The sequence below is a fragment of the Belnapia arida genome, assembly GCF_016773205.1.
Taxonomy (GTDB): Bacteria; Pseudomonadota; Alphaproteobacteria; order Acetobacterales; family Acetobacteraceae; genus Belnapia; species Belnapia arida.
Map to the genome: position 1 here is coordinate 109,581 of NZ_JAETWB010000008.1, position 84,580 is coordinate 194,160.

The window sequence follows — 84,580 nt, forward strand, 5'->3', positions numbered from 1 at the left end:
CGAATTCCGCCACGACCTGATGCAGCGGACGCCGAACACCATCGCCGCGCACCGGCTGATCCATTGGGCCGGGGAGCGCAGCCTCGCCCAGCAATCGGCCGTGAAGGAGGCGATCTTCCGCGCGTATTTCCAGGAGGGCCGGGATATCGGCCAGCTTGAGGTGCTCGCCGCGCTGGCCGGCGAGGCGGGGCTGGATGCCGAAGCGGCCGCGGCCTTTCTCGCCAGCGGCGAAGGGGTTGAGGAAATCCGCGCCGAGGATGCCGGCTTTCGCCAGATGGGACTCTCCGGCGTGCCGACCTTCGCGCTCGACGGGCATGTGCTGTTCAGCGGGGCGATGCCGGCCGAGCGGATCGCGGAGGCGATCCGACGGGGCCTTGCCATCCTTCGCCAGCAGGCGGCCTAGCTCAGTAGGTCGCCCGGCCACCCGACACGTCGAACACCGCACCGGTCGAGAAGCTGCAATCCTCGGTTGCCAGCCAGCAGGCAAGCGCCGCGATCTCCTCGACATCGACGAAGCGGTTCGCCGGGATCTTGCTGAGCATGTAGCCGATCTGCGCCTCGGTCATCTGCTTGAAGATGTCGGTCTTCGCCGCCGCCGGCGTTACGCAATTCACCCGGATGCCGGTGGTCGCCAGCTCCTTGCCGAGCGACTTGGTCAAGCCGATCACCCCTGCCTTCGCCGCCGAATAGGCCGCGGCATTCGGGTTGCCCTCTTTCCCCGCGACCGAGGCGATGTTGACGATGCGGCCGTAGTTGCGCGCCCGCATCCCCGGCACCACTGCCCGGCAGCAAAGGAAGACGCCCGTCAGGTCGATCTCGATCACCTGCCGCCAGGCATCGACCGGATAGCTCTCGACCGGCGCATTCGGCCCGGTGATCCCGGCATTGGCGACGAGGATGTCGACCGGCCCGAGCGCCGTCTCGGTCGCCTGGAGGGCCGCCTCGATCGCACCGAGGTCGGTCACGTCCACCCGCGCCGCGACGCCGCCGAGGCGTGCCGCCTGCCGTTCCGCCTCGCCCAGGTCGACATCCCAGAGCGCGACGCGGCCACCGCTTGCCGCCATGCGCTCGGCGATGGCGAGCCCGATGCCGCGCGCTCCGCCGGTGATGGCGGCGACGCGCCCCTGCAGATCAAGCTGGTTCATGCAACCCTCCCTCAAGATGCCCAGGCTAAACCGGGGCTCCCGGCATGGCGATGCTGGCCTCCGCGCCGATCCGGGCTAGGTTGCCCGCTTTCGCGCAGGGAGCAGCAGGGATGGCCTTCGTCGTGGCGGTGGCGCAGCAGAAGGGGGGCGCCGGAAAGTCGACCGTCGCGGCCAACCTGGCGGCGGCGCTGGCGGGCGAGGGCCACCGCGTCGCCCTGCTGGATACGGACCCGCAGCAATCCCTCGCCCGCTGGCACCAGGAGCGGCAGAAGCAGGGCGCCCGCGCCCGGTCGCTGAGCTTCGACAGCCCCTCCGGCTGGCGCGTCCCGGGTGCGCTGGACCGGCTGCGGCGCGACCAGGACTTCGTCATCGTCGACACCCCGCCCCATGCCGAGACCGAGACGAAGCAGGTGATCCGCGCCGCCGACCTCATCCTGATGCCGATGCAACCCTCGCCCGCCGATTTCTGGGCCAGCGAGGCGACGGTGAAGCTGGCGGTCGAGGCGCATCGCCGTGTCACCGCCGTGCTCAACCGCGTGCCCGCGCAGGGGCGGCTGCGGGAGAGCATCCGGGCGGCGCTCGCCGAGCGCGGCGTGCCGGTGCTGGGGAGCAGCCTCGGCAACAGGGTTGAATTCGTCACTGCCTTCCTCGACGGGCTCGCAGTGACCGAGTCCGCGCCGAAGAGCCCCGCCGCAGCTGAACTGCGGGCGCTCACGGCTGCCATCGCCGCCATGTCCAAGGAATGATCGATGCTGGGTAGCCTGTTCTACGCCCTCCACGTGCTCGGGGCAGTGCTCTGGGTCGGGGGGATGGTCTTCGCCATCCTCGTCCTCCGCCCGGCGCTCGCGGTGCTGGAGCCGCCGCAGCGCCTCGCCCTGCACGAGGCGGTGCTGAAGCGCTTCTTCCTCATCGTCTGGCATGCCATGCCGATCCTGCTGCTGACCGGCTACCTGCTGCTCTTCGGCTGGTATGGCGGCTTCCGCGGCGCGGGGTGGCACATCCATGTCATGCATCTCACCGCGCTGCTGATGGCCGGGGTCTTCCTCACCATCGTCACCGGGCCCTGGCGGGAATTCCGCACCGCCCGCGCCCGGGGCGATGCGGCCAGCGCGGCCGTGCAGGCCGACCGCATCCGCCTGCTCATCGTCATGAATCTCGTCCTCGGCCTGCTGACCACGGGCGTCGCCGCCTGGGGGCGGTTCGGCGGATGAGCGACCCGCAGCGAGACGACCGGCCTGCCATCGAGATCAGCGAGGACGACTATCCGGAGATGGAGGCCGTTGCCGCCATCCAGCGCGGCCTCCATGCCTACAACCAGGAGATGGGCGGGCCCTACGACCGGGAGCCGGTGACCGTCCTCGCCCGCGACCCGGCCGGCGAGGTCCGCGGCGGGCTGCTCGGCCTCACCTACTGGAACTGGCTCTTCATCGATTGGCTGTGGATGGCACCGGACCAGCGCGGCCAAGGGCTCGGCGGGCAGTTGCTGGAGCGGGCGGAGGCCATCGCTCGCGCCCGCGGCTGCACCCATGCCTATACGGATACCTTCAGCTTCCAGGCGCCGGGCTTCTGGACCCGGCACGGCTATGCCGAATTCGGCCGGCTCGAAGGCATGCCGCCCGGCCATGCCCGCATCTGGTTCCAGAAGACGCTGTGAACCTCGCCCTGGAGACCGCGGCGCGACCCGCCCTCGCCGACCGGAAGGCGGTCGGCCGTGGCCTCGCTGCGCATAACCGCGCTGCCTATGGCCGGCTGCGCGGGGAGGAGCACTGGGTCCTGGCGCGCGACGCGGCCGGCGCGGTTCAGGGCGGGGCCCGATGCGACATTGCCTGGGGCTGGCTTTATGTCGATTGGCTCTGGGTTGCCGAGCCCTTCCGCGGCCAGGGCTGGGGCAGCCGCCTGCTCGCCGCGGCCGAGGCGCTGGCGCGGGAGAACGGGTGCAGCGGCACCCATCTCAACACCTGGTCCTTCCAGGCGCCGGACTTCTACCGCAAGCAGGGCTATGTCGAGGTCGGGCAGGTGATCGACATGCCGCCAGGCGCCATCCGCTACTGGTTCGCCAAGCGCCTCATGCCCGCCTGAGGCGGGGTTGACCCGCTGACAGACGCAACCAAGACGTTAGAAGACAGGGCTTGGCGATCAGCATTCCGGCAAGCTTGCTCCGGTATGGTGACGCGCTTTGCGGTTGATGGAGGGGAGCCGGGGTGTTGGGCGTGCAGCAAGACCTAGCCGGGGCGCCGTCCACGGCGGAGATGGCGTTGCTGCGGTCCATCGCCTTGGGGCTGGCGGAGGCCGGGACGCCCCTTCCCGCTCCGCTCGCCGGCAGCCTCGGAACTTGGTTGCAGGCTGGCTGGCTGGCCGATGAGGAGCAGGATCGCGATTTCGCCCAAGGCTATCTCGCCGGGCTGGAAGCCGCCGCCCGGCAATGCGAGGCCGTGGCGGAGCGCTGCCTGGCCGAACGCCGCGGGCGCTGGAACCCGCTGCGCCGGCGCGGCCTCGGCCAGTTGGCGACACGGCTGCAGGTCATGGCCGGGAGCCTCCGCCTGATGGCGCGCGGCATCCGGCCCCAGGGCGTCTGAACGGGACGGATACGATGCTCGAACGGGTCCTGAGGCCGGCCAAGCGGCAGATCGAGGCGGAGCGCGACGACTACCGCGCCGAATACGAGCGGCTCTCGGCCTTGATCGGCCGGGCCGAATACGAGCGCGTGCTGCTCCAGCGGCATGCCGATGCGGCGGTCGCCGAGGCCGCCGCGCTCCGCGCCGAATGGGACGCCCATGCCGCCGCCCGCGCCGCCGCCGAGGCCACGGCCATGCAGGCGCTGGCCGATGCCACGGCGATGCGTGCGGGATGGGACGAGCATCTCGCCGCCCGCCAGGCGGCGGAGTCCCGCATCGCGGCCGCCGAGTCCCAGGCGCAGGCGGCGGAGGCCGAGGCGGCAGGGTTGCGCGCCGCCTGGAACGAGCACCTCGCGGCCCGCCAGGCTGCCGAGGCGGGCATCGCAGGCCTCCGCGCCGAATGGGACGAGCACCTCGCTGCCCGCCAGGCGGCGGAGGAGGCGCGCAAGACCGCCGAGTCCCGCTTCAACGAGTTGCGCGCCGCCGCCCTCCGCGTCCGCGACGAACGCGACGCGCTACTGAAGGCCCGGCAGGCGACCGAGGCGGAGGCCGCCAGCCTCCGCGCCGAGCGCGACGCCGCCAGCCAGGCGGAAGCCGCTGCCGAGGCAAGGGCCGGCAAGGCCGTGGCCGGGGCTCGCACCGCCGCCGAGACCCTCGCCCGGCTCGAGGCCGAGCAAGCCAGCCTCACCCTCGCCCGCAACGAGGCCGAGAACGCGCGCAACCACGCGCAGGAGGCGGTGATGATGCTGCAGATCCAGCTTCTGCGCCTGCGCGCCGAGACCGGCCGCCTTGCCCCGCCCGAGCCGGATGCGGAGGAGCAGGAGGAGTTCGAGTTCGACGAGGCCTGGTACTTGCAGCGGTATCCGGATGTGCAGGCCGCGGTGAAGGCGGAGCAGTTGTCCTCGGGCCGCGAGCACTACCGCCGCCATGGCCGCGCCGAGGGCCGCCAGCCGGTGCCGGTGCCGGTGCCGGCGCTCACCGCCTGAGGCCGAGGGCCACCTCTCGCCGCCAGATATAGAGGCCGCTGCCGACCAGCACGGCGATGCCGGCGACGTCCCAGCCATCCGGCAGCTCGCCCCAGAGCAGCACGCCCATCAGAGTCGTCCAGAGGATGGCGGAGTATTCGAAGGGGGCGAGCAGCGTCGCCTCGCCCCGCCTGTAGGCCTCCGTCATCATCACCTGGGCGATGGCGGAGAGCAGGCCGGTGCCGGCCAGCATCGCCCATTGCAGCGGGGTGGGCGGCACCCATACGGGCAGCGCGAGGGCGCCCGAGACCAGCGTCGCGCCGAGGGCGAACCAGAGCACGATCGTCGCATTGCTTTCGCCGGCATGGCCCATGCGGCGGATGGTGATCATCGAGAGCGCCCAGCAGACCGCGCCCGCCAGCACGGCGAGCGTCCCCGGCAGGTGCCCCTGCCCCGCCCCACCGCCCGATCCGCCCATGGGCAGCGCCATCAGCAGCACGCCGCCGAAGCCGACCAGCACCGCCAGCCCCCGCCGCGGCCCCACCCGCTCACCGAGCAGGGGGATGGAGAGCAACGTCAGGAAGAGCGGCATGGTGAAGCCGAGCGCGGTGACGGTCGCCAGCGGCAGCACCGTGTAGCCGTAAAAGGCGCCCGCCATGCCGGCCAGGCCGGTCAGCATCCGCACCCCGTGCAGCACCGGGTTCCGGGTGCGGAGCGCGGCGATGCCACCCGCCTGCCAGAGCAGCGGCAGCAGGGCCGGGATGGCGAAGAGGTTGCGGCAGAGCACCACCTGCGCCAGCGGCAGTTCGCCGCGCAGCCCCTTCACCAGCACGGCGGCCAGCGAGAAGACGGCGGCCGCGCCCAGCACGCCGAGCACGGCACGCCGGCGTCGCGCGGCGAGGTCCGAGGCGGGCTCGGCAGGGAGGGTTTCGGTCTGGGTGTCCATGGACGGCGTTTCCCGCCAAGGCTAGGGTCGCCGGCGCATGAAAGCCAGATCACCCAAGGCGCCGCCCATCCCGGCGCATCCCGGTCTCGATGTGCTGGCGGATGAGGTCGTCTGGGACGGCCGCTTCCCGCTCCAGCGCGTGCGCTTCAGCTACCAGCGATTCGATGGGGCGCGCTCGGCCGAGCTGACCTGGGAGCTGTGGCGTCGTGGCCGCGGCGTCGCCGTGCTGCCCTATGACCCGGCGGCGGATGCGGTGGCGTTGATCGAGCAGTTCCGCCTGCCCGCACTCGCCGCCGGCTTCCCTGGCATCATGACCGAATGCGCCGCCGGCCTTCTAGAGCAGGGCGAGGACCCGGAAGCGGCCGCCCGGCGCGAGCTGGAGGAAGAGACCGGTCTTCGCGCCGGGCCGATGGAGTTCATCAGCCGCACCATGCTGATGCAGGGCGGCTGCGACGAGACGATGTTTCTCTACGCCGCCCGCGTCACCCTGCCCAAGGCCGCAGCCGCCGGCACCCATGGCTTGGTTAACGAGGGCGAGGATATCCGGGTGCTGATCCTGCCGGCGGAGGAGGCCTTCGCCCTGCTGGACCAACACCGCATCGAGAATGCGACGGCCGGGCTCTGCCTCTGGTGGCTGCGCCACCACCGCCCCCGGCTGCGCCAGGAATGGGCCTGATGCCGACAGAACTGCTCTACCGCGATGACGCCTATCTGACCGAAGCGGCCGCGACGGTCCTCGCCGCCGGGCCCGAGGGCGTGGTGCTGGACCGCACCCCCTTCTACGCCCAGGCCGGCGGCCAGCCCGGCGATGCCGGCTGGCTGCGCTGGGAGGGCGGCGAGATGGCCGTGGTGAAGGCGGTGAAGGGGCCTGAGGATACCGTCCTCCACCTCCCCACCGAGGGCGCGGCGCTGCCGCCGGTGGGCGCCGCCGTCACGGCGGCGCTCGACTGGGGCCCGCGCCACCGGCACATGCGGATGCATACCGCCCTCCATCTGCTGTGCAGCCTGATCCCCGGCGCCGGCGTCACCGGCGGGCAGATCGGCGCCGACCGCTCCCGCCTTGATTTCGACCTCGCCGCGCCGCCCACCAAGGAGTCGCTGACCGAGGCGCTGAACGCGCTCGTCGCCGCCGACCATCCCGTCGGCGAGCGCTGGATCAGCGAGGCGGAGCTGGAGGCCAATCCCTCCCTCGTCCGCACCCTCTCGGTGCAGCCGCCGCGCGGCGCAGGGCGAATCCGCCTGGTGCGGATCGGGTCGGAGGAGGCGCCGGTCGACCTGCAGCCCTGCGGCGGCACGCATGTCCGCCGCACCGGCGAGATCGGCCGCGTCGAGGTGACGAAGCTCGAGAACAAGGGCAAGCAGAACCGCCGGGTCTATCTGGTTCTGCAGGGGGAATAGCGCGATGGAGAACCTGGTCTCGACTGAATGGCTGGCCGCCGAGCTTGGCAAGCCGGGGCTGATGGTCTTCGACACCACCAAATACCTGCCCAACGAGCCCTTCGACGGGAAGGCGAAGTTCGCCGAGACGCATGTGCCGGGCGCCGATTACTTCGACATCGACCTCATCGCCGATCCGGATGCGACGCTGCCGCACATGATCCCGAGCGCGGCGCGCTTCGAGAAGCTGATGGGGCTGCTCGGCGTCTCCAACAGCGCCCGCCTCGTCTTCTACGACCAGAAGGGCCTTGCCTCCGCGGCGCGCGGCTGGTGGCTGATGCGCCTCTTCGGCCATCACCAGGCGGCCGTGCTGGATGGCGGCCTGCCGAAATGGGTGAAGGAGGGCCGTCCGACCGAGGCAGGCCCGCCGCCGCCCCGGGACTCCGCGGAATTCGTCGCCGATTTCCAGGCCGAGCTGGTGCGGGGAATCGGCGACATCAAGCGCATCGTCCGCCAGGGTGGCGGCGGCGCGCTGATCCTCGATGCCCGCGCCAAGGCTCGGTTCGATGGCACGGCGCCGGAGCCGCGGCCGGGCCTGCCCTCCGGGCACATGCCGGGCGCGGCGAACCTGCCCTTCACCGACCTGCTGCGGCCCGACCAGACCCTGCTGGACCCGGCGGCGTTGCGCGAGCGCTTCACCGCCGCGGGCGTCACCATGGAGCGGCCGGTCGTCGCCTCCTGCGGCACGGGCGTCACCGCCTGCATCCTTTCGCTCGGCCTGGTGCAGGCAGGCTTCCCCGAGCCCGCCGTCTATGACGGCTCCTGGACCGAATGGGCCGGGCGGCCCGAAACCCCGAAGGTGCACGCCTGATGCCGGACGATTCCATCCCCTCGACGAAGACGCAGGGCTTCGCCACCCGCCTCAGCCATGCCGGCCGGGCGGGGACGCATGTGCATGGCTTCGTCAATCCGCCGGTGCATCGCGGCTCCACCGTGCTCTTCCCGAATTGCGAGGCGCGGCGCGAGGGCGCGAAGCACCGCTTCGAGCAGTACATGACCTACGGGACGCAGGGCGGCCCGACGCATTACGCCTTCGAGGACGTCATCGCCGAGATCGAGGGCGGCACGCACTGCCTCGTCGTCGGCACCGGCCTCGCCGCGGTGGCGGTGCCGCTGCTCGCCTATCTGAAGACCGGCGACCATTGCCTGATGCCGGACAGTGCCTACGGCCCGGCGCGCAATATTTGCGACGGGCTGTTGAAGGGCTGGGGCATCGAGACGACCTATTACGACCCGACCGTGAACGAGGCCGCCGCCGCCGCGCTCATCCGCCCCAATACCAAGGTCTTCTACACCGAGAGCCCCGGCAGCCACACCTTCGAGGTGCAGGACATCCCGGCCATCGCCCGCGTCGCCCATGCGCGCGGGGTGAAGGTGCTGATGGACAACACCTGGGGCATCCATCACTTCATGCCCTTCCAGCATGGCGTCGATGTCTCCATCCAGGCGCTGACCAAGTATGTCGGCGGCCATTCCGACGTGCTGCTCGGCAGCGTCACAGTGAATGACGAGGCGGATTGGCGCGCGGTGCGTGGCACCTCCTCGCTGCTCGGCCAGTACGCCTCGCCGGACGATGTCTGGCTGGCGCTGCGCGGCGTCCGCACGATGGCGGTGCGGCTCAAGCGCCAGGAGGCGAGCGGCCTTGAGGTCGCGCGTTGGCTGGAAGGCCGGCCGGAGGTGAAGCAGGTGATGCACCCTGCCCTGCCGGGCCATCCGCAGCACGCCATCTGGAAGCGGGACTTCACCGGCGCCTGCTCGCTCTTCGGCGTCGTCTTCCAGCCGCGCTATGCGATGGAGGACGTAATGCGCCTCATCGACAGCCTCGCCCTCTTCGGCATCGGCGCGAGCTGGGGCGGCTTCGAGAGCCTCGCCATCCCGACCACGGGCTTCATCACCCGCAGCGCCGGCACGGGCGCGTTCGGCGGGCCGATGGCGCGGCTGCATATCGGGCTCGAGGAGCCGGCCGACCTCATCGCCGACCTGGAGCAGGCGCTCGCCACCCTACCCCGCTGAGGCGAGCGCCGCCTTCAGCCACTCCCGCAGCCGGCGGATGGCGGGTTGCGCCGCCGCCTCCGGCCGGGTGACGAACCAGTAGCATTGCCCGTTGCCGCCGAAGCGGCGCGGATGGGCGAGACGGAGCGTGCCGGCGGCAATGCGGTCCTGCACCGCAACCTCCGGCGCGAAGCCGATGCCGAAGCCGCCCTCCGCCATGCGCAGCGCCGCCTCCATGGAATCGGAGACGATCTCCCGCCGCGGCCCCTCCGGCAGGCCGAGCCGCGCCAGCACCCGCGGCCAGAACTCCGCCATCGGCTTGATGCCGAGCAGCGGCCCATCGGCGATCTCCTCGGGCGTCAGCGCCGCCCGTCCCGCCATCCGTCCTGGCGACGCGAGCAGTACCGCGGTGGTCAAGGCCAGCCGCTCCGAGGCCAGATGCGCCGGCGGCCGCCGCCCCATGCGGATGGCGACGTCGCAGGCGCCGCTCTCCAGATCGGCCGCGCGACTGGAGAGCTCCACCCGCAGCTCGATCCCCTCGCGCCGCAGCGCGTCCATCGCCGGCAGCAGCCAGCGCGCGGCGAAGACCGGAGCGCCGGAGACGGCGAGCGGCCCGCGCGGCGCCCGGGCCGCGGCATAGGCTGCGGCGATGGCGCCGAACCCATGGGCAAGGGATGCGGCCAGGCTTGCCCCGGCCGGGGTCAGCGCCACGCCGCGATGCAGACGGCGGAAGAGCGGCACGCCGAGCGCGGCTTCCAACCCGCGCACGTGATGGCTGACGGCCGAGGGCGTCAGCCCGATTTCCGCCGCCCCGGCCTGGAAACTGGCATGCCGCGCCGCCGCCTCGAAGGCGCGCAGCGCGGCGAGCGGCAGCCCACCGAAACCCGCATGGCTCGCATGATTCCAGCTCATCCCAGGAGAGAGACTATTCGTTGGACGGGCCTCGCGCCAAGGCGTCTGCTGACATCCCAGAATTCCAGGGGATGAACCGGACATGGCTGACCTTCGCGGGCTGAGACCCGTCGCGCCCATCCTCATCGGCGCCTCGGTCCTCCTCAGCCTCGCCATGGGGCTGCGGCAGAGCCTTGGCCTCTTCATGCAACCGGCGGTGCAGGACATCGGCATCGCCGTCTCGCAATTCACCCTGGCCGTCGCGGTGCAGAACCTGGCCTGGGGCTTCCTGCAGCCCTTCGCCGGGGCGATCGCCGGGCGCTACGGCTTCCGTCCGGTGCTGATGGTGGGCGTGCTCGCCTATCTCGCCGGGCTGGCGCTGCTGGGGCTGGCGCATTCGGCCCTCATGGTGACGCTCGGGGCGGGGGTGCTGATCGGCCTGGCGCTGGCTTGCACCGCCTCGGGCATGGCGCTCTCCGTTGCCTCCCGTCCCGTCTCGCCGGCCTTGCGCAGCACGGTGCTCGGCATCGTCTCGGCGGCCGGCTCGCTCGGGGCGCTGATCGCGGCGCCCATCGGGCAGATCCTCTCGGCCGGCTATGGCTGGCGCATCGGCGTCGCCGGCTTCTTCCTGCTCGGCCTCGCCATGCTGCCCGCGGCCTGGGCAGCGGGGCGGGTCGACAAGGTGAAGCTGCCGCCGGCGCGGGACGATGCGACGACGGCCGGCGCCGCCTTCGGCCTCGCCATGCGGCACGGGCCCTTCCTCGTCATGTCGGGGGCCTATTTCATCTGCGGGCTGCAACTCGTCTTCCTCACCACCCACCTGCCCTCCTACCTGCAGATCTGCGGCATGGACCCGATGCTGGCGGCCCAGGCCCTGGCGGCGATCGGTGGCTTCAACGTGCTCGGCAGCCTGTTCTTCGGCTGGGCCGGCGGGCGCTGGTCGAAGCCGGCGCTGCTGGGCGGCATCTACCTGATGCGCTCGCTGGTGCTCGCCTGGTACTTCGCCGTGCCGCCGACGCCGGAGAGCACGCTGGTCTTCGCCTCCCTCATGGGCTTCCTCTGGCTCGGCGTGGCGCCGCTGGTGGGTGGGATGACGGCGGAGATGTTCGGGCTGCGCTGGCAGGCGATGGTGCAGGGCCTCGCCTTCACCAGCCATCAGGTCGGCAGCTTCCTCGGCGCCTTCGGCGGCGGGCTGATCTTCGACCAGCTTGGCTCCTACGACCTGGCCTGGAAGCTTGGGGTCGGGATGGGGCTGGTCGCCGGGACGATCCAGATGCTGGCCGCCCTGCCGCGGTGGCCGGGTGCGGCAAGACCGGCCGCCGCCTGATACGAGAAAGGGGCCCCGGCCTTCCGGCCGGGACCCCCTTCAACCCGTCACGCCTGGGCGCGAGGGTCTTATTCCTTCAGGCTGACCGCCTGCCGCCCGCGCTGGCCATCGCGCACGTCGAGCGCGACCTTCTCGCCCTGCTGCACATCGGCCTTGCCGGCGCGCTGCAATACGGAGGAATGCAGGAAGACATCCTGCCCGCCATCATCCGGGGTGACGAAGCCGAAGCCGCGCACCTGGTCGAACCACTTGACGGTGCCGTTCACCGCGTAGGTCGGCCCGCCCGCATCGCGGTCACCGAAATCGCGCCGCGGAGGACGGTCGCCGAAGCCCGCGCGCGGGGCGCCGAAGCCGCCGCCGCCCGCACCGAAGTCGCGCCGCGGGGGACGATCGCCGAAGCCGCCGCCGCCGAAGTCGCGCCGTGGGGGACGGTCGCCGAACCCACCGCCGCCGAAATCACGCCGCGGCGGGCGATCGCCGAAGCCGCCTTCCCGGAAGGGACGCCGCGCCGCGCCGGATGCTGCCGCCCCGCCGCCCTCGCCGAGCCGACGCTCGGTGATGCGGGTAACCAACCTGCGGCCTTGTCGATCCGTGCCGATCTCGCAGACCAGGGTATCGCCGGTTTCAGGGGGCTCGATCCCGGCCTCGGTCAGGGCCGAGGCGTGGAAGAACACGTCCTGTCCGTCGGGGCCAAGCACGAAGCCGAACCCTTTGCGGGCATTGTACCATTTCACCTGGGCTTCGACGGGCCCGGCGCCGCCCTGGATGTCGCTGTCGGAAGGCACTTGCTGATTGATCCGTATCTAGGTCGAACGGCCCACGAGGATGCAGTACCGCTACTTGGAAGGATGACATTGACGCTGCGACAAAGCGAGCACGAAATCATTCGAATCGGCGCGGGTCATAGGGTGCCAGATCGATCTCCGCTGGTTGCCCCGTCAGCATCTGCGCCACCAGCCGGCCAGTGCGCGGCGCCGAGACAAGGCCGACATGCCCATGGCCGAAAGCATGAACGACATCCGCCGTGGCGCGGGAAGGGCCGAGGCAGGGCAGCCCGTCCGGCATGCTTGGGCGGTGGCCCATCCAGAATTTCACCCGCTCCGCCGGCAGGTCGCGCGGCAAGCCGGGGAAGCTGCGCAGCAGGTGGTCGCGGAGGATCTCGGCGCGTTTCCAGTTGGGCAGGGCCTCGATGCCGGCGATCTCCACCTGGCCGGCACAGCGCAGGCCACGCGCCGTCATGGTGACGGACATCTTGCCATCGGATGGCATCAGCGGCGTGCGCGGCCCGGTCTCGGCGCCCTCGATCATCGCGTGGTAGCCGCGCTCGGTCTCGAGCGGCACGGCATCCCCCACCGCGGCGGCAAGCGGCCGCGAATGGGCGCCGGCGGCGATGACGGCGCGATCGGCCGCGACCTCCCCCGCCTCCGTCCGCACCGCGCGCAGGCGGCCGGCCTCGATGCGGAAGCCCGTCGCACGGGCCGTGATGCGCTGCGCCCCCTCCGCCTCGGCCAGCGCCACCAGCGCCGCGACATAGGCGCCTGGATCGCGGCAGTGCCCGCCCTCCTCCACCAGCGTGGCGAAGCCGTAGCGCCGGTCGAGCTCCGGCTCGCGCTGGCGCAGCTCCTCGGCGGAGAGCTCGATCCACTCGATGCCGACCTGCCGGCGGATGCGCCAGGCCATCGCCTCCGCCTCATATTCCGCGCGGGAAGGGTAGATGTACATCAGCCCCCGCCGCTCGATGAGGTGGCCGACGCCCGCCGCTTCGGCCAGCGCAGCGTGCAGCGCCGGCGCCCCCTGCAGCAGCGCCCGCAGCGCTTGGGCCGTCCTCAGCACCCGCGCCTCGGTCCAGCCGGAGGCGAGGTAGCGGAACAGCCAGGGCACCACCTTTGGGAAGTACCCCCAGCGGATGGCCAGCGGGCCGAGCGGGTCCGCGAGGAAGCCCGGCACCTTCCGCCACAGCCCCGGCACGGCGGGCGGGATGACGGACATCGGGCTCAGCCAGCAGCCATTGCCGTAGCTGGCCGACTGCTCGCCGCCCGGCGGCCCCGGCTCGACGATCGTCACCTCATGGCCGGCCCGCAGCAGCTCCAGCGCCGTGCAGGCGCCGAGGATGCCGCCACCGATGACGACGCTTCGGGTCATCGCTGCACCCGCCCAGGATCGCCCCCGGCCAGGAGCGAGACATGGGCGGAAACCACCCGCCAGCCCTGCTCCGGCAGCCGCACCATGATCTTCGTCTCCCGCCCGACCAGGCCACTATCGGTCCGCTCGTATTCCAGGTGGGTGCATGCGACGTCCGGCCCGAAGCTGGTGATGTGGACCCGGCGGGTCGCTCGTGGCGCATAGCGCGCGACGCTGGCCCGGAAGGCACGGATCGCCTCGATCCCGTAGAGGATCTCCGTGATGCCGAAGCGCACCGTGCGCGGATCGGCCCAGAAGCAGGCATCCAACATGGCGGCGTCATTGCCGGCGATGGCCGCCTCGTAGCGGTCGAAGAGGGCGCGGGCTTCGGCGATCACCGCCGGGTCGTCGATCTGCATGTGGCAAGGATGCCGCGCTGGTGCTTGCCGCGCAAAGATTACACGCAGTTCATGTGCAGTGGCTCACGGAATACTGAATACTGGTTAGATCACGCTTTCGTGGGACCAGTCATGTTGGACGCCCTGCCCGCCCGCCCCGCTTCTCCCGCCGCGCTCGGCCTCCACAGCCTCGCGGACCAAGGCTTCCTGTTCGCCACGGGCATCGAGAACAGCGCCCCGACCATCGATGGCGGCCGAATCCGGCGCGACCAGATGGCCGAATGCGGTCATTACGACCGCTGGCGCGAAGACCTCGCCCTGGTGAAGGAGATCGGCTGCGGCGTGCTGCGCTACGGCCCGCAGCTCCACACCACGCTCCGCGGCCCCGGCCTGCACGACTGGGCCTTCGCCGACGAGACCTTCGCCGAGGTCCGCCGCCTCGGCATCTTGCCCGTGGTCGATCTCTGCCATTTCGGCGTGCCCGACTGGATCGGCGACTTCCAGAACCCGGAATTCCCGGAGCTCTTCGCCGCCTATGCCGAGGCCTTCGCCCGCCGCTTCCCCTGGGTGCAGCTCTACACCCCGGTGAACGAGATGTTCATCACCGCCGTCTTCTCCGCCAAATACGGCTGGTGGAACGAGCAGCGGACCGATGACCGCAGCTACGTCACCGCCATCAAGAACGTCGTGCGCGCCAACGTCATGGCGATGCAGGCGATCGTGCGGGTGCGGCCGGATGCGATCTTCATCCAGTCCGAATCGACCGAGCAGTTCCATGCCGAATGTCCGGATTCGCTGCTCCATGCCGACCACCGCAACGCCGAGCGCTTCCTGACGCTCGACCTGAACTACGGCCACCGCGTCTGCTCCTCGATGTACGAGTACCTGATGGACAACGGGATGACGCGGGAGGAGTACCACTTCTTCCAGCGCTCGGCCCCGGCGCTGAAGCGCCACTGCATCATGGGCAATGACTGGTACGCGACCAACGAGCACATCATCGGCTCCAACGGCCACAGCCGCTGGGCCGGCGAGGTCTTCGGCTACGACACCGTGACGCGCGACTACCATACCCGCTACGGCCTGCCGATCATGCACACCGAGACCAACATGGACGAGGGCCCGCGCGGCGACGAGGCCGAGCGCTGGCTGTGGAAGCAGTGGTCGGGCCTGATGCGCCTCCGCCGCGATGGCGTGCCCATCCTCGGCTTCACCTGGTACTCGCTGACCGACCAGATCGACTGGACCCACGCGCTGCGCGAGCGCCGCGGCGACGTGAACCCGCGCGGCCTCTACGACCTCGACCGCAAGATCCGGCCGGTCGGGCGTGCCTATCAGCGACTGATCGAGGGCTGGCGGCCGGTGCTGGCGCAGCAGGGCCATTGCCTCAGGCTGCCGGTGACGGCCGCCTGATGCGGAACGGGGCTGCCGGCCCGGCTATTCGGGCCGCAGCCCCATCCGCTGGACCACCTCGGTCCATTTCCTCACCTCGGCGGCAAGGTAATCGCCGAAGGCTTCGGGCGGCCCGCTCTGCGGCTGGATGCCCTGGCGGGCCAGGGCACCGCCGACATCCGGCCGCGCCATCGCATCCCGCATCGCCGCGTTCAGCCGGGCGATGACCGGGACCGGGGTGCCGGCGGGGGCGAGCACGCCGCCCCAGCTCACGGTCTCGAAGCCCGGCACCGTCTCGGCGATGGCCTGCAACTCGGACGCTTCCGGCACCCGCTGGAGGGAGGTAACGGCGATGCCCCGCACCCGTCCGGACTGCACATGCGGCAGCAGCACCGGCACCGTGTCGAAATTCACCGGGATGACGCCGGCGATGAGGTCGGCCGTTGACGGCGCGCTGCCGCGATAGGGCAGATGGGTGAGCTCGATGCCGGTCAGGCTCTTCAGCAGCTCCATCGCCATGTGGCCGGCCGAGCCGATGCCGGCGGACCCGTAGCTGAGTGCACCCGCCCGCTCCCGCGCATGGGCGAGGAATTCCGGAAAGTTCCACACCGGCACGGCCGGGTTGACCGCCATGATCTGCGGAACGACGGACACCGCCATGACGGGCGCGAAATCGGCGATCGGATCGAAGGGGGTGCGGCTGCCGTAGAGGGCGGGGCCCATGCCGTTCGGCCCGGCATTGCCCATCAGCAGGGTATAGCCGTCCGGTGCGCTGCGGGCGACGAGCTCGGCGGCGATGAAACCGTTGGCGCCGGGCCGGTTCTCGACGATGAGAGTCTGGCCGAGCGAGGCTGTCAGATGCGGAGCCATCAGGCGGGCGATGATGTCGCTCGCCCCGCCCGGCGGATAGGGGATGACCATGCGGACCGGCCGCTGCGGCCATTCCCCTTGCGCGAGCGCCGGGCTGGCGAGCGCCAACCCGCCGAGGACGAGGCCGCGGCGGGTGGCGCTCACCGGCGTCAACCCGCCGCGGCGATGGCGCGCTTCGCCATGACCGTCACGAGATGGGCACGGTACTCGGCGCTGCCGTGGATGTCGCCGTTCAGCCCATCGGCCGGCTGCGTTACCCCGGCGACGGCGTCCGGCGACCAGTTGGCCGTCAACGCCTTCTCCATATCCGCCTGGCGGAAGACGCCAGGGCCGGCGCCGTTGATCGCCACCCGCACCGCGCCGCCGGTCTTGGCGACGAAGGCGCCGGCCATCACGTAGCGGCTGGCCGGGTTGCGCATCTTGGCATAGCCGGCCTTCTCCGGGATCGGGAACTCGATCGCCACCAGCAGCTCGCCCGGCTCCAGCGCCGTGGTGAACATGCCTTGGAAGAAGTCATCCGCCGCGATGCGCCGCTTGTCGGTGACGATGGTCGCGTTCAGCCCGAGGACCGCCGAAGGGTAGTCCGCCGCCGGGTCATTGTTGGCGACGCTGCCGCCGATCGTGCCGCGGTTGCGCACCTGGGTGTCGCCGATGGTGCCGGCCATCTGGGCCAGCGCCGGGATCGCCGCCTTCACCTCGGGGCTGGTCGCCACCTCGACATGCTTCGCCAGCGCGCCGATGACGAGCTTGTTGCCCTCCCGCTTGATCCCCCTCAGCTCGGCGATGCCGGAGAGGTCGACGACGGAAGTCGGCTTGTTCAGCCGGTGCTTCAGCGCCGGCAGCAGGGTCTGGCCGCCCGAGATCGGCCGCGCATCGGGGTCGGCCGAGAGCAGTTTCACCGCATCCGCCAGCGAGCCGGGCTTGTGGTACTCGAAGTCATACATCGCTCGATCCCCTGATTATTCCGCGGCCATGGCCGGCCGGCTTGCGTTGATGATGCCCCAGATCTTCGCGGCCGTCGCCGGCATCTCGATGTGCCGGACGCCGTATTCCTTCAGCGCATCGACCACGGCGTTGATCACCGCCGGCGGCGAGCCGATCGCCCCCACCTCGCCGCAGCCCTTCACCCCGAGCGGGTTGTGGGTACAGAGGGTGGTGTGCGTTGCGACGCTCACCATCGGCAGGTCGTTCGCCCGCGGCATCTGGTAGTCCATGAAGCTTGCCGAGACGAGCTGCCCCTCGCTGTCATAGACGCAGGATTCGAGCAGCGCCTGGCCGATGCCCTGCGCCACGCCGCCCTGTACCTGGCCCTCGACGATCATCGGGTTGATGACGCGCCCGACATCGTCAACGGCGGTGAAGTTGACCACGGTGGTGATGCCCGTCTCCGGCTCGATCTCCACCTCGCAGATATGGCAGCCGCCGGGATAGGTGAAGTTCTTCGGGTCGTAGAAGGCGGTCTCGTCGAGGCCTGGCTCCAGCTCCTCGATCGGGTAATTGTGCGGCACATAGGCGGTCAGCGCGATCTCGGCCCAGGACCTGGTCTTGTCCGTGCCGGCGACGCGGAAGGTACCGCGGTCGAACTCCACATCCTCGACCGAGGCCTCCATCAGATGCGCCGCGATGCGCCTGGCCTTGGCAACGATCTTGTCCATTGCCTTCACCATGGCCGAGCCGCCGACCGCGAGGCTGCGGCTGCCATAGGTGCCCATGCCGAAGGGAATCTTGGCGGTGTCGCCATGCACGACATCGACCTGCGCCAGCGGCACGCCGAGCCGGTCGGTGACGAGCTGGGCGAAGGTCGTCTCATGGCCCTGGCCGTGGCTGTGGGTGCCCGTCAGCACGGTGACGCTGCCCGTCGGATGCACCCGGATGGTGCCGACCTCGTACAGCCCCGCCCTGGCCCCGAGCGAGCCCACCACCGCCGAGGGCGCGATGCCGCAGGCCTCGACATAGGTGGAGATGCCGATGCCGCGCAGCCTTCCGCGCGCCTTGGCCTCCGCCCGCCTCGCCTCGAAGCCGGCCCAGCCGGCGGCCTCCAGCGCCTGGTCCAGCGTGGCCTGATAGTCGCCGCTGTCATATTGCAACGCGACCGGCGTCTGGTAGGGGAAGGCATCGGCGGGGATGAAATTGCGCCGGCGGATCTCGACCCGGTCCATCCCCGTCTCGGCTGCCGCCACATCGACAAGGCGTTCCAGCAGGAAGGTCGCCTCCGGCCGCCCGGCGCCGCGATAGGCATCGACGGGGACGGTGTTGGTGAAGACCGCCTTCACCTCCGCATAGACGGTCGGAGTGGCATACACGCCCGACAGCAGCGTCGCATAGAGATAGGTCGGAACACTCGTTGCGAAGGTCGAGAGGTAGGCGCCCATATTGGCGAGCGTCCGGACGTGCAGGGCGAGGAATTTGCCGTCGGCATCCATCGCCAGCCGCGCCTTGGTCACATGGTCCCGCCCATGCGCATCGGTGATGAAGCTCTCCGTGCGCTCGGCTGTCCACTTCACCGGCCGCTTCACGCGGCCCGCGGCCCAGGTGACGATCGCCTCCTCGGCATAATGGAAGATCTTGGACCCGAAGCCGCCGCCCACATCCGGCGCCACGACCCGCAGCTTGTGCTCCGGCAGGTGAAGGACGAAGGCGCCCATCAGCAGCCGGATCACGTGCGGGTTCTGGCTGGTGGTGTAGAGGGTGTAGTCCTCCGTCGTCGGGTCGTAGTCGCCGATGGCCGCGCGGGGCTCCATCGCATTCGGCACCAGCCGGTTGTTCACCAGATCGAACTCGACGACCTTCGCGGCCTTGATGAAGGCCGCCTCGTTCACTGCCTTGTCGCCGATATGCCAGTCGTAGCAGATATTGCCGGCGACATCGTCATGCACCAGCGATGCGCCCGGGGCGAGCGCCGCCTCCAGGGTGGCGACGGCCGGCAATACCTCGTACTCGACCTGGATGGCCTCGGCCGCGTCCTTCGCCTGGGCCCGGGTCTCCGCGATCACCGCCGCGACGGCATCGCCGACGAAGCGCACCTTGCCGACCGCCAGCACGGGGTGCATCGGCTCCGCCATCGGCGTGCCGTCCTTGTTGTGGATCTGCCAGCCGCAGGGGATGCCCCCGAGGTCGGGCATGTCGGCCCCGGTGAAGATGGCAACCACGCCCGGCATGGCCGCGGCCGCCGCGGTGTCGATGGAGGTGATGCGCCCATGGGCATGCGGGCTGCGTAGGATGGCCGCATAGGTCTGGCCGGGCCGGTTGATGTCATCCGTGTACTGGCCGCGGCCGGAGAGGAAGCGCAGGTCCTCCTTGCGCTTCACGCTGGCGCCGATGCCTTCGAACGGGGTCACGACATTCATTGCAACGCCTCCCTGGGTGCTGCTGCCCCGCCTTTGCGGCAGGATCTCTTATGGGGCGCGCGGGGGATGCCGCGCGCCCATGCGGCGGTGCCTTATTCGGCCGCCGGAGCCAGGGTCTGCGCCCGGCCATGCATCACGTCCTGCGCCGCGGCGATCGCCTTGACGATGTTGTGGTAGCCCGTGCAGCGGCAAAGATTGCCTTCCAGCCCCTCGCGGATCTCCTTCTCGGACATCCCGTCGGGGTGCTTCTGCACCAGGTCGATGGCCGACATCACCATCCCCGGCGTGCAGAAGCCGCATTGCAGGGCATGGTACTCGCGGAAGGCCTCCTGCATCGGGTGCAGCGTGCCGTCCGGCTTGGCCAGGCCCTCGATGGTCGTCACCTGGCTGCCATTGGCCTGAAGGGCCAGGATGGTGCAGGCCTTCACGCTCTCGCCATCCACATGGACGACGCAGGCGCCGCACTGGCTGGTGTCGCAGCCCACATGCGTGCCGGTGAGGCGCAGTTTCTCCCGCAGCAGCTCCACCAGGAGCGTGCGGCCCTCGACATCGACCGTGCTGGTCTTGCCGTTCACGGTCAGCGTTACTTGCGGCATGCCGCGCCTCCCCCGATCCATTGGAAATCCGACGCCCCGCGCAACGAGGGGCATCCGTGGGTGGAAAGGTCGCCTCGCACCCGGCTTCCGTCAAGGACCAGAGCGGGAGATCAGCCGCGTCCGGCTGTCTCGGGTGCCGGAATCAGGCGTTTCCGCCCCCGCGTGGCCAGCACCAACCCCCCGAGCAACAGCGTGCCGACCGGCCAGACGAGCCAAAGCGTGCCGATGGCCATCGCCCCGAACAGCCCGGCCCCCATCGCCACCTCGGGGTCTGGCCCTGACAGATAGGGTGTGACGGCCGCGCAGGTGCCGAGGCTGCCAACCAGCATCAGCAGCTGGAAGCCCCAGAAGCACCATTTCACCACCCGGCCGAAGCGGCTGCGCCGCTCCCGCACCTCCAGCAGGACCGGCTCTGCCATGGGTCAGACGGCGAGCAGCGCCTGCCCCTTGGCCACCGCCAGCGGGTTCCGGTCCGCCGAGAGGTCGTGCAGGTGGCAGGCCGCAAGGTGCCCCGCCTCCAGCGCGGTCGGCACCGGGCGCAGCGGCGGCTCCTCGACCCGGCAGCGGTCGAAGGCATAGGGGCAGCGGGTGTGGAAGCGGCAGCCCTTGGGCGGGTTGATCGGGCTCGGCACGTCGCCCTTGAGGATGACCCGCTCGCGCGCCTTGCCCGGCATCGGCACCGGCACGGCGGAGAGCAGCGCCTCGGTATAGGGGTGCTTCGGCGCGGCGAAGAGGCTGCGCTTCGGCGCCACCTCGGCGATCTTGCCGAGATACATCACCGCCACCCGATGCGTCATGTGCTCGACGATCGCCAGGTCATGGCTGATGAAGAGCAGGGCGAGGCCGAGCCGCTCCTGCAGCTCCTGCAGCAGGTTGACGATCTGCGCCTTCACCGAGACGTCGAGCGCCGACACGGCCTCGTCGCAGATGATGAGGTCCGGCTCGGCTGCGAGCGCCCGGGCGATGCCGATTCGCTGCCGCTGCCCGCCGCTGAACTCGTGCGGCCAGCGGTTCACCGCGTCGCGCGGCAGCCGCACCGTGTCCATCAGCTTGCCGACCTTCTCCTCCAGCTCGGCACCGCTCCGCGCCAGGCCGAAGTTATGGATCGGCTCGGCCAGGATGTCGCGCACCCGCATGCGCGGGTTGAGCGAGGAGAAGGGATCCTGGAAGACCACCTGCATGCGCCGCCGCAGCGGCCGCAGCACGCTCGACGACATGTCGTCGATCCGCTTGCCGTCCAGCACCACCTGCCCGGCGGTGATGGGGAAGAGCTTGAGGATCGCCTTGCCGACGGTTGACTTGCCGCAGCCGCTCTCGCCGACGAGGGAGAGGGTCTCGCCCTTGTTGATGTGGAAGGAGATGCCGTCCACCGCGTAGACATGGCCGGTGACGCCGCCGAAGAAGCCGCCCTTGATAGGGAAATGCTTCTTCAGGTCCTGGACATCGAGCAGCGGGGAGCTCATGCGGCGATCGCCCCTTCCTTGAGTGCGTAGTGGCAGGCGGCGACGTGGCGCGGCGCCTTCTCCTCGAGCGCCGGCGCCACCTTCACGCAGAGATCGGTCGCATGCGGGCAGCGCGAGGCGAAGACGCAGCCGGGGATCTTCTGCTTGAGGCTCGGCACCAGGCCGGGGATCTCGGCAAGCCGCGTCTCCGTACCCGTCAGCGAGGAGCCGAGCTTCGGCATCGAGCCGAGCAGCCCCTGGGTATAGGGGTGGCGCGGGGTGTTGAAGAGCTCGACGACCGGCGCTTCCTCAACCTTCTTGCCGGCATACATGACCACCACCCGCTCCGCGACCTCGGCAACCACGCCGAGGTCATGGGTGATGAGCACGATGGCGGCGCCGACGGTGTTCTTCAGCCCGCGCATCAGCTCGAGGATCTGCGCCTGGATGGTGACGTCGAGCGCCGTGGTCGGCTCGTCGGCGATCAGCAGCTTCGGGTTGCAGGCCAGCGCAATGGCGATCATCACACGCTGGCGCATGCCGCCCGAGAGCTGGTGCGGATATTCGCGCACGCGCCGCCCCGGCTCCGGGATGCCGACCAGCTTCAGCATCTCGACGGCCTTGGCCTCGGCGTCACGCGCCGAGAGGCCCTGGTGCAGGCGCAGCGTCTCGCCGATCTGCCGGCCGATATTCAGCACCGGGTTCAGCGAGGTCATCGGCTCCTGGAAGATCATGCTGATCTCGTTGCCGCGGATGGCACGCATCTCGGGCTCGGAGAGCTTCAGCAGGTCCTTGCCCTGGAAGCGGATGGAGCCGGCGATCTTGCCCGGCGGCTCCGGGATGAGGCGGAGGATCGACATCGAGGTGACGGACTTGCCGCACCCCGATTCGCCGACGATCGCCACCGTCTCCCCGGCGTTGACATGGAAGCTGACGCCATCCACCGCGCGGTTGATGCCATCCGGCGTGCGGAAATGCGTCTGCAGGTTCTCGACGACGAGAAGCGGCTCGGCCATGGCTCAGACCCTCTTTGCCATGCGCGGATCGAGCGCGTCGCGCAGGCCGTCGCCGAGCAGGTTGATCGCGAGCACCGTGATCGACAGGAACACCGCGGGGAAGAAGACGATATAGGGCTTCACCTGCCAGAGGGCCCGGCCCTCGGCCATGATGTTGCCCCAGGAGGGGATGATCGGCGGCGTGCCCGCGCCGATGAAGGAGAGGATCGCCTCCGTGATCATTGCCGCGCCGCAGACATAGGTCGCCTGCACGGTGATGGGCGCGAGCGTATTGGGCAGGATGTGCCGCAGGATGATGCGCGGCGTCCGGCTGCCCGCGGCGACGGCGGCATCCACATAGGGCTGCTCGCGGAGCGAGAGCACCACGCCGCGCACCAGGCGCGAGACGCGCGGGATCTCGGCGATGGTGATGGCGAGGATGACGTTCTGCACGCTGCCCCGGGTGAGGGCCATCAGCGCAATGGCGAGCAGGATGGAGGGGATCGACATCATCCCGTCCATGATCCGCATGATGATGCTGTCCGCCCAGCGCACATAGCCGGAGACGAGGCCGATCGTGAGGCCGATCACCGAGGCGAAGAAGGCGACCGAGAAGCCGACGATCAGCGAGATCCGCGCGCCGTAGAGCACGCGGGAATAGACGTCGCGCCCCAGCATGTCGGTGCCGAACCAGTACATGGCCGAGGGCTCGCGCGTGCGCCGCGCCGGCGCCAGGGCGGTCGGGTCGACCGTCCAGAGCAGCGGCGCGAAGACGGCGACGCCGACCATCAGCAGCAGCAGGAAGCCGCCGATGGCCATGGTCGGGTTGCGCCGGACGAAGCCGATGAGGCCCCGCCTTGGCTTCACCGGCGGCAGGACGTCGCCCATCGGCGGAGCCGCGGCGACCTCCTGCGGCGGGGCGGAGGAGAGGACGGCGGAGGACATCAGTAGCGGATCCTCGGATCGAAGAGGGTATAGGCCAGGTCGATCACCAGGTTGACCAACACGTAGACGAAGCTGAACAGCAGCACGACGCCCTGGATCACCGGGTAATCGCGGCGCAGGATGGCATCCACCGTCAGCCGGCCGAGGCCGGGGATGGCGAAGACGCTCTCCGTCACCACCGCGCCGCCGATCAGCAGGGCGATGCCGATGCCGATGACGGTGACGATCGGCACGGCGGCATTCTTCAGCGCATGCAGGAAGAGGATGTTGCGCTGACCGGCGCCCTTAGCGCGCGCCGTGCGGATGTAGTCCTGCTGCAGCACCTCGAGCATGGTCGCCCGGGTGATGCGGGCGATCAGCGCGATATAGACCCCGCCCAGCGCGATGGATGGCAGGATCAAGTTCTCCAGCCAGGGGAAGAAGCCTTCCTCGAACTTCGTGTAGCCCTGCACCGGCAGCCAGTCGAGCTCGAGCGCGAAGATATAGGCCAGCACATAGCCGACGACGAAGACCGGCACCGAGAAGCCGAGCACGGCGAAGCCCATCACCGCGCGGTCGATCCAGCTACCCTGCTTCCAGGCGGCGATGACGCCCATCGGCACGGCGATGCTGACGGCGAGGCAGAGGGTGAGGACCATCAGCGAGACCGTGGGCTCGATCCGCTGCTGAATCATCGTCGTCACCGGCAGGTTGGTGAAGATCGAGACGCCCATGTCGCCGTTGAGGATGTTCCACACCCATTCCCCGAACCGGACCAGGAAGGGCCGGTCGAGGCCAAGCGAGGCGCGGATGCGCTCCACATCCTGCGGCGTCGCCTGGTCGCCGGCGATGACGGCGGCCGGGTCGCCGGGCGCGATGTAGAGCAGGCTGAAGACAAAAAGCGCAACAATGGCCATCACCGGAATGGTGGCCAGGACGCGCCGGACTGCATAGGCGAACATGGCGCCTCCTTACGCTTGAGAGAGTTCCGCGCAACCGGTTTGCGGCTGCGCGAAGCTTCCGATCTTATCCATCACAGTCAAGACTTCGAGACGCCCCAGAAGAAGGGCAGCGGCCCCTTCGCGATGCCCGAGACATTGGCACGCCAGGCCTGGTAGCCGAGGAAGAAGCCGGTCGGCGCATAGACGACGTTGTCGAGCGCCGCCTTGTTCAGCCGCGCGATGACGGCCTTCTCCGCCGCGAGGTCGGGCGCGTCGAACCAGTTCGCCACCTCGGTCTCGACGGCGGGAATGTTGGGCCAGCCGAACCAGGCGCCGTCGCCGCTGGCGCGGATGGCGTTGTAGACGGCCGGGTTGATGCAGTCCGCGCCGGCATGCCAGCTGTGGAACATGCTCCAGCCGCCCTGCCCGACCGGGTTCTTCATGGCGCGGCGCTGGCCCGTGGTGCCCCAGTCGGTCGCGACGAAATCGACGTTGAAGCCGATGCGCTTCAGCAGGTCGGCGGTGACGTCGCCCTGCGCCTTGGTGATCGGCTGGTCCTGCGCGACGACGCAGGTGACGGGCGAGCCGTCGTATCCGCTCTCGGCCAGCAGCTTCTTGGCGGCCTCGAAGTTGCGCGGGCCCTTCAGGATCTCGCCGCCCTCCTCGGTGTAGAGCGGCGTGCCGGGGGTGAAGTAGCCGGGCAGCGGCTTCCACAGCTTGTCGTCGTCGCCGACCAGCGCCCGCATGTAGTCTTCCTGGCTCAGTGCCGTCAGCACCGCGCGCCGCGCCTTCACGTTGTTGAAGGGCTTGGTCGTGTGGTTCATCCGGAAGGTGCCGATGTTGCCGAGCGGGTCGGCGATGTCGACGCGGATGTTGCGGTTGCGGCGGAGCTGCGGCACCAGGTCGGTGATCGGGTTTTCCCACCAGTCGACCTCGCCGTTCTGCAGGGCGGCGGCGGCCGTCGCCGGGTCTGGCATCACCAGCCACTCGATCCGCTCGACCGCCATCCGCTTGCCGCCGGAGAGCCAGGAGTTCGGCTCCTCCCGTGGCACGTAGTCGGCGAATTTCTCGAAGACGGCCCGCGCCCCCGGATTCCACTCGTCGCGCTTGAAGCGCATCGGCCCGCTGCCGATGAACTCGCTGACCTGCTGGAACGGGTCGGTCTTTGCCAGCCGCTCCGGCATCATGAAGCACATCGGCGTGCTGTTCTTGCCGAGCGCCATCAGCAGCTTCGGGTAGGGCTTCTTCAGCACCCAGCGGAAGTTCCGGTCATCGACAGCGACCAGCTCGTTCTGAAGGGCCTTGACCATCAGCCCCATCGGGTCGCGGGCCGACCAGCGGGTGAGGCTCGCCACCACGTCCTTCGCCAGGACCGGCGTGCCGTCATGGAATTTGAGGCCAGGACGCAGGCGGAAATCCCAGGTCAGCCCGTCGGCCGAGACCTGCTCGGCCTCCACCATCTGCCGCTTCGGCGTCAGCGTGTCGTCGAAGCCGTAGAGCGTGTCCCAAACCATGGCCGCGGCGTTGCGGACCACATACTGGGTGCCCCAGATCGGGTCGAAATTGGCGAGGTTCGCCTGCGGCACGAAGCGCAGCGTCCGCGCCGCCGCCCCCTGCGACAGCGCCGGGCCGGCCAGCCCGGACGAGACGCCCACCAGGCCGGCAGCGCCCGTCCCCTTCAGGAAACTCCTGCGATCCATCCTTTGTCGTCCCTCAGCTCCCAGCCGTGCGGTCCGTTCCCGCCCGGTTATCCATCAGCCTGCCTCAGCCTTGGGCATTGCGCCAGCGTACTTACGCGGCGGCAAGGGCCTCGGCCGCGGTCCGGCCAGAACCGCAGCCTGTCTGCTTGCACGGCCCGTGCCACTAGCCCCGCCGGACGTTCCAGAAGATCGGCGGCCCGCCGGTGACGATGTTGGTCAGGCTCCGGCGGAAGGCCTGGGGCGGCCGCAGCAGGCCGAGCGGGATGAAGGGCGCCTCCTCCCAGGCCAGGGCCTGCAACTCCTGCGCGATCTTCCGCTCCGCCCCCTGATCCGGCGCATCGAACCAGGCCTCGCGCAGCGCTTCCCGCCGCGGGCTGGTGGACCAGCCGATCCAGCCCTGGGCGCCGTTGCCGCGAATGGGCTGGTGGCTGCCGGGGACGGAGACGTCCAGCCCCTCCCAGGTGGTGCAGAAGATGTTCCAGCCGCCCTGGGCCGGCGCCTCGCGCTTGGCCCGGCGTTGCACCAGCGTGCCCCAGTCCATGCTCTGCAGGTCGACCTTCATCCCTGCCCGCCGCAGCGTATCCGCCGCCACCTCGGACAGGGCGCTGATGGTCGGGAAGTCCGTCGGCGAGAGGATGACGACCGGCTCGCCCTTGTAGCCGGCCGCGGCCAGCGCCCGTTTCGCCGCTTCCAGGTCGCGCGGCCCGGAGACCGCCTCCATCCCGACATTGCTGGCGAGCGGCGTGCCCGGGGTGAAGGCCCCCGCCGGCACCTGCCACAGCGCCCTGTCCTCGCCGAGCGCCGCCTGCATGAAGGCCGTCTGCTCGATCGCCGGCAGCAGCGCCCGCCGGACCTCCGCCCTGTCGAAGGGCGGGTGCAGGTGGTTGAAACGGATCATCGCCAGCGCGCCGGCCGTGTTCACCACCTCGATGGCGATGTCGCGGTTGCCGCGCAGCACCGGCAGCAGGTCGGCCAACGGCGTCTCCCACCAGTCCACCTCGTTGTTCTGCAAGGCGGCGGCGGCGGTCGCCGGGTCCGGCATCACATGCCACTCGACGCGATCGAAATGCACCACCTTGCCGCCGGCGAGGAAATCCGCCGGCTCGTCCCGCGGCACATAGCCAGGGAAGCGCTCATAGGCCGCCATGCTGCCCGGCACCCATTGCGAGGCGCGGAAGCGGAAGGGCCCGCTGCCGACATACTCGGTGATCTGGGTGAAGGGGTCGGTCTGCGCGATCCGCTCGGGCATGATGGCGCAGATATTGGCCGAAGGCTTGCCGAGCGCCCAGGTCAGCCCCGGCCAGGGCTTCTTGAGCACGAGCTCGAAGCGGTCATCGGCCTTGACCCGCATCTCCTCGAGCAACAGGGCCAGGCGCTGGCCGAGCACGTCGCGCTTCGACCAGCGGGCGATGGAAGCGATGCAGTCCCGGGCCAGCACCGGCTGCCCGTCATGGAAGCGGAGGTCGGCCCGCAGGGTGACGGCATGGACCAGCCCATCGGCCGAAACCTCGTGCCCCGCCGCCATCTGCGGCTTCGACTGGAAGTCACGCCCCATCCCGAAGAGCGTGTCATAGACCATCAACCCATGGTTCCGGGCGAGGGTCGTCGTCGTCCAGACCGGATCGATATTGGCGAGGTTGCCCTGCGGAACGAAGCGGAGGGTCCGGGCATGACCCTGGGCCAGCGCCAGGCGCGGCGCCGCCAGGGCGAGGCCCATGCCCTGCAGCAGGGTGCGACGATGCATGCGGCGTTTCTCCCGGTCCGGTCCGGCGGTGCTTGCCTCAGCCCCGCCGCCTGCGCAACGGGGTTACGCCTTGGACATGTTCCAGAAGACCGTTGCCGGGGTCCTGAAGGCCCCGGTGACGTTCCGCCGCCAGGCTGAGGGCTGCCAGTAGAAGCCGAGCGGGATGTAGGCCATCACCTCCATCGCGCGCTGGTTCAGCGCCTCGGCCACACGCCGCCCCTCGGCCGGGTCCGGAGCATCGACCCAGGCCTGGCGCAGCCGCTCGATCTCGGCATCCTCGGGCCAGCCGAACCAGGCCTGCGGCCCGTTGGCGCGCAGGAAGAGGTGATAGACCGGCAAGGTCAGCGACTGCCCGGAGGAGGTGGTGTGGATAATGCTCCACCCGCCCCGCTCCACCGGCTCCTTGCTCGTCCGCCGCTGCACCAGCGTGCCCCAGTCGGTCGAGACCAGTTCGAGGTTCATCCCCAGCCGCCGCAGGATGTCGGCGGTGACGAGGGAGAGCGCATTGATCTGCGGATAGTCGCCGGGGGCGATCAGCACCACCTTCTCGCCCTTGTAGCCCGCCTGGGCCAGCGCCGCCTTCGCCCGCTCGATGCTGTGCGTCTTCAGCACCTCGCTGCCCACCTCATTGGCGAGCGGCGTGCCGCAGGTGAAGACGCCCTCGCAAGCCTCCCACCCACCCGGCTCGTTGCCGGCGACGGCACTCAGATAGTCGCGCTGGTTCACCGCCATGGCGACCGCGCGCCGGATGGCCGGGTTGTCGAAGGGAGGCTGGAGGCAGTTGAAGCGGCAGATGCCGTAGAAGCCGTCCAGCAGGCGCTGGTCCACCACCACCTGCCGGTTCCGCTTCAGCAGCGGGAGCAGGTCGTGCAGCGGGTATTCCCAATAGTCCTGCTCGCCCGTGGTCATGGCGGAAGCCGCCGTCGCCGGGTCGCTGATGACTGTCCATTCCACCCGGTCGAGCCGCGGCACCCGCCCGCCGGCCAGCCCGTCCACCGGCTCCGGCCGGGCCTCGTAGCCGTCGAACTTGGCCCAGACAGCGCGTTGGCCCGGGTTCCACTCGTCGGGGAGGAAGCGGAAGGGCCCGCTGCCGACCGCCTCCCGCAACTGCTGGAAGGCATCGGTCGCGGCGATCCGCTCCGGCATGACGAAGCAGGGAAACTGCGTCTGCCCGAGCGCCATGGTCAGCAACGGCACCGGCTTCCGCAGGCGGAAGCGGAAGCGCCGGTCGTCCATCGCCTCCACCGCAGCGACGCTCGGCTGCAGCACCTGCATGAAGGGGTCGCGCCGCGCCCAGCGATTGATGCTGGCGACGCAGTCCTTCGCCAGCACCCGCTCGCCATCGTGGAATTTCAGGCCGGTCCGCAGGGTGAAGGTGACGGTCAGCCCATCCGGCTCCGTCACCCAGCCCTCCACCATCTGCGGCCGGATCTCGCCCTTGGCATCCTGAGCGAGCAGCTGGTCATAGACCAGGAAACCGTGGTTGCGGGTGACGACGGCCGTGGTCCAGACCGGGTCGAGGCTGGTGAGGTTCGATTGCGGGATCACCCGCAGCACCTTCGCCGCCCCCTGCGCCAGCACCGGCGCGGGAAGCGCCGCCAACGTGGCCCCTTGCAACAGGCTGCGACGATGCATCGGCTAGCTCCGCTTCAGGTTCCAGAACAGCGCAAAGCCCGGCACGCGACCCGAGAGGTTGCGCCGGAGCGAGGTCATCGAGAGATAGGCACCGACCGGAATGTAGGGCACCTCGTCGAGCGCCGTCAGCTGAATCTCCCGCGCCAGCCTCTGCTGCGCCTCGATGTCCGGCGCGTCGAACCAGGCATCCCGCAGCTCCTCCAGCCGCGGGATGGTCGGCCAGCCGAACCAGGCCGCCGCCCCATTGCCCCGCAGCGGGAAATTGCCCGCCGGGTCGGCGAATTCGAAGGACGAGAATGCGGTGAGGAAGGTGCTCCACCCGCCCTTCTCCACCGGCTCCCGGCTGGCACGGCGCTGGATGACGCTGCCCCAGTCGGTCAGCACGAAGTCGAGGTTCACCTCCAGCTTGCGGAACATGTCCACCGCGACCTGCGTCAGGGCGGCCGGCGCCAGGATGTCGGTCGGGCCGATCAGGCGGATCGGCTGGTTGGCGTAGCCCGCCTCCCTCAGCAGCGCCTTGGAGCGGTCGATGCTGCGCGGGCCGAGCAGCGCCCCCATCCCGGCATCATTGGCCAGCGGCGTGCCGGGCGTGAAGATGCCCATGCTGGAGAAGCCCGCCGGGTCCGGCCCGACGATCGCCGTCATGTAGTCCGACTGGTCCACCGCCGGCAGCAGCGCCTGGCGGATCTTCTTGTCGTTGAAGGGCGGATGCAGGTGGTTGAAGCGGAGGATCGCCGGGTTCGGCAGGATGTCGATCGGCTCCACCACGATCTGCCGGTTGCGGCGGAAGAGCTGCTGGATCTCGGGCGACGGCTGCTCGTACCAGTCGATCTCGCCGGCCTGCAGCGCCGCCGCCGCCGTCGCCGCATCGGTGATGATGTGCCACTCGATGCGGTCGAAATGCGCAACCTTGGGCCCCGCCGTCAGGCTCGCCGCGCCGGAGGAGATCGGCTGGTAGTCCGGGTTGCGCTCATAGGCGACGAAGCTGCCAGAATTGTACTCGCGCGGCAGGAAGCGGAAGGGCCCGCTCCCCACTGTCTCCCGGATCTGCTGGAACGGATCGGTCCGGGCGATCCGCTCCGGCATGATGAAGGCCGCCGGGTTGGACGGGTTGGCGAGCGAGGCGAGCAGCCGCGGGAAGGCGCGCTTCAGCCGGAAGCGCAGCCGCCGGTCGTCGAGCGCGACCAGCTCATCGACCAGCGGCTCGATCTTCTGCCCGTTGGGATTGCGCTTCATCCAGCGCCGGAGGCTGGCGACGCAATCCGTGGCGCGCACCGGCTCGCCGTCATGGAAGCGCAGGCCGTCGCGGAGGGTGAAGGTCCAGGCGCGCCCCTCATCCTCCACCGTGTGCCCCGCTGCCATCTGCGGCTGCGGCTGGAAGCGCGCATCCATGCCGTAGAGCACGTCGTAGACGAGCCAGGCATGGTTGCGGGTGACGTTGGCCGTGGTCCAGATCGGGTCGAGGCTGGTGAGGTTGGCCTGGGGGACGAATTTCAGCACCCGCGCATTGGCGGGCTGGGCCAGGGAGGCGGTGGGCAAGGAGGCGGTGGACAGGGCGGCGGCCGGCAGCGCGGCGGCACCCCCCAACAGGCTACGGCGATGCATGGTCAGGCCTTCCTCGCATTCCAGAACAGCGGCGGACCCTTCAGGACATCGACGAGGCTCCGCCGGTAGGCCGTCATCGGATAGCACTGGCCGAGCGGCAGGGTCGGCACCTCCTCGAAGGCGATCGCCTGCTGCTCCCGCGCCGCCTGCTGCTGCACGGCGAGGTCCGGCGCATCGAACCATGCCGCGCGCTTCGCCTCCAGCCGCTCGGAGCTCGCCCAGCCGAACCAGCCATTGGTGCCGTTGCCGCGGAGCGGCTGGTTGACGCCCGGGTTGATCGTGTCGAAGCCGCCCCAATAGGTGAAGAAGATGCTCCACCCGCCCCTTGATGGCGGCTCGCGGCTGTTGCGCCGCTGCACGACGGTGCCCCAGTCGGACGCGACGAAATCGACGTTCAGCCCGACCTGCTTGAAGAGATCGGCGCCGACCAGGCAGAGCGCGTTGATGATCGGGAAATCGGTGGCGCCGAGCAGCACCACCGGCTCGCCCTTGTAGCCGCTCTCGGCCACCTCCCGCTTCACCTTCTCCAGGTCGCGCGGGCTGGTCAGGGCGCCGAGCCCGGCATCGCTGGCGAAGGGCGTGCCCTCCGGGAAGAAGCCGACCTTGTCCCGCCAGGCACCCCGCTCGCTGCCGAAGGCCGCGGTCATGAAATCGGCCTGGTCGATCGCGCCGAGCAGGGCGCGCCGCAGCTTCGGGTTGTTGAAGGGTGGGTGCAGATGGTTGAAGCGGCCGAAGGCCAGCTGTCCGGCCGGATCCGGCAGTTCGACGGTGATCTCGCGGTTGCGGCGGAGCGGCGGCACCAGGTCGTTCGGCGGGTTCTCCCACCAATCGACCTCGCCCGACTGCAGCGCGGCGGCGGCGGTCGCGCTGTCCGGCGTCACCCGCCACTCGACGCGGTCGAAGAGGGCGCGCTTCGGGCCAGCGGTCCAGGAAGGCGTGCCCTCGCGCGGCACGTAGCCCTCGAACCGCTCATAGACGAAGCGGCTGCCCTGCACACGCTCATCCGCCTTGAAGCGAAAGGGCCCGCTGCCGACGAACTCGGTGATGGGCCGGAAGGCGTCGGTATTGGCCAGCCGCTCCGGCATCATGAAGGGCGTCGGCGAGCCGATCTTGCCGAGCGCGTCCGGCAGCAGGGCAAAGGGCTTCTTCAACCGGAAGACGATCGTGCGGTCATCCGTCGCCACCAGCTCGTCGGTCCGCGCGGCCAGCTCCTGCCCGAGCGGGTCGCGCCGCTGCCAGCGCTTGATCGAGGCCACGCAATCCCGCGCCCGCACCGCCTCGCCATCGTGGAATTTGAGGCCGGGGCGTAGGGTCAGGGTCCAGCGCCTGCCGTCATCCTCGACCCGGTGCCCCTCGACCATCTGCGGCTGCGGCCTGAGCTCGGCATCCAGCCCGTAGAGCGTATCCCAGATCAGGAAGGCATGGTTGCGGGTGACGTAGGCCGTGGTGGTGATCGGGTCGAGGGTGCCGATATCCGATTGGGGGATGAAGCGCAGCACCCGGCTGTTGGCTGGCTGGGCGATCGCAAATCGGGAGAGGGGCGCCGCGGAGGCGGCGCCCAGCAGGGTGCGTCGGTTCATCGTGGTCTCCCCGGAAGCCGGTCGCGCCGGCCGTTCCGGGGAGTGAAGCGCGGATCGCCGCCGATCCGCAAGCGGGTGGGATCAGCCTTTCTGGGCGTTCCAGAAAAGCGGCATCCCCCCGAGCACCCCGGTCAGCCCACGGCGATAGGACCAGGGCTGGAAATACTGCCCGAGCGGCAGGTAGGGCGGCTCGCGCAGCCCTTCCTCCTGAATCTGGGCGGCCAGCTTCTGCTGCGCGGCCAGGTCCGGCGCCTCGAGCCAGGCGGCGCGCAGCTCCTCGAGCTTCGGCATGGTGGGCCAGCCGAACCAGGCGCTCGTGCCGTTGCCGCGCAGGCCGAGATGCGTCGCCGGCGAGAAGAAGTCGAGCCCGGTGAAGAAGGTGAAGAAGACGCTCCAGCCCCCCTTCTCCGCCGGCTCGCGGCTGGCGCGGCGCTGCACGACGCTGCCCCAATCGGTCGAGACGTAATCGACATTCATCCCCGACTTCACCAGCATGTCGCGCCCCACCTGGGCAAGGGCGTTGAGCGAGGGGAAGTCGGAGGCGGCGATCACCACGATCTTCTCGCCCTTGTAGCCGGCGGCGGCGAGGTCGCGCTTCACCTTGTCGTAGTCGCGTGGGCCCTTCAGCGCGTCGAGGCCGACGGTGCTGGCCATCGGCGTCCCCGGCGGGAAGCAGCCGACGCCGTCCCGCCAGTTGGACGGGTCGGTGCCGATGACGGCGCTCATGTAGTCGGACTGCTCGACGCCGCCGAGCAGGGCGCGGCGGATCGCAGGGTTGTTGAAGGGCGGGTGCAGGGAGTTGAAGCGCAGCAGCGCCATCAGCCCGGTCGGGTCATAATTCTCGACGACGAGGTTGCGGTTGCGGCGGAGCAGCGGCAGCAGGTCGGCGGTCGGCTGTTCCCACCAATCCGCCTCGTTGTTGCCGAGCGCGGCCGCGGCGGTCGAGGCGTCCGGGACCACGCGCCATTCGACGCGGTCGAAATTGACGCGCTTCGGCCCCGAGGTCCAGGCCGGCGTGCCGGCCTCGCGCGGGACGTAATTCGGGTTGCGCTCATAGACCAGCAGGCTGCCTGGCACCCGCTCGTCGGCTTTGAAGCGGAAGGGCCCGGAGCCGATATTCTCCTTGATCGGCGTGTTGGCGTCCTGCGAGGCGATGCGCTCCGGCATCATGAAGGGCACCGGCGTCGAGGGCTTGGCCAGCGCGTCGAAGAGCAGGGCAAAGGGCCGCTTGAGGCGGAAGGTGAAGTTGCGGTCGTCATCGTCGACCAGCTCCTCGGTCGCCGCCATCAACGCCTGGCCGAGCGCGTCGCGCTGGGCCCAGCGCTTGATCGAGGCGACGCAATCCCTGGCCCGCACCGGCTCCCCATCATGGAAGGCGAGGCCCTGGCGCAGCGTGATGGTCACCCGCCGCCCGCCATCCTCCACCTTGTGCCCCTCGGCCATCTGCGGCTGCGGCTTGAAATCGGCATCCAAGCCATAGAGCGTGTCGTAGATCAGAAAGGCGTGGTGCCGCGTGACATAGGCGGTGGTGACGATGGGGTCGACCACCGCCACGTCGGACTGGGGGATGAAGCGCAGCACCCGGCTGCCCGCCGGCTGCGCCAGGGCGGGCACCGGCAGGCGCAGAGCGGTGCCGGCCAGCGCGGCGCCGGCCAGCAGATTGCGACGATGCATGGGCTCTTTCTCCCGGAAACGAAACGGCCGGGACAGTAGCGGTTTTCCAGCCCCCGTGAAGCACCCTATTCGGGCAACGGCATCCGCAGGGTGAAGCGCGTTTCCGCCGGGGTGGAGGTGGCCTCGATGATGCCGCCATGCGCCTCGGCGATCTGCTGGGCGATATAGAGGCCGAGGCCCAGCCCCTCCCCCCGCGGTCCCTGGGGGCCGCGGACGAAGGGTTGGAAGAGGCCAGGCAGCATCCCGGGCGGGATCGGCTCGCCGGCATTGGCGACGGAGAGCTCGAACCACCCGCCCTCCGCCCAGGCCGAGACGCGCACCGGCCGGTTCGCTGCGCCATGGGTCAGCGCATTGCCGAGCAGGTTGGAGACGAGCTGCGCCATGCGTCTGCGATCGCAGGTAACTGGCGCATCAAGGCGGCAGGCGATGTCGACAATCCGGTCCGGCCGGTCGACTTGCAACTCAGACGCGATTTGTCGAAGTAATGTTTCTATTTCTACGTGCTCTCGTTCGAGCAGCAGCCCGTCGCCGAGGCGGCAGCGGGCGAAATCCACGAGATTGTCGATCAGCCCGCTCATCCGCCCAACACTCGCCTGGACCAGGGTGATGAGGCGCAAGGCCTGATCGTCGAGCGGCGTCTTCCGCAGCAGCCGCATCCCGCCGTCTATGGCGGCGAGCGGGTTGCGCAGGTCATGCCCAAGTACCGCAATGAACTGCTCGCGCAGGGCCGCCACGCGCTGGGCGTCGAGCAGCGTCGCCTCGCTCGCTACCGTCCGCTCCAGCGCAGCGAGATGCTGGCCGATGAGGTCGGCAAACATCTCGAACATTCCAACGATCTCAGGCACGTCCAACCGGCGCGGCTCCGGATCGATGGCGCAGAGCGTGCCGAAGACGCTGCCATCCGCGCGGCGGACCGGCACGGAAATGTAACTGCGGAAGCCATAGGTCGCCGGCGTGTGATGGGAACAATAGACCGGATGGGCGACGACATCGTCGATGACGACGCGCGTCGTCGCCAGGCGGACCTCGTGGCAGAGCGTCGACTCGATGGGCAGTTCGCCGCCGGGGGCGAGGCCGAAGGCGATTTCATCACGGATGGCGCAGGCGATCCAGCGGTCCTCCGTGACGCGCGCGACCGCCGCGAACCGCATGCCGCTCAGCCGGCAGACGGTGTCGAGAACGGTCGGCATGATCGGGATGCTGCCGATTGCGGCCACATCTGCGGCGAAATCCTCGGTCATTGTGCCCGCGGGCCTTTCATTGCCGCATCATGAACAATTTCCAGATCGAACTGGAATACGGACATGCGGATTTTCGTGGCGCTTGCGCCGTGGAACGTGACAGCGGAAGCGGCGGTTTCGCGCCCTGGGTGAGCAGTTGTCACCGCGCCGTGGTTTGTCCCAGCAGTCGGGGACGCGTATTCCTTGCTGCATACAGGATGCCTTGAATGAATTCTTCCCTCACCGGTCCCGAACTTTCCGCCCCTTCCTTCGCCACCCGCAACGGTGGCGGCATGGTGGGCGAGTTCCTGCGCTTTGGCACGGTCGGCGTGGCAGGCTTCCTCGTTGATGCAGGGGTGCTGACGGCCGGCATCGCACTCGGCACCGGCCCCTGGCTAGGCCGGTTACTTTCCTACCTTGCCGCCGCCACCACAACCTTTGCATTGAACAGGGCCTGGACTTTTCGCTCTTCGCGGCAGGAAGGCGGGCTCGGCCGGCAATGGTTGCTCTTCCTGCTCGTGAATGTGCTCGGTTTCCTGTGCAACTACGGAACCTATGCAGCGCTCCTCGCCGGAGTTCCGCTGGTCGCGGCCCATCCCGTGATTGGTGTCGCGGCCGGCTCGGTTGCGGGCCTTGCCGCCAACTTTTTCATGTCCCGGCGCTTCGTTTTCGGTGCCGCCGGGGCCGACCCCCGTTCCTCCAGAGCGTGAAGGCCAGCGGGAGCCATGCCCATCGCAATCGAGAGCCTCAACCCCAGCCCTGAGCGGTCAGCATGCAGGACGTGATGCCACCTGAGCACCGCACCGGCGACAGCCGGCTGCTGACCGCCGTGGCGGAAGCCGGCTGGGTCGGTCTCCGCGGCGGTGCACGCCGCGAGCGCTGGGCAATCGGTTCGCCATTGCCGCCGGCGCTGCTGGCATTGGCCGTGGCGATGCTGGACGCTCTGTGCCTCGCCGCCACCGGCCTCGCCGTGCAGGCGCTGCCGCTGGAGCCGGCCGAGGGGCCGGCGCTGCGACTCATCGGCTTCGTGGCGCTGCTCGTGCCTTGTCTGATTGCCGCTGCCGGCGGCTACGGCCATGCGGCGCTCTTCGGCGGCAAGCGGGCTGGGCTCGGTGCCCTCGCCGGGCTGGTCCTCGGCATCGGCGGCATGGGTCTGGCGGCGCAAGCGCTCGGCGCCCGCGGCAATTTCGCGCCTGGCCTGGCGCTGCTCTGGCTCGTCATTGCCATGCCGCCGGTGCTCGCCGCGCGCATGGCGGCCGCCGTCGCCCTGCGCGCCGCAGCGGAGCGTACCCGGCAACGCGCCGTGGTGGTCGGCGACGGGCCGCAGGCCGCGCGCCTGGTCGCCGCCCTCGGCGGCCGGCCGGACCGCAGCCTGGAGCTGGTCGGCCTGGTCGATGACCGGCGCACCCATCAGGTCGGTGGGTTGCGCAACGGCCTGCCTTATCTCGGCTCGCTCGAGGCGCTGAATGCCATGATCCGCCGCGGCGAGGTGGACCAGGTGATCCTTGCCCTCCCCTGGGCGGCCGAATCGCGCCTGCAGAACCTGCTGCGGCACTTCGGCGACTACCCTGTCGATGTCCGCCTCGCTCCGGACCTCATGGCCTATCGCAGCCTCGGCACCGCGCCGGAGGGCGAGCGCCTGCGCCTGCTTCGCCTCGCCGACCGGCCGATCAGCGGCTGGGGCGCCGTCGTCAAGATGGTGGAGGACTATGTCCTCGCCCTGCTGGCGCTGGCCGTCGCCGCTGTGCCGATGGCGCTCATCGCCCTCGCTGTGCGGCTCGACAGCCCTGGCCCGGTGCTGTTCCGCCAGCGCCGCACCGGCTTCAACAACCAGCCCTTCTACGTGTTGAAGTTCCGCACGATGTATCACGAGGCATCGGACTACACCGTAGCGAAGCAGGTCTCGCTCGGCGACAAGCGGGTGACGCGGGTCGGCGCCATCCTCCGCCGCACCTCGCTCGACGAGCTGCCGCAGCTTTTCAACATCCTCCGCGGCGACATGTCCTTCATCGGCCCCCGGCCGCATGCGCCGGGCACCCGCGCCGGCGGGAGGCCCTTCGAGGAGGTCGCCGCCCGCTACGCCGCGCGGCACCGGGTGAAGCCGGGCCTTACCGGCCTCGCCCAGGTCCGCGGCTGGCGCGGCCCGACCGAGACGGAGGAGAAGCTGCTGCGTCGGGTCGAGAGCGATCTCGAATACATCGAGACTTGGTCGCTTTGGCTCGACTTCACCATCTTGGTGCGGACGTTGCTCGCTGTCGCCCGGATGCGGAACGCCTTCTGACCGGCGGGGGTCATCCCCCCGCCACATTCCTTACGTAGAACGGTTTCCTAGGCTTAACAGCCGAGGATGGAAGCCCTCACCATGCCGGAGAGCACCTTGCCCGACACCCATCTCACGCCCGGAGCGGAGCTGCTGCCGGGCTACCGCCACGCCCCACGCGTCGCGGTGCTCATCCCCTGCTACAACGAGGAGGTGGCGATCCCCCACGTGGTCGCCGCTTTCCGCGCCGCCCTGCCCGACGCGACCATCTATGTCTACGACAACAACTCGAAGGATGGCACCGCCGCCGCCGCCCGCGCCGCCGGGGCAGTCGTCCGCAACGAGTCGCTGCAGGGCAAGGGCCATGTCGTGCGGCGGATGTTCGCCGATATCGAGGCCGATGCCTATGTGCTGGTCGATGGCGACGACACCTACGACGCCTCCGCCGCGGCGGAGATGCTGCGCCTGCTCTTCGCCGACCGCCTCGACATGGTGACCGGCGTGCGCCGCACCCCGGAGGCCATCGCCGCCGCCGCCTACCGCCCCGGCCACCAGCTCGGCAACGCCGTGCTGACGGGGATGGTGCGCTGGGTTTTCGGCGACCGCATCTCCGACATGCTCTCCGGCTACCGCGTCTTCTCACGCCGGTTCGTCAAGAGCTTCCCGGCGCTCGCCGCCGGCTTCGAGACGGAGACGGAGTTCACCGTTCACGCCCTCGAGCTGAAGCTGCCTGTCGGCGAGGTGCCGAGCGCCTACAAGGAGCGCCCTGCCGGCTCCACCAGCAAGCTCAACACCTACCGCGACGGCTTCCGCATCCTGCGGACCATCGTCACCCTGGTGCAGCGGGAGCGGCCGCTGATGTTCTTCTCGGTCGCCGGCGGCATTCTGCTGTTCCTCGCCCTGATGCTGGCGGTGCCGCTGCTGCAGACCTTCCTCGCCACCGGCCTCGTCCCCCGGCTGCCGACGGCGGTGCTGGCGACTGGCCTCGTCCTGCTTTCCTTCCTCTCTTTCGTCTGCGGCCTCATCCTCGACACGGTGACGCGCGGCCGGCAGGAAGCGAAGCGCGTCGCCTACCTTGCCCTGCCCGCCCCAGATTTCGAGGAGCATCCATGAGCCTCGGCCCCTACCCTGCCCCCGAGCATGTCGCCGGCGCCCACGGGCCGGCGGGCGGGGTGGATGCGGACGTCATCATCCTGGCGATGGACCGTGCCGAGGAGACGGTGGCCGCCATCACCTCCGCCCGCGCCCAGGCCGGGCTTTCCAAGCATGTCTGGATCGCCGACCAGGGCAGCAAGCCGCAGAACCTCGCCCGCCTCGCCGCCGCCGTCGAGGGCGCGCCGGATGCGACGCTGGTGCGGCTCGACCGCAATTGGGGCGTCGCCGGCGGGCGCAACCGGGCGACGGCGCTCGGCCGCGGCCGGATGGTCTTCGCCCTCGACAACGACGCCGAATTCGCCGACGCCGACACCCTCGCCCGCGCCCTCCGCGCCCTCGATGCGGAGCCGGACATCGCCACCATCGCCTGCCGCATCCTCGTCTTCGACACGGGTGCGGAGGACCTCTCATCCTGGGGCTACCCGGCCGGGCTGCTGCCGCGCGCGGCAGAGAGCTTCGACGTCGCCACCTTCGTCGGCGCCGGCCATGCCATCCGCCGACGGGATTTCGAGCGTACCGGCGGCTATGACGACGCACTCTTCTTCTGTTGGGAGGAGTTCGACTTCGCCCTCCGCGCCATCAATGCCGGCCAGCGCATCCGTTACCGCGGCGACATCGCCGTGCGTCACAAGGTGAGCGGTGAGCACCGCTTCGCCTGGTCCGGCACCCGCTGGTTCCACTTCGTCCGCAACCGCCTCTATATCGGGCTTAAATACGGCCTCGCCCCGGCCTCGCTGCTACCGCGCTTCCTCGCCTATCAGGTGAAGGGCGCCCGCAACGGCGTGCTCGCCCAGGGGCTGAAGGCGGGGCCCGCGGCGCTCGGCCTCTGGCGCCGCTTCCGCCCGGCGCCGGGGATGGAGGCGCTCTACCGGCTGACGCCCGTGGCGCGCGACTACCTTGCCCGCAATGACGCCGCCCATCGCGGCGGCCTCAGCCGGCGGGTGCGGGCCGAGGTGCTGGCGGCCCTGCCGAGTGCCAAGGCCAGTTGAGGCCGGGCACCGCCGCCCCCACCTGAGACGGATGCCCGAGGACAAGAGCGACGAATTGCGTGGCGAGATCATCGCCCTGGAAACAGCCCTGGCCGCGGCTTTCGGCGAGATCGCCGTGTTGCGCGCCACCATGCAGGGCGGCGGTGCCGAGATTGCCCTTGCCTCCATGGAGGAAATGGCAAAGCAGCTCGAAGCCTCCGTCCTGCGCGGCGTCGTTGGCGCTGAGGAGGCTGGCCGCCCCCAGGCCGCCGCCGGCTTCGAGCGCCGGATGGAGCTGATCGTGCATGCGCTCCGCAACGCCATCGCTTTCCGGGCCGGGTAGGTGGGAATGGCGCGGCTGCTTTGGAGCCTCGGCACGCTGCTCGTGCTGGTCGGCGTGATGGCGCATCTTTTCGGCTGGGATGCAGTGCTCTGGATTCCGGAGGCAGTGCTGGATGCGCTGCGGGCGGACCCAAGGACCTGTGGGGTGATCCTGGCCGGGGCGGTGCTGATGCTGGTGGCGAGAATCATCAGCCGGAGAGGGTAGCGGCCCCTCAACGGGGCTGCTTCGCTTCCCGCCGCAGCAGGGCGATGATGGCCGGGCTGTCCACCAGGTAGCGCCGGGCGAGGCGCTTCGGGTCCTGCATCATCCGCCAGGCCCATTCCATCCCGGCCCGTTGCACCGCGAGCGGCGCCCGCCGTTCCTCGCCGGTGAGGAAAAGCAGGCTCGCCCCGATGCAGAGGCCGACCCCCCGCCCCTTCCCGCGCGCCGCCACAGCCTGCGCTACCCGCTCCTGCCGCGGCGAGCCGACGGCGAGGAAGCTGTAGCGCGCCGGGTGATCCTCGATGAAGCGGACCGCCGCCTCGAACTGCGCAAGATCCCGGTCGAACCCCATCGGCGGGTTGTAATGGGCGATCCGTCGGAGCCCCGTCCGTGCCGCCAGCCGTTCGAGCGCGGCCGGCGCCAGGCCGAGCACCGTCACTGGCTCGTCTGCCGGCAGCCCAGCCATTAAGGCGGCGGTAAGGTCGCTGCCCGGCACCACCGCCGGTGCCGCCAGCCCCATCACACCGGCAAGCCGCGCCACCACCCGGCTGTCGAGCAGCCGCAGCATCGCCGCGTCATAAAGCGGCCGCAGCGTCGGGTCGCGTGCCAGCCGCACCAGATGGTCGGCATTCGGCGTCACGACATAGCCGAAAGGCGCTTCCGCCGGCCGCCCCGCCAGCAGGGCCAGCACGCCCTGCAAGGGAAGGTCGGCGAAATCCAGCTCGAGCAGGCGCCGGAGCGGAGCCTCAGATTGCAAAGCGGAGCCGGACCTGCAGCAGGTTGCGGTCAAACTCCCGGAAGCCGCCCGTCGCTTCGAGCCGCCGGCGATAGCCGTAGCTCGCCACCACCGAGGCATTGCGGTTCAGCAGGTAGCGCGCGGTCAGGGTGAAGACCATGTCGCTCGCCGTCTGGTTCGGGCTCTCATATTCGCGCCGGTCATAGAGCACGTCGCCCTGGAGCAGCACGTTGCGCAGGTACTCATGATCGAGGGTCAGGCCGGCCTGGGTACGCTGGTAACTCACCGAATCCTGGCGGATGGACTCCTCGATGGTCCGGGTGAGCCGGAAGCGGACGGTGGTCAACTGGGTTGGCGCGTAGGTGAGGCCGGCCTCGACCGCCGGGCCTTCCAACGGCCTGATCGGCCCCTGATACTCGCGGTGCCGCCAGCCGAGGCCGAGGCGCGCCTGCCAGACACCGTCGAAATCATAGTCGAAACCGGCCAATGCCTCCCAGGTGAAGCTGTTCCGGTTCTGCGGGTTGTCGAAGACGCTTTGCGAGTTGAAGGCCGTGTTCTGGAAATCCGAACCAGAGGAGGTGTACTTGATGTCCTGCACCCGAACGACGGCAGTGATGTTGCGCCCCGGGGCGAGGGCGTAGCTGGCGCCGAGCGCGCCGATCACCGTGTTGAAGCTGTTCCGCGCCGTGTTGAAGCCGTTCTGCGGCACGTTGAAGCCGTCCTGCAGCAACGGCGTCGGGGTGGTGCCGATGACTCGTTCCTCGAAGTCGAAGGTCCGGTAGACGCCCTGGGCGATCAGCCCGAGCCGGTTGAAGCGCGTGTTGCCGGTGACCGAGATCTCATCCGAATCATAGGCGACGGGCTGGACGATACCGGTGGCCTGGACGTCGAAGCTGTAGACGTCGAGATGCGAGCGGTAATGGCGGTATTGGCCCAACAGGGCGGTGTCGGCCGAGAAGTCGTAGCGCCCGAAGCCGCCTATGTCCCAGTCGTTCCAGTCGAGCTGGCTTTGGCTGAAATACTGCCGGTTGGCCGAATTGGCGGAGACGCCGACCGCATGGTTCGTCCAGTTGCTGCGGAGGTTCAGGTTGCCCCGCTCCTCGGCGAAGCCATCGGAGACGACGTTGCTCCTCCGGCCGAAAAGGTTGCTGTCCCAGCCCGGCCCGGCCTCGATCCCGCCGTTCAGGGTGAAGCCGCCAAGGCGGACGCCGAGCGGGTCGTAATCCGGCCGCTGCCGGTTCACCACGGTGATGCCACGCTGGACCTCGGGTGAGTCACCCAACTGGGCCTGCGCCTCGCCCAGCGGCAGGGCAGCCACGAGCAGACCCAGAACCCCCCAGCTTCGAAAGCTTTTCACCACTATTTCCCCGTCATTATGAGCCCCCGGCCTCCGTAGCACGGGTTGTCGGAGGAGTGTGCATGCAACAATCACATCCCGTCATGCAGGCGGGCCAATCCGTCACTTCCGGGCCAGGTGTGGCACAACCGCCGCGGAGGACCGAAGCCGTGATCGATACGGAATGGCATCCCTTACGTCGGTTACCGTGCGGAAATTTCTCGGGATTAGGGTTGCATTTCACGGAAAGCGGAGTGCGTATTCAATCCGCGCCGCCCAGGCGCCCCCCGTCCCCCAGCCCCCCGCTCCGGGACAACAGCGTGCAAGCCATGCGGGATGATAGCGCCGATTCGCCCGTTCGGGCGTATCATGGCATCCCCATGGCCGGCCCAGGATGGAGCCTAGTATGGCCAATGTCGAAACCCTCAGGCCAAACCCCGCCCCGGCCCCCGTTCCGGCCGTGACAGTCCCCGCCGACCCTCAGGCCTTCCGCACGGAAGACCGTCTCACCGGCCTCCTCGCCTTCGGCATCGCCGCCGACCGGCGGGAGGAAGCCACCCCCGAAGCCATCGCGCGCTGCCAGCGGGAGGCCGAGGCGGCCCTCTGCGACCACGCGTTGCGCTACCTGCACAACAATATCGAGCGCATCCGCCAGGAGGCGGTGGCCGAGCAGATCGGCCGCCTCCGCCACCCGCCCGGCTTCCTCCGCATGGTTGCCGCCAACCTGGTGGCGCTCGCCATCATCGGCGCCGCCGGCGCCTGGCTCGCGCTGCACCCCGAAACCCTGGCCGGCCTCGCCGGCCGCCTGGCAGGCTGACGCATGTCCCACTCCCGCACCCTTCTTCCCGGGGCCGATGCGGCGGCGGATACCCCGCTGCGCCGGGCGCTCCGGGCCTGCCGGTCCCAGTTCATTCTCGTCGGCGTCTTCAGCGGTGTCGTGAACCTGCTGCAGCTCACCACCTCGGTCTACATGATGCAGGTCTTCGACCGCGTCCTGTCGAGCCGGGCGCTTGACACCCTGCTCTACCTCTCGCTGATCGCCATCCTGGCGACGGCGGTGCTTGCCATCCTCGAGGGCGTGCGCGGCAAGGTGATGCAGCGGATCGGCAGCTGGGTGGAGCACCGCGTGGCGCCGGAGGGCTTCGTCCGCGCCCTCGAGAGCACGCTGCGCGGGCGGCCCTACCGGATGGAGGCCTTGCGGGACCTCGCCGTCTGCCGCGGCTATCTCGGCTCGCCGGGCGCGCTCTCGCTCTATGACGTGCCCTGGGTGCCGATCTATATCGGCGTCATCTTCCTCCTCCACCCGATGATGGGCTTCATCGCCCTCGGCGGCGCGGTGGTGCTGTTCGGCCTGACGCTCGCCAGCGAGGTCGCCACCTCCGCCCTGCTGAAGGAGGCGAACACCGCTGGCATGGCCTCGCAGCGCCGGGCGGATGCCATCTCGCGCAATGCCGAGGTGATCGACAGCATGGGCATGCTGCCCTCGGTCATCGGCCGCTGGCGGGAATCGGTCGCGGCGATGACGGTGCCGCAGCAGCGCGCCGCCGACCGCGCCTCCTTCCTCGTCGCCACGACCAAGTTCTGCCGCCTCACCGTGCAGATCGGCATCCTCGGCGCCGGCGCCTATCTGGTGCTGCAGCAGGAGCTGACCTCGGGCGCCTCCATCGCCGGCTCGATCATCATGGGCCGCGCGCTGGCGCCGGTGGAGCAGATGATCGGCGGCTGGAAGCAGCTCGTCTCCGCCCGGCAGAGCTTCCGCCGGCTGCAGAGCTTCCTCGCCATGCCGCGGCTGCGCCCGCCGGGCCTCCCCCTGCCGGAGCCGGTGGGCAAGGTCTCGGTCGAGCGCGTCTCCTATGCCTTCCCGGGCCAGGGCGTCGCCATGATCAAGGGGGTGAATTTCAGCCTCGCGCCGGGCGAGAGCCTGGCCGTGATCGGCCCCTCGGCCGCCGGCAAGACGACGCTGATCCGCATGCTGATCGGCACGCTGCCGCCCTCGGCCGGCACCGTCCGGCTCGACGGCGCCGATGTCTATCAGTGGATGCGCGAGGATTTCGGCCGGCATGTCGGCTACCTGCCGCAGGATGTGGAGCTGTTCGACGGCACCGTCTTCCGCAACATCGCCCGCATGGCCGAGGCCGAGCCGGATGCGGTGTACGAGGCTGCGAAGCTCGCCGGCTGCCACGACATGATCCTCCGCCTGCCGAACGGCTACGAGACCGAGATCGGCGACAGCGGCCAGTACCTCTCGGGCGGCCAGCGGCAGCTGATCGGCCTGGCGCGGGCCATGTTCGGCCGGCCGAAGCTGGTCGTGCTCGACGAGCCGAACAGCAACCTCGACGGCGACAGCGAGGCGGCGCTGACCCAGGCGCTGGAGCGGCTGAAGGCGCAGGACACCACGGTGATCCTCGTCTCGCACCGCCCGACCCTGGTGCAGGGCGTCGACAAGGTGCTGCTGCTGAAGGACGGCGCGATGGAGATGTTCGGCCCGCGCGCCGAGGTGCTGAAGCGGCTGATGACGCCGCCCCGTCCCGCCGAGGTCCAGAACACCCCGGTTGCCCGCCTTGAAGGGAGCGCCGCCCGATGAGCGTCACCACCCAGGATCAGAAGCTCCCCGCCCTCACCGGCGGCCGGGCCCTGGCGCCGATTCGCACCGACCTCGGCGGCTCGCTGCCGCACTTCCCCTTCGATCCGCTGCTCGACGCTCCGGCGCCGCGCACCCGCGGCACGATGATCTTCGGCATGGTCGTCTTCCTGTTCTTCGTCGTCGGCGGCGCGGCTTGGGCGGTCTTCGCGCCGCTGGCCGAGGCCTCCATCGCGGCCGGCACCATCAAGGTCGAGGGCACGCGGCGGACCATCCAGCACCTCGAGGGCGGCATCGTCCGCGATATCCTGGTGCGCGACGGCGACAAGGTCGAGAAGGGCCAGGTGCTCGCCCGCCTCGACGACATCCAGGCGGATGCGGCACTCGAGACGCAGCGCGCCCAGCGCTGGGCGCTGATGGCGCAGGAGGCTCGGCTGCGCGCCGAAATCGCCCGCGCGCGGGAGGTCACCTTCCCGCCCGAGCTGCTGAGCGCCAGCAATGCCCGCGCGCTCGACAGCGTCACCGGCCAGCGCGCCCTGTTCGAGGCGCGGACGGCAAGCCTCACCAGCCAAGTGCAGGTCTTTCAGGCCCGCATCGACCAGCAGCAGGCGGTGATCGCCGGCGCCCGCGGCCAGCTCGCCTCCACCCGCCGCCAGCTCGCGCTGATCAGGCAGGAGGAGGAGATGACGCGCACCCTGGTTAACCAGGGCCTGCAGCGGCTGCCGCAATTGCTCGCGCTCCAGCGCAGCTTTGCCGGGCTCGAGGGCAGCATCGAGGACCTGAACGGCCAGATCGACCGCGCCAATGCGGCGATTGCCGAGGCGCAGAAGCAGACCAGCCAGGCCACCGACCAGCGGATGCAGGAGAACGGGCAGGAGCTGCGCGATGTCCGCGGCAAGCTCGCCGAGGCCGAGGAGAAGTTGCGCGCCGCCTCCGACGTCATGACCCGGCGGGACATCACCGCGCCGGAGGACGGCACCGTCGTCAACCTGCGCCTCTTCACCGTCGGCGCCGTCGTCAAGCCGGGCGAATCGGTGATGGACCTGGTGCCGCAGCACGACCGGCTGATCGCCGAGGTGAACGTTCAGCCGAACGACATCGACGTGGTCTATCCCGGCCTGCATGCCGAGGTGCGGCTGCCCGCATTCAAGCAGCGCCTGGTGCCCTACCTGCACGGAGAGGTGACCTGGGTCGCCGCGGACGTGACCACCAACGATCAGACGCGGCAGCAATACTACCCGGCGCGCATTTTGATCGACCAGGCGCAGCTGGCCTCGCTGCCCAACATATTCCTCACCCCCGGGATGCCGGTGGAAGCCCATATCAAGATCGGGGAGCGGACCTTCTTCCGCTATGTTACCCAGCCGATCCGGGACAGCTTCCACCGCGCCTTCCGCGAGCAATAGGACCCTCCATGAGCGACACCCGCACGACCATCTTCGCCGACGGCATCCTCGACGCCAGCGTGACATACGGCGTCGCCCGGCTGACGCTGGCGCAGACAGGGGCCGAGGGGAAACCGACGCCCTGCGGCCAGCTGGTGGTGCCGCTGACGCAGCTCCCCTCGCTCGTCACCAGCCTCTCCGGGCTGCTGAAGCAGGTGGAAGCGAGAATGAAGGAGCAGCAGGCGGCCAGCGCACCCGAGAATGCCGCCCCCGCCGCCTTCCGCTTCGGCTGAAGCCGTGGCCACCCGTCGGGGCCTCCTGGCCCTGCCGCTGGCCGGCGCCCTCGCGGCGCCGGCATCCGCCCAGGAACAGCCGCCGATGCGTCGGCGGCTTGCCATGCTCAAGCTCGGTGCCAATCTCGAGCGCTGGTACGCCATCACCAAGGACAACCAGCCGCGCCGGCTCGGCGTCGGCTGGTGGCGCGGCTTCCGCGCGGGCGGCTTCGACCATGTGCGCATCTTCCTGCCGGAAGTCGCGCAGACCGGCTCCAGCATGGACATCCCCGCCCTCTACCTGAACGCGGTGAAGGATGCCGTGGAGGCGGGGCTGCCGGTCTTCCTCGGCGTGGCGGATTTCTTCTACCAGAAGAAGCCCTGGACCGACCGCGACTGGGAGGGGATGCGGGCACGGGCGCAGTTCTTCGCCGAGCGGACCGACCCTTCCATGGTCGCGCTTGCACCGCTGAACGAGCCGGTCTTCGACGACACGGCGAGCTGGCTGCCGGTGCGCGACCGGCTGCTCGCCGACCTGCGCCGCGCGGCGCCGCGCCATACGCTGGTGTGGGGCGGGCGGGAATGGCACAGCGCCCGCTCACTGGTCGAATGCCCCCTACCCGTCGACCCGAACACCATCGCCGAGGCGCATGACTACCAGGGCACGCAGTCGCCCGGCCGGTTCCAGGCGGTCGCCGCCTGGCGGGACCGCAACCGCATGCCCGTCATCGTCAGCGAGCTGGGCGGCGCCTTCGGGCATGAGGCGAACCGCCCTGCCTGGGCTGCCGACCTGGCGCAGGTGCTGCCGGAGCTGAAGCGGCTCCGCCTGCCGGTGACGCTATGGTCCTACAGCCATGGCCGGGACTGGCGGCTGCAGAACGGCGACGAGCCGATGCCGAAGCCGAACCTCATCCCACCCGGGATGCTGTCGGCGCGCTGACCGCCGCGGGCCGGCCCGCGGCGCCGCGGCGGAGGAGCCAGCGATTGGCCGGCACCTCCACGAAGCGCCAGGCGAGCCAGCCGGCGACGAGGCTCGCCAGGAAGCCGGCGATCATCAGCCCGGCCCGGCCGGCGAGGCCGGGATCGACCCGGCGCAGCACCAGCACGAGCCCGGCCTCGATGAAGACCCAGCAGAGGTAGACACCGAAGGAGGCCTCGCCGAGGCGGAGCAGCAGGTCGGGCCGGGCGGGCGCGGCCGCGGGCACCGAGCGCCGCAGCAGCGGGATCAGCGCGGCAAGGCCGAGCACGGTCAGCGCGTCCCATTCCAGCCAGAGGCCAAGCGGCAGCGCCAGCAGCACGGGCCAGAGGGCGGCGCGCGGCAGCAGCCCCTCGGTCGTCAGCCGGCCGATGGCGAGGCCGGTGGCGAATTCCAGGGCGAAGCGCAGCAGGCCGAGATGCAGCGTGTAGTTCAGCCCGATGCCCGGATCCTCCGCCCCGAGGGCGGCGATGCCGGCGAAGCCGAGCAGCGGCACGGCGGGCAGCGCCAGGCGCGGCAGGCGGATGAGGGCGGCGAGGACGAGGGGGAAGGCAAGGTATCCGGCCCATTCCACCGAGAGCGCCCAGGAGGGGTAGTTCCAGGCATGGCGGGCCGTCGTCTCCCAGGCATTCAGCAGGAAGAGCTGCAGCACGAATTCGCGCAGGCCGAAGCGCTCCGGCTCGCGGATGGTGAGGCCGGCGGCCATGGCCAAGCCGACCAGCAGGGCCAGCGCCAGCAGCGCCAGCGCGTGCAGCGGCCAGATCTTGGCGAGGCGGCGGCGGAGGAAATCCACGATCCCGGCCCTGCTCCAGGGCGGCCGGGCGCCGTAGCCCAGCCAAAGGGCGAAGCCGGAGAGCAGGAAGAATCCGTCCACGCCGAGGTAGCCATGCTGCAGCAGCGGCGCCAGCGCCGGCAGCCCGAGGCTGACGCGCAGCGGCAGGTCGAGATGGTAGAGGATCACCCAGCCGATCAGGAAGAAGCGCAGCCGCGTCAACGCGGCGTCGCGGGGTGCGGCCTGGTGGATGGGGCCCTGCATCGGTACTCGCCTCGTCGTTCGAAGGGCGCATCGCTGCCACAACCGGTGGCCCCGGCGCATCCCCCGGGGCGGTCACGCTTTCGGGTGGCGCACGGGGTTGACGGAAGGCTGATTGGTACGCGCCGAGGCTGCGTGACAGAACCGTTCGCATGCCGAGCCTTACCTCTCCCCTCGCCCAGGTCCTGATCGCGCTCTTCGGCGCGGCGCTGATGCTGCTCTTCGCGCTGCTGGCGCCGGGGCCGTTGCTGCTCATGCTGCCGGCGATGGTGGCGTTGCTGCTCGGGCTCGCGGTCTACCAGTTCCCGCTGGCGATCGTGGTGGGGCTGGTGATGATCTACGGGCTCGGCGTCGACATCCAGCTCGATGGCGGCATGCTGGCGAGCGCGGGCGGCAATGCGGCGGCTGCGCTCGGCTCGGCGGTGGTGAAGGTGGTGCCCTTCGCCCTCGCCGCCGTGCTGCTGCTGCGCTACGGGCCGACCAACGCGATCAACTGGCCCTTCCTCGCCTATACGGCCATCGCCGCGATCAGCATCGTCGTGCTGCCGATGGGGCGGATCGGGACGACGGGCGACATGATCCGCAGCTTCATCGGCTCCACCGCGCCCTTCGTGCTCGGCTTCTGCCTGGCGCCGAAGAGGATCTGGACCTGGATCATCCGCGGGGCGACCGTCGTGCCGCTGATCAGCGCCTTCGGCAGCCTCTTCACCCATCTGGCGGGGCTCTATCCGGCGATCGACCAGCTCGGGCGCTTCCAGGGAATGCACAGCGCGCCCTTCCTCGCGGGCTTCTGCGAGACGGCGATCTTCGCCGCCACCCTCGAATACATGCGGGGCTTCCGGCCGATCTGGCTGATCATCGCCGGGCTCGACCTCGCGGTGCTGCTGGCGACCCAGGCGCGGATGCCGCTGGCGACGGTGGTGATCTTCCTCGGCATCGTCTTCTTCTTCTCGAACCGGCACATCTTCCCGCTGCGGCGCAAGGTGGACCTGGTGATGGGCGGCGGCGTGCCGGGGCTGCTGCTGCTGAGCCCGGTGATCGCCTATGCCATGCAACGCTTCATCAGCCAGGGCACCGACACCTCCGGCCGCGACCTCATGTGGCCCTACTTCCTCGATGCCATCGAGAACCGGCCGCTCTTCGGCTATGGGCTCGGGGCGGGCAAGCTGCTGGTCGACCCCGATGACCCGCTGATCAAGCTGCTCGGCACCACGGCCGCGCATAACGAGTACCTGCGGCTGTCGATCGATGGCGGGATCATCGGCTGCGCGGCGATCTTCCTCTCGATCATCGCCTGGATGTGGTGGGGGTCGCGAAGCCTCGGCGCGCGCGAGCGGCTGGTGCTGCGGGCGGCGCTGCTCGGCTTCCTGCTGCACAGCGGCTTCGACAACACGCTGATCGCCAGCACCTCGGTCATGCTGTTCTGCGTCATCGGCGCGATCCTGGCCCGCGGGCGGGCGGAGGTGCAGGCGGCCCGGCACGGGCGGCGCCACTCTTCCTCCGGCTCCGCCTCGGCCGGGGCCTATGCCTGGCGGCCGGCACGGACGGGCTGAGGCGATGCCGGACCAGGGGGTGGCTGCGGCGCCGGCGACGGTGCAGCGGGAGCGGCGCCTTGATCTCGACCGAGCACGGGGCATTGCCATCCTGCTCGTGGTCTTCGGGCATATCGTGGCGCGGGACGTGCCGCCGGGCGTCGAGTGGTACGAACCGGTGCGCTACCTGGTCTATCGCTTCCACATGCCGTTCTTCCTTTATCTGAGCGGGACGGTGGTGGTGCTCTCGGGCCTGCTGGCGAAGCCGCCGGGGCGGGTGGTGCCGCAGAGGGCCGTCCGGTTGCTGGTGCCCTTCTTCGCCATCGGCCTGGCGATTCTCGTGGCGAAGCTGGTCGCCGTGCAGCTGGTGCCGGTGGACAATCCGCCGGAGGGGCTGGCGGGGGGCCTGCGCGACCTGTTCTGGACGACGGCGCGCAGCCCGGCGACCTCGGTCTGGTACCTGCTGGTTCTCTTCCTCTGCACGCTGGTGGCGATGGGGCTGCGGCGGCTTGGGGTCGGGGCGACGGGGCTCGTGCTGCTTGGCGTGGCGTTGCAGTTTGCCGACGTGCCGGCCGTCGCCTATCTCGACCGCTTCGCCTCGCATTTCCTGTTCTTCGCGGCCGGGCTCTGGGTGGCGGAGCGGGAGGCGGCGCTGCTGCCGGCCTTCGACCGGTGGCAGGCATTGTGGTGGCTGGCCTTCGCTGGCGGGCTGGTCCTGGCGGCGCTCGGCTGGGTGGATGAGCGGTGGTCGATGGTGCTCTGCGGGCTGCTCTGCATCCCGGCGCTGCACGGTGCGGTGCGGCTGGCGCCGATCTCGCGCTGGCAGTGGCCGCTGGTGCTCGGCGGGTTCTCCATGGCGATCTACCTGTTCAACACGCTGGCGATCGGTGGGACCAAGGCGGTGCTGATGAAGCTCGGCTTCGGCTGGACCGAGGCGTGGTTCCCGCTGCATGCCGTCGCCGCCATGACGGCCGGCGTCGCGCTGCCGGTGCTGCTCAAGGTGCTGGTGCTGCGGCGGGTGCCGGCGGTGGACAGGCTCACGGACTGACCGCTCCCCCGGGCATCGCTGCCTGGTGGGCTTGCGCCCGGGGAGGAGCGGCGACCGGAACCCTTCAATCCCTCAAATCCCGGCAGCGTCAAGACTTTGGAAAGGCCTGCTTTCCAGGCTGGAATTGAAGAATTTAGGGCTTGATCCCGCCGAGCCGTGGCGCCGCCTCGGCCATCGGCATGCCGGTGCTCAGGATCGGGCTTCCGCCTCGTGGATCGTGAGGCGCAGCCGGGCCATTGCGCTTCTGACACCTTCAGGACCCTGCGTTTTCTCGGCCACCGCGAGGATGCGCGTCAGCTGGTTAAGATACTCCGCCGAGTGAATTCCCTGGTGGATATGGGAGCCGTCGAGATTCACGGCCGATGAAGTGCCCGGAAGCCAGACGCCATTCTCGGCGCTGTCGATCCCGATATCGGCCCTCTCCAGAATCCCTCTGGCGGTCGTGGCCCCCTGGATGCGCTGGGGCACGATGTGATGGGCGTGATAGCCGTGACCGGGCGGATGGACCCCGGCGGCGCGGAGTGCTGCGCCGAGTATCGCGCTGCCCTTGGGTGCCGAAATCCGGACATTGATGTCGTCGCGTATCGTCAGGCCCTCGGTCTCGTCGTCCGGCCTTGCGCCGGCATTTCGCCCAGCCTGCGCCTCGGCGAAGATCTCGAGTATGTCCTGCCTGCGTATGTGATCAGGGCTTTTCGGCGCTTGAGCCATGTCCTGTCCGCCTCTGCTTCGAGCTGCCGGGGCAGCCGCATCGGAGAGACGCCCGACAACCTGCACCCGAGTGCAACCGGCCATGGAACGGGCCGGAGACCTTCGGACGTCGCTCGCCACGGCGGTCGCATGCTAGTTCAGGCTGGCGGGTGATTGTCCAGACACATCCGGCACCGGCCGGATGGGCGGGCGTGCCGGTATTGCCCGCCCGTCCGGTGGATTGGGCATGGCTCAGGATTGGGCGGATAATCCTATACTGCCCTGCCCTGCCGAAGTCCAGCGGAAGGGTCAGCCGCGGTCGCCGAAGCCCTTGGGGTGCGCCGAGTGCCAGGCCCAGGCGGTGCGGACGATGTCGTCCAGCGCGCCGAAGCGCGGGCTCCAGCCCGTCTCCTCGCGGAGGCGGGCGGAGGAGGCGACGAGCACCGCCGGGTCGCCGGCGCGGCGGGGGCCGAGGCTATGGGGAACAGGCTTGCCGCTGATCCGCTCGACCGAGTCCATCACCTGCTTCACCGAGTAGCCGGTGCCGTTGCCGATGTTGAAGCGGCAGCTCCCGCGGTCCAGCCGCGTCAGGGCGCGGAGATGGGCGTCGGCGAGGTCCGTCACATGGACGTAGTCGCGGATGCAGGTGCCGTCTGGCGTCGGGTAGTCGGTGCCGAAGACCGTCAGCGGCGGGCGGGTGCCCATGGCGGCGCCGATGGCCAGCGGGATCAGGTGCGTCTCGGGGTCGTGGTCCTCGCCGATCTGCCCGGAGGGATCGGCGCCGGCGGCGTTGAAGTAGCGCAGCGAGGCGGAGCGCAGGCCATGGACCTGGTCGGCCCAGTCGAGGCCGCGCTCCACCATCAGCTTGCTCTCGCCATAGGCGGAGACCGGGGCGACATCGGCTGTCTCGTCGATCGGAATCCGCTTGGGGAAGCCGAAAAGGGCGGCCGTCGAGGAGAGGACGAAGCGGAGGCAGCCGGACTTCACGGCGGCATCCGCCACGATCAGGCTGTTGGAGAGGTTGTCGATGCAGTAGCGCAGGGGGTCCCGCATCGACTCGCCGACCAGGGAGAGGGCGGCGAAGTGGAGGACGGCGTCGAACTTCCAGCCGGCGAAGACATCCGCCACCTGGCGGCGGTCGGCGAGGTTGATGGAGACAAGCTCGACCGAGGGCGGCACCGCGGCGCGGTGGCCCTGGCGGAGGTCGTCGATGACGACGACCTCATCCCCACGGTCCACCAGCGCCTTGACCACATGGCTGCCGACATAGCCGGCACCGCCCGTCACCAGATACCGACCACCCATCGCGGGCTTACTCCCGGAAGTAACCACCATAGCGCGGATGGTAGACCTCGGCATCCGCATAGCCGGAGCGGCCATGCACCTTGGCGTCCACCTGTGTGAGCGCTGCGCCGATGACCCGGGCATGCGCTTCCTCGAGCAGGCCGAGGGAGTTGCGCACCACGGAGCGCGGCGTGTCGCGCCATTTTACGCAGAGCAATGTGGCATCGGCGAGGCGGGCCACGACGCGGGCATCGGCCATGGCGAGCGCCGGCGGCGCGTCCAGGATGATGAGGTCGTAGTCGCGCCGCACCCGGTCGAGCAGGCCGGCCATCGCCTCGGACATGAAGAGGCCGAGGGAGTGTATCTCGGCCGCGCCGGCCGGGATGTAGTCGAGGCTGGAGAGGTGGTCGCGGCGGATGATCCGCTCCAGCAGGGCCTGGCCGAGCAGTAGGTCGGTCACGCCTGGCGCGCCCTCGCAGCGGAAGACCCGGCCGAGCGCCGGCTGGCGCACGTCGCAGTCGATCAGCAGCACGCGCTCGCCGTTCATGGCCGCCGAGCGGGCCAGCGCCACCGAGGTGGTGGTCTTGCCCTCGCCCGGGCGGGCGGCGGTGATGACCACGACGCGCGGCGGCTCCGAGCCCAGCCAGAGGGCGGCGCGCAGCGTGCGCATGCTCTCCGAGAAGGGGCTCAGCGGCTTGCGGACGACGTAGTCCTCCACCTTGTGGCGGCCGAGCAGGCCGCGCTTCAGCATCGGCACCAGCGCCAGGCAGGGCAGGCCGAGGGCCGAGCGGACCTCGTCGCCGGAGCGGATGGTGCTGTCGGCCTGTTCGAGGAACCAGATCACCAGCAGGCCGAAGAGGACGCCGAGGATCGTGGCGGCCGCGACGAAGAGCGGGATCTTCGGGAAGCTCGGCCGGCCGGGGACGGTGGCGGGCGAGAGGACCCGGGCATCCGGCTTCTCGATCGCGGTCTGCGAGACGGTCTGCTGCGAACGCTCGAGCACGGCGCGCAGCAGGCTGCGGGCGGCGTCGGCGTCACGCTCGAGCGCGGCGACCTGGATCTCGGCGCCGGAGCTCTGGTTCAGCAGGCCTTCCTGCGTCCTCAGCGCGTCCTCGAGGCTGGAGACGCGGGCGCGGGCGGCACGGGCCTCCGCATCCAGCGCCTGGACCACGCGGCCGGTCTCGCCGGAGACGTTCCGCTCGGCTTCCGCGAGGCGGGAGCGGGCGGCACGCACATCCGGGTGGTTGGAGCCGAGCGTCGCCTGCAGGCGCTCCACCTCGCGCCGCGCATCGTCCCGCGCGGCGCGGGAGCCGGTGAGGTTCGAGGCGCCGAGCGCGGTGAGGTCCGCGCCGCCGCCGCGCCGGGCTGCCGAGAGGCGGGCTTCGGCGGAGGCGAGCTGGTTGCGGGCGTCGATCAGGTCGGCGTTGATCTTGCTGACTTGCTCGGTGCCGAGGCCGGCGCTCACGCCGCGCGTAAGGCCGGAGCGGCTGCGCAGGTCGGCGATGCGGCTCTCGGTGGTCTGGAGCTCCTTGCGGAGCTGGGCGACGCGGCCGTCGAGCCAGTCATTCGCGCGGCGCACCGCGTTGAACTTCGACTCCAACTGGTCCGAGATGTAGAGCTCGGAGGCCATGTTGGCGATGTCGGTCGAGAGTTGCGCATCCTCGGTTGTGGCAGCGATGGTCAATACACGCGAGTTGCGCACGACCGTGACGAGAATTTTGTCGCGCAGCGCCTCGGCCGCGGAGATCTCGGCCCGCTCGGGGTTCGGCCTCGGCACCGGCGCCTCGGGCGCGATCAGGTCGGCGAGGTCGGGCGAGAGGGTCGCTATGCGCCGGGCGATGCCATCTTGTATACGATAGAGCAGCTGCTCGGGGCGCTTCGCCTCGCGCACCCACCAAGAGAACTCCTCGCGGTCCGTGAGGTCGTACTGGCGCACGATGCGGCGGGCGACGGAGAGGCTGCGGATGACGTCGACCTGGCTGGCGAGCACGGCGTCGGTCGTCGTCTCGTCGCGCAGGATGCTCTGCAGCTCGCTCGCCTGGTAGTCGGTGGGCTCGAACATCACCGTGGACGTCGCGGTGAAGCGCGGCGTCAGCTCCTTCGCGGCGATGAAGGCGGCGATCGGGAAGAGCAGCGTGCAGAGAAAGAGCACGAAGCGCCGGCGCCGCAGGGCCGCCAGCAAGGCGGTGACGGTCAGGCCTTCCGGCTCGATCGGCGTGGCGACGGGCGCCGGCGTGCGGAGCTGCGGCTTCCGCTCATTCGAGGGAGGCCGCGATTCTACCGGTCTGTCGAGCATAGGGGGTGTGTCTTCCCTTCGCGGCAATGGCTGCGGAGGCTTGGGCAATACGCGTTGGCGGAGAGGGGGGTCAATCAACGGGCGAGCGAACAAGGCCGCCTGGCGCAAACATCAGCGTGATGAACCATTAACGCAAGGAAACGCGAATGTGCCGATCGCGCGATGTCTGGCAGAGACAAGTCGCCTGATGCGGTTGTTGCCGCATGACGGCCATGTTCGCATGCGTCCCTGCCCGGGTCGATGACAGGCCTGGGTCACGAAAGGAAAGCCAGACGATGCATTCTCGCCGCGTGTTCTCCCTGATGCTGCTTGGCGCCGTGGCGGCCTGCGCCTCGCCGGGCGCCAACCTGCCGCTGCTGCCCGACACGCCCCTCTCGGCCTACCGCATCGGGCCGGAAGACCAGCTGCGCGTCACCGTCTTCAACGACCCGCGCCTCACGGGCGATTTCCGCGTCGGCGACACGGGGACGATCGCGCTGCCGCTGATCGGCACGGTGCGGGCCGCGGGGCTGACCACCACCGAGATCGAGCGCGCGGTCGAGAAGGAGATGCGCGACAAGAACCTGTTCCGCGACCCCTCGGCGGCCGTGCAGGTCATCACCTACCGCCCGGTCTTCGTGCTCGGCATGGTCGAGAAGGGCGGGCAGTTCCCGTACCAGCCGGGGATGACGGTGCTGACGGCCGTCGCCGTGGCGGGCGGGTTCAACTACCGGGCCATCCAGGATTACGTCTCGGTCACCCGCATCGGGCCGGACGGCAAGGCGATGGAGTACCGCGCGAAGCGGGACAGCCTGGTGCAGCCGGGCGACACCCTGACCGTCTTCGAGCGGCGCTTCTGATTCCCCGCATAGGGCACCTGGGGCCCTAGGCTTCGGCGAGCGTCCCGCGGCAAGGCTGCGGGACGCATCCTTGCGGTATGCTGCCGCGGGGTGCAGGGGCCGGGACGATGCGGGGCTGGCGTTGGGGGGTGGTGATGCTGCTGGCGGCGCTTACGCCGGCGGCAGCGGAGAGGATCGATCAGCCGGCGGCCTGGGCGGCGGCGAAAGTGCCGGCGCCAGGGCCGGCGCGGATCGTCGGCGGCACGGGTCTCGGCTGCATTGCCGGCGCCGTGGCGCTGCCGGTGGAGGGGCCGGGATGGCAGGCCGTCCGGGTCTCGCGCAACCGGCATTGGGGGCATCCGGCCCTGGTCCGCTTCGTCGAGCGGTTCACGGCAGAGGCCCAGGGCCAAGGTTTTCCGGTGCTCTGGATCGGCGATATGGGGCAACCGCGGGGCGGGCCCCTGCCCTATGGGCATGCGAGCCATCAGACGGGACTCGATGTCGATGTCTGGCTGGAACTCTCGCCGAAGCCCGCCGTGCCGGCGGCGGCGCGGGAGGATATCAGCGTGCCCTCGCTGGTGCTGCCGGATGAGAGCGGGGTCGACCTCCGCGTCTGGCGGCCGCGGCATGCGGCGCTGATCCGGCTGGCGGCGGAGCAGCCGGGGGTGGACCGGGTGCTGGTCAACCATGTGATCAAGCGGGAGCTGTGCCGGACCGACGCGGGGGCGGCCTGGCTGCAGCGCGTGCGGCCCTGGCGGGGGCATGACAGCCATATGCACGTGCGGCTGCGCTGCCCGGCCGGGCAGGCGGAGTGCCGCGAGCAGGCGCCGCCGCCGGCGGGCGATGGCTGCGATGCGTCGCTCGCCTGGTGGCTGACGCCGGAGGCGCGGCGGCCGGTGCCGCGGCCGCCGGGGCCGGCGCCGCAGATGCCGCAGGCCTGCGCGGGGGTGCTGGGCACCCCCTGAGCCTCACCAGCGGCGGATCGGGCCGCAGTCCAGGTGGACGAAGCCGTCGCGGCGGTAGAGGCCGACGCCGCCGAGCTGCATCTCGGCGGCGAGCCTCGCCATGCCGAGGCTTTCGCGGCCGACCAGGCGGACATCGGCGGCCATGCCCGACATGTGCAGGCTGGCGCGGGAGACGCGGCGGGACTCGCGGGCGCGGGCGGCGTTGGTCTCGGGCGCGCGGTAGCCGCTGATGACCTGGTAGCCCTCGGTCGCCTCCATCTGCCGGGCGATGACGGCGAGGACGTCGAAGAGCCGGGGGTCCATCGGCGTCGCCTCCTCCATGGAGGGGTCGCGGAGCAGCCAGTCGAGCTGCTGCAGCGCCTCGCGGTCGTAGCGGCCGTCGCGCCAGTAGGCGCCCTCGAAGCTCTCGCCGGTCTGCACGCGCTGGATGGCGAGGCTGCGGGGGGCGCCGCCGAGGACCTGGGCCGGGGCGACGGCGATTCCGGTGCAGGCAAGGCCAAGGCCGAGGGCGCCGCGGACGAGGCCGCGGCGGGTACAGCAGGAGCAGTCCATCAGCGGAGGCCGGCGTTGACCGGGGAGGCGTTGGCGACCCGGCTGCGCCCGGCATCGAGGGCGCGGGCATAGGCCTCGTCCAGCCCGTAGATGTCGGGGCGGAGGCGGACCTGGCCGCCCTCCACCCGCGCCGTGGCGTAGTGCAGGCGGACGGGAATGCTGCGCGGCAGGGCGAGGCCGGTGGTGACGCGGCTGGCGAGCACGCGGTCGGCACGGGCACGGTCCCAGCCGGGGGCGCCTTGCAGCACCACGTCCAGCAGCTCCATCGGCTTCTCCAGGCGGATGCAGCCGGAGGAGAAGGCCCGGTCGGGGCGGCGGAACAGGTGCCGATCGGGCGTGTCGTGCATGTAGATGTCCTCGGTGTTCGGCATGATGAATTTGATGCGGCCGAGGGCGTTGATATCGCCGGCGTCCTGCCGGATGACATAAGGAAAACGTTGCGGATTGATCGCAGCCCAGTTGATGGTGGTGGGGTCGACCTCCACCCGCTGGCCGTCGACATAGCTGTAGACGCGAAAGCCCTTCTCCATCATGGCGCGCGGGTCGCGGCGGAAGCGGGGCAACAGGTCCTCGCGGGCGTTGCGCTCGGGCACGCCCCATTGCGGGTTGAACTGCACGGCGTTGAGCCGGACCAGCAGCATCGGCGTGGCCCGGGCGGGCTTGCCGACGATCACCGCCATCTCCAGCAGGGTCCGGTTGCCTTCCGACAGGGTGAACCACTGGAAGGGGATGTTGACCTCGATATGCCGCTCGGCCGGGGGCGGGGCAGCGGCGCGGCGCATGTCGAGGGCGACGCGGAGCTGGCGGACTGCCGCCTCGGCGGGGCGGTTGAGGGCGGCGAAGCTGAGGCGGCCGATGCGGCCATCGGCCTCCAGCCCCTCGCCGGCCTGGAAGCGGCGGGCGGCGGCGACCAGGGGCTCGTCATAGGTGTCGCCGGCGCCGGGATTGGCGGCGAGCAGCGGGTCGGTCATCGCCAGGCGGGCGCGCAGCGCCGGGACGCGGAGCGGGTCGGTCGCGCCGGGCTCCAGCGCGTCCGTGCCGGGGGTGGGCGGCACCGGGGGGAAGCCGCCGGCGGCGACGCGGGCGCGGGCGGCGGCGAGCGCGCGCTTCAGCGCGGCGGCCTCCGGCGCGAGGAGGGCGGCGCGGTCGATCAGCGTGGCGGGGTCGGGCGAGGCCTGGAGTTGCGTCAGCCAGGGGCTGAGCGGGAGGGCGGCCGTGTCGCGCCGGAGGTCGGGGCGATTGGGCAGGTCATGGACGCGGCCGTGCAGCAGGTCCGTCAGGACGGCGATGGAGGCGCGGAGCAGGCTGGCTTGCCAGGCGGCGGGGTCGCGTTCGGCCTCGGCATCGGCGGGGATGGCATAGGCGCGGGGGTCCAGCCCGTCCTCCTCCAGCCGGCGGAGGCGGTCGGCCAGGCGGAGCAGGGCGGGGCTGGGCGCAGCCTGGGCGACGACCATGGGCCCGGCCGGACGGGTGGCGAGGCCCGGGGTGGAGAAGATCGGGGCGGCGAGGGTCAGGCCGCCAAGGCAGGCCAAGAGGAGGATTGCGCGCACGCCGCCTAGTTACACATGCGCGCGGCAGCCCGCCAAGGCTTCCACGCGCCGCGAGGTCGGTCCGGCCGAAGGGTCGCTCAACCGTGACGTGAGGGCCTCACCCGAAGCCGGCCAGCACCGCCTTGCCGATGCTCCGCCCGCTCTCGACCAGTGTGTGCAGGGCGCGGAGGCTGGCGGCGTCGATGCGACCGCCGTGATGGGTCATCGTCGTCCGCAGCGTGCCGGCATCGACCAGACGGGAGACTTCCGCCAGCAGGCGGTGCTGCTCGGCCATGTCGGGCGTGCCGAAGAGGGAGCGGGTGAACATCAGCTCCCAGTGCAGGGAGACGCTCTTCCGCTTGAAGGGGACGATGTCGAGGCTCTGCGGGTCGTCGATGATGGCGACGTGGCCCTGCGGGGCGATGGCGCGCTCGATGGCGGGCCAATGGCGGTCGGTCGCGGTCAGGCTGGCGATATGGCTGACGGCGGGAAGGCCGATGGCGGCGAGGCCCTCGTCCAGCGGCCGGCGGTGGTCGATGACGTGGTGGGCGCCCATCGCACGGCACCAGTCGGCGGTCTCGGGGCGGGAGGCGGTGGCGATGACCGTCAGCCGGGTGAGCCGGCGGGCGATCTGCGTCAGGATGGAGCCGACGCCGCCGGCGCCGTTGACGATGAGGAGGCTCTGGCCTTCGCCGCCATCGCGGGAGATGCCGAGGCGGTCGAAGAGCAGCTCCCAGGCGGTGATGGCGGTGAGCGGCAGGGCGGCGGCTTCGGCGAAGCCGAGGCTGCGGGGCTTGGGGCCCACGATGCGCTCGTCGACGAGCTGGTGGGTGGCGTTGCTGCCGGGGCGGTCGATGGCGCCGGCGTAGAAGACCTGGTCGCCGGGGCGGAAGAGCGTGACCTCGGCGCCGACCGCCTCGACGGTGCCGGCGGCGTCGAAGCCGAGCACGCGGGCCTCGCCGGGGGGCGGGGCGGCGGCGGCGCGGCGCTTGACGTCGACCGGGTTCACCGAGACGGCCTCGACGGCGACGAGCAGGTCACGCGGGCCGGGGGTGGGCTTGGGCAGGTCCAATTCGATCAGGGCGTCGGGGGCGGTGATGGGGGATGGGGTGCGGTAGCCGATGGCGAACATCGCCGGATCTCCTGAATGGGTGGCGGAGGATGGGGCGTGGTGCGGCGCCGCGCGATACGGCATAATTCGGCACATAGTACCCGTTCGGATACCACCCCCGATGAAGCGGAAACGCTATGACTGCGCCCCCGGCTGCCCGGTCGAGGCGGCGCTCGACCTGATCGACGGCAAGTGGAAGGGGGTCATCCTCTACCACCTGCTCGACGGGACGCTGCGCTTCAACGCGCTGCGGCGGAAGCTGGGCGGAGTGACGCAGCGGATGCTGGTGAAGCAGCTGCGGGAGCTGGAGGAAGCGGGGCTGGTGCTGCGGACCGTCTATGCCGAGGTGCCGCCACGGGTGGAGTACAGCCTCACCGCCGAGGGGCGGAGCCTGGAGCCGGTGCTGCTGGCGCTGATGCGCTGGGGCGAGGCCTGGATGGCGGCGCGGCAGATGCCGCAGGCGGCGGAGTAGGGGCGCGAGCCCCCTCCCCTGCCGGCAAGCTGCTGGCCGAAGCGGGCCGGGCGGCGTAGCCTGCGCCCTGGACCCGCAGAGAGAGTTCCCCCGATGTCGATGCCAACCCCCGTGGTCCGCCACACGCCCAATCAGAGTCGGCGCGTGCTGCTGCTGACCGGCGCCTCGCGCGGCATCGGCCATGCCACCGTCAAGGTCTTCTCGGCCGCCGGGTGGCGCGTCGTCACCGTCTCGCGCCAGCCCTTCCCCGAGGAATGCCCCTGGGAGATGGGGCCGGAGGATCATATCCAGGCCGATCTCTCGGATGCGGGCGACACGGTGCGGGCGATCGAGGAAATCCGCGAGCGGCTGATCCCGGATGGCGGGCGGCTGGACGCGCTGGTCAACAATGCCGGCATCTCGCCGAAGGGGGCGGACGGGGCGCGGCTCGGCACGATGGATACGGCGATCGACGACTGGAAGTGGGTGTTCCAGGTGAATTTCTTCTCCTCGATCATGCTGGCGCGCGGGCTGGTGGAGGAGCTGCAGAAGACCAAGGGGGCGGTGGTGAACGTCACCTCCATCGCCGGGAGCAAGGTGCATCCCTTCGCCGGGGCGGCCTATGCGACCTCGAAGGCGGCGCTGATGTCGCTGACGCGCGAGATGGCGCACGACTTCGGGCCGCTCGGCATCCGGGTGAACGCGATCTCGCCGGGGGAGATCGATACCTCGATCCTGTCGCCGGGGACGGAGAAGATCGTCGAGGAGCAGATTCCGATGCGGCGCCTGGGCAAGCCGGCCGAGGTGGCGAAGGCGATCTACTTCCTGTGCTCGGATGCGTCGTCCTACGTCAACGGCGCCGAGATCCACATCAATGGCGGGCAGCACGTCTAGGAACTCCCAACGACGCCGCTGCGCGGCGCCGCGGGGGCCCTTCAGGGTCAGGCGTGCTTCACTACCTCGCCGCCTTTCATGATGAGCGGCATGTGGCGGCCCTGGGCGGTCAGCAGGCTGAGGTCCTGGAGCGGATTGCCATCCACCGCAATGAGGTCGGCATGGGCACCGGGGGCGATGCAGCCGATCTCGCCTTCCATGCAGAGCAGCTTCGCGGCGATGTGGGTGGCGGAGGCGATGACCGACTGGGCCGGGAGGACGCGGCCGCGGATGGTGAATTCCTCCGACTGGTGGCGGTGCATGGGGCCGAGCAGGTCCGTGCCATAGGCCATGGGCAGGCCGGCCTCGTGCATGATCGAGATCGACTCCATGCCGGAGAGGCGGACGTCGTCGATCTTGCCGAGGGAGTCCGCGCCGATGCCGAGGGCTTCGCCTTCCTCCGAGAGCTTGTCGTAGGTGACGAGCGTCGGCACGGCGACGGCGCCGCGCGAGGCGGCGAAGCGGGCGGTCTCGGCCTGGATGAGGTTGCAGTGCTCGAGCGAGCGGACGCCGCATTCGACGGCGCGGCGGATCGCCGCATCCGTGTAGAGATGGGCGGAGACATAGGTGCCGGCATTCTCCGCCTCCTCGACGACGGCCAGCAGCTCCTCGCGGGAGAAGCCGAGGAAGTGGATCGGGTCGGTCGGCGAGGCGACGCCGCCATTGGCCATGATCTTGATGAAGCGGGCGCCGGCCTTGATCTCCTCGCGGGCGGCCTGGCGGATGGCGGGGACGCCGTCGCAGAGCCGGCCGAGGGCGCCGAGGCGGCGGGCGTAGTCGGGCGGGTTGGCGTCGTAGCGGCCGCGGAAGTCGCAATGGCCGCCGGTCTGGCTCAGCGCCTTGCCGGCAATGACGAGGCGCGGGGCGAGGACCGTGCCCTCCTCGATGGCGGCGACCTGGCCGTGGTCGGCGCCGCCGACATCGCGGAGCGTAGTGAAGCCGCGCATCAGCATCTCGCCCATCAGGCGGATGGAGCGGGCCATGACCAGGCTGTCCGGCATGGCGGCGCAGCGGGCGAGGCTGGCATCGACGGCGACGACATGGACATGGGCGTCGATCAGGCCGGGCATCAGGATCTTGCCGGCGAGATCGATGGTCTCGGCGCCGGCGGGGGCGCGGGCGGTGGTGGAGACCTCGCGGATGCGGCCCTGCTCGATCACCACGCCCTGCGGATCGGACGGCTCGGGGGCGGTACCGTCGACGATGCGGGCCTGGGCGAGGAAGAGGCTGGGCATGGGGCGATCCTGTCTGCGTCGTTTGGCGGCGACAGAAGGCCGGGGGAGGCGAAGATTCAAGCGGGTTTTTCGATGTTGGCGGTCGGGTAGATTTCGCGCGGCGGGCGGCTAAGGTCGACGCGCGGAAGAGAGGGGGTTCGACATGGCGACCATGGCGCTGGCGACGCTGGTGCATCCGACCGGATCGCATCCGGCCTCCTGGCTGCACCCTTCGGCGTATCCGGGGGCGTCGATGGATATCGGCTACTACCGCGACATGGCGCGGCTTGCGGAGCGGGGGATGTTCGACCTGTTCTTCATCGCCGATACGCCGGCGGCGCGGACCAGCCAGCTCGAGGCCTACGCGCGGTTTCCGCTGTTCATGAACGTGTTCGAGCCGCTGACCTTGCTCGCGGCGCTGGCTGGGGCGACGACCTATATCGGCCTCGGCGGAACGGCGAGCACGAGCTTCTTCGAGCCGTACAACGTCGCGCGGCAATTCGCCTCGCTCGACCATATCAGCGGCGGGCGGGCGGCGTGGAACGTCGTCACCTCGGCGAACGACTTCGCGGCGCGGAATTTCGGGCTCGACCGGCTGCCGCCGCATGGGGACCGGTATGAGCGGGCGCGGGAGTTCGTGGATGTGGTCCGGAAGCTTTGGGATACGTGGGAGGATGGGGCCTTCCTGCGGGACCGGGAGAGCGGGCTGTTCTTCGACCCCGCGAAGCAGCATCCGGTGGCGCATGAGGGACGGCATTTCCGGGTGAACGGGGCGCTCAACATCGAGCGGGTGCCGCAGGGGCAGCCGGTCATCATCCAGGCAGGGGCCTCGGATACCGGGCGGGAATTCGCGGCGGAGACGGCGGAGCTGGTCTTCGCCTCGGACAGCACGCTGGAGGCGGGGCAGCGCTTCTACGCCGACCTCAAGGGGCGGATGGCGCGCCACGGGCGGCCGCCGGAGGCGCTGAAGGTGCTGGCCGGGCTGCCAGCCATCGTCGCCGACAGCGAGCAGGAGGCGGAGGACACGTACCAGACGCTTCAGGCGCTGATTCACCCGGATGTGGGGCGGATGCGGCTGGGGATGGACCTGGAGGCCGATCTCTCGGGGCTGCCGCTGGATGAGCCGATTCCGCCGGAGCGCATCCCGGCCTCGGCCAATCTGCACAAGGCCTATTTCGAGCATATCCTCGGGATGATCCGCGAGGGGCTGACCTTGCGGCAGCTCTACATGCGCTACGAGCGGGGAAACAGGACCATCCGCGGGACGCCGAAGCAGGTGGCGGACCATATGGAGGAATGGTTCACCAGCGGGGCGGCGGACGGTTTCATGCTGACCTTCAGCCTGCTGCCGCGCGGGATGGCGGATTTCATCGAGAAGGTGGTGCCGGAGCTGCAGCGGCGCGGGCTGGTGAAGCGGGAATGGCGCGGGCGGACGCTCCGGGAGAATGTCGGGCTGGAGCGGCCGGGGCATCGGCGCCAGTAGCCGCTATTCCGCGGTGAGGGATTGCATGTCCTCCAGCGCCTCGGCGAATTCCTGCATGAAGGACTGGACGACGCCGCGGCAGGACTGCACGCCCTCCACCAGCCCGACGCCCTGGCCGACGAAGTAGCTGACCAGGCCACGCGCCGCCGCGTTGCCGCCCTCGGCCGCCTGGTTGATGCGGGCCATGGCGGGCTCGCTGACGAGGCCCTGGAGCGGCATCGGCAGCATCCCCGGGCTGCCGGGGCCCTCCCAGGCCTCGGTCCAGGCGGAGCGGAGCTGGCGGGCCGGCTTGCCGGTGCGGCCGCGGGAGCGGATGGTGTCGCGCGAGCGGGCGGCGACCATCTTCTCGCGGAAGACGGGAGAGGTCTCGGCCTCGGCCGTCGCCAGCCAGACGGAGCCGGTCCAGACGCCGGCGGCGCCCATCGCCATGCAGCCGGCCATCTGCCGCCCCGTCATGATGCCGCCAGCCGCGAGCACGGGTGTGCTGCCGGCGACGCGCAGGACCTCGGGCAGCAGGACCATGGTGGAGACCTCGCCGCAATGGCCGCCGGCTTCGCCGCCCTGGGCGACGAGGATGTCGACGCCGGCTTCGACCTGGCGCTCGGCATGCTCGCGGGCGCCGACGAGGGCGGCGCAGGGGATGCCGGCCGTGCGGGCGCGCTCCAGCATGGAGGCGGGCGGGACGCCGAGGGCGTTGGCGATCAACCGGATGGGGTGGCGGAAGGCCACTTCCATCAGCCGCTCGCCGCTCTCGCGCTGGTAGGGGGCGGGGCGGTCCGGGGCGCCGCGGTGGCGGTCGCCGACCGGGCCGTCCGGGTCGATGCCGTGGCGGCGCAGCAGGTCCTGCACGAAGGCGCGGTGCTGCGGGGGGATCTGCGCGAGGAGGGTGGCGCTGCCGGCTCCGCCCTCGGTGCGGATGGCGAGGTTCTCGGGGATCAGCAGGTCGACGCCGTAGGGGCGGCCATCGACCTCGGCGTCGATCCAGCGGAGCGCCGTCTCCAGCTCCTCCGGCGTCATGCTGGCGGCGCCGAAGACGCCGAAGCCGCCGGCCTTGCTGACCGCCGCCACCACGTCGCGGCAATGGCTGAAGGCGAGCAACGGGAAGCCGATGCCAAGCATGCGGCAGAGGCGGGTGTTCATGGTGGTGTCCTCCCTTTCTCTCCCGGACGGCTTCTGCCGCTCTTCGGGGTGACGGCTACTTGACCAGGCGCCACTGTACCAGGGTGTAGGGCGGCGTGGCCGCGTCATGCGGCTCGAAGACGGCCTCGACCTCGGCGCCGATCGTCACCTCCTGCATCGGGTCGCCGAGCAGGTTGCCGACCATGCGGATGCCGTCGGCCTCCGGCAGCTCGACCAGGACGACGAGGTAGGGGCCGTGGCCGTTCAACGCCGGGTGCACCGGGTGGTGCGGCCGCTGCCAGCTGTAGATGCGGCCGCGCGGCGCGACCTCCGCCCAGCCGAGGTCGAAGGAGTGGCAGCGGTGGCAGATCCACTCCGGGCCCCATTGGTGCTTGCCGCAGCCGTTGCATTTCTGCACGACGAGGCGGCTAACGCGGGTGCCCTCCCAGTAGGGTTGGGCGATGGGCTCCTGGGCGGGGGCGGGCAGGCCTTCGGGCAGGTAGCGGGTGCTCACAGCGTGTCCTCCGTCCCGACGACCAGGCTGCTGACGGGTGTCACCATCGGCCCGCCGAGCACGGCGACGACCTTGGCGTCCTTCACCTGGTTGATCGCGGTGCCGCGCAGCTGGCGTACCGCCTCGTTCACCATCTCGAGCCCGTGCATGTAGCATTCGGCGAGGTTGCCGCCCGAGGTGTTCATCGGCATCCGGCCGCCGGAGACCAGCAGGTTGTCGAGCACGAGCTGCTCGTTCGCCGTCTTCGGGTCGACGAAGCCGTGCTCGACGAGGCTCAGCAGCACGCCGCCGGTGAAGTTCTCGTAGGCCTGGACGACGTCGCAATCCGCGGGGCCGAGCTTGGCCATCTCCCACATGTTCCGCGCCACCGTCCTGAAATGGGCGGAGGCGTAGTCGGGCGCGTTGTGCACCGGCGCGGCGCTGCGGTGGTGGCCGCCCTGGGCGGCGCCGAGCAGGTAGACCGGCTTGTGGCGCAGGCCGCGGGCGCGGTCGGCGGGGACGACGAGCACGGCGCCGGCGCCGTCATTCTCCTGGCAGCAGTCGAACAGGCGGTGGAAGGGCTCGATGATCCAGCGCGAGGCGTCGTACTTCTCCTCGCTCAGAGGGCGGCCGCGCATCACCGCGTTCGGGTTGCTCTGGGCGTGGTGGTAGGAGGCCATGGCGATGGCCCGCAGCGCCTCGTGCCGAATGCCGTGCTCGGTCATGAAGCGGGTGATCTTCATGGCGAAGCGCTGGGCGGGGGACATCAGCCCGTAGGGGGCGAGGAAGGCGTCGTCGCCGCCCGCCGCCGCCGACTGGTTGCCGCGGCCGTAGCGAGCGAACTGGCCTTGCGCCAGGGAGCGGAAGGCGATGACGCAGTTCGCCATGCCGGAATGCACCGCCGCCCCGGCATTGGCGACCGCCGCCGCGACGCCGCCGCCGCCGCCGCCCCAATGCATGTTGGAGAAGCGCAGCTCCCGGATGCCGAGGGCTGCGGCGAGGCGCGGGCCGTCCGAGCGGTCGCCGCCATAGGAGGCGAAGCCGTCCACGTCGCGCGGGTCGACGCCGGCGTCGCGGCAGGCATTGACGATGGCCTGCAGCGCCAGCTTGAACTCGGCGTCCGGCGACTGGCCGTGCTTGTAGTAGGTCGTCTCGCCGATCCCGGCGATCGCGACCTTGCCGCGCAATGTGCGCTCGCTCATGCCGGCATCCCTCCCTCGATTGTTCGCATGCTTATGGTAAGCATGGCTATCTTGTACATGCCGGAACGGCGCGGACAAGCCCGGTTCCGAAGGGGGGAATATCACCATGAACGACTTCGACCCGGCCCGGCACCGGATGGTGGCGGAGCAGCGCTGGTTCGAGGATTTCGCCATCGGCGAGCGCTTCGTCCTGCCGAGCCGGACGATGACGGAGGCGATCTTCCTCGCCTTCCAGGCGGCGAGCGGGGACAATCATCCGGTGCATTACGACGCGGAATACTGCCGGGCGCGGGGGATGCCGCATATGCTGGCGCACGGGTTGCAGACGCTGATCCAGACGGCGCCGGGGGCGGGGCTCTTCCCCTTCCTCGTCGAGGAGTCGCTGGTCGGATTCCTCGAGCAGTCCAGCCGGTTCCTGAAGCCGGTCTTCGTCGGTGATACGCTCTACCCGGCGCTCACGGTGGCGGAGCTGGCGCCGCGGCGGACGACCGGTGTCGTCGGGCTGGCGAGCACGGTGCACAACCAGCGGCGGGAGCTGGTGCTGGAGGGGGCGATGCGCTTCGTCATCCGCAAGCGGGGCGCGGCAGCAGGCCCCGGTTGACCATCGCCCAGCGGATATGGGCGAGCACGGCGGCCAGTGCCTCCGGCAGCGGGCGGGCGTCCAGCAGCGCCTCCAGCGGCAGGGGCGGCAGGCGGTCGCCGAGGTCGAAGAGCTGGTCGCAGAGCGATGCCTTCTTCTCGTCCGGCAGAGCCGAGGTCGTGACGCCGCGCATGGCGTCGCAGAGCAGCGGGTGGAGCTTGCGCTCGCGGCTGGGCGGGATGCCCGTCAGTGGCGCGAGTTGGGGCGCGCCGATCAGGGCGAGGAAGCCGGGCAGGACGGAGCCGCGATGCGGGAGGCAGACCGCCTCATAGTCGTGGAAGGCGCAGGCCCCGGCGCCGAAGGCCTGGCGCCAGAGCTGGGTGCGGCGCTCGAAATCGGCCGAGAGCAGGTTGTCGGCATCGCCGAGGAATTGCGCGAGGGGGCGTGCCTCGCCGCCCATCTGCACCTCGTGCCGCCAGCGCGAGAGCAGGAAGCTCAGCGGGTCGCGCACCAGGCCGATCACGCGCGGGGCGTAGGGGCGGAGAAAGGCGGCCAGTGCCGCGAGCGGCTCCGGGCTGAAGTCGAGGCGGCAGAATTCCTCGCTGCTCAGCAGGATGGTGCGGCCGGCTTCCCGGGCGGCGTCGAGCAGCGGGCGGTAGTGGGCCTCGACTTCCGCGCGGGTGTAGGGGCGGTCCTGCCAGGGGTAGTCGCGCCCCTCGAAGCCCCAGGCGAGGTCCGGGTGGCCGAGCCAGCCGCTCAGCCCGGCGGGGATGTCGATGCCGGCCTCGGCGAGTTGCGGGGCGATGTGCGGCAGCGCCTCCTGGATCGCGGTCGAGCCGGTCTTGTGGTAGCCGATATGCAGCAGGACGGTCATGGCGCGGCGAGCCGGGCGAGGACGGCGTCGGCGAGCGCCTCCGGCGTGGTGCCGGGGGTGCTGCGCAGGATCAACTCGGGCGCCTCTGGCGGCTCGTAGACGCTGCCGATGCCGGTGAAATTGGGGATCTCGCCGGCAAGGGCCTTGGCGTAGAGGCCTTTCGGGTCGCGGCGGATGCAGTCCGCGAGCGATGCGTCGACGAAGATCTCGAGGAAGCTGCCGGGCGGCAACAGGTCGCGGACCATGCGCCGGTCGGCGCGGAAGGGCGAGATGAAGGCGCAGATGGCGATCAGCCCGGCCTCGGCGAGGAGCTTCGCCGCCTCGCCGGCGCGGCGGATGTTCTCGACGCGGTCGGCCTCGGTGAAGCCGAGGTCGCGGTTGAGGCCGTGGCGGAGGTTGTCGCCGTCGAGCAGCATGGTGGCGCGGCCGGCGGCGTGCAGGCGCTGTTCCACGAGGCGGGCAATGGTGGACTTGCCGGAGCCGGAGAGGCCGGTGAACCAGACGACGCGGGGCGATTGGCCGAGCAGCGCGGCGCGGGCGGCGGGCGTCACCAGCCCGGCCTGGCGGTGGATGTTGGCGGCGCGGCGGAGCGCGTGGCGGATCATGCCGGCGCCGACCGTGCGGTTGCTGGTGCGGTCCACCAGGATGAGGCCGCCGGTGGGGCGGCATTCGGCGTAAGGGTCGAAGGCGAGCGGCTGCAAGGTGGAGAGGTTGGCGAGCACCACCTCGTTCATCGCCGCGCTGTCGGCCGGCTCCGTGGTGCCGGTCGCGATGTCGAGGCGGTGGCGGATGCGGGTGACGGTGCAGGGCGTCCAGGCGGTGCCGGCGCGCAGCAGGTAGTCGCGGCCGGGCAGCAGCGGCTCGGCGTCGAACCAGACGAGGTCGGCGGCGAATTGGCTGGCGACGGTCGGCCGCTGGTCGGGCGGGGCGAGCAGGTCGCCGTGGGCGGCGTCGATCTCCTCGGCGAGGAGAAGGGTGACGGCCTCGCCGGCCTCGGCCTGCTCGCGCTCGCCATCCGGGCCGAGGATGCGGGCGATGCGGCTGGTGGCGCCGGTGGTGGCGACGGTGATCGCATCGCCGCGCCGCCAGATGCCGGCGGCGACGGTGCCGCAGAGGCCGCGGAAATCGGGCGAGGCGCGGTTGACCCATTGCACCGGCAGGCGGGGCGCCGCGGCGAGTTCCGGGCGTTGCAGCGGCAGGTCCTCGAGCAGGGTCAGCAGCGGCGGGCCGTCGTGCCAGGGCATGGCGGCGGAGGCGGTGGTGACGTTGTCGCCGTGGCGGGCGGAGATCGGCACGGCGCTGGCGGAGCGGAAGCCGAGGCTGGTGGCGAGGGCGGCGAATTCGGCCGCGATGGAGTGGAAGGCGGCTTCGTCGAAGCCGACCAGATCCATCTTGTTGACGGCCAGGACGAGGTCGCGGATGCCGAGCAGGGCGCAGATGGTGGCGTGGCGGCGGGTCTGCACCAGCAGGCCGCGGCGGGCATCGGCCAGCAGCACGGCGGCGTCGCAGCCGCTGGCGCCGGTCGCCATGTTGCGGGTGTACTGCTCGTGACCCGGCGTGTCGGCGACGAGGAAGCTGCGGCGGGCGGTGGCGAAGCTTCGGTAGGCGACGTCGATGGTGATGCCCTGGGCGCGCTCGGCCTCCAGCCCGTCGAGCAGGAGGGCGAGGTCGGGCGCCTCGCCGGTGGTGCCGAAGCGGCGGCTGTCGCGGGCGAGGGTGGCCCGCGTGTCGTCCATCACCTGGCCGGTCTCCCAGAGCAGGCGGCCGATGAGGCTCGACTTGCCGTCATCGACGGAGCCGCAGGCGAGGAAGCGCAGCGTCTCGCGGGTGTTGGGCGTGGCGGCGTCGAAGGCCATCAGAAATACCCCTCGCGCTTCTTGCGCTCCATCGAGGCCTCCTCGTCGCCGTCGATCAGGCGGCCCTGGCGCTCGCTGGTGCTGGCGGCGCGCATCTCGGCGATGATGGCGGGGAGCGTCGTCGCGGTGCTCTCGACGGCGCCGGAGAGCGGGTAGCAGCCGAGGGTGCGGAAGCGGACGCAGCGCTGCTCCGGCCGCTCATCCGGGGCGAGGGTCAGGCGGTCGTCATCCACCATGATCCAGGTGCCGGCGCGGTGGACCACCGGGCGGGGCGCCGCGAAGTAGAGCGGGACGACGGGGATGCGCTCGGCCTCGATGTAGTCCCAGACGTCCAGCTCGGTCCAGTTGGAGAGGGGGAAGACGCGCATGCTCTCGCCCTCGGCGAGGCGGGTGTTGAACAGGCTCCACAGCTCTGGCCGCTGGTCGCGTGGGTCCCAGGCATGGCCGGGGCCGCGATGGGAGAAGATGCGCTCCTTGGCGCGGCTGCGCTCCTCGTCGCGGCGGGCGCCGCCGAGGGCGGCGTCGAAGCCGTGGGCGTCGAGCGCCTGGCGCAGCGCCTCGGTCTTCATCACCCGCGTGTGGAGGGCGGAGCCGCTGGCGATGGGGCCGATGCCGCGGCGCAGGCCCTCCGGCTTGGTGTGGACGATGAGGTCGAGGCCGTGCTCGCGCGCGGTGCGATCGCGGAAGGCGATCATCTCGCGGAACTTCCAGCCGGTGTCGACATGCAGCAGCGGCATCGGCAGGCGGGCGGGCGCGCAGGCCTTCTGCGCCAGATGCAGCAGCACGCTGCTGTCCTTGCCGATGGAGTAGAGCAGGACAGGCTTGCGGAAGGCGGCGAAGCACTCGCGGATGATGCCGATCGCCTCGGATTCGAGGTGGCGGAGATGGGCGGTGAGCGGTGCGGCCGCGATCAGGTCCATGGCGGGGTGGCCTCAGGCGGCGGAGCCGCGCGGCGCCGGGGCCCCTGCCCGGCTGGCGGCCGGCGGCGCATCCCAGCCGTCGGACGGAGCTTCCGCGAGATCCTGCGTGGCCGCCTCGGCCCGCGCGGCCTCGTAGCCGTGATGGATGTTGTTCGAAGATTGGTTCTTCATGGGTGGCGCGATCCAGCCTGTCCTGGAATGGGCTGCAAGTGCGTGACGGGTGGCGTGCCTGCTCTGGTCATCCCTGCGCCCGCAGCCAGCCGAGCACCCGTGCCTCCGATGGCTCGGCGATCATCTCGAAGGCCTCGCCGACGCGGCTGAAATGCGGGTTGAGGGTCGGGTCCTCGGTAAAGGCATCGCCCCAGCGCCGCTGCATCACGCCGAGCGCCTGGCCCCAGGCGGCGTCGCGCATCGCGTCGTCGAAAGCGCTGCGCAGGCTGCGGCTTTCCTGGTGCACCGCCTCGACATCGCCGAGGAACAGCACCTCGTGCCCGGCGGCGCGGAGCTTCAGGCAGAAATCGATGTCGTTGAACCAGACCGGCAGTTCGTCGGCGTCGAAGCCGCCGCAGTCGCGGAAGGCGGAGGCGCGGCAGGCGAGCGCCGCGCCGGTGACGGCCGCCGCGCGGCGCCGGCTGACCCAGCGGCGCAGCGGGCCCGGCGCGTCGCGCTCGGCGCCGCGGCCCTCGTGCTCGGTGCGGCCGTTCAGGCCGAGCACCACGCCGGCATGCTGCACCCGGCCGTCCGGGTAGAGGAGGCGCATGCCGGCGGCGGCGACCTCCGGGTCGGCGAAGGCCTCGGCCAGGGCAAGGTCCCAGCCGGGGGTCAGCAGTTCCACGTCGTCGTTGAGGAAGAGCAGCAGCTCCTCCCCGACAGTCCTGGCCGCCAGGTTGTTGAAGGCCGACCAGTTGAAGCCTTCCGGCCGCCGCAGCAGGGTGGCGCCGGGGCGGGCCGTGGCCGGGCCGGGTGCGTCCTCGGGGCGGTTGTCGATGACCGTCCAGCGCAGCAGGCCGGGCCGGGCGGCCTGGCCTGAAGCGGCGTCGAGGCAGCGCTCCAGCAATGGGCCGGCCTCGCGCGTCGGGACGATGACGCGGATGGCAAGCGGCGCGACCGCGCCGCGCGGGGCGGGTGCCGGCGGGACCGGCGGGCGGCGGCGCTCGGCCAGCATCCGCGGCAGATGGATCACCCGGCCCGCGGCGGCGGCGGCGGCTAGCAGCGCCTCGGCGGTGGCGGCCCCGGCCAGCAGGCTGCGGCGGATGGCGAAAAGGCTGGGGCGGAGCCCGGCGGCGGCCAGGGCGCGCGGGTCGTAGCCGGGCAGCAGGACCGGCTGCGGCGGCGCGCCGGGGGCCTCGCGCAGCACCTCGTCGCAGATCAGCGCCGTGGCGTCGGGGCCGAGATGCGCCGCGGCATGGGCGAACCAGGCGAGCGCCGTGTCACAGAGGATGGCCGGGCCGGCCGCCACCAGCACCCAGTCGGCCACGTCACCCTCCGGCAGCCAGAGCGCCGGCGGCGCCCTCGGGTCGAGGAGGATCGGCCGGAAGTGCCGCTCGGCCATGGCGGCCAGCGCGCGGTCGGCGGTGACCAGGCCGAGGCGGCGCAGCATGCCGGGAGCGGCGGCGGCCGCCTGGACCAGGCTGCCGACCAGCGCTGCCGCCTCGGCCGGCGCCGTTTCGCCCGGCAGCAGGAGCAGGTCGAGCCGCACCCGTGCGGCGCCGGCCGGCAGGCGTGGCCGGTAGCGGGCGGCGTAGAGGTCGAAGCGGTGCAGCGGCACGGCGGCGAGGCTCTCGATGGCGGGCAGCCGGGCCTCCAGCAGGGCGAGGCTGCGGCGCAGCTCCTGCACCGCGGCCAGGGTCTCGTAGAGCAGCGAGCGGCCGGCGGCCTGCGCCTCGCCGATCCGCCAGCCCTGGCCGAGCGCGGCCAGCTCGGCCGCTGCGTCGCCGGACAGGGCATCGCGGGCCAGGGCGTTCTGGTAGGCGGAGGCCGCCGCTTCGCGCCGGCCCAGCCGCTTCAGCAGGTGGCCGAGCTGCAGCCAGCCATCGGCGCAGTCCGGCGCGGCGGCCAGCGCAGCGCGGTAGGCGGCCTCGGCCTGGAGGGGCTGGCCGGCCTCCTTCAGCATGTTGCCGAGCTGGATGCGGATGGCGGCCTCCTCGGGCCCGGCGGCGAGCGCCGCGGCATAGAGGCTGGCAGCCTCCGCCCAATGGCCGGCGTCGCGGGCCTGGTCGGCCAGGCGCAGGATCGCGCCGGGCGAGGCGGTGGAGGCCCCGGCCGGCAGTTCCGCCCCATGGGACGGCAGGGCCATGCCCTCTGCACCGTCCGGCATGGTCAGCCTCCCTCGCCGGCGGGGCCGGGCCGCGTGGCGGCCTGCTCGGCCTGCCAGCGCAGGAAGGCGCGCACGCCCGGCCGATCCTCCTGCGCGGCGACGACCGGCGGCTCGGCATAGGGCGGCGGGCAGGGCCAGTCGGGGCAGGCCGGCAGGCCGCGCGCCAGGTCCAGCACATGGTTGGCGGCGGCCTCGACCTCCCAGTCCAGGCTGCGCTCGGCGGCATCCTCCATGCAGGCGGCGGAGCGCCGCGCCCAGCCCGCGGGGTCGTCGAGCAGCGCCTGCATCGCCTGGGCCAGCGAATACTCGCCGTCGAAGGCCAGCACCGCGGTGCCGGCGCGATGGTCGAGCAGGTTGTTGTAGCGGTAGAGATCGACCGGCACGCAGCCCGCCGCCATCATCTCGAAGGGGATGCGCGAGGGGTTGGAGGCGCTGATGCAGAGCCCGACCTTGCAGCGGGCACAGAGCTCGGCGAGCCGGCCGAGATCGAGCATCAGCCCGAGATTGACCACCGGGAAGTCGAGCGCGATCGGCAGGTCCGAGCCGTAGACGTAGATGGTGACGTCCGGCCGCGCCTGCTTCAGCAGCCGCAGCGCATGGATGCCGTGCTGCGGCGTGCGGCGCGGCTTGTCCGGCTGGTAGAGGAAGCAGACCGCCTCCTCCCGCGCGATCTCCGGGCGCGGGCGGTAGAGAGCGGTGTCGCAGCCGAGGCCGGCCGGCACCGCATCCGTCGCGTATTGGCGGCGCAGCAGGTGGCTCAGCCAGTGGCCGATGGTGATGTGGCGCAGGCCGTAGGTGTAGCTCGCCTCGTTCCAGAGATAGGCGTCGCTCACCGGGTTGAAGAGCGCCTCCAGGTCCTGCACGAGATAGGCGCGGGTGCGGGCCTCCGGCAGCTCGGCGACGAAGCGGGCGGAATGGGCGATGGTCGCCAGCGCCAGGTCGCAGGCGATGTGGCGGTGCCACTGGGTGTGGATCACCGCGCTGGTGCCGGCGAGATAGTGCTCGGCGACCTCGACCCCCTCCCCCACCCCTTCGAGGAAGACATCGAGCCGCCAGCCGAGCGCCCCGAGCCGCCGTGCCAGGTTGAACAGGGTGCGGTGGCCGCCGGAGCCGCGGATCGGCGCCGGGGCATAGACGCCGAGGCGGTCGCCGGGGCCCCGCAGCAGGGCGGGGCCATGGGCCAGGGTGAAGGCGGTGGGCAGGGCCGCGCGGCGGGCCGGGCCGATGCCGTCCAGCCAGGCGCGGACCTCGCCGGTGCGCAGCGCCGCGGCGGGCCAGCGCAGCCCAGTGGTGCCGGCGCGGGCCGCCTCCAGCAACCTGCCGCGTGCCTTGCCCTCCAGCCGGGCCGGCAAGGGAGCGCCGCCGACCTTGTCGCTCCGGCCGGTGCCGAAGGTCTCGTCATGCTCCAGCGCGGCGAAGGCGTCGGCGACGGGGGGGCGGTCGGCGAGGCTCTGCGCCAGGCGGCGGGCGAGCGGCAGCAGGTCGGCGGCGACCAGGCCGTGCAGCCGGATGTAGTCGGCCAGCGGCGCCACCGCCTGGAGCATGCCGCGCTGCATGGCGGCGACCGGGCCGCGGATCACCGCCTCCTCGCCCGGGATCGGGGCGCGGCGGGCGACGACCCGGCCGCCCTCCTCCGCATAGTCGCGGACCGAGCCGCCGGGTGCGTTGAACAGCATCTCGAGGCCCGCCACCTCGTCCAGGGCGAAGCCCTGGCCCGGCAGGTTCTCGTTGCCCAGCCAGCCATGCTTGCGGCTGCGCGGCGGCTGCGGGTTAAGGAAGCCGAAGAGGCCGAGATACCAACCGACGGTCGGCGCGCCGGAAACCAGGGCGATGTTGTCCTGGATGGTGCCGCGCCAGCCGATATCGACGCAGTGGCGCGGCGTGGCGCCGGGGGTGAAGCCGCGCTCGGCGAGATAGGCGCGGAGCAGCGCGCGCTGCCCGCCGAGCCGCTCGCCGGCGGCGGCGCGAAGCTCGGCATCCTCGAGGATGCGCAGCACCGCGGGGCTCTTCCAGGGGTAGCGGACCGGGCGGTCGGCGGCCAGGCCGTGCCGCTCCGCGACCCGGCGCATCAGCGCGGCATCGAGGTTGAGCGAGGCGGCGAGGCCGGCCATCGACTGGGTGCCGTAGAGGCTCCAGAGCCGCATCAGCGCCTCGGCCGAGAACTCGGGCAGCGAGGGGCCGAAGGTCGCCAGCCGGCTGACCTCCAGCAGGCTACTCTCGGGCAGCGCGAGGTTGAAGGGGTCGGCGGCGCGGATCGCCTCGTGGACCTCGCGCAGGAAGGCACCCTCGCGGGTGAAGAACCAGAGCGTCTCGGCGCCCGCGGCAAGCGCGCCCTCGGCGGCGTTCAGGCAGAAGCCGAAGGCGAAGAGGGAGAGGCGGATGCCGGCGGCGGTGTCGGCATCCGGCGCGGCCCGCGCCAGGTCCTCGAGCAGGCCGAGGATGCGGCGGTGGTGCGGGCCGGCATCGCCGCCGCGCAGCGCCTCGAAGGCCTCGCCGAACCAGGCTTTGCGCGACTCCTCGGCGGGCGAGACGTAGCGGAGGGAGCGCAGCCCATGGCGGCGCGGCATCTCGACATCGGCTTCGAGGTTGTCGCCGACATGCAGGACCTCCTGCGCCGGCAGCCCGGCCTCGGCGAGGATGCGGGGGAAGAGCTGGCCGCCGCGCTTGGTCTCGAAGCTGTCGCAGGAGACGTGGCGGGAGAGGAAGCCGTCATCCATCCCGTGCGCGGCCAGCAGCCGGTCCATGAAGCCGTCCGGCATGTAGAAGTCGGAGGCGTAGCCGGCCCGGCCGGCAGCGGCGCGGAGCAGTTCGCGGGCGATGGCGTCGGGGCGGGTGGCGCGACGCTCGGCGGCGAATTCGTGGTCGAGCAGGGCCTGGCGCAGTGTGGCCAGGGCGGCGGGCGGGGTGCTCGGCACCAGGGCGCGCCACAGCCAGACATCGGCCGCCTCGGGGAAGCGGAATTCGTGCCCGGCGCGGGCGACGGCGGCCTCGGCCTCCAGCCGCAGCGTCAGCAGCGTGGCGGGCGTCGCCTCCTGGTCGCGCAGGAAGGCCTGGCCGCGCAGCTTCAGCAGACGGGCGGATTGCAGCTTGATCTCGTCGGGGTGGCAGTCGCGCCGCAGCAGCGTGTCCCAGATGTCGAAGGAAACGCGGCCGGCGCTGGCGATCGCCGCCAGCAGCGGGGCCGGTGCGGGCGTCGGGCGGCGCTGCGGCAGACGGTCGGCGGGGCCGGCCTCGGTGCCGTAATCCTCGAGGTCGATGACCACCCGGATCGGCGCCGGCGGGGCGGCAGCCGAGGCGGCGCTCGCCGCGGCGTCCCGGGCGGCGGCGAGGTTGCCGTCGCTGATCCGGTCGGCGCCGTCCGTCAGCAGGTGGCGGTAGAGGGCGAGGGGCTCGGCCGGCGCCTCCGGATACTCGGCCGCGCAGGCGACGAGGTCGATGCCGGGATGCGGCGCCGCGCCGGCGGCGATGCCGCGGGTGAGGAAGTGGACCAGCGGGTTGAGGCCGAGGGCGGCGGCCTCCGGGTGGCGCGCGGCGTACCACGAGACGTCGAACAGGCGGTTGGGCGAGAGGCCATGCGCCCAGCCGGCCTCGACGAAATGGGTGAGCGGGTTGACGCGCGCGGCACGCAGCTCCGGCGCCTGGCCGAGGTAGAAGTCCGGGTCGAAGGCCGGATGGGGCGTGAGGCCTGCGGCGAAGCCCTCGCTCAGATAGTGGTGGAACAGCCCGGCGGGTGGGATGCCGGGAACCTGGGCGGCGTACCAGGCGGGGTCGAAGAGCGGGTGCGGGCTGGCGCCGGCAGCAGCGCCGGCCAGGACGTAGTGGCCGAGCGGGGTCGCCGCGCGTTCCTGCCAGCCGGGATTGGCGGCGGTGTAGTGGGCCACGTCGAAAAGCGGGTGCGGTGGCTGCAAGGGCGCCTCGCGCAGTTGCCAGGCGACCACGCCGGCCGGGTCCCCCGCCGCCTCGGGATGGCGCTCGGCGAACCACTGCGCGTCGAACAGGCCGGAGGCTTCGATCCGCTCCACCTCGGCGGCGAGCAGGTCGTCCCGCTCGCCGAGGCCGGTGGTGAGCGGAGAGAGGGCGTCCAGCCGCGGCAGGAGCGCCGGGCGGGGGCGAAGGGAAACATTCATCGGGCCGCCTCGCGGAAAGGCCGGGACGGGTGGCCGACGGGTGACGGCGGCGCAACCGGGGCGCCTCGAAGCCTGCGCTGCTGCGGCATGTTTCCGTCCCGGCGGCGAACCGTCACGCTCGTTATCATTACAAAATGATAGCACATGCTTTCTGGAATGCCAGGGTTTTGGCAAGGCATGCGCAGCGTTCAGACAGAATGTTATTTGAGCGTGACGTCCATGTCCTGGTCGTGGCACGGCATCACGCGGGCAGGGCAGGTTCCGGTGCGGCAGGGGAACGGGGCGGGTGAGCCCGGACAGGACGGGAGGGGCGGCAGAGGCCGCGCCGCTGGCCCTCGCGGGCCATGCCCCGGGCGTGGCCGCCCGGGGCAGTCGGAGGTCAGTGCGTGGCGATATCGCCCGAGGGCTGGGGCGAGCCGAAGGTGCTGTCGGAGAAGGCCTCTTCCCAGGTGCCGGAGGTGCTGGCCTTGGAGTATTCCGTCGCGCGGTTCTCGAAGAAATTCGTGTGCTCGACCGCGTTCAGCATCTCGTCGAGCCAGGGCAGCGGGTTCTTCTCGATGTGGTAGAGCGGCTGCAGGCCGAGCTGCTGCAGGCGGCGGTCGGCGATGAAGCGGATGTAGGTCTTGGTGTCGGCCGCGTTCAGCCCCTCGACGCCGCCGAGCTCGAAGGCGAGGTCGATGAAGGCGTCCTCATGGTCCACGATGGTGGCGCAGATGAGGTAGAGGTCGCGCCGGAAGTCCTCGGTCCAGATCTCCGGGTTCTCCTGCACGAAGGTGCGGAAGAGGCGGATGACGGAAAGGCAGTGCAGCGTCTCGTCGCGCACCGACCAGGAGACGATCTGGCCCATGCCCTTCATCTTCCCGAAGCGGGGGAAGTTCATCAGGATGGCGAAGGAGGCGAAGAGCTGCAGCCCCTCGGTGAAGGCGCCGAAGGCGGCCAGGGTCTTGGCGATCTCGGTCTTGTTGTCGACCGTGAAGCCCTGCATGTAGTCGAACTTGTCCTTCATCTCCTTGTACTTGAGGAAGGCGCTGTACTCGAGTTCCGGCATGCCGACCGTGTCCAGCAGGTGGCTGTAGGCGGCGATGTGGATGGTCTCGATGTTCGAGAAGGCTGAGAGCATCATCAGCACTTCGGTCGGTTTGAAGACCTGGCTGTAGTGCTTCATGTAGCAGTTGTTCACCTCGACATCCGCCTGGGTGAAGAAGCGGAAGATCTGGGTGAGCAGGTTGCGCTCGCCTGTGGTGAGGTTGCGCTGCCAGTCCTTCACGTCGTCGGCGAGCGGCACCTCCTCCGGCAGCCAGTGGACGCGCTGCTGGGTCAGCCAGGCATCATAGGCCCAGGGGTAGCGGAAGGGCTTGTAGACCGGGTTGGAGGTGAGGAGGTCGAAGCGCACGGGGTGCTCGTCGGGTGTGTGGATGCCATCGGGCATGGTGGTGTCCTTGCGGCTGGCGGGCACTCCGTCGAGTCCCCGGTGAATTCAGGATGGGCGGAGTCCCCGCGTGCCACAAGAAGGCTGGCGGTGTCGCGGGGTTCCTTGCCCTACCAGATTTTGTGCGTGTTGCTTCCCAGGCACACAATTTATGGGGCAGCGGCGAGGTCCGTGGTTTCGGGCGGCAGGGCCCGCACATGGGTCAGCGGCAGGGTGATGCGGCAGACCATCCCCTCGGCCTCCCATGCCCGCGTCACCTGGCCGTGGAGCTGGTCCTCGATGCTCGCCCGGATGACGCGGCTGCCGAAGCCGCTCCGCTCCGGCGCCCGCACGAGCGGCGGGCCGCCCCGCTCCTCCCAATGCAGCCGCAGCAGGCCGGCCGCGTGATCCACCTGCCAGGACAGGCTGAGTTGGCCGCCCGGGAGCGAGAGCGCGCCGTATTTGGCGGCGTTGGTGGCGAGTTCGTGCAGCACCAGGGAGAGCGGCTGGGTCGCCGCGGCGGTCAACTCGACCTCCGGGCCGGCCAGCGTGCAGGCCGGGCCCTGCGCGGCGCCGGCGGGCAGGAAGGCGGCGAGGCTGCGCTCGGCCAGCGTCCGCAGCGCGGTGCCGGACCAGCCGGTCTCGGCCAGCAGCCCCTGCGCCCGGGCGAGCGCGGTGACCCGGCCCTCGACCGCTGCGGCGAAGGCGGCCGCATCCTGCTTCGGGGCCAAGCGCACGGCGGCCTGCACCACGGCCAGGGCGTTCTTGGCGCGGTGGTCCACCTCGCGCATCAGCAGCCATTGCCGCGCTTCCGCCGCCTTGCGCTCGGTCACGTCGCGGGCGACGCCGGCGATGCGCAGCGGGCGGCCGCTGGCCGCGTCGCGCTCCACCACGGCGCCGTAGGATTCCATCCAGATCCAGGCGCCCTCGCGGTTCCGGGCCCGGTATTCGACCCGGTAATGCTCGCTTGCACCGTTCGCCACCGCCTCCACCGCCGCCCCGACCCGGCCGCTGTCCTCGGGATGCACCGCATCGGCCAGGTAGCGCTCCAGGGAGAAGCCGTCGAGCGGCAGGCCGGGACGGGCGGGCAGGACATGGCCGGTCCGCGTCGCGGTCCGGTCCCGCAGGTCGATCTCGAAGCTGCCGAGCCCGGCCGCCTCCAGGGCCAGGCGCAGCCGGGCATCGCCGCGGCGCAAGGCGGCCTCGGCCCGCAGCCCGGCCATCCGCAAGGCCTCGAATTCGGCCACCGCCGCCTCGGGCGGGGGCGGCGGGCGGTCCTCCGGCGGCAAGCCGGCGGCGATCCGCTCGGCATGGCGCACCAAGGCGTGGACGGGCCGCAGCACGCGGCGTGACAGACCGACCGCCAGAAGGAGGCCGGAGCAAAGCGCCAGCAGGCCGCCACCCAGCAAGGCCACCACCGGGTTGAACCAGGCCTCGATGAAGGTCGCCTCGGGTTCGTTCACCCAGAGGGTCCACCCCGGCGCGGTGCCGAGCTGGTGATAGGCGGTGCGGATGGGCTTGCCGTCGAGCAACCGCCGGCCCGTCAGCAGGCCAGTGACCCGCCGTGGCTCCTGGTCGCTGCGTGGGGGCCGTTGCTGCCCGACCAGGCGCTCATGGTCCTCCGAATGGGCGACCAGGACGCCGCGGCGGTCGGTGATGGCGATGGCGCCTTGGCCCGAGAGCACCTGGCCACGCAGCAGCCGCGCCAGGTGCTCCGGCAGGATCGGCATGCCGACGACATAGAGCACCTTCCCGTCGCGCAGCGCGGGGACGAAGACGAAGGCGCTGAGCCGCCCCGAATTGCGGCCGGTGGCCAGGTCGCTCACGGTGGGCTGGCCGGTCTCGAAGACCCGCGCGATCGCCACCCCGCCACCGCCCGGGCCGATGCCGCCACCGGAGCCCGGCACCGGGCCGCCTGATGGGACCAAGGTGTGGACGACCGGGCGGAGCGAGCGGTCCAGCACGGTCACCCAGCCGCCGAAGGCCGTGCCCACATTGCGTGCGAGGCTGTCGAAGGCGGCGAGGTCGCCGGCCGGGTCGAGATAGGAGGAGGCAGCAAGCACCTGCAATGCGGCGCGGCGAGCGGCGATCTCGCTGTCGATGACCGCGGCGAGGGCGCGGGCGCTGTCGATGAGGCGGGCCTCGGCGGCGCTGCGGTAGCTGCGCAGCGCGGTCCAGCAGGCGGTGCCGCCGAAGCCCAGGGCCGGGAGCAGCACCGCCAGGACCAGCCCGACGAGGTGCAGGCGCAATCCTCGGAGGCGGCCGTCCGGCGGGGCGGAGGGTTCGGCGGCCGGCGCGGGGGCGGGCACACCCATGGCGGCGCTCTGGTCCATGAGTCCGGTAGATTCCTGGGCCGCGCCGGCGGGCCACCGAAAAGTTGCGGTGGCTTTATATGAACTGAAATGCGAAGCATGTCACTAACGAAACGTCTTGCCGCCATATGGAGAATGCGCCGAACGGCGCATTCCACGACAGGACAGGCTTTCAGGCGATAGAGCGGGCTACTGGCATTATAGGACAGCCCAACCGGAAACTGTGTGTTGGATAGGGCTAAAAACAATGGATTGCATGGCAGGGCGCGCGCTTGAACCCGTATCACCGGAAACAAAGCCTCAGTTTTCGCCAGCTCCGCATGTTCGAAGTTTCCGATCAGCTCCGGGATGCTTGAGACGGCTTCTGTTTCCCGGCATTCACTAAATATAGCGTACTCGAGCTTGACACAACACAATCTGTGGGGATTATGGTAGCTGGCGCGTGAGTAGTGCCAAACCGTACAACCCATGCTCAGAGCGCATCCGGCGCCATGCCCCGCGCTCTAGCAGGCTGCTGAGATTCCCTCTCGCGACTGGCGCCGGATCGTGATTCGCTCGCCCTGTCAGGAGGCGAGGTCGGAATACGTGGCAAGGACGAAATGCGGAGTTCGCTGCGCATCTACGTCAATCTTGAGCAGTGGATCCGTCTTGACCACCAATGTGGGACACAACGGCGAGCAGGACTTCCGGGGCCAGAAGCGCAGCAACGACACGCATGCCTCCTCGACCGACCTGGACGTCAAGCTGTTCCGCAACGAGGGTCCGGGCAAGGAGGCCAAGCTCTGCTTCATGGGTCACCCGTTTACGGAGAACCGGAACGGCCTGATCGTCGGCGCCGTCGCGACCCGCGCCCCGCGCCACGCCGAGCGACTCGTCGCGCTGCACCTGATCGCACCACCCACCGACTGCCCGAACCCGGTCACCCTCGGCGAAACAAGGCCTTCGACGGCTGCGACTTCGTCGCCGAGCTTCGCGAGATCAACGTCACCCCGCACCTGGCGCAGAACAGCAGCGAACGACACTCGGCGACCGAAGGTCGGACCACAAGCCGTTCCGGCTACGCCGTCAGCCAGTGCATCCGTAGGCGGATCGAAGTGGCGTTCGGCTGGGCCAAGACCATCGTTGGGCTGCGCAAGGCCCGATATGGGGGCCCGCCCAAAATCGACTGGCAGTTCACCCTAGCAGCTTGTCGGATTCCCAGCTGGTCTGAGATGGGCAAATCTGGCGGGCATGACAGGGTTCATTCCGTTCAGCCGCGAGCAGGCCTTTCTGCTGCTGCCGGATGCCAAGGACTGGCTGCCGGCGGACGACGTGGCGCACTTCGTAGTGGCCGCGGTGGATCGGATACCGCTCGGGGCTTTCGCGGTGCGGCCGACCCCGGGCGGCCGCGCGCAGTATCACCCGCGCCTGCTGCTGGCGCTGCTGATCTACTGCTACGCGAACGGGATCTTCTCCTCGCGCCGCATTGAGCGGGCGACGCACCGCGACCTCGGGGTGCGCTACGTGGCGGCGAACCTGCATCCTGACCACGACACCATCGCCGTCTTCCGCCGGGCCAACCGCGCTGCCTTCGAGGCGGCCTTCCTGCAGGTGCTGCTGCTCGCCCGCGAGACCGGCCTGCTACGGCTCGGCATGGTGGCGATCGATGGCACCAAGCTCGACGCCAATGCGTCGAAGATCCGTTCGGTGCGCTATGATCGCGCCAAGGAGCTGCGCGCCAAGCTCACCGCCGATATCGCCACGCTCACCGACCGCGCGGAGGCAGCCGACGCCGAGGCCCAGCCCGACCCGCAGGCGCTACCCGCCGAGATCGCCCGGCGCGAGGCGCTGAAGGCCAAGCTCGACGCTGCCTGCGCTCGGCTTGAGGCCGAGGCCCGTGCCGAAGCCGAGGCCGCCCGACCCGAGTATGACGCCAAGCGCGCCGCCTACGAGGCCAAGACGGGCCGGCGGGGCCGCCCGCCCAAGCCGCCCAGCGACGACACGCCACCCGAGCGGCAGTCCAACCTCACCGACCCCGACAGCGCGTTGATGCGCCGCTCCGACGCGCACGAATACCGCCAGACCTACAACGCCCAGGCGGTGGTCTGCGCCGAGGGCTCACAGCTGATCCTCGCAACCAGCGTCGTCGCCACCTCTGCCGATGCGCCAAGCTTTGCCAAGACCATCCTCGGCATGCAGCAGGGCATCGGCCTGCCACAGACCGTCCTCGCCGACACCGGGTTCGCCTCAGGCGAGGCGGTCGCCACCCTCGAGGCGCAGGGCATCGAGCCGCTGGTCGCCATCGGCCGCACCCAGCCGCACCGACCCTACGACTTCCGCCCCTCACCCAAGCCGAAGACCACCCGCCGTGTCACCGAACCCTGGCGCGTCACCATGCTGGAAAAGCTGGAAACCCCCGACGCCAAAACTCGCTACGCCCGGCGCAAGCAGACCGTCGAACCGGTCTTTGGCATCATCAAGTCAGCCCTCGGCTTCACCCGCTTCCACCTCCGCGGCCTCGCCAAGGTCACCAGCGAGTGGACCCTGATCGCCCTCGCCTACAACTGCCGCAGGCTCCACAACCTGCGGCTCGCAGCCTGATAGCGCCTCAACCCTCGGCCTGACACCGAGGGCAAATCCGACAGGCTGCTAGCGCCCGTAAAAGTCTGAACGCGAAATAAGCCTTCTCCTTCAGGTCGGTTTCGATACGTAGGGCAGTGCGCCGACTGGGCCTCACCATGT

At 70.6% G+C, this 84,580-nt stretch carries 76 protein-coding genes and 1 pseudogene (1 of these 77 running past the window's edge); 33 read left to right on the plus strand and 44 right to left on the minus strand.

The genetic code is table 11. The annotated features are described in order from the left end of the window. A protein-coding gene (locus tag JMJ56_RS17350) for a DsbA family oxidoreductase (RefSeq protein WP_202833033.1) crosses the window boundary here: on the plus strand, positions 1–403 show its 3' portion. The gene continues 272 nt to the left of window position 1, outside the view; only the last 403 of its 675 coding nucleotides appear in the window; the start codon falls outside the window, past its left edge; its stop codon occupies positions 401–403. Between the two features lies 1 nt (position 404). Here JMJ56_RS17350 and JMJ56_RS17355 read toward each other — a convergent pair whose 3' ends face one another. Next, positions 405–1,145: an SDR family NAD(P)-dependent oxidoreductase gene (locus JMJ56_RS17355; protein WP_202833034.1), complete on the minus strand. Its 741-nt coding sequence runs from the start codon at positions 1,143–1,145 to the stop codon at positions 405–407. A gap of 110 nt (positions 1,146–1,255) precedes the next feature. On the opposite strand from JMJ56_RS17355, the gene parA reads away from it, so the two are divergent. The 6 genes from parA (at position 1,256) to JMJ56_RS17385 (ending at position 4,746) form a co-directional block, all read left to right on the plus strand. Continuing rightward, the gene (gene parA, locus JMJ56_RS17360; protein WP_202833035.1) at positions 1,256–1,891 is read left to right on the plus strand and encodes a ParA family partition ATPase; all 636 of its coding nucleotides are present in this window, start codon (positions 1,256–1,258) and stop codon (positions 1,889–1,891) included. 3 nt (positions 1,892–1,894) lie between these two features. Further along, positions 1,895–2,356 (plus strand): CopD family protein, encoded by a 462-nt coding sequence (locus JMJ56_RS17365; protein ID WP_202833036.1) that lies wholly within the window; start codon positions 1,895–1,897, stop codon positions 2,354–2,356. Beyond that, positions 2,353–2,799, plus strand: a complete 447-nt coding sequence (locus JMJ56_RS17370) for a GNAT family N-acetyltransferase (protein WP_236037849.1) — start codon at positions 2,353–2,355, stop codon at positions 2,797–2,799. Before JMJ56_RS17365 ends, JMJ56_RS17370 begins: the two co-directional genes overlap by 4 nt. Continuing rightward, entirely contained in the window at positions 2,796–3,224 is a 429-nt protein-coding gene (locus tag JMJ56_RS17375) for a GNAT family N-acetyltransferase (RefSeq protein ID WP_202833037.1), read from the plus strand. The genes JMJ56_RS17370 and JMJ56_RS17375 overlap by 4 nt, the downstream gene beginning before the upstream one ends. Before the next feature lie 131 nt (positions 3,225–3,355). Further along, positions 3,356–3,721 (plus strand): hypothetical protein, encoded by a 366-nt coding sequence (locus JMJ56_RS17380; RefSeq protein ID WP_202833038.1) that lies wholly within the window; start codon positions 3,356–3,358, stop codon positions 3,719–3,721. Between the two features lie 14 nt (positions 3,722–3,735). Further along, the gene (locus JMJ56_RS17385; protein WP_202833039.1) at positions 3,736–4,746 is read left to right on the plus strand and encodes a coiled-coil domain-containing protein; all 1,011 of its coding nucleotides are present in this window, start codon (positions 3,736–3,738) and stop codon (positions 4,744–4,746) included. On the opposite strand, the gene JMJ56_RS17390 is transcribed toward JMJ56_RS17385, so the two are convergent. Continuing rightward, complete coding sequence (locus JMJ56_RS17390) at positions 4,736–5,671, minus strand: DMT family transporter (protein WP_202833040.1); 936 nt, start codon at positions 5,669–5,671, stop codon at positions 4,736–4,738. The genes JMJ56_RS17385 and JMJ56_RS17390 overlap by 11 nt on opposite strands. Before the next feature lie 37 nt (positions 5,672–5,708). On the opposite strand from JMJ56_RS17390, the gene JMJ56_RS17395 reads away from it, so the two are divergent. Genes JMJ56_RS17395 through metC form a run of 4 tightly spaced genes read left to right on the plus strand, consistent with a single transcriptional unit; the run spans position 5,709 to position 9,121 of the window. Further along, complete coding sequence (locus JMJ56_RS17395; protein ID WP_202833041.1) at positions 5,709–6,347, plus strand: NUDIX domain-containing protein; 639 nt, start codon at positions 5,709–5,711, stop codon at positions 6,345–6,347. After that, a complete protein-coding gene (locus JMJ56_RS17400) occupies positions 6,347–7,069 on the plus strand; it encodes an alanyl-tRNA editing protein (protein ID WP_236037851.1) in 723 nt (240 codons plus the stop codon). Before JMJ56_RS17395 ends, JMJ56_RS17400 begins: the two co-directional genes overlap by 1 nt. Before the next feature lie 4 nt (positions 7,070–7,073). After that, on the plus strand, positions 7,074–7,919 hold the full coding sequence (locus JMJ56_RS17405; RefSeq protein WP_202833043.1) for a sulfurtransferase: 846 nt from the start codon (positions 7,074–7,076) through the stop codon (positions 7,917–7,919). Beyond that, positions 7,919–9,121, plus strand: a complete 1,203-nt coding sequence (gene metC / locus JMJ56_RS17410) for a cystathionine beta-lyase (RefSeq protein ID WP_202833044.1) — start codon at positions 7,919–7,921, stop codon at positions 9,119–9,121. The genes JMJ56_RS17405 and metC overlap by 1 nt, the downstream gene beginning before the upstream one ends. Here metC and JMJ56_RS17415 read toward each other — a convergent pair. Continuing rightward, positions 9,110–10,012: a LysR substrate-binding domain-containing protein gene (locus tag JMJ56_RS17415; protein WP_202833045.1), complete on the minus strand. Its 903-nt coding sequence runs from the start codon at positions 10,010–10,012 to the stop codon at positions 9,110–9,112. The two genes, metC and JMJ56_RS17415, sit on opposite strands and share 12 nt — an antisense overlap. Before the next feature lie 82 nt (positions 10,013–10,094). Between JMJ56_RS17415 and JMJ56_RS17420 the strand changes: the two genes are divergently transcribed. Then, positions 10,095–11,318: an MFS transporter gene (locus JMJ56_RS17420; protein WP_202833046.1), complete on the plus strand. Its 1,224-nt coding sequence runs from the start codon at positions 10,095–10,097 to the stop codon at positions 11,316–11,318. 68 nt (positions 11,319–11,386) lie between these two features. On the opposite strand, the gene JMJ56_RS17425 is transcribed toward JMJ56_RS17420, so the two are convergent. The 3 genes from JMJ56_RS17425 to JMJ56_RS17435 form a co-directional block, all read right to left on the minus strand. Next, entirely contained in the window at positions 11,387–12,103 is a 717-nt protein-coding gene (locus JMJ56_RS17425; protein ID WP_202833047.1) for a cold-shock protein, read from the minus strand. A 97-nt stretch (positions 12,104–12,200) separates the two neighbouring features. After that, a complete protein-coding gene (locus JMJ56_RS17430) occupies positions 12,201–13,460 on the minus strand; it encodes an NAD(P)/FAD-dependent oxidoreductase (protein WP_202833048.1) in 1,260 nt (419 codons plus the stop codon). After that, positions 13,457–13,858 carry an AtzH-like domain-containing protein gene (locus JMJ56_RS17435; protein WP_202833049.1) on the minus strand — a complete coding sequence of 134 codons (402 nt, stop codon included), beginning with the start codon at positions 13,856–13,858 and terminating at the stop codon, positions 13,457–13,459. The genes JMJ56_RS17430 and JMJ56_RS17435 overlap by 4 nt, the downstream gene beginning before the upstream one ends. A 111-nt stretch (positions 13,859–13,969) precedes the next feature. Here JMJ56_RS17435 and JMJ56_RS17440 point away from each other — a divergent pair, with 111 nt between their 5' ends. After that, positions 13,970–15,250, plus strand: a complete 1,281-nt coding sequence (locus tag JMJ56_RS17440) for a family 1 glycosylhydrolase (RefSeq protein WP_202833050.1) — start codon at positions 13,970–13,972, stop codon at positions 15,248–15,250. A 24-nt stretch (positions 15,251–15,274) separates the two neighbouring features. Here JMJ56_RS17440 and JMJ56_RS17445 read toward each other — a convergent pair whose 3' ends face one another. The 16 genes from JMJ56_RS17445 to JMJ56_RS17520 form a co-directional block, all read right to left on the minus strand. Then, positions 15,275–16,243 (minus strand): Bug family tripartite tricarboxylate transporter substrate binding protein, encoded by a 969-nt coding sequence (locus JMJ56_RS17445; protein ID WP_202833051.1) that lies wholly within the window; start codon positions 16,241–16,243, stop codon positions 15,275–15,277. Positions 16,244–16,248: 5 nt separating this feature from the next. Continuing rightward, positions 16,249–17,043, minus strand: a complete 795-nt coding sequence (locus tag JMJ56_RS17450) for an FAD binding domain-containing protein (protein ID WP_202833052.1) — start codon at positions 17,041–17,043, stop codon at positions 16,249–16,251. Between the two features lie 15 nt (positions 17,044–17,058). Further along, positions 17,059–19,446: a xanthine dehydrogenase family protein molybdopterin-binding subunit gene (locus JMJ56_RS17455; protein WP_202833053.1), complete on the minus strand. Its 2,388-nt coding sequence runs from the start codon at positions 19,444–19,446 to the stop codon at positions 17,059–17,061. Positions 19,447–19,538: 92 nt separating this feature from the next. Beyond that, positions 19,539–20,042, minus strand: a complete 504-nt coding sequence (locus JMJ56_RS17460) for a (2Fe-2S)-binding protein (protein WP_202833054.1) — start codon at positions 20,040–20,042, stop codon at positions 19,539–19,541. A gap of 110 nt (positions 20,043–20,152) precedes the next feature. Beyond that, positions 20,153–20,461: a hypothetical protein gene (locus tag JMJ56_RS17465; protein WP_202833055.1), complete on the minus strand. Its 309-nt coding sequence runs from the start codon at positions 20,459–20,461 to the stop codon at positions 20,153–20,155. A gap of 3 nt (positions 20,462–20,464) precedes the next feature. Next, a complete protein-coding gene (locus JMJ56_RS17470; protein WP_202833056.1) occupies positions 20,465–21,505 on the minus strand; it encodes an ABC transporter ATP-binding protein in 1,041 nt (346 codons plus the stop codon). Beyond that, on the minus strand, positions 21,502–22,500 hold the full coding sequence (locus tag JMJ56_RS17475) for an ABC transporter ATP-binding protein (protein ID WP_043340657.1): 999 nt from the start codon (positions 22,498–22,500) through the stop codon (positions 21,502–21,504). The genes JMJ56_RS17470 and JMJ56_RS17475 overlap by 4 nt, the downstream gene beginning before the upstream one ends. 3 nt (positions 22,501–22,503) lie before the next feature. Next, positions 22,504–23,424 (minus strand): ABC transporter permease, encoded by a 921-nt coding sequence (locus JMJ56_RS17480; protein ID WP_202833057.1) that lies wholly within the window; start codon positions 23,422–23,424, stop codon positions 22,504–22,506. Then, on the minus strand, positions 23,424–24,365 hold the full coding sequence (locus JMJ56_RS17485; RefSeq protein ID WP_202833058.1) for an ABC transporter permease: 942 nt from the start codon (positions 24,363–24,365) through the stop codon (positions 23,424–23,426). The genes JMJ56_RS17480 and JMJ56_RS17485 overlap by 1 nt, the downstream gene beginning before the upstream one ends. A gap of 77 nt (positions 24,366–24,442) precedes the next feature. After that, positions 24,443–26,044 (minus strand): ABC transporter substrate-binding protein, encoded by a 1,602-nt coding sequence (locus JMJ56_RS17490; protein WP_202833059.1) that lies wholly within the window; start codon positions 26,042–26,044, stop codon positions 24,443–24,445. Positions 26,045–26,207: 163 nt separating this feature from the next. Next, positions 26,208–27,788 carry an ABC transporter substrate-binding protein gene (locus JMJ56_RS17495; protein WP_202833060.1) on the minus strand — a complete coding sequence of 527 codons (1,581 nt, stop codon included), beginning with the start codon at positions 27,786–27,788 and terminating at the stop codon, positions 26,208–26,210. Positions 27,789–27,851: 63 nt separating this feature from the next. After that, positions 27,852–29,423 carry an ABC transporter substrate-binding protein gene (locus tag JMJ56_RS17500; protein ID WP_202833061.1) on the minus strand — a complete coding sequence of 524 codons (1,572 nt, stop codon included), beginning with the start codon at positions 29,421–29,423 and terminating at the stop codon, positions 27,852–27,854. 3 nt (positions 29,424–29,426) lie between these two features. Beyond that, positions 29,427–31,028, minus strand: a complete 1,602-nt coding sequence (locus JMJ56_RS17505) for an ABC transporter substrate-binding protein (protein ID WP_202833062.1) — start codon at positions 31,026–31,028, stop codon at positions 29,427–29,429. Between the two features lie 2 nt (positions 31,029–31,030). Beyond that, complete coding sequence (locus JMJ56_RS17510) at positions 31,031–32,608, minus strand: ABC transporter substrate-binding protein (protein ID WP_202833063.1); 1,578 nt, start codon at positions 32,606–32,608, stop codon at positions 31,031–31,033. An 81-nt stretch (positions 32,609–32,689) separates the two neighbouring features. After that, positions 32,690–34,282 carry an ABC transporter substrate-binding protein gene (locus JMJ56_RS17515; RefSeq protein WP_202833064.1) on the minus strand — a complete coding sequence of 531 codons (1,593 nt, stop codon included), beginning with the start codon at positions 34,280–34,282 and terminating at the stop codon, positions 32,690–32,692. 65 nt (positions 34,283–34,347) lie between these two features. After that, a complete protein-coding gene (locus JMJ56_RS17520; protein ID WP_202833065.1) occupies positions 34,348–35,523 on the minus strand; it encodes a GAF domain-containing sensor histidine kinase in 1,176 nt (391 codons plus the stop codon). A 206-nt stretch (positions 35,524–35,729) separates the two neighbouring features. On the opposite strand from JMJ56_RS17520, the gene JMJ56_RS17525 reads away from it, so the two are divergent. From JMJ56_RS17525 to JMJ56_RS17550, 6 genes are all read left to right on the plus strand, one after another. Further along, positions 35,730–36,212 carry a GtrA family protein gene (locus JMJ56_RS17525; RefSeq protein WP_236037853.1) on the plus strand — a complete coding sequence of 161 codons (483 nt, stop codon included), beginning with the start codon at positions 35,730–35,732 and terminating at the stop codon, positions 36,210–36,212. A 62-nt stretch (positions 36,213–36,274) separates the two neighbouring features. Beyond that, positions 36,275–37,783 carry an exopolysaccharide biosynthesis polyprenyl glycosylphosphotransferase gene (locus tag JMJ56_RS17530; protein ID WP_202833066.1) on the plus strand — a complete coding sequence of 503 codons (1,509 nt, stop codon included), beginning with the start codon at positions 36,275–36,277 and terminating at the stop codon, positions 37,781–37,783. 81 nt (positions 37,784–37,864) lie between these two features. Then, on the plus strand, positions 37,865–38,875 hold the full coding sequence (locus tag JMJ56_RS17535; RefSeq protein WP_202833103.1) for a glycosyltransferase family 2 protein: 1,011 nt from the start codon (positions 37,865–37,867) through the stop codon (positions 38,873–38,875). Continuing rightward, positions 38,872–39,906, plus strand: a complete 1,035-nt coding sequence (locus JMJ56_RS17540; RefSeq protein WP_202833067.1) for a glycosyltransferase family 2 protein — start codon at positions 38,872–38,874, stop codon at positions 39,904–39,906. Before JMJ56_RS17535 ends, JMJ56_RS17540 begins: the two co-directional genes overlap by 4 nt. A gap of 31 nt (positions 39,907–39,937) precedes the next feature. Then, a complete protein-coding gene (locus tag JMJ56_RS17545) occupies positions 39,938–40,228 on the plus strand; it encodes a hypothetical protein (protein WP_043361579.1) in 291 nt (96 codons plus the stop codon). A 6-nt stretch (positions 40,229–40,234) separates the two neighbouring features. Beyond that, a complete protein-coding gene (locus JMJ56_RS17550; RefSeq protein ID WP_202833068.1) occupies positions 40,235–40,432 on the plus strand; it encodes a hypothetical protein in 198 nt (65 codons plus the stop codon). 7 nt (positions 40,433–40,439) lie between these two features. On the opposite strand, the gene JMJ56_RS17555 is transcribed toward JMJ56_RS17550, so the two are convergent. After that, positions 40,440–41,186, minus strand: coding sequence for a WecB/TagA/CpsF family glycosyltransferase (locus tag JMJ56_RS17555; protein WP_236037855.1), 747 nt, complete (start codon positions 41,184–41,186; stop codon positions 40,440–40,442). Beyond that, on the minus strand, positions 41,176–42,522 hold the full coding sequence (locus tag JMJ56_RS17560; protein ID WP_202833070.1) for an outer membrane beta-barrel protein: 1,347 nt from the start codon (positions 42,520–42,522) through the stop codon (positions 41,176–41,178). The genes JMJ56_RS17555 and JMJ56_RS17560 overlap by 11 nt, the downstream gene beginning before the upstream one ends. A gap of 385 nt (positions 42,523–42,907) precedes the next feature. Here JMJ56_RS17560 and JMJ56_RS17565 point away from each other — a divergent pair, with 385 nt between their 5' ends. Genes JMJ56_RS17565 through JMJ56_RS17585 form a run of 5 tightly spaced genes read left to right on the plus strand, consistent with a single transcriptional unit; the run spans position 42,908 to position 47,679 of the window. Next, on the plus strand, positions 42,908–43,318 hold the full coding sequence (locus JMJ56_RS17565) for a hypothetical protein (protein ID WP_202833071.1): 411 nt from the start codon (positions 42,908–42,910) through the stop codon (positions 43,316–43,318). A gap of 3 nt (positions 43,319–43,321) precedes the next feature. Then, positions 43,322–45,085, plus strand: a complete 1,764-nt coding sequence (locus tag JMJ56_RS17570) for a type I secretion system permease/ATPase (RefSeq protein WP_202833072.1) — start codon at positions 43,322–43,324, stop codon at positions 45,083–45,085. Next, entirely contained in the window at positions 45,082–46,488 is a 1,407-nt protein-coding gene (locus JMJ56_RS17575) for an HlyD family type I secretion periplasmic adaptor subunit (RefSeq protein WP_202833073.1), read from the plus strand. Before JMJ56_RS17570 ends, JMJ56_RS17575 begins: the two co-directional genes overlap by 4 nt. A gap of 8 nt (positions 46,489–46,496) precedes the next feature. After that, the gene (locus JMJ56_RS17580) at positions 46,497–46,760 is read left to right on the plus strand and encodes a hypothetical protein (RefSeq protein ID WP_202833074.1); all 264 of its coding nucleotides are present in this window, start codon (positions 46,497–46,499) and stop codon (positions 46,758–46,760) included. Positions 46,761–46,764: 4 nt separating this feature from the next. After that, positions 46,765–47,679, plus strand: a complete 915-nt coding sequence (locus JMJ56_RS17585; protein ID WP_202833075.1) for a cellulase family glycosylhydrolase — start codon at positions 46,765–46,767, stop codon at positions 47,677–47,679. Here JMJ56_RS17585 and JMJ56_RS17590 read toward each other — a convergent pair. Next, the gene (locus JMJ56_RS17590; protein ID WP_202833076.1) at positions 47,648–48,751 is read right to left on the minus strand and encodes an acyltransferase family protein; all 1,104 of its coding nucleotides are present in this window, start codon (positions 48,749–48,751) and stop codon (positions 47,648–47,650) included. The two genes, JMJ56_RS17585 and JMJ56_RS17590, sit on opposite strands and share 32 nt — an antisense overlap. Before the next feature lie 149 nt (positions 48,752–48,900). Here JMJ56_RS17590 and JMJ56_RS17595 point away from each other — a divergent pair, with 149 nt between their 5' ends. Next, positions 48,901–50,301, plus strand: coding sequence for an O-antigen ligase family protein (locus JMJ56_RS17595; RefSeq protein ID WP_202833077.1), 1,401 nt, complete (start codon positions 48,901–48,903; stop codon positions 50,299–50,301). A gap of 4 nt (positions 50,302–50,305) precedes the next feature. Beyond that, a complete protein-coding gene (locus JMJ56_RS17600) occupies positions 50,306–51,328 on the plus strand; it encodes an acyltransferase family protein (RefSeq protein ID WP_202833078.1) in 1,023 nt (340 codons plus the stop codon). A gap of 189 nt (positions 51,329–51,517) precedes the next feature. On the opposite strand, the gene JMJ56_RS17605 is transcribed toward JMJ56_RS17600, so the two are convergent. The 3 genes and pseudogenes from JMJ56_RS17605 to JMJ56_RS17615 all read right to left on the minus strand — a co-directional run. Further along, positions 51,518–52,036 (minus strand): AHH domain-containing protein, encoded by a 519-nt coding sequence (locus JMJ56_RS17605; protein ID WP_202833079.1) that lies wholly within the window; start codon positions 52,034–52,036, stop codon positions 51,518–51,520. A 288-nt stretch (positions 52,037–52,324) separates the two neighbouring features. Further along, the gene (gene galE, locus JMJ56_RS17610) at positions 52,325–53,320 is read right to left on the minus strand and encodes a UDP-glucose 4-epimerase GalE (RefSeq protein ID WP_202833080.1); all 996 of its coding nucleotides are present in this window, start codon (positions 53,318–53,320) and stop codon (positions 52,325–52,327) included. A 76-nt stretch (positions 53,321–53,396) separates the two neighbouring features. Beyond that, positions 53,397–55,595, minus strand: a pseudogene (locus tag JMJ56_RS17615) (GumC family protein); the annotation flags it as partial. A 275-nt stretch (positions 55,596–55,870) separates the two neighbouring features. Between JMJ56_RS17615 and JMJ56_RS17620 the strand changes: the two are divergent. Further along, positions 55,871–56,434 (plus strand): polysaccharide biosynthesis/export family protein, encoded by a 564-nt coding sequence (locus JMJ56_RS17620; protein ID WP_202833082.1) that lies wholly within the window; start codon positions 55,871–55,873, stop codon positions 56,432–56,434. Between the two features lie 107 nt (positions 56,435–56,541). After that, complete coding sequence (gene mepA, locus JMJ56_RS17625; RefSeq protein ID WP_202833083.1) at positions 56,542–57,378, plus strand: penicillin-insensitive murein endopeptidase; 837 nt, start codon at positions 56,542–56,544, stop codon at positions 57,376–57,378. 3 nt (positions 57,379–57,381) lie between these two features. Here the strand turns inward: mepA and JMJ56_RS17630 are convergent, their stop codons facing one another. The 3 genes from JMJ56_RS17630 to JMJ56_RS17640 all read right to left on the minus strand — a co-directional run bounded on the left by JMJ56_RS17630 (position 57,382) and on the right by JMJ56_RS17640 (position 60,591). Beyond that, positions 57,382–57,930: a DUF882 domain-containing protein gene (locus JMJ56_RS17630; RefSeq protein ID WP_202833084.1), complete on the minus strand. Its 549-nt coding sequence runs from the start codon at positions 57,928–57,930 to the stop codon at positions 57,382–57,384. Beyond that, complete coding sequence (locus JMJ56_RS17635; RefSeq protein ID WP_328702411.1) at positions 57,930–59,480, minus strand: L,D-transpeptidase family protein; 1,551 nt, start codon at positions 59,478–59,480, stop codon at positions 57,930–57,932. Before JMJ56_RS17635 ends, JMJ56_RS17630 begins: the two co-directional genes overlap by 1 nt. Positions 59,481–59,577: 97 nt before the next feature. After that, positions 59,578–60,591, minus strand: coding sequence for a zinc-binding alcohol dehydrogenase family protein (locus JMJ56_RS17640; protein WP_202833085.1), 1,014 nt, complete (start codon positions 60,589–60,591; stop codon positions 59,578–59,580). Between the two features lie 100 nt (positions 60,592–60,691). Here JMJ56_RS17640 and JMJ56_RS17645 point away from each other — a divergent pair, with 100 nt between their 5' ends. Both JMJ56_RS17645 and JMJ56_RS17650 read left to right on the plus strand, forming a co-directional pair. Beyond that, complete coding sequence (locus JMJ56_RS17645) at positions 60,692–61,042, plus strand: winged helix-turn-helix transcriptional regulator (protein ID WP_202833086.1); 351 nt, start codon at positions 60,692–60,694, stop codon at positions 61,040–61,042. A 93-nt stretch (positions 61,043–61,135) separates the two neighbouring features. Continuing rightward, positions 61,136–61,915 (plus strand): SDR family NAD(P)-dependent oxidoreductase, encoded by a 780-nt coding sequence (locus JMJ56_RS17650; protein WP_144404467.1) that lies wholly within the window; start codon positions 61,136–61,138, stop codon positions 61,913–61,915. Positions 61,916–61,962: 47 nt separating this feature from the next. Here the strand turns inward: JMJ56_RS17650 and JMJ56_RS17655 are convergent, their stop codons facing one another. Then, a complete protein-coding gene (locus JMJ56_RS17655; RefSeq protein ID WP_202833087.1) occupies positions 61,963–63,189 on the minus strand; it encodes a metal-dependent hydrolase family protein in 1,227 nt (408 codons plus the stop codon). Between the two features lie 142 nt (positions 63,190–63,331). On the opposite strand from JMJ56_RS17655, the gene JMJ56_RS17660 reads away from it, so the two are divergent. Further along, positions 63,332–64,651: an LLM class flavin-dependent oxidoreductase gene (locus JMJ56_RS17660; RefSeq protein WP_236037857.1), complete on the plus strand. Its 1,320-nt coding sequence runs from the start codon at positions 63,332–63,334 to the stop codon at positions 64,649–64,651. A gap of 3 nt (positions 64,652–64,654) precedes the next feature. Here JMJ56_RS17660 and JMJ56_RS17665 read toward each other — a convergent pair whose 3' ends face one another. From JMJ56_RS17665 to JMJ56_RS17675, 3 genes are read right to left on the minus strand one after another with little or no spacing between them, the layout of a single operon-like run. Beyond that, a complete protein-coding gene (locus JMJ56_RS17665) occupies positions 64,655–65,791 on the minus strand; it encodes an NAD(P)H-dependent flavin oxidoreductase (protein WP_202833088.1) in 1,137 nt (378 codons plus the stop codon). Positions 65,792–65,846: 55 nt separating this feature from the next. After that, positions 65,847–66,284, minus strand: coding sequence for a Zn-ribbon domain-containing OB-fold protein (locus JMJ56_RS17670; RefSeq protein ID WP_202833089.1), 438 nt, complete (start codon positions 66,282–66,284; stop codon positions 65,847–65,849). Next, a complete protein-coding gene (locus JMJ56_RS17675; protein WP_202833090.1) occupies positions 66,281–67,465 on the minus strand; it encodes a thiolase C-terminal domain-containing protein in 1,185 nt (394 codons plus the stop codon). Before JMJ56_RS17675 ends, JMJ56_RS17670 begins: the two co-directional genes overlap by 4 nt. A 106-nt stretch (positions 67,466–67,571) precedes the next feature. Here JMJ56_RS17675 and JMJ56_RS17680 point away from each other — a divergent pair, with 106 nt between their 5' ends. Then, positions 67,572–68,066 carry a MaoC family dehydratase gene (locus JMJ56_RS17680; RefSeq protein ID WP_236037859.1) on the plus strand — a complete coding sequence of 165 codons (495 nt, stop codon included), beginning with the start codon at positions 67,572–67,574 and terminating at the stop codon, positions 68,064–68,066. Here JMJ56_RS17680 and JMJ56_RS17685 read toward each other — a convergent pair. The 9 genes from JMJ56_RS17685 to JMJ56_RS17725 form a co-directional block, all read right to left on the minus strand. After that, positions 68,029–68,919, minus strand: a complete 891-nt coding sequence (locus tag JMJ56_RS17685) for a hypothetical protein (RefSeq protein WP_202833091.1) — start codon at positions 68,917–68,919, stop codon at positions 68,029–68,031. The genes JMJ56_RS17680 and JMJ56_RS17685 overlap by 38 nt on opposite strands. Next, a complete protein-coding gene (cysC, locus tag JMJ56_RS17690) occupies positions 68,916–70,775 on the minus strand; it encodes an adenylyl-sulfate kinase (protein ID WP_202833092.1) in 1,860 nt (619 codons plus the stop codon). Before cysC ends, JMJ56_RS17685 begins: the two co-directional genes overlap by 4 nt. Beyond that, positions 70,775–71,695 (minus strand): sulfate adenylyltransferase subunit CysD, encoded by a 921-nt coding sequence (gene cysD, locus JMJ56_RS17695; RefSeq protein ID WP_202833093.1) that lies wholly within the window; start codon positions 71,693–71,695, stop codon positions 70,775–70,777. The genes cysC and cysD overlap by 1 nt, the downstream gene beginning before the upstream one ends. Positions 71,696–71,707: 12 nt before the next feature. Further along, positions 71,708–71,866: a hypothetical protein gene (locus JMJ56_RS17700; RefSeq protein WP_202833094.1), complete on the minus strand. Its 159-nt coding sequence runs from the start codon at positions 71,864–71,866 to the stop codon at positions 71,708–71,710. A gap of 67 nt (positions 71,867–71,933) precedes the next feature. Then, positions 71,934–74,012, minus strand: coding sequence for a glycosyltransferase (locus JMJ56_RS17705; protein WP_202833095.1), 2,079 nt, complete (start codon positions 74,010–74,012; stop codon positions 71,934–71,936). 2 nt (positions 74,013–74,014) lie between these two features. Beyond that, on the minus strand, positions 74,015–78,139 hold the full coding sequence (locus JMJ56_RS17710; RefSeq protein ID WP_202833096.1) for a rhamnosyltransferase WsaF family glycosyltransferase: 4,125 nt from the start codon (positions 78,137–78,139) through the stop codon (positions 74,015–74,017). Between the two features lie 379 nt (positions 78,140–78,518). Beyond that, positions 78,519–79,568, minus strand: coding sequence for a ribonucleotide-diphosphate reductase subunit beta (locus JMJ56_RS17715; protein WP_202833097.1), 1,050 nt, complete (start codon positions 79,566–79,568; stop codon positions 78,519–78,521). 149 nt (positions 79,569–79,717) lie between these two features. Next, positions 79,718–81,880 carry an HWE histidine kinase domain-containing protein gene (locus JMJ56_RS17720; protein WP_202833098.1) on the minus strand — a complete coding sequence of 721 codons (2,163 nt, stop codon included), beginning with the start codon at positions 81,878–81,880 and terminating at the stop codon, positions 79,718–79,720. Positions 81,881–82,483: 603 nt separating this feature from the next. Continuing rightward, positions 82,484–82,744 (minus strand): hypothetical protein, encoded by a 261-nt coding sequence (locus JMJ56_RS17725; RefSeq protein ID WP_202833099.1) that lies wholly within the window; start codon positions 82,742–82,744, stop codon positions 82,484–82,486. 345 nt (positions 82,745–83,089) lie between these two features. Here JMJ56_RS17725 and JMJ56_RS17730 point away from each other — a divergent pair, with 345 nt between their 5' ends. Further along, on the plus strand, positions 83,090–84,439 hold the full coding sequence (locus JMJ56_RS17730) for a transposase (RefSeq protein WP_202833100.1): 1,350 nt from the start codon (positions 83,090–83,092) through the stop codon (positions 84,437–84,439). The last annotated feature ends 141 nt before the right edge of the window (positions 84,440–84,580 follow it).

What these genes read in the sequence shown, in the direction of transcription:
- JMJ56_RS17430 (WP_202833048.1), bottom strand. Translation starts at nt 13,460, where the DNA reads ATGACCCGAAGCGTCGTCATCGGTGGCGGCATCCTCGGCGCCTGCACG.
- JMJ56_RS17730 (WP_202833100.1), top strand. Translation starts at nt 83,090, where the DNA reads ATGACAGGGTTCATTCCGTTCAGCCGCGAGCAGGCCTTTCTGCTGCTG.
- cysC (WP_202833092.1), bottom strand. Translation starts at nt 70,775, where the DNA reads ATGGCCTTCGACGCCGCCACGCCCAACACCCGCGAGACGCTGCGCTTC.
- metC (WP_202833044.1), top strand. Translation starts at nt 7,919, where the DNA reads ATGCCGGACGATTCCATCCCCTCGACGAAGACGCAGGGCTTCGCCACC.
- JMJ56_RS17475 (WP_043340657.1), bottom strand. Translation starts at nt 22,500, where the DNA reads ATGGCCGAGCCGCTTCTCGTCGTCGAGAACCTGCAGACGCATTTCCGC.
- JMJ56_RS17485 (WP_202833058.1), bottom strand. Translation starts at nt 24,365, where the DNA reads ATGTTCGCCTATGCAGTCCGGCGCGTCCTGGCCACCATTCCGGTGATG.
- JMJ56_RS17465 (WP_202833055.1), bottom strand. Translation starts at nt 20,461, where the DNA reads ATGGCAGAGCCGGTCCTGCTGGAGGTGCGGGAGCGGCGCAGCCGCTTC.
- JMJ56_RS17450 (WP_202833052.1), bottom strand. Translation starts at nt 17,043, where the DNA reads ATGTATGACTTCGAGTACCACAAGCCCGGCTCGCTGGCGGATGCGGTG.
- JMJ56_RS17675 (WP_202833090.1), bottom strand. Translation starts at nt 67,465, where the DNA reads ATGAGCGAGCGCACATTGCGCGGCAAGGTCGCGATCGCCGGGATCGGC.
- JMJ56_RS17600 (WP_202833078.1), top strand. Translation starts at nt 50,306, where the DNA reads ATGCCGGACCAGGGGGTGGCTGCGGCGCCGGCGACGGTGCAGCGGGAG.
- JMJ56_RS17400 (WP_236037851.1), top strand. Translation starts at nt 6,347, where the DNA reads ATGCCGACAGAACTGCTCTACCGCGATGACGCCTATCTGACCGAAGCG.
- JMJ56_RS17650 (WP_144404467.1), top strand. Translation starts at nt 61,136, where the DNA reads ATGTCGATGCCAACCCCCGTGGTCCGCCACACGCCCAATCAGAGTCGG.
- JMJ56_RS17365 (WP_202833036.1), top strand. Translation starts at nt 1,895, where the DNA reads ATGCTGGGTAGCCTGTTCTACGCCCTCCACGTGCTCGGGGCAGTGCTC.
- JMJ56_RS17720 (WP_202833098.1), bottom strand. Translation starts at nt 81,880, where the DNA reads ATGGACCAGAGCGCCGCCATGGGTGTGCCCGCCCCCGCGCCGGCCGCC.
- JMJ56_RS17545 (WP_043361579.1), top strand. Translation starts at nt 39,938, where the DNA reads ATGCCCGAGGACAAGAGCGACGAATTGCGTGGCGAGATCATCGCCCTG.
- cysD (WP_202833093.1), bottom strand. Translation starts at nt 71,695, where the DNA reads ATGGACCTGATCGCGGCCGCACCGCTCACCGCCCATCTCCGCCACCTC.
- JMJ56_RS17700 (WP_202833094.1), bottom strand. Translation starts at nt 71,866, where the DNA reads ATGAAGAACCAATCTTCGAACAACATCCATCACGGCTACGAGGCCGCG.
- JMJ56_RS17645 (WP_202833086.1), top strand. Translation starts at nt 60,692, where the DNA reads ATGAAGCGGAAACGCTATGACTGCGCCCCCGGCTGCCCGGTCGAGGCG.
- JMJ56_RS17665 (WP_202833088.1), bottom strand. Translation starts at nt 65,791, where the DNA reads ATGAACACCCGCCTCTGCCGCATGCTTGGCATCGGCTTCCCGTTGCTC.
- JMJ56_RS17490 (WP_202833059.1), bottom strand. Translation starts at nt 26,044, where the DNA reads ATGGATCGCAGGAGTTTCCTGAAGGGGACGGGCGCTGCCGGCCTGGTG.
- JMJ56_RS17620 (WP_202833082.1), top strand. Translation starts at nt 55,871, where the DNA reads ATGCATTCTCGCCGCGTGTTCTCCCTGATGCTGCTTGGCGCCGTGGCG.
- JMJ56_RS17500 (WP_202833061.1), bottom strand. Translation starts at nt 29,423, where the DNA reads ATGCATCGTCGCAGCCTGTTGCAAGGGGCCACGTTGGCGGCGCTTCCC.
- JMJ56_RS17440 (WP_202833050.1), top strand. Translation starts at nt 13,970, where the DNA reads ATGTTGGACGCCCTGCCCGCCCGCCCCGCTTCTCCCGCCGCGCTCGGC.
- JMJ56_RS17710 (WP_202833096.1), bottom strand. Translation starts at nt 78,139, where the DNA reads ATGAATGTTTCCCTTCGCCCCCGCCCGGCGCTCCTGCCGCGGCTGGAC.
- JMJ56_RS17595 (WP_202833077.1), top strand. Translation starts at nt 48,901, where the DNA reads ATGCCGAGCCTTACCTCTCCCCTCGCCCAGGTCCTGATCGCGCTCTTC.
- JMJ56_RS17435 (WP_202833049.1), bottom strand. Translation starts at nt 13,858, where the DNA reads ATGCAGATCGACGACCCGGCGGTGATCGCCGAAGCCCGCGCCCTCTTC.
- JMJ56_RS17525 (WP_236037853.1), top strand. Translation starts at nt 35,730, where the DNA reads ATGAATTCTTCCCTCACCGGTCCCGAACTTTCCGCCCCTTCCTTCGCC.
- JMJ56_RS17605 (WP_202833079.1), bottom strand. Translation starts at nt 52,036, where the DNA reads ATGGCTCAAGCGCCGAAAAGCCCTGATCACATACGCAGGCAGGACATA.
- JMJ56_RS17460 (WP_202833054.1), bottom strand. Translation starts at nt 20,042, where the DNA reads ATGCCGCAAGTAACGCTGACCGTGAACGGCAAGACCAGCACGGTCGAT.
- JMJ56_RS17495 (WP_202833060.1), bottom strand. Translation starts at nt 27,788, where the DNA reads ATGCATCGTCGCACCCTGCTGCAGGGCATGGGCCTCGCCCTGGCGGCG.
- JMJ56_RS17705 (WP_202833095.1), bottom strand. Translation starts at nt 74,012, where the DNA reads ATGCCGGACGGTGCAGAGGGCATGGCCCTGCCGTCCCATGGGGCGGAA.
- JMJ56_RS17715 (WP_202833097.1), bottom strand. Translation starts at nt 79,568, where the DNA reads ATGCCCGATGGCATCCACACACCCGACGAGCACCCCGTGCGCTTCGAC.
- JMJ56_RS17415 (WP_202833045.1), bottom strand. Translation starts at nt 10,012, where the DNA reads ATGAGCTGGAATCATGCGAGCCATGCGGGTTTCGGTGGGCTGCCGCTC.
- JMJ56_RS17370 (WP_236037849.1), top strand. Translation starts at nt 2,353, where the DNA reads ATGAGCGACCCGCAGCGAGACGACCGGCCTGCCATCGAGATCAGCGAG.
- parA (WP_202833035.1), top strand. Translation starts at nt 1,256, where the DNA reads ATGGCCTTCGTCGTGGCGGTGGCGCAGCAGAAGGGGGGCGCCGGAAAG.
- JMJ56_RS17405 (WP_202833043.1), top strand. Translation starts at nt 7,074, where the DNA reads ATGGAGAACCTGGTCTCGACTGAATGGCTGGCCGCCGAGCTTGGCAAG.
- mepA (WP_202833083.1), top strand. Translation starts at nt 56,542, where the DNA reads ATGCGGGGCTGGCGTTGGGGGGTGGTGATGCTGCTGGCGGCGCTTACG.
- JMJ56_RS17640 (WP_202833085.1), bottom strand. Translation starts at nt 60,591, where the DNA reads ATGTTCGCCATCGGCTACCGCACCCCATCCCCCATCACCGCCCCCGAC.
- JMJ56_RS17575 (WP_202833073.1), top strand. Translation starts at nt 45,082, where the DNA reads ATGAGCGTCACCACCCAGGATCAGAAGCTCCCCGCCCTCACCGGCGGC.
- JMJ56_RS17580 (WP_202833074.1), top strand. Translation starts at nt 46,497, where the DNA reads ATGAGCGACACCCGCACGACCATCTTCGCCGACGGCATCCTCGACGCC.
- JMJ56_RS17680 (WP_236037859.1), top strand. Translation starts at nt 67,572, where the DNA reads ATGAACGACTTCGACCCGGCCCGGCACCGGATGGTGGCGGAGCAGCGC.
- JMJ56_RS17590 (WP_202833076.1), bottom strand. Translation starts at nt 48,751, where the DNA reads ATGCAGGGCCCCATCCACCAGGCCGCACCCCGCGACGCCGCGTTGACG.
- JMJ56_RS17570 (WP_202833072.1), top strand. Translation starts at nt 43,322, where the DNA reads ATGTCCCACTCCCGCACCCTTCTTCCCGGGGCCGATGCGGCGGCGGAT.
- JMJ56_RS17385 (WP_202833039.1), top strand. Translation starts at nt 3,736, where the DNA reads ATGCTCGAACGGGTCCTGAGGCCGGCCAAGCGGCAGATCGAGGCGGAG.
- JMJ56_RS17395 (WP_202833041.1), top strand. Translation starts at nt 5,709, where the DNA reads ATGAAAGCCAGATCACCCAAGGCGCCGCCCATCCCGGCGCATCCCGGT.
- JMJ56_RS17515 (WP_202833064.1), bottom strand. Translation starts at nt 34,282, where the DNA reads ATGCATCGTCGCAATCTGCTGGCCGGCGCCGCGCTGGCCGGCACCGCT.
- JMJ56_RS17660 (WP_236037857.1), top strand. Translation starts at nt 63,332, where the DNA reads ATGGCGACCATGGCGCTGGCGACGCTGGTGCATCCGACCGGATCGCAT.
- JMJ56_RS17550 (WP_202833068.1), top strand. Translation starts at nt 40,235, where the DNA reads ATGGCGCGGCTGCTTTGGAGCCTCGGCACGCTGCTCGTGCTGGTCGGC.
- galE (WP_202833080.1), bottom strand. Translation starts at nt 53,320, where the DNA reads ATGGGTGGTCGGTATCTGGTGACGGGCGGTGCCGGCTATGTCGGCAGC.
- JMJ56_RS17455 (WP_202833053.1), bottom strand. Translation starts at nt 19,446, where the DNA reads ATGAATGTCGTGACCCCGTTCGAAGGCATCGGCGCCAGCGTGAAGCGC.
- JMJ56_RS17510 (WP_202833063.1), bottom strand. Translation starts at nt 32,608, where the DNA reads ATGAACCGACGCACCCTGCTGGGCGCCGCCTCCGCGGCGCCCCTCTCC.
- JMJ56_RS17530 (WP_202833066.1), top strand. Translation starts at nt 36,275, where the DNA reads ATGCAGGACGTGATGCCACCTGAGCACCGCACCGGCGACAGCCGGCTG.
- JMJ56_RS17420 (WP_202833046.1), top strand. Translation starts at nt 10,095, where the DNA reads ATGGCTGACCTTCGCGGGCTGAGACCCGTCGCGCCCATCCTCATCGGC.
- JMJ56_RS17540 (WP_202833067.1), top strand. Translation starts at nt 38,872, where the DNA reads ATGAGCCTCGGCCCCTACCCTGCCCCCGAGCATGTCGCCGGCGCCCAC.
- JMJ56_RS17505 (WP_202833062.1), bottom strand. Translation starts at nt 31,028, where the DNA reads ATGCATCGCCGTAGCCTGTTGGGGGGTGCCGCCGCGCTGCCGGCCGCC.
- JMJ56_RS17535 (WP_202833103.1), top strand. Translation starts at nt 37,865, where the DNA reads ATGCCGGAGAGCACCTTGCCCGACACCCATCTCACGCCCGGAGCGGAG.
- JMJ56_RS17355 (WP_202833034.1), bottom strand. Translation starts at nt 1,145, where the DNA reads ATGAACCAGCTTGATCTGCAGGGGCGCGTCGCCGCCATCACCGGCGGA.
- JMJ56_RS17520 (WP_202833065.1), bottom strand. Translation starts at nt 35,523, where the DNA reads ATGACCGAGGATTTCGCCGCAGATGTGGCCGCAATCGGCAGCATCCCG.
- JMJ56_RS17565 (WP_202833071.1), top strand. Translation starts at nt 42,908, where the DNA reads ATGGCCAATGTCGAAACCCTCAGGCCAAACCCCGCCCCGGCCCCCGTT.
- JMJ56_RS17630 (WP_202833084.1), bottom strand. Translation starts at nt 57,930, where the DNA reads ATGGACTGCTCCTGCTGTACCCGCCGCGGCCTCGTCCGCGGCGCCCTC.
- JMJ56_RS17480 (WP_202833057.1), bottom strand. Translation starts at nt 23,424, where the DNA reads ATGTCCTCCGCCGTCCTCTCCTCCGCCCCGCCGCAGGAGGTCGCCGCG.
- JMJ56_RS17655 (WP_202833087.1), bottom strand. Translation starts at nt 63,189, where the DNA reads ATGCCCAGCCTCTTCCTCGCCCAGGCCCGCATCGTCGACGGTACCGCC.
- JMJ56_RS17390 (WP_202833040.1), bottom strand. Translation starts at nt 5,671, where the DNA reads ATGGACACCCAGACCGAAACCCTCCCTGCCGAGCCCGCCTCGGACCTC.
- JMJ56_RS17470 (WP_202833056.1), bottom strand. Translation starts at nt 21,505, where the DNA reads ATGAGCTCCCCGCTGCTCGATGTCCAGGACCTGAAGAAGCATTTCCCT.
- JMJ56_RS17685 (WP_202833091.1), bottom strand. Translation starts at nt 68,919, where the DNA reads ATGACCGTCCTGCTGCATATCGGCTACCACAAGACCGGCTCGACCGCG.